This window comes from Paraflavitalea sp. CAU 1676 (genome assembly GCF_029223285.1).
In the GTDB taxonomy this organism is placed as follows: Bacteria; Bacteroidota; Bacteroidia; order Chitinophagales; family Chitinophagaceae; genus Paraflavitalea.
On the sequence record NZ_JARHUJ010000002.1, the window covers coordinates 57672 to 173014 of the forward strand.

Consider the following 115343-nt stretch of genomic DNA (forward strand, 5'->3'; position numbering starts at 1 on the left):
GCAAAATTATCTCTGGGAGTTGCATGAACGGCCGTTAGTTAACGTAGCTGTCCATGCCGGCGTGGTGTGTGCGAGGGAGGTGGAGCGTGGTTGTGCTGGAACTCCAGGCGTAAAGTTGGTTGCCTTACAAAAGGGGGTGGGTGTCGGAAGCAGGTGAGTCGCGGCGCGTGGCGGGTTGAGTCCTGTTGAGTGTTGGATGAGGCGGGCGGGCGTGGACCGATGGCGCGGCATAGCGCGTGAGGGATTGCTTTCTCGTGTTGCGCGTTGGCCGGGGAGATTTTACGAGGTGCCGGGCACCTTCCGGAGGGGCGGTGGCGCCCTTTACGGAGCGTGAGGCCCGGAGCGTGTCCCGGAGGCGGGTATTACGAAGATTTCCAATAAATTATAAAATTCTGAACAAAATGCAAACAGCTTGGTTATACAGGCCGTACACACATAAAAATCACATAAACCCGAACCGCATTTTGGCCTAACTTTGCGGGGAACTGAACCAGGTTATGAAGAAGATCCACATTGTCATTCTCGTTGCTATTGCTGCCGGCATCATGGTATTGCTCAGTTTCATGGGCGATCTTTCCACCTACGAAACCCTTGCCTCTGCCCGGCAGAAGGAGGGTAAAACAGTGACAGTGATCACGCAACTGGACAGGACCTTACCTATTGAATACAATCCCGCCGTTAACCCCAACCTCACCAGCTTTCATGTGGTTGACTCCCTGGGCAACAAGGCGCGGGTCGTGTACTATTTCGAGAAACCTTTCGATATGGAAAAGAGCGATCGGATCGTGCTGAAGGGAAAAATGAAAGGCGATCTCTTCGAGATCAACCGGAAAGACGGCATTTTGATCAAATGTCCGTCGAAGTATAAAGACGACCCTAAGGCAGCCTACAATAACCTCTCTCAAAACTAAGCACCCTGATGGATTATATTGGTGAACACCTGTTGCCCGGTCAGCTGGGCCATTTCCTGGTAGTATTGTCGCTGGTGGCTTCGATAATAGCCTTCGTCGCCTATTTCAAATCGACCAACGCTAAGAATCCCGATGAAGCGGTGAGCTGGCGCAAACTGGGCCGTATCGCGTTCATTACCGAAGCCCTGTCGGTGATCTCGGTTTTCCTGATCATCCTGTACATCATCGTTCAGCACTACTTCGAATATTATTACGCCTATAATCACTCCGATAAAACACTTTCTGCCAAATACCTGCTGAGCAGCATCTGGGAAGGGCAGGAGGGTAGCTTCCTGCTATGGACCCTGTGGCATGGGGTGCTGGGTATGATCCTGATCCGCACGTCGAAAAAATGGGAAGCGCCCGTGATGGCGGTGATCAGCTTCGCGCAGATCTGTCTGGCCACAATGGTGTTGGGTATTTATATTTTTGACCTGAAGATCGGCAGCACGCCCTTCATGCTCACCCGTAATCAATTCTCGAATGCACCCATTTTCAGCAGGGCCGATTACCTGAGCAATATTACCGATGGGGTAGGCCTCAACCAATTGCTGCAGAACTACTGGATGGTGATCCATCCGCCGGTTTTGTTCCTGGGTTTTGCTTCTACTATTGTGCCTTTTGCTTTTGCCATCGCCGGCCTCTGGAAAAAAGAATATGGCGGCTGGACGAAGCAGGCGCTGCCCTGGTCACTGTTCTCGGGCGGCATCCTGGGTCTCGGTATCATGATGGGCGCTTACTGGGCTTATGAGTCGCTGAGCTTTGGCGGCTATTGGGCCTGGGATCCGGTGGAGAATGCTTCGCTGGTACCCTGGCTGATCCTGGTGGCAGGCATCCACACGCAAATCGTTTACAATTCTACCGGGCACTCTTTACGTGCCACGTATTTCTTTTTCATAGCTGCCTTTTTGCTGGTTTTGTATTCTACTTACCTCACGCGCAGTGGCGACCTGCAGGATACTTCGGTACACGCATTTACCGGCAGCGGCATGAACTGGCAGCTGCGTGCACTGGTGTTCGTGTTCCTGGTGCCTTCGCTGTGGTTGTTCATTGCGCGGTATAAGAAGATACCGCACATTGCCAAAGAAGAAAATTCTTATAGCCGGGAGTTCTGGATGTTCATCGGTGCGCTGGTATTGTTCCTGTCGTCGGTGTTCATTACGATCGCGACCTCCCTGCCTGTGATCAATAAGATATTCGGTACAGCTTTCACCATCGGCGAAGACCGCGAGTTCCCGTACAACCGTATCCAGATCTTTGTGGCGGTGGTGTTGGGTGTACTCACGGCGGTAACGCAGTACCTGAAGTTTAAGAATACGGCGAAAGCTACTTTCTATAAGAAGTTGTTGATCCCCACTGTCATTGCGCTGGCGATCTCTCTTTCGATCAGTATCTGGGGTGATATCAACTACGACAAATTTGGTCTGGGCTTCCTGGCGGCTATTCACCTGGCGATGTTCGCCAGTGTGTATGCTGTAGTGGCCAATACCGGTTATATCTGGAGCGGACTCAACGGTAAGCTGAAAGCGGCGGGTGCTTCTGTAGCACACGTGGGTTTTGGTTTGATGATGGTGGGTATCCTGATCTCCTCTTCCAAGAAAGAAGTATTGTCGATGAACTTCCTGAACCCGCTCAATTTTGGTCCCGATCAAAAGGAGAAGGGGGTAGAGAACCTCACGCTGTACCAGGGTGTGCGCACCGATATGGGCAAATACTGGGCTACCTACGCGAGCGATTCTGTTACGCAGAAAGGTAAGATGACCTATTTCAGGATCGATATGGAGCGCAAGGATGGCAAGGAAAACTTCCCGCTTTATCCCGACCTCATCAAGAATACCAAGGGCCAGGAAGGTTATTCCAATAACCCCGATGCCCGCCATTACTGGAACAAAGACATTTTTGTATACATCAATTACTCCACCAAAATGCAGGATGAGAAAGATACCTCACAGTATCGTTCGCATACCATGCAGGTGGGGGATACGATCTTCTACGCCAATGGTTTCATGCGCCTGGATAGTGTAACTGCCAACCCGGTAGATGCACGCTATAAGGCCCAAGCCGGCGATGTGGGCATCATGGCCAACCTGAGCCTGGTGACCCGCGAGCAGACAAAGCTGAAAGCGCAACCTATCCTCTTCATCCGCGACAACAAGCCCGAACACATCATGGATTCGGTGTATTCGCAGGGATTGTCAGTGGCCCTGGCCAAGGTGGTCGATGACAAGCATATAGAGATCAGGGTGAGGGAATCGTCGCAGATGGTGCCGTTCATCGCGCTGAAGGTGCTTCAGTTCCCCTTTATCCGCCTGGTGTGGCTGGGTACGGTGCTGATGGTGATCGGGTTCTTCATGAGCGTAGCATACCGCGTACGGCTGCTGAAACCAGCCGGCGCCGAGCGGGCTCCGCGTAAGAAGGAACCGGTGGAACCGGCGCAGGAACTGACGTCTTAAGCCTGACCTTCAGTGGTTTCATGCCTGATTTTTCGCAACTGGCAATATTTAACGAAATAATTTGCAGCAAACCGGGTTACTTAGTTTGTCCTACGGGTATTATTCCTTAGGAATAATTACTATTTTGTGTGAGAACAATGGTCTCCCTGCGCAACATATGCAATTGTTTTATGATGGTCCTTGGCTTCCTGGCGATCAGCACGATCGCCTCCGGGCAAGCTAAGGATACGATTCCGGTATTACCTCCCGGTGTGGAGCAACCGGCGCTGGGGCCCAATGACACTATTCCTGTTCCTGCCATCATCGCCAACAATCAACTGATCCCTTCCGGCACACTTGAGTGGTATTGGGTGACGGCCCCGTATCCCAAACATTTATTGAAGAAAAGACAGGAATGGACACGCCTGCGCAATGCAATTTACGTTACCTATCCCTATGCCCGGAAATCGGGGTATATCATCAACGAGATCAATGCGAAGCTGGCGGGGGTAACCGATAAAGAGGAGCGCAAGAAATACCTGAAGACGCGGGAGAAGGAGTTGAAAAAGGAGTTTGCCGATCCGCTCAGCAACCTGTCAGTATACCAGGGTAAAGTATTGATGAAGCTCATCAACCGGCAAACAGGCAACAATTGTTACGAGATCATCAAGGAATATAAAGGGGGATTTACAGCCCGTATGTACCAAACCGTGGCTTTCTTCTTCAATAGTAACCTCAAGCAGCCCTATGATCCCCAGGGCAATGAGCGCGAGATGGAACAGATCGTGCAAGAGGTGGAGCGAATGTACAGATTGTAAATCCTACAGCTTATTGATCTTCCCGATGATGCCTGTGGTGGAGTATCCTTCCACGATGGGATTGATGACCACTTTACCACCGTTGGCTTTTACTTCTTTGGCGCCTACGATCTGCTCTTCGGTATAGTCGCCGCCTTTTACCAGTACATCCGGCAGCACGGCTTTGATGAGTTCCAGGGGCGTGTCTTCATCAAACAGCACAACAGCATCTACCATCAGGAGGGCTGCCATCACGGTAGCGCGTGCCTGCTCGTCGTTGATGGGTCGGCTATCGCCTTTGAGGCGTTTGGTGGATGCGTCGGAATTGAGGCCTACTACGAGGTAATCTGCTTCGCCGGCTGCCTGCGAGAGAGAGGCGATGTGGCCACGATGCATGATATCAAATACGCCGTTGGTGAAGGCAACGGTTTTACCGGTGAGGCGCCACTGGGCGATCCTTCTTACCAAATCAGGAAGACTGAAGATCTTTTTCTCGATGATGTCCGCTCTGCGCATAGGAAGCTTTTTGCGTCTTGTTGAAATATGGCAGCAAAGCTAAGGCAACAAATCCACTGATGAGCATCTGGAAGAATTGAACCGTCCACATGAGCAGTCCAAAGGCTAGCCCGATGCCTTCATTAAGGCCATAGAGGGCGAGTGTTTGTTGTACGAATATGTGGTACACGCCGAGGCCACCCGGTGTGGGCACGATCATAGCAAGGCTACCGGTAGACAATACCGACAAGGCTTCCTTGATACCGTAAATGGAGGTTTCTTCGAGGGCGTAGAAGCCGATCCATACGCTCAGCAGGTACATGGTCCAGATGAAGATGGAGTGAAAGATGAACCAGCCTTTCTTTTTCAGGTAACGAATGCTGGTGATGCCGCCCCATACACCCGCCAGGATCGTTTTGATCTTTTGGATGAGGCCGATATGGGAGAATTTTTTGAATACGAAGATAGTTCCGCCTACCACCATGAGCAGGGCCGTCACCATGATGGTGATCTTAGTGGGCGTGAGCTGACTGGCTTTGGAATCGATGATGGTGTTGACCTGGCTGCCTACGAACCCGCCAATCACATCGAGCTGGGAGAGGGTAGCGAGGGTAATGACCACCACCAGGCAGATCACATCGAACGCTCTTTCGGCCACGATGGTACCAACCAGTTTATCGGCCGGTACTTTTTCGTAACGGGCGAGCACGGTGCATTTAAGTACTTCTCCGAGGCGGGGAAAGGCGAGGTTGGCCATATAGCCGATCAGCACGGCGAGGTAGGTATTGGAGGTGCGGGGTTTGTAGCCCAGCGGCTCCATCAGTATCTTCCAGCGCAGGGCCCTGCTGTAATGACTGAGCAATAGGGCGCCCATGATGGGGATAATGAGCCAGTACCTTGCTTTTTGGATGGCTGTTTTGATATTGGTCCACTCTGTGTCGGGAATCTTTTTAACCGACCACCACACAAGAAATATTGCCAGGCCCAGGAATAATGCATACTGCAGGTAACTGACAATCTTCTTCTTATTCATAAGTAAGTGGCGGGTTAGTGTTCCAGGCAAAAATAGGGACAATATATCACGGGAATGTTATTATAACGGTATTGTTATAATTTATTGCCTTCTTTGGGAAATACCAACCAGGGTTTAAAAGTTTTGGCTTTTTCGAAATCCATGCGTGCGTAGGAGATGATGATCACGATATCGCCGGCGGCGCCCTGACGGGCGGCGGGGCCATTGAGGCAGCACACGCCAGATCCGCGTTTTCCTTTGATGAGGTAGGTTTCGATACGGGATCCGTTGTTGACATTCACCACCTGGATCTTTTCATGTTCGATCATATTGGCTGCATCCATCAGGTCTTCGTCGAGGGTGAGACTACCCACGTAGTTGAGGTTAGCTTCTGTGATCACTGCTCTGTGAACTTTGGACTTGAGCACTTCTATATCCATGATGCCTTTTTGTTTGTGTTTTTGGGGATGATTTCGGCGCAACTACTTTGTTGCCTGCAACGGATTTTAGCCGGAGGATTTGCAGGGTGCAATTTTGTTGCGTTTATAAAAACGGCTGCAAAGCTATAAAAGTTTACTGATTTTCTAACGTTAGTTAGTTGTTGACAGATCAATCAAAATGTTAATATGGATTATCGCGCGATGACCATATTGTCTATCAGCCTTACCTCGCCTAAAAATGCAGCTACCAGGGCTACCAGGGCCTGTTTTCCGTCCCATGAATCGACCGGCGAAAGGTTGTCTGCATCTCCAACTGCCACATAATCAATCCTGAATCCTTCTTTTTCGAGGATACCGGAGGCTTCCTCCACCAGGGGGGCCAGCGGGCCGGGGGAGAGGTGGCTGCGGAGATGGTCGAGTGCCAGGTAGATGGCGGTGGCCTTCTGGCGGTCGGCCAGGGGCAGGCGGAGATTGCGGCTGCTCATGGCGAGGCCGTCGGTTTCCCGAACGGTAGGCACGGGTATGAATTGGGTGCCGTTCATGTGCAGGTGGCGGAGCAGCCACTTTACTACCATGCATTGCTGGTAGTCTTTCTGGCCCATGAAGAGTTGGTCGGGCTGTACCATGTTCAGCAACCGGGCCATGACCTGGCATACGCCCTGGAAATGACCGGGGCGAAAGGCGCCTTCGAGTAAGGTTTCGAGATAGCCGAGGTTGTAGTGCTCGAGTTGCTGCAATCCATCGGGATACATTTCGTTCACAGATGGAAGAAAAAGCGCATGTGTCCCTGCCTGTTCCAACAAATAAATATCCTTATCCAGGGTATTGGGATATTTTTTATAGTCGTTGGGATCGTTGAACTGAGTGGGGTTCACGAAGATGCTGCAAACGACAAAGTCCGTATGCCGGCGGGCCTCCCTGATAAGTGTAATATGCCCTTCGTGCAAGGCTCCCATGGTGGGAACGAAGCCTGTTTGCTGTTGCATCGATCGCTGCCTGGCGAGGTACCTGTGGAGGTCAGTCGCCTGCTTAAAAATGATCATTTTGAGACGTTTAAAAGCATGGAACGGGCTATGCCGCCCATTTTTCTAATAAAATACCTTAACTTTGCACCCTGTTTTTAAAAATGGTTTATCGCAACCAATTAATTTCATAATGCTGACAAAGAAAAGAATTTTATTTATTGCCAACGAAATGTCTCCTTATCTGGAGCTGACAGAATTTTCGGAAACTGTTAACCGGCTGGCGATAAAGGCAAATGAAGGTGGTTTCGAAGTTCGTTGCATTATGCCTCGTTTCGGGGTGATCAATGAGAGGAGACACAGGCTCCACGAGGTAGTTAGATTGTCGGGTATCAATGTTTCGGTCGACAATGATGATTTCCCTCTCCAGATCAAAGTTGCTTCTCTCCCCAATGCCCGCCTGCAGGTTTATTTTCTCGATAACGAAGACCTGTTCAAACGCAAGTCGATCTTCCATGACGACGAAGAAAAATGGTTCGACGACAATGGTCTGCGCACTGTTTTCTTCTGTAAGGGTGCCCTGGAGACCGTGAAGAAATTCGGTTGGCCTCCGGACATCATTCATTGCAGTGGCTGGATGACCGGCCTTATTCCCCTGTATCAAAAGACTGCGTATAAAAAAGAACCTGTATTTGCCCATAGTAAGGTGATCTATACGATGGGTAATACCAGCTTTAAAGAAAAATTAAGTCCCGACTTCCTGAAGCTGGCCAACATCAGCCCCAATATCAAAGACAAGGACCTCGAACCTTTCAAGGAGCTGAACAACCTGGCCATGATGCGTGGCGGCGCTACTTATGCCGATGCAGTTACATTCGGAGCAGAAAAAGTTGATAAGAAACTGGTTGAGGAGTTTGGTAAGGTGAAAGGTAAGAAAGTGCTTACCTATAATGCTGAGTCCGATTTAACAGACTATTTGCAATTGTATACCGACCTTGCCAAATAGGCTTTAATTCCGTAAACTGTTAACAATCACAAGTGAATAGGAAAATTTTTCTATCTGTCTTAGCTGCTTTGACCGGATTGACCATTTATAGCTCCTGTACAAAAGTAGATACTACCGACCTTGGCAATGAACTGATCCCCGCTGTAGATAACGTGAAGACGTTTGAAACAGTTCTCGATGTGCAGACCGATAATTTCCTATATCCCGACTCTACCCGGGTCGATGGTTCTTCGCTCCATGCTTTGGGCATCATCTCCGATGATCCTGAATTTGGCAGCACCGATGCCAGGATCTATTCCAACTTCAGCCCGGCTACTTATGGCACCAGCCCATTTGCGGTAAAGGATTCCGTGGTGATCGATTCCATTGTACTGTCTCTGTCTTTCGGTGGCTTTTACGGCGACTCGAACGCCATTCAGCGTTATGAGGTTTACCAGATCGATCCGGCAACCAATAATTTCAAAGACTCCCTTTACCGGGTCGACGAACCCGATTTCGCCGTGTTACCAGGTGTACTGGGCAGCAGGGATGTCGACTTCAAAATACTGAACGATTCAGTACTTTACAGGAATGGCAAGGATACCGTAAGAACCATCAATGAATTGCGGATCAAGCTGGATACTGCTTTTGGCCGCCAGTTCGTGAATTTCGATACGGCTGTTCAATACAAGAACGACTCCGCGTTCAAGACCTATTTCAAGGGGCTTGCGATCAAGACCAACAGTGGGGCTTCTGCCAACAAGACCGGATTGGCTTACTTCTCGCTCACGAACACAACGAATACCAAGCTTACTTTTTATACACGGGTTACGAACAATGGTGTGATCGACACGACCACCCAGGCGTTCGCTTACAATAGTGGTACGCAGGCTAACCTGATCACCCGCCAGGCGGCACATGGTTACAAGCAATACCTCGAGAATGGCAACCCTGTAGACGACAAGGTGTATATCCAATCATCTCCGGGTTCTTATGCTACCGTGAAAGTACTGGGTCTGGACACCTTTGCCCAGGTAAACCGGGTTATTCACCGTGCGGAGCTGATCATCGAGCAGATCCCTTCTCAACTTGACAATATTTACACCACGCCGCCATTGATGTTTATCGATGCCAAAACGGCGACCGGTGATTCTACGCTGACCATACGGAACGATTATATTCCTAATTCCCAGACGGGTTCTTATGATATTGCAACCCTGGGAGGTAATTACCTGAACAAAAAGTATGTGTTTACTTTGTCCAGGTACCTGCAAAGCGTTGTGACGAAGAAGCAGCCTTATTACCTGTTGCGTATCTATGCGCCGCTCTACACGGATCCCTATTACCAGGACGCCAATGCGGTGTCGAAAGCCTGGCCGACTTTTGTGTACGTAAACAGCCCGGTTGCCAATGGCAGGCTGGTAGCAGGTGGAGGTAGTCACCCGACACAGAAGATGCGTGTACGAATTATTTATTCTAAAATTTAAGTTGGGCGCTTATCTTTGCGCCTGTCTTAAAACCCATTAATTATTCTGTCTAACCTTTTCAAAATCTAATAGTCATGCCTTATTTATTTACTTCGGAGAGCGTATCTGAAGGGCATCCCGACAAGGTAGCCGATCAGATCTCTGATGCGTTGATCGATAATTTTCTTGCGTTTGATCCCCAGTCGAAGGTTGCCTGCGAAACACTGGTAACTACCGGCCAGGTGGTATTGGCAGGTGAGGTAAAGTCTTCTGCTTACCTCGATGTTCAGGAAATTGCCCGTAACGTGATCCGTAAAATTGGTTACACCAAGAGCGAGTACATGTTCGAGGCCAGTTCCTGTGGTGTACTGTCTGCTATTCACGAGCAGTCGGCCGATATCAACCAGGGTGTTGACCGCAAGAAGAAAGAAGAGCAAGGCGCCGGCGACCAGGGTATGATGTTTGGATACGCTACCAACGAAACGGAAGACTATATGCCCCTGGCATTGGACCTGGCCCACAAATTATTGCTGGAGCTGGCTATCCTTCGCCGCGAAGGCAAGCAGATCAAGTACCTGCGTCCTGATGCGAAAAGCCAGGTAACGCTCGAGTACGATGACAACAACAAGCCTGTACGTATCGATGCGATCGTGATCTCTACCCAGCACGATGATTTCGCTTCTGAAACCAAAATGCAGGATCAGATCAAGAAGGATATGGTGAATATCCTGATCCCCCGCATCATTGCCAAGAATAAGAAGATCGCGCACCTGTTCAACAATAAGATCAAGTATCATATCAACCCAACCGGTAAGTTCGTGATCGGCGGACCTCACGGTGATACCGGCTTAACCGGTCGTAAGATCATCGTAGACACGTACGGTGGTAAGGGTGCGCACGGTGGTGGCGCCTTCAGCGGAAAAGATCCTTCCAAGGTTGACCGTTCTGCTGCTTATGCTACCCGTCATATTGCGAAGAACCTGGTGGCTGCCGGTATCTGCGACGAAGTACTCGTGCAGGTATCTTACGCGATCGGTGTGGCACAACCCATGGGTATTTATGTAAATACTTATGGTACTGCAAAAGTGAAACTGACCGATGGTCAGATCGCGAAGAAAGTATCTGAAGTATTCGACATGCGTCCTTACTTCATCGAGCAACGTTTGAAATTGCGCAACCCTATTTATAGTGAAACGGCAGCTTACGGCCACATGGGCCGCAAGCCTGAGGTTGTGGAAAAGACTTTCACATCACCAGATGGTAAGACTGTTAAGAAGAAAGTGGAGCTGTTTACCTGGGAGAAGCTGGACTATGTGAGCAAGATCAAAAAGGCATTTAGTTCCAAATAGTTGCTGAAAAAAACAGAAGAGCCCCGCGAGAGTGGGGCTTTTTTTGTGCCCGGCATTCTTTTCCTATTTTCGCGGCATGAATGAGCAGCACAATCCCTGGCAGATCAATGGCGAAAAGACGATCTACGACAACCCCTGGATAAGCGTTACGGAATTCGATGTGATCAACCCATCCGGTGGCAAGGGTATTTATGGGAAAGTGCATTTTAAGGGTTATGCCATTGGTGTGTTGCCGCTCGACGAAGAACTGAATACCTGGTTGGTGGGCCAGTATCGTTTTCCGCTGAACCAGTACAGTTGGGAAATACCCGAAGGTGGCGGCCCTTTTCATTTCGACCCATTGGACTCAGCAAAGCGTGAGTTGCTGGAAGAGACTGGTTTGGTGGCCGGGCAGTGGACCAAGATCATGGAAATGCACTTGTCGAACTCTGTTAGCGATGAACATTCCCTGATCTATGTGGCCAGGGACCTGCGGCAGGAAACGGCTTGCCCCGAAGAAACGGAGCAATTACAGGTACGTAAGCTGCCTTTTGAAGAAGCTTACCAAATGGTGGAGGAAGGCAGGATCACCGATTCGGTGTCGGTGGCTGCGATCTTAAAAGTTAAACTGATGTTGGCAGATGGAAGGATATCATAAGAAACCTGGCATTAAGAAATCGGCAATGATCATCGGACGACAGCCGATCATCGAGGCCATTCAATCGGGCCGCCCGATCGATAAGATATTGTTTCAGCGAAATGTAACGGGCGATGCCATCGGCACCATCCGCCAGCTGGCGCGTGAACAAAATATTCCCATTCAACAAGTGCCTCCTGAAAAGCTGAATGGCCTTACGAAGGCCAATCACCAGGGGTGTATCGCTATTGCCGGGCTGGTTCAATACCTCGATCTGCAGCAGGTGATCGACCATGTGGTGGGCGCCGGCGAAACGCCTTTGTTCGTAATGCTCGATGGCGTAACGGACGTGCGCAATATTGGCGCCATTGCCCGCACGGCAGTATGTTGCGGGGCGCAGGCGCTGATCATTCCCGATAAAGGAGTGGGGGCACTGAATGAAGAAGCCATGAAATCATCGGCAGGTGCGTTGGAGAAGATCCATGTTTGCCGGGTGAATAGTTTGATGAAGGCGGTAGACAGTCTGCACCTGAACGGCATCAAGGTGTTTGCGGCTGAAATGACGGCGACCAAAATGGTGTTCGACCTGCCGCTGACCGAACCTGCCTGTGTGATCATGGGCAGTGAGGATAAGGGCGTGTTTCCTGGTTTGCTGAAGATCTGCGACGAGGTGTTCAAGATCCCGATGGCTGGCGATTTCGAATCGCTCAACGTATCGGTGGCAGCTGGTATGATCCTGTATGAGTCGATGAAGCACCGGATGAAGGGATGACGCACTGCCAGCCACGATAACCACTATGGCAACGAAGGTTACCCGCCGGTCGTCGGCCGGTACCTGTTGTCGCTCGTGCCTGCGTTTGCGGCTGTACGTGTTCCTGGACAATGTTGGGTGGATTTTTGAAGCAGTTATTTGCTGTTGGTCTTATTGCTCCTTCCGTATTTGAATTTACTTATTACTCTCCCTTTTTCATTGTATTGTTTCCAGATGCCGGTTTTGGCAGGTACGAGCACCTTGAACTCGTAAGTAGCCCTGTAATACCCATGGCTTGGAGTTAAGGCTTTCAGGGAGTCAGGCTCTCCGTAAACAAGCTTTTCTACGACTGCAAAGGAGCGGGCAAAATCTTCTGCTGATAAAGGTCGTTGAAACGTCGAGTCTTCCTGGCTAAGGGCATAAAAGCGCTCAGATTGTAGTTGGCCTTCGGGATAGTATTCCACCCAACGTCCGCTTTTAAAACCTCTATAGTAAGTTCCGGTTTGTTTTACCCTGCCCGATGGGTAGTAGGCCACGAAATTACCCCATATGTACCCCAATTGATGGGGCAGTACAAATGCGATCTGTCCATTGGGGTAGTAGGTGGTCATGGAATCGAGGGGTTGAAAGTTTACCGGATCGAGTTTGGTGACGGCCGCTGTGCTGCCATTTCGTTGGAGTTCGTACAGCCGCCAGCAACGCTGGGCCGAATCAAACTTGCCATATCGTATGATCCTTGTGCCAGTGTAGTCATAAGTAGTATCTACGATGCTTTGCGCCAGGGAACAATAGCAGGCAATCAGTAGGGTAAAGAGGGTCAATAGGTGTTTCATGCGTATTACAGGGATCGGTATACTATAATATCGCTTTTACAGCAAAAATGTTGCTTTCTGGGGGCAATTCGCGGGGAATGCTACCTTTGCTTCCCAAAAAGGCAATTATGCAGGAATTGGTTAAGCTTGTTGAATGTCCAAGGGATGCCATGCAGGGCTGGAAGTCATTTATCCCTACGGAAGAGAAGGTTGACTACCTCAATACTTTACTGCAGGTAGGTTTCGATACGCTCGATTGCGGCAGTTTTGTGTCGGCCAAGGCAATCCCGCAAATGGTCGATACGAAGGAGGTGCTGGCCCGGCTGGACCTCAGCGGCTCCAACACGAGGTTGCTGACGATCGTTGCCAATGAGCGTGGGGCGCAGGATGCAGTAGCTTTTGAGCAGGTGAGTTTCCTCGGCTTCCCCTTCTCCATCTCCGAGACTTTTCAATTGCGTAATACGAATAGCACCATCGCCGCTTCGCTCGGGCGGGTGCAGGAGATCCAGAACCTGTGCATTAAATCGGGCAAGCAATTGGTAGTATATATATCCATGGGTTTTGGTAATCCTTATGGCGATCCTTATTCGGCAGAACTGGTATTCGAGTGGGTCGATAAACTGGTGGCGATGGATATCGGCATCATTTCACTGGCGGATACGGTGGGTGTTGCCACGCCGCAGCAGGTGCGTTCGATCACGGAATACCTGGTAAAAGCTTTACCCAATACCGAGATCGGGGTGCATTTACACGCTGCGCCGCTGAACCAGCAGGCCAAACTGGAAGCTGCTGTACAAGCCGGCTGCCGCCGGATAGACGGTGCCCTGAAAGGCATTGGCGGCTGCCCCATGGCCAATGACGACCTGGTGGGCAATATGAACACGGAATGGATGATCGGTTACCTTGAACTATCCGGACTGCTGCCTGTATTGAATACAGAGGCCTTGCTGAAGGCCAGCCGCCAGGCAGATGTTATCTTTGCTGCACATTAACGTTTTGCTGATCATTTCAACGTGGTGACTATGGACTTCATGTTAGATATCAATATTCCCGCTCCCAAAGACCTGGTCAATTACCGGGAACCCATTTTATTGACCGGCTCCTGCTTTACCGAACATATCGGCAACAGCTTGCAGGATTTGAAGTTTGATGTGCTGCAGAATCCCAATGGTATCTTGTTTGATCCCGCCAGTGTGGCTGCCAGCCTGGTGTCGTACGTACAGAATAAACAATATTCAGCGAGTGACCTGTTTCACCTGCACGAAGTGTGGCAAAGCTGGCATCACCATAGCCGGTTTTCGCATGTTGATTGGGAGGAAAGCCTGCAAATGATCAATGCTTCGCAGCAACGCGCCCATGACTTTCTAAAAAGAGCTAAATGGCTCATCATAACGCTGGGTAGTGCCTTTTCTTACCGCTTAACAGATAATGCTCCTGCCGATGCGCAGATTGGTTTTGATACTACGGGCAGTGTGGCCCCGGGCCGGGATCATGCGGTGGCCAATTGTCACCGGGCGCCGGGCCAGTGGTTCCGCAAACACCTGATGACGATCGAGGAGATCAATACGGTGCTTGATAATAGTCTTTACCAGGTGCTGAAGTTCAATCCTTCGCTACGCGTAATTTTTACCGTGAGCCCGGTGCGGCATATCCGTGATGGGGTAGTGGATAATAACCGTAGCAAGGCCCGCCTGCTGGAAGTGGTTCACCATTTGGTCAATAAGTTTGACCGCATGTATTATTTCCCGGCCTATGAGCTGGTGATCGACGTATTGCGGGATTACCGCTTCTACGATATCGATATGGTGCATCCCAATTACCCGGCTACGAGTTTTGTGCTGGAGCATTTCATGAAAAATTATACCGATGCGGAGTCGCAACAGGCGGCGGCGGAAGTGCAGAAGATCGTGATTGCCCGAAAGCACAAACCCTTTCACCCCGCTACGGAAGCGCATAAGAAATTTCTGGCGAGCCACGCCGTAAAAGCAAAAGAGTTGCAGGAGCGTTATCCATTCCTTAACCTCGAAGAAGAGATCAGGTACTTCAATAGTATGCTGTGATCAATAAACGCGCTGTCTTTGAACCTGGACGATCCCTTCTTCGCGTAAATATTCTTCCAATCTTTCCAGTAAGATCAATTGGTTCAATGCCCGGTTCAGGTTCTGTTCGGGGTAAGTGGTTTTGTAGTAAATGTCTTCGTTGAGGTAGTCGGCTACAAAGCGGAGCGACTGCATGTACACCATGATGAGGCCGGCCTGGTGAATGTTCTCTTTTTCGGCAGGTGTAAGGTTATCGCCAATACCCTGCAGGTAACCGGCTATGATGGCTTTGTAAAAGTCGCCATTGATAGCGATGGCTTCCCATTCGGTACTGTTCTCATCGCGGGTGGGGCTCATGCTGCGGATCATATCGCCCACATCAGAGAAAAAGAGGCCGGGCATTACAGTGTCGAGGTCCACCGGGCAAAGGGCCTGATCGGTATTGACATCGAGCAGGATATTGCTGAGTTTGCAGTCGTGGTGCATCACGCGCGTGAGGAAGTCGGCCGGCTGCTGCTGCACTTTTTCATAGAACTGTACGAGGTGTATACGTTGTCTCAGTTCGGCAATGATGTGGGTGGAGCGGAGCAGGCGCTGCATAGAGGCCTGCGCTACGGCTTTTTCAAACTGGCTGTACCGCAAAGCTAGATCGTGGAAGTGGGGGATGATGGCCTCTAGTTGCGAGGTATCTATCTTATTGAGCGAACGGGTAAAATGACCAAAGCATTCCGCAGTCTTGAAAACTTCTTCTGCGGTATTGGGAATGGTTTGTGTGTAAGAGCCATTGATGAATCCGGTGGCCCGCCAAAATAGTTGGTTGGGTTCATCGATCCAGTACCAGTTGCCTTCGTGGGTAGCGATGAGCGGGGCAAGTTTGAGTCCGTCGCCGTTGACGATGCCGTCATACACGAGCTTGTAATTGTGTATGAGGTTTTCGGGATGACGGAATAGCTGCCTGTTGATGCTTTGCAGCACGATGGCCTGGCTGGCGCCCTCGCCGCTATATTCCACTTTATAGGTATGGTGAATGAGTCCGTTACCAAGACTGGTAACTTTGGGTGTTCCCTGCCCAAAATGCCGGGCCGCCGATTCTATTATGCTAAGGTTCATAAATGTTTTACCTGTTCTTCACGAAATCCTGTTCTTATTCTATTGTTTGTCGCTGGGTCTTAATACTGGTCGTTCAAGGCGAAATCGTTCTTACGGTACATCCATTGTCCGCCGGTGAAATCGGGGAATTCGACCGTCTGGTTGCCCTTTTCGATGCTCATTTCGCTGAGCGGGGTGATGGCGCTCCAGGCGGCTGCATCGTACACGTCCATGGGCGTTGGCGTTTTGCGTTTGATGGATTCTACGAACGCATGCAGTACGAAGAAGTCCATGCCTCCATGTCCGGCGCCTTCGGTTTCCTTGCTCCAGCGTTTCCACAGCGGGTGGTCGTATTTATCCAGGTAGCTTTTGGCTTCTTCCCACTGGTGTGGTTTGGGGCTCACGCCTTCGATATAGATTGAACGGTTGACATCCATCCACAGCCCTTTGGTTCCCTGTACCCGGAAGCCCAACGAGTAGGGGCGGGGCAGGTTGGTATCGTGCTGCAGCAGGATGGTTTCGCCGTTGGCGCAACGTATCTGCGTGGTGACCACATCGCCCAGTTTGAACTCAACCTTTGCATTGGGGTGCTGTTCGCCGCCCTTCTTTACAATATAGTCATGCAAACCTCTTGCCTTGGTGGAGAAGCTAGACAACGATACGAAGCGGTTGCCGCGGTTGATATCGATCATGGTGGCTACCGGGCCAATTCCATGTGTGGGATAGAGGTCGCCGTTGCGGTGTACGGAGTGGTTGGTGCGCCAGCGGGCTTCGGAGAAGCCCTTTTCGCCAAACTCAACACCGTGTCCGTATGGTTCTTTGCCATCGTTGAATTTTACTTCGCGCAGGTCGTGCTGGTAGCCGCCTTGCAGGTGCAGGATCTCCCCAAAGAGGCCCTGGCGTACCATGTTGAGCACGGCCATCACATCGCGGCGATAGCAAACGTTCTCCATCATCATCACCTGTGCGTGGTGGTGTTCGGCTGCCTTTACAACATCCCAGTGGTCTTGCATGGTGATGCCGAGGATCACTTCGGTGCCGATGTATTTGATGCCGGCTTCGAGGGTGCCGATGATCATGGGCGTATGCATCTCCCAGGGAGTGGCGATGATGACACCGTCGAGCCCTTTGAGTGCTACCATTTTCTTCCAGGCACTGGGATCGCCTTTGAATATCTGGGGGGTAGGTTTACCCGATTTTTTGATAAGGTCGAGCGACATCTGCAGCATGCGGTCGTCGATATCGCAGATGGCCACCACTTCTACGTCGCTGCGGCGCAGGGCGTTATCGAGGTGATTTTGTCCGCGTAAGCCAACTCCAATAAAAGCCAGCCGTACTTTTTGTTGTTGGGCAAATACCTGGCTGGGCGAGAGGATGGCAAATCCGGCTGTTGCAAGTCCGGCGTTTCTGACAAATGATCTGCGATTCATACGGGAAATAATTTGATGTGCGTTAGCGGGGAGCAAAGTAGATAAAATTGCTGAAAGGCAGGCTGCTAGGGCGAAATCTTGCGCAATCGTATGTTTTTGGGAGGGGCATCCGGAGGCAGTGGGAGAAGGGTGTGCATGAGCCGGTCAGCAGGCTGTTGCTGCTGCCTTTCTTACTGCTGGCGCATCAATTTAAACGGATGACGCCCGATATTGAACGGTTGGGTGACCCGGAAAGGATCAGGTGCCAATAAAGGGTATTGGTTACCGTTTTTGATGTTAAACAAAAGATGGCATCCTACCTGCAAAAATGGAAAGCTATAGGGGAAGCGAATGACGTTGTTGCGGCACTGACAGATCATTTCAGTTATTTGGTAGATGTGGGTGGATTTGAGCCTGTATTGCACGCTTTGATGCGGGAAGTGGTGGATGTGAAATATACGGAGGAATACCTTGCGGTGAAGTTTCGTGGCAATGAGACCCTGCTTGCGTATGCGCCCCTGGAGGAGATTCCAGACCATTATCACGATAGTTACCGGAAGCTTCTTGAGCAACACCGGCTCATTGAATTAGAACAGCAGCGCATTTTATTAGGTGAGCATGGCTACATTGATGAACTGGATGGTTGGTATGATGCTTTTGAGGAAGCGGAATTGCCAGCGGGCATTACCCGGGAGATGATTGTTTGCCCGATTTGGGACTATTCCGATTGTTGGGCCTACCATCCATCGGAGAAGAATGACTTTGCTGAGCCGGTTATCTATTTCCTTTCTCATGAAAGTATCGAGATCAGCAGGCCGCAACCTTTTAATGCCGGATCTCTGTTCCTGAAGCGATGTGTGGAGGTACTGGAGCTGGATGTTGCGGTACCAGCGGTGTTGGGTGGTGGCGATGCAGAAGTGTGGTATAATGGTCTGGACGATACCTGGAAGTCGCTGCTGGCTGAACAACTTTGCGTGGATAATGCCGCCTCGGCCTCGAAGGCGCTGACCGCAAATTCTCTCTTCATTAATAATAAAAGCAGGATCAGCTCTCTTGAGCCGATCCGGATGATGAATCGCCTCGAAGAGATCAACTGCGATGCGGAAGGTGTTACAAACCTGTCGCCGCTTGCCGGTTTGCGTTTCCTGAAGGAGTTGAGATTTTCAGGTAAGGGGATCACTGATTTTTCTCCTATCAATGAAATGACTGGTTTAACTGCGCTGAATCTTTCAGGGACTTCCATCGGTAGCCTGACTTCGCTGAACAAGCTGACCCAGTTGAGATACCTCGATGTACAAGGGACAATGATCAATGATATATCCTGGTTATCCAATTTTCCTAAACTGACGCGGTTAAGCATTGTTCGTACTAAGGTGAAAGACCTTTCGCCGGTTAGGTGTCTTTCTCAACTGGAAGACCTGAATATTGCCGCCACTGCTGTCACGGACTTTGGTGTTCTTAACGAGCTGTTTTCGTTGAAGATATTGAGGGCCGATGAAACATCGATGGCAGTATTGCCTGTTCAACGAGGGAAGATCCATATTGTGACCTGCAGGAAGACGCGGGTTTCGTTTCGGGAGTATCTGCGGTTTAGCAGTTTGGGGTTGCCGGATGACGAAGACTTTAGTATTACAATGTATAGTGATCATAACCAATCGGCTCAGGCCTTTTTGGAGGGGATGGAAAGTTTAACCGGAACGGTTGATGAGCTGATCGATACAATAACAACACTGGTCAACAATTTTCTCCTTGCCGCTCTGAAGAACGAGGAGGACAAGCCGCTTTGTAACCGGCTGATGAGAGCCTATTTCAAAGTGGTTCCTGGTGGTGGAGATGTCAAGTTCCGGGAAGAACTGGCGGCCAACGCATTGGTGGCTCTCATGCGGCAAGCGTTGGATGAAGGAACTGGAAGACAGTTGTTTGATCAAATGATAGGCGAATCCATCGGTTTACCAAGGCTAGCATTTAACCTGGCTTGTTATCATGCCATGCGTGGCGAAAAGGATCAACTGATACGGTTTATGACATTGACCCTTCAAAAAGGATATGACCCTGCCCGGTTCCGTACAGAAAAAGACTTTACGGCTTTCCAGGAAGACGGGGATTTTCTTGCTTTGCTGGCCAATCCACCATTGCCGGAGCCTTCGGATGATCCTATCGGGTGGTGGGAATGTTTACCTTCTGAGTTGAAAGATGCCATCGATTATCAATTGGATCCGGAGAGCGCCGACAGTATTCTTGCTTTCCTGCAGCAACCGGAGGTAAACATTTATTATCGTGGTGCGAGGAGCCTGGCTCCGCTCAAATATATCAAAGGGCTTAGCAGGCTGACGTTAAATATGTGTAAAGCAGAATCATTGGAGCAGCTGGCGCCGTTAGAGAATTTGAAGGAGCTGGAATATGAATATTTGCAGGGTGTGGCGGGGGTACAATATAAAGACATCAGTTCGCTGGCGGGTTTAAAAAACCTGGAAGTACTAAAACTGAGGCGAAACCTGGTAGAAGAGATCAGCTCATTGAAAGGTTTGTTGCAATTAAAATATCTTGACTTGTGGGGAAGTCCGGTGACGGATCCGGCACCCCTGGCAGGATTGATAAATCTTGAATCATTGTTGATTACCATTAAGGAGGACGTGGTGGTGGATCTATCGTTTCTGGCTAAACTCCAAAAGCTTGGTTATTGTTCGTTGAGTACTTTCAAAGGGAAGTTCAAAGCGGCGTCACTTGAGGGGGTAAGTGGGCTGATGGCTGTAAAGACGCTTTATCTTGATGACATGATCTCTGTAGATGGGCGGCCATTTTCATTGGCGCCACTTGCCGGACTAAAGAATTTACAATCCCTTTCGCTGCATGGTGTTCCTTTTGATAACCTGGAGCCTTTGTATGCCCTAAAGAATTTACAATCTTTATCTATCGCCAACCCTACGGAGGCTGTGAAGGCTGCTGTGCGGGAGCATATGCCCTGGTGTAAGCTTGGTTAGGAAAAGGATGTTTTCCGGGCAATAAAAAAGTCCCCCGATTTCAGGATCGGCAGGACTGAACATAATTATTGAGATGCGTTTACATTCTTTCAGGAACGCGGATGCCGAGGATGTGCATAGAGGACCCTATGACGTTTACAGCCATCTGGCAAAGCTGTAGCCTCAGTTCTTTCTTTTCTTCCGTTTCGGCTGTCAATACCCGAAGTGCGGTAACAAATGTACTGAAGGTTTGTGCGAGCTTATAGGTATAAACAGCAATTGCCGACGGGTTCATTTCAATCCTGGCCTGTTCCAGTACAGCAGGGTACTTCTCCAGCTCAATGATTACATTTTTCTCGAGCGGGAGCAGTGCTGAAGTGGAGGGCGTATTTTTAGGCTGCTCTTTCCTCAATATCGCACTAGTCCGTGCATAAGTGAATTGAATAAACGGTCCTGTAAATCCGTGGAAGTCGATCGATTCTTCGGGGTTGAAGACCATTCTCTTTTTGGGGTCTACACGCAGGAGGAAGAACTTAAGGGCGCCGAGTCCGATGGTATCGTATAAGCCTGCCAGTTCCGACTCATTGAAGTCTTTCACTTTGCCAAGCTCTTCTGTTTTCTGACGGGCAATGTCGACCATGCCATCTACCAGGTCATCTGCATCCACTACGGTGCCTTCCCGGCTTTTCATTTTGCCGGTGGGCAGTTCCACCATGCCGTAGCTGAGGTGAAAGATGCCGTCGGCTGCGGGAAGACCAAGCTTCTGCGCAATCAACTTCAATACCTTGAAGTGATAGTTCTGTTCGTCGCCCACGACATAAATGCTTTCATCGCATTTGTATTCATTATACTTGAATACGGCCAGGCCGATATCCTGTGTAATATATACGGATGTGCCATCGCGACGGCGAACGATCTTCTGATCGAGACCATCGGCGGTAAGGTCGATCCATACACTGCCGTCTTCTTTTTGGAAGAATACGTCTTTCTTCAGTCCTTCTTCCACCAGGTCTTTACCCAGCAGGTAGGTATCGCTTTCGTAGTAGATCTTATCGAAATCGCTGCCGATGCGTTTATAGGTTTCATCGAAGCCGGCATATACCCAGCTGTTCATTTCTTTCCATAATGCCATCGTAGCGGCGTCGCCCTGTTCCCATTTCAGCAACATCTCGCGCACTTCTTTCATGATGGGCGTATTGTTACGCACGATATCCCTGATCTCTTCGTGGATCTCGGCAGTCTTTTCCTTGTTACCCTCCAACTGGGGCAATTTGCCCAGGAACAGTTGCAGTTTATCCGCATCTTCTGTAGAGAAGCCTTCGATGGTGCCGGCCATTACCTTTTCGAGGATGGGGGCGGTTTGCGCTTTCAGTTCATTCTCAAACTTCACATAGTAGTCTCCTACCAGGTGGTCGCCCTTGGTGCCGGTTGTTTGCGGGGTGGCTCCGTTGCCGAACTTCTGCCAGGCGAGCATCGATTTACAGATATGTACGCCACGGTCGTTGACGATACAAGTCTTCACTACGTCATAGCCATTGGCCTTATAGATCTCGGCAATGCTCCAGCCGAGGAAATTGTTGCGCAGGTGACCCAAGTGCAGGGGTTTGTTGGTATTGGGGGAGGAGTATTCCACCATTACCTTTTCGCCTCTATGTGGATGCCTGCCGTATTGGGGATTGTTGTAATTGCCATGCAGGAATTCGAGCCAGTAGTTTTCGGAGAGGGTTAGGTTCAAAAATCCTTTGATGACGTTGAATTTGGTGAACAGTCCGGGTTGTGCTGCCACCAATTGTTCGCCCAGTTCTTTTCCGAGGGCTTCGGGGCTTTTCCGGAGGCTTTTTACGAGTGCGAATAGCACTACGGTATAGTCGCCTTCGAATTCGGGCTTGGTTTCGTTGATCTGGATAGCCGATGGCTCCAGGGTTACCTGAAATAATGATGCGATTTCCTTACTGACTGCCGATTGTATTGCCTGAACAACTGCCATGAATGATTTTTGAGGCTGCAAAAATAGGACAATGAAATCTTAGGTCCGCATTTTAGCGGAATTGAGGCGAAACTGGTAATGGGGGAAGTAAAGTTAGTGATGGAGGCTAGTGCGGAAGGGTATGATGGGGCGGGGGCGGCGTTAACAGGAAAATAACAGCAGGCCCGAAAAAAGCGATTTTGGAGCGATGAGGTGTCGATTTCAGGGATGCGGACGGTAATAAAATCAAAAAGCTGCTCATATTTCAGAACAGCTCTTTGCTTGATTTAGGGGTTAAACAACAAGTTCAGGATCAAATATGTGGCTTTTTAACTTATTAATTGTCAAGGCTACTTTTTATTGATCGCGGTCAAAGTAAAACTACGTAAATCGATTTAGTACTATGCTTTAGCGGATTTTATCATATGACGGTCGGGCACAGTGCAGATACTCCGATTATCATTATAGTTTCGTATGGACCTTTGTGTGTTTTGAATTACTTTTGCGTCGCAAGAAAATACTGATGTTCAAGGACTCTATAATTGGCTTAATCGACTTTTTCTACCCGCCCTTCCGTAAGATCATGAACCTGCAAACGTTCAGGTATGCTGCCTGCGGTGGTGGAAACACCCTGCTGGACATTTTCCTGTACTGGGTTGCTTTTCATTTTGTGCTGAACGGGCAGGACCTTCATCTGCCTTTCGTTACCATTAGTGCCAAAATTGCGGCCTTCCTGATGTCTTTTGCTATTAGCTTTCCCACAGGTTACTTCCTCAACAAGAATATCGTTTTCCCGGGTTCTTCCCTCCAGGGGCGCGTGCAGCTGTTCCGCTATTTTTTACTGGTGGTGATCTGCATCGTGTTGAATTATGTGTTCATCACCCTGTTTGTGGACCGGTTTGGCATTTATCCCACCGTAGCAAAAGCGCTCACGACGATCGTCGTGGTTTCTTTCAGCTACCTTACCCAAAAGAAATTCACCTTTAAAATAGAAAATGCCGGAGACGAGTCTCCGGCATCTGCCACTGAAGGCAAGTAATCATCATGGCTATGCTCTAGTGCTGCAGGGGCTGCGTCATGCTGAACCAGTTGCCCACGCCATCGGTGATGATACATTCGATGCCGTAGAACTGTTCCTTGGGTTCGGACTTGAATACGACGCCTTTGGCCTTTAATTCTTCGTAGGTGGCCCGGCAATCGGGTGTATGGAATACGCCTGCGCCCATGAGGCCGCGCTCCAGTAATAAGTTGATGGCTTTGGTGGCTTCTTCATCGAGGCCTGCGATGGGCATGATCACGATCTCCAGATCGGGCTGATCGGGTGGGTTGAGGGTGAGCCAGCGGAATTTGGGCGCTTCGCCGTTTTCCTTTTTAGGTGTTTCCCCGTCTTCGCAATTCATATCGCCACCGTCCATCACCACATCAGTATTGACCTTAAAACCGAGTTTGTTGACGTAGAAATCGTAGGCTTTGTCCTGGTCGAGCACAAACAAAGTCGTATGCGACATTTTGGTTATCATAATCGTTGATGTTTATGTTACCAAAGCTATCGAATAGGAGAGACCCAGGCTTCTTGAATCTTGCTTTTTGATGCGGATCATTGGCCCGGCTGGGGCGATTTGTTTATATTTGATAGAGGAAAAACGGTATGGAACTATCACCCGATATTTACGAGCGGATCGTGGCTGCCAAGCTGTTCATGGACCAGAACTTCCATGAACCCATTAGCCTGGATGGGATTTCGGGCCAGGCCTGTTTTTCAAGGTTTCACTTTCATCGTTTGTTCAGCCGTATCTATCGCAAAACACCGCATCAATACCTCACCCGCAAGCGGCTGGATAAAGCGCAGGAACTCCTTTCTCAGAATATTCCTGTTACGGATGTTTGCAACGAAGTTGGTTTCGAGAGTGTGGGCTCTTTCAGCACCCTCTTTAAAAAAGAAGTGGGTATTGGTCCGCAACACTACCGGAACATGATGATCATGAAAAAGCAAAAAGCGCAGGTACAGCCCCGCACTTTTATTCCGCATTGTTTTATTGAAGGATATAAGCTGGACAAGTAAGTTTCAGTCAGCGCTTACTTCGCAGTATACCAGGTTATTTATTATTGGCGGGATTCTTCCAACCTTTCATCAGGCGATCAATGGTGCCCTCGATCCTGTTGGCACGGGTCTCTTCTTTTTTGGCGGTAATGATCCACTCCACGTATTCGCGGCGGTGACTATAGGCCAGTGCGTTGAACAGCTTGCCAGCCTGTTTGTTCTTATTAAGTGCTTTTGCGAGGTCTTCAGGAACGATCACCGTTTTGGTGACGGGGTCCGCGTATTGAAAAATCAGGCGTTCTTCTTTTGGTTTGGCCTCCTTTTTAGCATCGGCCTCGGTTTTGAGGCGGAAGGCGAAGGTAGACCATGTATCGTTGAAGGAGATGAGGCTAAGCCACTGGAAATCGATTGTGAGAAGTTTCTCCCAGCCCTTATCGCGGGTGAGGTCGGTTTGAATGCCGGAGCTGCCTTTGGGATAATAAGCCCAGCATACCACCTCGCCTTTCATCAATCGTAATACCTTGTTCAGGTCTTTTTCCATTTGAGCCTGGTTCTGGACAAACCAATGGATCTGCTGAATATCTTTCCCGCTGGTCACGATGTTTACGCCATCGGGCAGGGGTGACAAGGTTGCTTCAAAGTCGCGGGGTGCGTTGATGGTTAGCAGGGTGTGGCCTTCTTTGATCTTGAGTTTTCCGGCAATGCTGGCAGCCATATGGGTTATTTTGCAGCAATTTACGGAAAGGGTGTCAGGTTGTTTTTCTTGGATCTTGCTAAGTTATGTCATCTGCTGCCAGTGCCCAGTTGTGCCTACATGCGGATTTGGAAACCTGCCCGAGGCAAATTACCCGTGACTTCCACGAGGAATCTGTATTCTTTACAATGTGTTGACTCCCTTTAGATTGTGCGAGCCGTGCTAATAGCCTCCGGTCAGGGGATGGCAGTAGCGGCGTACTGCAGGTATGCGTCATTTTCCGGCAGACTGCCATTTTTTCATTCCTGGCAGCAGCGGCATAATCATTGATAACCATAAGGGAACATTAAATTCAACACAACTATGGGAAAGATAATAGGAATTGACCTGGGTACCACCAATAGCTGCGTAGCGGTGATGGAGGGTAATGAACCCGTGGTAATTGCCAACGACGAAGGGCGCCGTACAACCCCGTCTGTAGTGGCATTTCTGAAAAACGGAGAGCGTAAGGTGGGAGATCCGGCGAAACGTCAGGCCATTACCAATCCCCATAATACCATTACGAGCGTAAAGCGTTTTATGGGTCGCCGGCACGACGAAGTGACCGAAGAGATCAGCCACTGGAGCTATAAGGTGGTAAAGGGTGACAATAATACCGTACGAATTGACATAGACGGTCGTTTGTATACACCGCAGGAAATTTCGGCGATGGTGCTGCAGAAGATGAAGAAAACTGCCGAAGATTACCTCGGTCAGGATGTAACCGATGCGGTGATCACCGTACCGGCTTATTTTAACGACGCTCAGCGTCAGGCTACCAAAGAAGCCGGTGAAATTGCCGGTCTGAACGTACGCCGTATCGTAAACGAGCCTACTGCTGCCGCCCTGGCTTATGGCCTGGACAAAGGCAAACACGATCAGAAGATCGCTGTGTTTGACCTGGGTGGTGGTACTTTCGATATCTCTGTACTGGAGCTGGGTGATGGCGTTTTTGAAGTAAAATCTACCAATGGTGATACGCACCTGGGTGGTGACGACTTCGATAAAGTGATCATGGACTGGCTGGCAGAGGAGTTCAAGAAAGAAGAGAACATCGACCTGCGTAAGGATCCAATGGCTTTACAGCGTTTGAAAGAAGCTGCTGAAAAAGCGAAGGTTGAATTGTCTTCTTCGAGCGAAACTGAGATCAACCTGCCTTATATCACGGCTGTTGACGGCGTGCCCAAGCACCTCGTGAAGAAACTGGCGCGCGCCAGGTTCGAGCAACTGGCCGACAAATTATTCGAGCGTTGCCTGAAGCCTTGCGAGCAGGCGCTGAAGGATGCCGGACTGAGCACTTCACAGATCGACGAAGTGATCCTGGTGGGTGGTTCTACCCGTATCCCCAAGGTGCAGGAGATCGTTGAGAAGTTCTTCGGTAAGAAGCCCAACAAGGGTGTTAACCCTGACGAAGTAGTGGCAGTTGGTGCTGCTATCCAGGGTGCGGTACTGACCGGTGAAGTGAAGGACGTGCTGTTGCTCGACGTAACACCGCTTTCGCTGGGTATCGAAACAATGGGTGGTGTAATGACACGCCTCATCGATTCGAACACTACGATCCCTACCAAGAAGTCTGAAACCTTCTCTACTGCCAGCGATAACCAGCCTGGTGTTCAGATCCATGTAATTCAGGGTGAGCGCCCAATGGCCAATCAGAACAAGAGCCTGGGTATGTTCAACCTGGATGGTATTCCACCGGCTCCGCGTGGTGTGCCCCAGATCGAAGTGATCTTCGATATCGACGCCAATGGTATCCTGCATGTAACTGCGAAGGATAAGGGCACCGGTAAAGAACAAAAGATCCGTATTGAAGCAGGTAGTGGTTTGAGCAAGGATGAAGTTGAAAAGATGAAGGCCGAAGCCCGTGCGAATGAGGCTACCGATAAGGCTGCCCGTGAAAAGGTTGATAAGGTGAACCAGGCCGACAGTCTGATCTTCCAAACCGAGAAGCAATTGAAAGAGTTTGGTGAGAAGATACCTGCCGATAAGAAGGAGCCTATCGAAACGGCGCTCAATAAGTTGAAGGAAGCGCACAAGTCGCAGGATGTTGCAGCGATCGATACTGCGGTGGCTGAAATGAACAATGCCTGGACGGCTGCTTCTGAGGAGATCTATAAAGCTCAGGCAGGTGGTGCACCAGGCGGCGAAGGTCAGCCAGGCGCTAACGGTGGTGGTCAAGCCAACGCTGGTGGCGAGAATGTAACCGACGCTGAATACGAAGAAGTGAAATAACATCGGATTAGTCCGACATTGTATAGAGCCCTCCGCGCATGCGGAGGGCTTTTTTTGTGCTGCGGTTTCAGTAATCAGTTTATTAACGGTAAGCGAAGGTGGATGTAGTTGTTAATTAACGTACTCGCGGTTTGCACCGTTGACTAAAATGCTGTTCGTTGAAGTTGTGTAGGGAACCATTTATAGTATCTTTGTAATGAATTAACTGCGACTTGCCCGAGACTCTATATCATACCGAAAAAGAGCTGCTAAACCTGGTAGCTAAGGGGAATGAACTTGCCTTCCGGAGGATCTTCGACCTTTATAATAAACGCCTGTTTACTTTTGCCGAAGGGATGTTGAAGTCTGCCGCCGATGCGGAAGAGATCGTACAGGATTGCTTCACCAAAGTGTGGCTAAACCGGGAAAGCCTGCAAGTCGTTGAAAATCCCGGCAGTTACTTGTACAAGATCGTCCGCAACAGTACCATCGATCATTTGCGTAAAACCGCCCGCGAACAAAACCTGATCAACCAGGTGTGGGCGAACATCTCTCACTCCGACAACTCCCTCGAAGAAGAGATCTTAAAGAATGATTCTCAACAACTGATCGCACAGGCGCTTGCGCAGCTTTCGGAACAAAAGCAACAGGTTTTCCGCCTCAGCAGGGAGTCGGGCCTTTCGCATGAAGCGATCGCTTCCATCATGGGGCTGTCCAAAAGCCGGGTCAACAATATCCTCGTTGAGTCCATCCGCCATATCAAAAATCATCTGGATAAACATTCTTACCATATCGGTATGGTCTTTTGGCTTTGGGCCTGGGAACAGCTTTTATAAATTATTTTCAGTTAGTCCGGTTATCCTGTCTTTTTCCTGCGTCATATTATATATGGGTTAACAAATACTTATTTAAACCCCGGCTTTGTCTCATGGCTGCAAATGACGATAGACTGGTTTTCCTGCTTCAACAATTCGCTGGCAACCGATGCTCCAGGGATGAGTTGAATGAGCTGTTTCAAAAACTGGAGCATACCGATAATGAGTCCCTGTATGCTTTTATGGATGCTTTCTATGATCAACTGCCCGCCAGTGCAAAAGCCGATCAGGTTGACTGGGATCATATGTTTAGCCAGATCATGGCGAAACGAGCGGTTGTTAAAAAGTTCAACCGGGCCTGGTTGGCTGCTGCGGCTGCCCTGGTGCTCCTCGTTGGTGCAGGCATTCTTTATTTTACGCTTAATCGTTCTTCGAATAATGTTCAGTCGAGTGTATCCAGTGCTGAAATGTTCAAGCCTCCGGCCTCTGCCAGGGCCGTTATTACGCTGGGCGATGGCAGGGTCATTGGCATCGACAGCGCTTCCAATGGAATGTTGGCTAAAGTGGGCAATATCCAGATTGTCAAACTGGCCGATGGTCAGGTCGCTTATAGCGGCGAGGGAAGCGCGGTGATGTTCAATACCCTGTCGAACCCCAGGGGAAGCAAGGTCGTGACCCTTGCGTTGGCCGACGGTACGCGCGTGTGGCTAAATGCCGCCAGCTCCATTCGCTTTCCCACACAATTTATAGGTAACCGGCGTGATGTTCAGGTAACCGGCGAGGCCTACTTCGAAGTGGCACATGATGCTGCAAAGCCTTTTCATGTCTTGGTGAATAATATAGCTGTGCAGGTGATAGGTACCCATTTCAATATAATGGCTTTTGAAGACGAAAACGCCATTCGTACCACCCTCCTGGAGGGTGCTGTAAGGGTGTCGAAAGGGAATGCCTTCAAGCGGTTGTATCCGGGCCAGCAGGCTGTGGTAGCTTCTGATGGCAATATTCAGGTACTACCCAGTGTTGACCTCGATGGGGTAATGGCCTGGAAAAACGGTTTCATTCAATTAGATGGTACTGATATTAAAACGGTGATGAGAGGTGTTGCCCGGTGGTATGCCATCGACGTGCGCTATGAGGGGAATTTTGACAACGTGCATCTCTCCGGACAGATCCCTAGAACCTTGACACTTTCTACTTTAACTACTATCCTACAGAAGAGTGGTATCGATATTGTTTTCAGCGAAAACACGATGACCTTATCCTCAAAACCTTAACTATTCTCTCCATAAAAAAGCCGGAGATGTTGGAAGCGTCTCCGGCGCTTAGATTAATTGCAAACCGGAAAAGTTATTCATTAACCTTAACTAAGGCAAAGCTATGCTATTGACTGCTTGTAAGAAAATTATTGGTTCCAGCGGGACCAGTTTTACCAAAATGATGCTGGTTATGAAACTGACCATTATCTTAACTGTGGGTTTCTGTTTCTCGGCCGCCGCCGGCGGCTTCTCCCAGAGTATTACGCTTTCTGAAAAAGATGCCAAACTGGAATCCGTGATCAGGAAGGTCACCAAACAGTGTGGCTACTATTTCATTTACCGCAATGAATGGATGGCGGGCGCCAAAAAAGTAGATGTCGAAGTGGTCAATGCCTCGTTGAAGCAGGTGCTCGATATCTGTTTTAAAGGACAGCCGTTGAGTTATTCCATCGTGGGTAATATGGTGGTCATTGCGAAGGATCCTACACCCGCCAACGATGCTACGCTGCCGGATGTTCCGAAGCAGATCGATATTGCCGGTGTGGTCATGAACGAGCAACGACTACCGCTTGCAGGCGCTTCTGTTGCGGTAAAGGGTACTTCGAACGGGACTACCACCGATCAGCAGGGACGGTTTTCCCTGCGACAGGTTGATGAAAAGGCCGTTCTGCAAATCTCTTTTGTAGGTTACCAAAGCCAGGAGCAACCTGTTAACCGCAGTGTCGAGCTGTCAATACGGCTGAAGCAGTCGGATAGCAAACTTGATGAAACGATCATCATCGGTTATGGTACCACTACCCGGAAAAAGAATATTGGTTCCGTGAGTTCAATTTCAACGGAGGAGATTTCCAAACAGCCGGTAGGTAATGTGCTGAATGCTTTGCAGGGGCGAATGGCGGGTGCTTACGTGACACAGTCGAACGGTGTGCCGGGGTCGAGGGTCTCCATCAATATTCGCGGTACGGGTTCGCTCGATGCCCGGGTGGGTGCCCAGCCTCTGTACATTGTAGATGGTGTGCCCTTTATGATGATGACGGGTTCTTCCTCCAATGACCTGAATGAAAAAGGAACTTTTTCGGCGGCTGGCGGCATTAGCCCATTCAACGTCATCAACCCCGGCGACATTGAACGGATCGATATTTTGAAGGATGCTGATGCTACGGCTATCTATGGTACCAAGGGTACGAATGGCGTTGTACTGATCACGACTAAAAAGGGCAAAGCCGGCAAAACGAAGCTGGATGTAAACGTGTACCAGGGGTGGGGGAAGGTGGCCAAATTTGTGCCTTTGATGAATACACAGCAATACCTGCAAATGAGACGGGAAGCTTTTGCAAACGATGGTTTAACCCCTACTGCCGGGAGTGCCCCGGACCTTATGTTGTGGGATTCTACTGCCGATACCAACTGGCAGGAAAAATACCTGGGGGGCACTGCCTCCACAACCGATGCACAGGTGGCCATTGCCGGTGGCGACCAGCGTACGCGCTTTATACTCAATACCGGTTATCACCGGGAGACGCTCGTTTTTCCCGGGAATAACTCCGATGTAAGGATTTCGGGGCGTGTGAATGTGGATCACAATTCGCTCGATAAAAAGTTCAATGCTACTGTGTCTGTAAGCTATGCGATGGATAAATCGAAGCTGTTGCGCAACGACCTGTCGGCAATTTACAACCTGCCTCCCAATATGCCGCTGCACAAGCCCGATGGTTCTTTGTGGTGGAATGCCAATTTCGTCAATCCTGAATCGTATCAGTTGTTACGTTACTTCGGAAAGACCTTCAACCTGATCACCAGCACTGCTTTGCGTTATACGATTCTGCCGGGCCTGGATATCAAGGCTAGCTTTGGATATAACCATCTTTCGCTGGAACAGAACAACCAGTATCCAGCCGTTTCGAGAAATCCGCTGACCACAGTGCCAACAAATTCTGCGGAGTTCGCCAATATCAGTCAGTGTAGTTATATCGCGGAGCCGCAGCTTACCTATAACCGGGAGCTGTTTGGCGGTAAGCTTTCTGCACTGTTGGGCACTACGTTCCAGCAAAGCCAGTTCTCTTCCACTTATTTTCTTGCCGATAACTATGGTACGGCCGCTTTGCTGGGAAGCCCGGCCGGTGCGGGCACTTATAACCCGCCGACCGTGAGCAATTTGCTGTACCGGTATAATTCTGTTTTCGGGAGGTTGAGTTACGATTGGGCCTCTAAATATCTGTTTAACGGGGTTTTGAGAAGGGATGGCTCATCGCGCTTTGGACCAGGCATGCGTTTTGGCAACTTCTGGTCAGTAGGTGGTGCCTGGATCTTTTCCAATGAGCTATTTGCCAAAAATCTTTCCTTCCTCTCGTTTGGTAAGTTACGCGGCAGTTACGGTAAAACAGGTAATGACATTATTCTCGATTACCAATATCGCTCGCTGTTTGTTTCAAGAACGCCTTATCAGAACAGTCCGGCCATTGCACCCAGTGGTATCGACAATCCCTTGCTGCATTGGCAATCCACCTATAAGCTGGAGTTTGGATTGGATCTGGGTTTCCTGAAAGACCGCATTTTATTAGCGGCCAACTACTATCGGGCCAGGAATCCTGATCAATTGGGTTCGGTGGTGCTTGGGTCGCAGTCGGGGTTTAATAATTACTTCGCCAATTTTGATGCACTGATCAGGAATACGGGATATGAGTTTGAACTGAACACCATCAATGTTCAAACCAAAGACTTCAAGTGGACCAGTTCTTTCAATGTGACCATTCCCCGAACGATCGTGGCACGCGCCAACCCGCTGTTCTTTACCGCTAATGTGCTGAGGCCGGGACAACCCCTGACCGCTGAACTGCGGTATGTATTCAAAGGGCTCGACGAACAGGGCAGGGGTTTGTATAAGGACTTTAGGAAAGATTCCGTTACGTTGACGCCGAATGTTACTTTCGATAAGGCCGTAACCGGTTACAGTGCTCCCCAGGCTTATGGTGGTTTCAACAACCAACTGAACTATAAGAATTTTGAATTGAGCTTCTTTTTCCAGTTTACCAAACAACAGGGGTTCAAGTACCCGATACCCAGTCCGGGCGTTTTGACAAGGGGCAATCAAACACCTATCTTCCTGAATGCCTGGCGTAAGCCGGGTGACAACAGTGCATTTCCCCGCTATTCTACCAGTCCGGGTAGTTACGTGAACTTTATCCAGGCAGATGCGATCTGGGGAGATGCGTCATTCATCCGGTTGCGTAATGTGAACCTATCGTACACTTTGCCTGCCTCTGTTGTGAAGAAAATCAAGATGGACAGGGCGCGTGTGTACCTGCAAGCCCAGAATGTGTGGTGGACGTCGAACAGGAAGTACGTGTTTGACCCGGAAACCTATATGTCCCTCCCTCCGCTGCGTGTCATCACTGCGGGCATCAATTTCTCATTCTAAAACCATCTACATGAAACCGAAGATCTTTAATACAACTATACCGGCCACTGCCTGCGTTTTGCTTTTCGCCCTGAACCTGCTTTCCTGTAAAAAGTACCTGGCCTTGGATGTTCCTCCTACGGCTATTGGCAGGGAAGAGGCCTTTGCCGATTCTGCCACTGCCACCAGTGTTGTGTTGGGTATTTATAGCCGCATGGCCTCGGAGGCGCCGTCCACGTACAACAGAACGATCTTTTATTCGGGCATGAGTTCCGATGAGTTTTATTATTTCACCAATCCTAATTATGATGATATAAAGAATAACACGCTGACTGCCGGTAATAACGTAACAAACTTTTGGCAGGACCTGTATGCAAGGATCGGTGTTGCCAATTATGCGATTGAAGGCGTGACGGCTTCGTCCTTATCGGGCACCCTGAAGAATCAATTGCTCGGAGAGGCGCGGTTCTGGCGAGCCTGGCTCTATTTTCACCTCGTCAATAACTGGGGAGCTGTTCCACTGGTAACAAGCACCGATGCGCTGACCACCAGTCGCTATTCACGTTCGCCAGTTAGTGAGGTGTTCAAGCAGATCGTTGCAGATCTTACAGAGGCGAAGAGCCGCCTGTCTGTTAATTATCCTTCCCCGGAGAGGGCGCGGATCAACCGGCATGCAGCTTCGGCTTTTTTGGCGAGGGTTTACCTGTATGAGAAGAACTGGGCTGCCGCCGAAGCGGAAGCGAATACCGTGATTCAAAGTGGAACCTATAGCATTGTGACGAACCTGAACAATGTGTTCCTGAACACCAGTTCGGAAACGATCCTGCAATTGTCGCTGGCGGCGCCCACTACGCCGGCAACGGCCCTGGGAATTGAATTTATTCCTGCTACGGCTACGCCCAACGTTGTACTGCTGGATACTTTGGCAAGGACTTTTGAACCGGATGATCAGCGAAAAGTGAACTGGACCAAGCAGATCGTGTTTTCCGGCAAAACTTACTCCTATCCTTTTAAGTATAAAGTGCGCGCTACTACCACAGGCAACGAGTACCCGGTCGTTCTTCGCCTGGCCGAAGTATATCTTACCCGTGCAGAGGCCAGGGCTAATCAGGATAATATTACGGGCGCCCAGGATGACCTGAACATTGTGCGCAAGCGCGCAGGGCTCGGCAACACCACGGCTGTTGATAAAACGGGTATGATCGCAGCCCTTGAACATGAAAGGTGGGTGGAGTTATTCAGTGAAGGCGACCGCTGGTTCAACCTCAAGCGGCTGGGTATAGCTGATGCTGTATTGAAACTGGTGAAGCCCAAATGGAAACCTCATCAACAATTGTATCCTTTGCCGATGCTTGACATGACTGCCAATCCTGCTCTCACAGACAATCCCGGATACTAACCGGGATTGTGAGGTGGATTCGTTTTTAGCAAGTTTCGGGTTGTTGAAAGGAATAAATGTCTGTACGTTGCGTATTATTCAGAATAAAATTCTGTTGTACATGTTGATTGTAGATTAAAAGTCTGTATATTTAGGTTGTTAAAAGTATAGCCATGCAAAGTATAGCCATTCCTGCAGCTACTCCACCGAGGGTAGTCGCCGCCTCACGTATTGCCTCGATCGACTTGTTGCGAGGCCTCATCATGATCATCATGGCCCTTGACCATGTTCGTGATTATTTCCATGCTGATGCGTTCATCAATGATCCCACGGATCTTACCAAAACCACCCCCATTCTTTTCTTCACACGCTGGATCACCCATTTCTGTGCGCCATTGTTCATGTTCCTTTCCGGAATTTCGGCTTATATATCCGGCGGGCGGAAGTCCAAAAAAGAACTGTCCGTTTTTTTGTTGACGAGAGGACTTTGGCTCATTGTGCTTGAGCTTACCGTGGTGCACTGGGCCTGGTATTTCAATTTTCTAGGGAGGGGGGTTGACCTCACGGTAATCTGGGCGCTCGGTTTGAGCATGATCTTGCTGGCTGCGTTGATCCATCTTCCGCGATGGGGAATTGCGACGATCAGCTTAGCCATGATCTTTGGGCACAACCTGCTGGATGGAATTCATGTGCCAGGTAACACCCTGCAGGGTTTTGGATGGGCCCTGTTGCACGAGCAGCGTCCGTTCTTTGTGGATGGGTTCATGGTATTGGTGGGGTATCCGATCGTTCCCTGGGTAGGAGTGATGGGACTCGGTTATTGTCTGGGCCAGGTTTTTGCCAGGGATTTCCCGGCAGAACAACGTCGGCGTTTATTGACGCTCCTCGGCTTTGCGACGATCGCCTTATTTATTATCATCCGTGCTATTAATGTGTACGGAGATGGCCAGCCCTGGAGCCGGCAGCCGACTTTTATGTACACAGTGCTGTCATTTCTGAATACGGTGAAATATCCACCTTCATTATTGTACCTGCTGATGACGATCGGACCGGCTTTATTGTTCCTGGCCTGGACGGAGCGTGAGCCGGGTTGGCTGGGCCGGCAGGTGTCGGTGATCGGCAGGGTGCCTATGTTCTATTATTTGCTTCATTTATATCTTATTCACTTGCTGGCTATGTTTGCCACCTCGTTCAGCGGGCACCGTTGGGGCGATATGCTCCTTGATTATTCTTTGTGGACGGGCAGGTCTTCGGCCCAACTGGAGGGGTATGGTTTTTCGCTGGGGATAACTTACCTGGTTTGGGTATTGGTGGTCGTGCTGCTGTTCCCCTTGTGTAAATGGTACGATCAGTACAAGCGTACGCATAAGGATCAATGGTGGCTGAGCTACCTGTAATTGCCCGTTGTTCGCCAAATGTTTGAATTGACACAGCCACTGTATCGAAACCGTACAGTGGCTGTGTTTTTTGTTTTTTGTAAATAATTGACTATTAGTTTAATGGATAGAGGCATTGTCTTTGGTACGGTTAAGGCGATCAATAATGGTACACCTTGCCAGGCGGCCTGCGTGTAACATGCAGTAAAAATTATCGTCTTAGTCTCATAAACCGAAACTTTTATGCTCTCACATTACTTACGAATAGCCTTCCGTAACATGTCGCGGCAAAAGATGTATTCAGCTATCAAGGTAGGCGGTTTTGCCATCGGCATTGCTGCCTGTTTGCTGATCGGGTTATTGGTGCGGCATGAATTGAGTTACGATGCCAATTATAAGAATGGCAATCATATTTACCGCATGATCGGCGGGTACTTCGACAATGGGAAAGAGGAGAGAGGCGTTAGTTGGCCGGCGCCGTTTGCCGGGGCGTTGAAAGCGGATTTCCCCGAGGTAGAGAAGGTGGCGCGTATAATGCCCGCTGCGCTGTTCTATGGTGCCGGTAGTAACCAGGTTCGGCGGGAAGACAATCCCATGAATACTTATGAAGAGGGGTTTACCTATGCCGACCAGGAGTTGCTGAACATGTTTGAACTGCCGATGGTTTATGGGGACCGTGCGAAAGCACTTGCGGAACCCTATACCATGGTGATCACCCGGAAGAAAGCCGACAAATACTTTCCCGGAGAAAACCCGGTAGGAAAGATCATGTTCCTGAATGATAATGTTAAGCAGCCGTATAAGATTGGTGGTGTGATCGAGAACTGGCCAACGACTTCCCATTTGCAATATGACTTCATGCTGACCATGACAGGCAAATCGTTGTGGGATGGCGAACAAACCAATTGGCTTTCGAGCAACTACGGCACCTACGTGCAACTGAAGCCTGGTACGGACGCCGCTCAATTCGTGAAAAAAGCCACCAAGGTAATCATTGATAAGTATTACCTGCCCGCCATGAAAGGCGGTAATCAGGCAAAGGCAGAGGAGGAGGTCGACAAATTCCGGATGTATACCCAGCCTTTGCAGGATGTTCACCTGCAGTCGTACGACATGTTTGATTGGGAGCCGCGGGGCGACAGCCGGTTCGTGTGGTTGTTTGTGGCCATCGCCTGTTTTATCCTGGTAATTGCCTGTATCAATTTCCTGAACCTGTCGACTGCCAAAAGTGCCAACCGTGCCAAGGAAGTAGGGTTGCGCAAGGTGATTGGTTCACAGCGCCGGTCGCTGGTGAGCCAGTTTTTGACGGAGTCGATCCTGTATAGTGTTTGTGCTTTTGTATTGGGATTCGTGCTGGCCTGGGCGGCGCTTCCTTTGTTTAATCAAATGACTGGCAAAGAGCTTACCATCCCTTTCACGGCCTGGTGGTTACTGCCTTTATTTGTGGTAAGTGCACTCTTTATTGGTTTGCTGGCTGGGTTGTATCCCTCCATTTATTTGTCTTCCTTCAAACCTATTCAGGTATTGAAAGGGAATTTGGCGCGGGGAAGCCGAAACTCCGGTTTGAGAAGCAGTCTGGTCGTTTTCCAGTTTACGACTTCCATCGTGTTGCTGATCGGTACTGTGGTGATCTACCGGCAAATGCAATTCATTCTTCATACAAAGATCGGATTCGACAAAGAGCAGGTGGTGATGCTGCAGGGAGCAGGTACGCTTGATAAGCGGGTGTTCACTTTGAAGCAGGAGCTGTTGCGATTGCGTTCGGTAAAGGAGGCTTCGGTGAGCGGCTACCTGCCTATACATTCTAAGCGCGATGGCAATCCTTTCTATAAAGAGGGAAAGGAAAAAGTAGATGCGTCGGTTGGCGGGCAAAAATGGTATGTAGATGATAGTTATATCCCTACTTTTGGCATCAAGCTGGTGGCGGGCCGTAACTTTTCGCCCAGCATGCCTACGGATACACAATCCTGTGTGATCAACCAGGCGATGGTCAAAGAGCTCGGACTTACAGATCCCGTTGGGGAAAAGATCACGAATGGCTGGGAGCATTTAACGGTGATCGGCGTAATGGAGGATTTTCATTTCGAGTCTATGAAGCAAAAGATCGAGCCTCTGTGCCTTACGCTCGGCCGTGGCGGGGATGTGGTGTCGGTGAAGTTGAAGCAGGGCGATGCGAAAGCCGCTATTGCCGATATCTCGGCGCTTTGGAAAAAGTTTGCACCGAATCAACCAATCCGTTATGTTTTCCTGGACGAGAGTTTTGCGAAGATGTATGCTGATGTGGAGCGTACAGGATTTGTGTTCACCAGTTTTGCCGTACTGGCCATCATTGTTGCCTGCCTGGGATTGTTTGCCCTGGCGGCGTTCATGGCCGAGCAACGTAATAAAGAGATCAGCATTCGCAAGGTATTGGGCGCTACTGTACCAGGCCTGTTTATGTTGCTGGTTAATAATTTCCTGAAACTGATCTTTATTTCGCTCCTGATTGCTGTTCCGGTGGGATGGTGGTTGATGAACCGGTGGCTGCAGGATTACACTTATCGTATCAGCATTACCTGGGATGTGTTCCTGCTGGCTGGTGTAGCCATCCTGATGATTGCGCTGGCGACGATCTGTTATCAATCGATCCGCGCGGCCATTGCGAGTCCGATCAAGAGCCTGCGCAGCGAATAATTATTTGTTTTGTTTACTAATTTAGAATCCGCCCTGGGAGCGTCTGCCCCGGGGCTTTTTCGTGTGCCAGGGTGGTCGTTGCGGATTCGGCAATCGTGTATTCGCAAAAGAATTCGTACCTTTTAATCTAATCGAACCGCCATGAAATATTTTCTCTGGTGCCTGTTGCTGATGGCACAACAGGGATGGGCCCAAAACTCCGAATCAATCAGCGATGCACAGATCGCCAATGCCTCTGGTAATCCCTATCTTTTCAAGGACTGGATGGATGGTGTCGTTTACTTCAAAAGTGGCAGGGTGGTGAAGCAATTCAAGCTCAAGTTCGATTGTGCGCGCAACCGCCTGATGCTCCAGTTCGAAGGCGCGGCCTTTGCAGCCGAAAGCCAGGTAAAGGGGTTCGTAATCTATACCGCCAAAAAGAACAAGGATTCTGTATCCTTCACAAAAGGATTTCCACCGATCGAAAAGAACACGGAGGATACCTACTACCAGGTGTTAGTGAGTGGTAAGGTGACGCTGCTGCAATTGCATGGCAGGGTATTGGTGGAAGAAAAACAACTGGTGAATTCAGGCAATCATACCCGGCTGGAAGAGGAAGATCTTTTTTATGTGCTGATCGATGGCAATATTACGCTGCTTCCGAATGATAAGCAGGAAGTGTTGAAGAAGCTGCCCACTCAACCCGCAGCCTTACAGGAGTTTGTTGCGAAAGAATCCCTGCGTATGGACAAAGCAGCCGACTATGTTAAGATTATTACAAAATACAATGAGCTGGTGCCATAAAAAAGAAGATACTGCCAAACGGTTCTGCTCCGGCGGCAGCATCTTCCAAAAACTTGGGCATACCAGATGCCCCCGATACATGATCGTTCCTTTGACAAGCTGCCAAAGGCCTTTTTACGGATAAAAACGGGTTGCAGAGATAAAAAGGAGAGGGTATGGATAAAAACTGCTTTTAAGACGGCGTAGTGGTATGACGGGTTGCATAGGGAAGGTTGAGGCCAATGCAATAGCTGCGGAGCACAGGATTCAGGCTGGTGAAGGGTAGATTTCCTGGCCTCGTGTTACAATATTAGCAAAAATTAAACCAATTCCGCTATAATTGCTTCAGGCGGATTTTCTTCCAGCGCACTTTAATCCCGCCGCCATCATGTATCTGCAGGGCGATAAAACCGTTTGCAGCGGCGATCTTATCGTCGGTATAGGTAATCATCTGGTGACCGTTGAGCCAGGTAGTGACAGTGCCATCCAGTACTTTAATACGTAGCTGATTCCATTCTCCCGGCTTCAGCCATTTTTCATCTTCGGCCTGGGGTTGTATCAACCATCCACGACCGTAAGATTCATATACGCCGCCGGTGTGGCTGTTGAGGGGCGCTACTTCCACCTGCCAGCCGCTGATCTTAACGCCTTCAATAGAAGATCGGAAGAATACGCCGCTGTTACCGTTGGCTTCTTGTTTGAACTGGAGGGTGAGGTCGAAATTCTTGTACTGCTGGGTGGTAGACAGGTATCCGTATTTCTTGTCCGGACCGCTTTCGCATACCAGCTCTCCTTTGTCGACATACCATTTTTCGGTGCCGTGGATGGTCCAGCCGGTAAGGTCTTTTCCATTGAAGAGGTTTTGTGACTTTTGAGCGAATGCCATTACGGGCGCAAGCAGGAGGAACAGGTACAAGAGTCGTTTCACGTTGAAGAGATTTATTGCCGGAAGTTACAGTATTTCATTCAACAGTTTCTTATCTTACTGGTACAACCTTTTATCATGGCGCGATTTTTTGTTGACCCTGATATTGCCAAAGCCCAAACGCTCCACACCGATTTTTATACTGACCCGGCCATATTTGAACTTTCCAAAGAAAAGATATTTTCGCCGTCCTGGCAGTGGCTGGGGGATGCCCGTTCTGTTGCCGATACGGGACAATGTAGTCCCTTTTACCTGCTGGAACATTTCCTGGATGAACCACTGGTTTTAACGCGTGATAGATCAGGCACCGTTCATTGCCTCAGCAATGTATGCACACACCGCGGCACGATCGTGGTTCGGGAAGACTGCAAAGTGTCGAACCTGCGATGCCGGTACCATGGCCGCCTCTTTGGGCTCGACGGGAAGTTTCATTCCATGCCCGAGTTCAGGGAAGTCGAAAACTTTCCTTCGCCCGACGATGACCTGAGATCGATCCCTCTGTATCCATGGGGGCATTGGCTTTTCGGATCGCTTCAGCGAGGCTCGTCCAAAGCACCCTATTTGAACGATATGATGGAGCGGGTAGGGTGGTTGCCCGTGGCGGATTTCGTGTTCGAGCCTTCGCTGTCGAAAGACTATGTTGTAGATGCTCATTGGGCGCTCTATTGCGAAAACTACCTCGAAGGATTCCATATCCCATTTGTGCATGCGGGCCTCAATGCTGTGATCGATTTCGGGAACTATACGACCGAGCTTTTCACCCGGTCGAACCTTCAATTGGGTATTGCGAAAGACGATGAAGACTGCTTCGATCTGCCGGCATCATCCGTCGACTATGGAAAAAAAGTGGCGGCCTACTATTTTTTCGTCTTCCCCAATATGATGTTCAATTTTTATCCCTGGGGGCTCAGCATCAATATCGTTCAGCCATTGTCGCCAGCCCGTTGCAAAATTTCCTTTCTTACCTATGTATGGAAAGAAGAGCTATTTAATAAAGGGGCCGGGGCAGATCTCGACACCGTGGAAATGGAAGATGAAGAAGTGGTGGAAGCTGTGCAGCGTGGCGTGCGATCGCGTTTTTATACGCATGGCCGTTATTCAGTAACCCGCGAGCAGGGTACGCACCATTTTCACCGGATCATTTCCTCTATACTGGGTCCCGACCTGTAAACCAGCTAACAACAACATGCCTACTGCCAATTCCTCTCCCGGACAACCGGGTTCTGAAACGGGTAGCTATACCCGCTCGATCGGATTTTGGACCGCCACGGCGATCATCGTGGGGAGCATCATTGGTTCGGGTATCTTCATGAAGCCCGCCTCCATGGCGGCGCAGGTGGCTTCTCCCGTATGGCTGGCCCTCACCTGGATCGGTGCAGGCGTCATCTCTTTGTTCGGGGCATTGATCTACGGAGAACTCGGCACGATGTTCCCGCAAACCGGCGGCCTGTATGTTTTCTTTCGTCACATGTATGGCGACTTTGTGGCTTTCCTATACGGCTGGGCTGCCTTTGCGGTGATCAATTCCGCCTCGGTTTCGGCTATTGCTTTTGTTTGTGCCCAGTATGCTGATTATTTCCTGTTGCTGCCCAGGCTGCCGGTTGCCATCGAACAATCGTGGTTATGGCATATTCCCGGGCTCGGTACTTTGTATCCCCTGCAAAATCTGGGTGTGAAGGGGCTGGCTATTGGGCTGGTGGCCGGACTTACGCTGCTCAATTACCGCAGCGTAAAGGCCAGTGGCCGATTGCAGGTCATATCTTCCATCATCAAGGTAGCAGTGCTGGCTATCCTCGTGTTGGGGATCTTTTGCTGGGGCAAGGGTTCTGTTCATCATTTTGTGCAGCCTTCTTTGCATCCTAAAACCAATTGGGACCTGATCGGCGGTGTGGTAGCTGCTTTGACTGGTGCATTCATGGCCTATGATGGCTGGATCAATATCACCTTTGTCGGTGGTGAGATCAAAAAGCCTGGCCACAACATCCCCCGCAGTCTATTGGTCGGTTTGTTTATTTGTATAGGGGCTTATCTGCTCGTGAACCAGGCGTACCTCTATGTATTGCCTGTTGATGCGATGGCTGGTTCTTCGCTGGTGGCGGCCGACGCTATTGCTGTGGGGCTTGGTAAAACCAGCAGCGCCATTGTTGCGGCCCTGATCGTGATCTGCACTTTCGGGGCAGTTAATGGGAATGCGATGTCTGTATCGAGAGTAACGTTCGCTATGGGCCGCGACGGTTTGTTCTTTCGCTGGACGGGACGTGAGCATCCAAAGTTCCAAACACCGGGCAATGCTTTGCTGCTGCATGGAGCCTGGTCGTCGGTGCTTATTCTAACTGGTTCTTTTGATATGCTGGCGGATATGTTCACGTTCACCGCCTGGGTAGCTTATCTGTTTGGCGCAGCCGGCATTTTTGTATTGCGGCGCAAGTTGCCCCTGCATCCGAGGCCCTACAAAGTGTGGGGGTATCCGTGGGTGCCTGCACTCTTTATTGCCTTTGCTGCTTTTTACGTGATCAGTACAGTTTGGAATGATATTGCCCGGTACCTGGCAGGTGAGGTGGCGGTCATCAACTCGCTGCTGGGACTGGCGATCGTGATTCCAGGTATTCCCATTTACCTGTTCTTCCGGCGGCGCTCACAAGGTATTAGCGCGTGAGTTCGTGGATCAATGATTGATGCGCAGGATAGTCTTTAGCCAACGCTGAGCGGTTGGCGAGTTCGAAATCGGCAAAGTCGAACCCCGGCGCTACTGTGCAGCCTACCAGGGCATATTGGCCACCTGCTTTTACCCGGGAGGCAAACCAGCTTCCGGCTTTTACCACGCATTGAAATTGCTGTCCCTGCGAGGGATCATTGCCCAGCAGGTGTTGCGTACAGCTTCCATCCTTTTCCAGTTCATACACTACCAAAGGGTCGCCCTGGTAAAAATGCCAGCATTCATCGCTTTTGATGCGGTGAAAGGCTGAGAATTGATCCTGCTTCAATAAAAAGTAAATGCTGGTGCTGGCACTGCGCGCAGCGCCGAATGTGCCGGGTAAGGAAGTCGCCGCGAGTTGCAGGTTAGACCGGTACACTTCGCGGAATGCGCCGCCTTCCACGTGTTCTACCAGCTTCAATTGATGGATCCAGTAATCGGCTGTTCGCTCCATGGTGCTTATTGTTCGATGCGTACCTTAACGGGTTTGGTACCCCAATACCAGGCGTTGAGTGAGTCTTTCAAACGCAGCGTATCGGCTGGCGTAGCCACCATGGTGACGGATATATTGTAGGTGATGGAATCCTTTGTTTCAAGCTTTATGTCCTTATTCAGCGGCAGCAGAAAGGCGTGCCGCTTGAGCGCCCGGGCCTTTTTATCGGTGGTTTCAAATACAAACTTATAACTGCCTGCTGGTATGGTGGTGGCGACAAGTCCGGCGGCCAGGCTATCGGCTGGCTTCGTAGCATAGGGGCTGGCGCCAACAGTGTCGGGCGCTGTGGCCTGGGTATCGGCGGCTACCTGCTGGGCCGGCGTGGGGGCCTCTTTTTCTGTATTCCTGTTGTTGAGGAAGTATACGCCTCCGGCAACCACGGCTATCCCAATAATGGCCAGGGTGGCAATCAATACGCCTTTCCGGCGGTTATGATGCGTCTGGATGCGGCTATAACTTTCGTCGAAGGCCGATTTTTTGGCCGGCTGAGGCGCGCGCTCTGTCGTTCTGTGCTCGGGGTTTGATTCCATGCGCTCCAGGGTAGGCTCGCCGGGTTCAAATTCATAAATGCCCAGTTTGTTCTTCGACAGGGTGCCAATACCCTCTATATGAAAAGGCTTTCCAATATTCAGGAGGAGCTTACCATCTGCCAGGTAAGATTCAAGGTCCGACTCGGCCAAAGGTTTGATCTTGCCGGTATGGGTACGGATATAATCGATCAGCGCCTCGTCGGGTTTTGCAACAGCTTGTTGCTTGAATTGCACGTACTTAAGGAACTCACGGAAGTTCTTATCGTTCTGGTCGGGGACTGATACGGCAGCGTCGAGGGAAAAGACGCCGATGGATGGCAGGTTGAGCAGTTTATGCTGGTAAAAATACTGCGCTAAAAGGATAGATAATTTCAAGGTATTGCAGATTTACTACACAAGTTAATCATAAATTGTTGGTATGCAAGTAATTTGCTGTTGCAGTTGCTATTTTTGCAGGACCTTTGTGCCAAACGGGCATGTTGAAAGACCTTTAAATCGATGTTATGTTGAATGAACGGGAAAAGCAGTTTATGCAGTATTGGGAGGCCAACCGGCTGCGTGATGGTAATTGGCGTTATCAGCTGATGGCGGGTATCCCGATGGGCCTGTTGTTTGCGCTGCCCGTCATAGCCATCATTTTTACCAGCAAGTACTGGTACAAGCGGGCAGATATGGCCGTCAATGCAACGCTGAATCCGGTAGTTTTGGTGGTGGCTGTGTTTGTAATTACCGTTTTTGTGTCTATCTTTTACAAGCGTCACCAATGGGATATGAAGGAGCAACAATACCGGCAGCTCAAGGCGCGGGAAGATGCGGAGGCGAAAGAGGAAGGTGTCTGAGTGCAGCTATCACCCTTAACCGATTGTCTATTTAACCAAACCATCACTGCAAACAGCCATTCATGCCGAAAATTGTCTTGTGCCTCCTCTGTACAGCGTTGTTGCTGTCGAATTGTTTTAAAGACAAAGATGATTGCGTTTCGCGTGACTTAGTGGCTCCCGCCACCGAGCAAAAAGCAGTGGCTGATTACCTGGTGGCCAATAGCATCACCGCTACGCACCATAGCAGCGGTCTGTATTACCAGGTTGTTCAACCGGGCAGTGGCATTAGTCCGGCCATTTGTTCTTCCATTAAAGTAGGTTATACCGGCAAATTGGCCGATGGTACGGTGGTGGAGCGTGATGATAATATGGTCCTTAATCTCAAGCTGATGCTGGAAGGCTGGCGTATCGCATTGCCCATGATCAAAGCCGGTGGTAAGATCCGCATCTGGCTGCCACCTACGCTGGCATATGGCCGCGACGGCAAAAGTGTAGGTAATACGCAAGTCGTTCCTCCCAATTCCATGCTCTACTACGAAATATTCCTGTATGAAGTGATGTAACTGATTGTTCATCCTTACACATTGACAGCATGTAGTCAATTCACTACCTTTGCCGAAATTATAATCCATTGCCGCACGAAGCTATTTCTGTATTCGACATGTTCAAGATTGGGGTAGGACCATCCAGTTCACATACCCTGGGTCCCTGGAGAGCAGCACAACGCTTTTTAGAAGGTGTAGAAAAGAAGGGCCGATTGTTTGAGGTTACCGCCATTCGTGTATTGTTATATGGCTCTCTTGCCAAAACAGGCAAGGGGCATGGTACCGATGTGGCGGTTCAATTGGGATTGAGCGGCGATGATCCGGTTACGTTCGATGTGCACCTGATCGATGCGAAGATGAACGATATCCGCGCCATGAAGAAGTTGTTGCTGCATGGCAAACATGAAATAGATTTCGATCCGGCTGAAGATATCGAATTCCTGATGACGGAATCTCTCCCTTACCATCCAAACGCACTTACTTTTCTCGCGGCTTTTCATGACGGCGATTCCGTTGCCGAGACCTGGTATTCTATCGGCGGCGGATTTGTGTGCAAGGAAGAAGCGGATGAGGCAGGCAATAGCAGTACGTCCGTTCAATTGCCTTTCCCGGTAGACAAAGCCGACGACCTGTTGCATTGGTGTCGCAAAACCGGTCTCAGCATCAGTGAGGTGGTGATGGAGAATGAAGGCAGTTGGCGGCCCGAAGCCGATACAAAGGCTGGTATGCTCAACATCTGGCGGGTCATGAAAGAATGTATATACCGTGGCTGCAATGCCAGTGGTGTGTTGCCCGGCGGATTGAATGTTAAGCGCCGCGCTTTCGACCTCAACAGTAAATTACTGGAAGGCCGCACCTATTCGGATTACGACTCCTGGTTACAGGCTGTCCGCGATGGAGGTCATCATTTCAAATACACGCTCGACTGGGTGAGTTGTTTTGCCCTGGCGGTGAATGAAGAGAACGCTTCTTTTGGCCGTGTGGTCACGGCGCCCACCAATGGGGCGGCCGGTGTGATCCCTGCGGTACTTCAATACTACGTTACTTTCTGCGATGGTTACAAGGAGGAGAAGATCCTTCAGTTTATGCTAACGGCTGCTGAGATCGGCAGCATCTTCAAAAAAGGAGCTACGATTTCTGCTGCGATGGGAGGATGCCAGGCAGAGATCGGCGTTTCATCGGCCATGGCGGCTGCCGGACTTACCGAAGCGATGGGAGGTACCCAACGCCAGGCTTTGATGGCGGCTGAGATTGCGATGGAGCATCACCTCGGACTTACCTGCGATCCCATCGGCGGTCTTGTTCAGATACCCTGTATCGAACGCAATACGATGGGTGCCATCAAGGCGATCACGGCTTCCCAGCTGGCGCTGCAGAGCACGCCCGATTTTGCGAAGGTGTCGCTTGACAACGTCATCAAAACGATGTGGGATACTGCGAAGGACATGAGTTTTAAATACAAGGAAACGGCCGAAGGTGGTTTGGCGGTACACATTCCCATTAGTTTGCCGGAGTGTTGATGCGAGTGGCAGTATAGTGTAACAGCCACTGTTTTCCCCTTGCTTTTTCGTACATTAGAAGTACAACTTTTGCCCTATGGCAACCGCACGTGACTTCAATACGATCAGCCCTTCTGCAGGCGCTTTGCTCATGATGAAAGCGCTGACAGATATTCCCTTTGCGAAAGAGACGGCTGCCATGGTGGGCGATCTCGAATCCTTTGCCAGATCGGCCCGGGAAAAGAAATCGCGGGTAATGCTGGGCCGCACCATTCACTTCGAGAACAGGTATAAGACGATCGATAAAGCATTATCGGCTATCGATCCCGTACAGGTACTTGAATTGTCTTCCGGCTTCTCGTGCCGCGGGCTTGACATGGTACTTCATAAAGATGTTACCTACGTAGACACAGACCTTCCCGAATTTATTGCCAATAAAAAGAAACTGGTTGATTCGCTGGTGGCGGATCAGCAACTTCAACTGCATGGTAGATTGTATGTGGAACCGTTGAATGCGATGGATGTGCCGCAATTTGAGGAAGTGACGCGGCTGTTTGATGGCAGGCCGGTTACCGTGGTTAATGAAGGACTGCTGGTGTACCTGAATACGGAGGAGAAACGCCAGCTATGTGCCACCATTCATCGTTTGCTGAAGCAGCATGGCGGCTATTGGGTAACGGGGGATGCCTATATCAGGCGCGATATGTCGCGGCTATTGGATCAACCCCAGGAAGCGTTTGATGAACAACTCACGAAGTTTCTGGAAGAGCACCGGATCGATGATAACAAATTCGATAGTTATGAGGAAGCGAATTCGTTTTTCGAAAGCTGCCACTTTAAAGTCCTGCGCAGGATCGATATCGACTATGCGTCGCTTAGCTCGCTCAAACTGATCAATCGTGAAATAGAGGAGGAGAAAGTGCGGGAGTGGATGCAGGGAAGAGAAACCTGGGTACTGGAGCCGGTGTAATGACTACAGCGCCCAGGCTTTGCGTATGATTAATTCAACAGCGGATTTACTTCAATTTCCTTGATGTCGATATCTGTATAGTCTCTCAACTCCTGGTACAGGGTATCGCGTTCTACGGGTTTACGTTTTACCTGTTTAATTAAGGTTACCAACTGAGCGGTGCTCATGGTAGGCGTTTGTTCTTCGGAGCCGGCCATCGAGTAGATCTTGGTGGTATCGTCGATGGTGCCGTCGATATCATTTACGCCAAACGAAAGGGCCAGCTGGGCGCTTTGGCGGCCAAGCATGGGCCAGTACGCTTTGATATGCGGGAAGTTGTCCATGTACAGTCTTGCGATGGCGTACATGCGCATGTCTTCCACGATGCCCGACTCGTCCACATTGCTCATTTCATTTTGCTTGTTGCGGAACTTGAGCGGTATGAAGGTGTTGAAGCCTCCGGTTTTATCCTGCAGCTGGCGCAGGCGTTCCATATGGTCTACGCGGTGCCAGTATTTTTCGATGTGTCCGTAGAGCATCGTAGCGTTGGTATGCATACCCAGGTTATGCGCCACTTCGTGGATATTGAGCCAGCCATCACCATCTACCTTGTCGTCGCAGATCTGCTGACGGATCTCGGGATGGAATATTTCGGCGCCGCCGCCGGGTAGAGAGTCGAGCCCGGCTTCGTGCAGGTAGGCCATGCCTTCTTCTACCGTCTTTTTCGCTTTGCGGAACATGTAATCGAGCTCTACGGGGGTAAAGCCTTTGATGTGCAGTTCGGCACGGTGTGCCTTGATCTTGCGCAGCAGATCGGCAAAAAACTCGAGCGTGAGCTTGGGATGTACACCACCTACGATGTGTACTTCGGTAACGGGCTTGCCATCGTAGCTCTTTACGATGTCGAGCATTTGATCGTTGGTAAGTTCCCAACCTTCTTCACGATGGGCGTAGAGTCGTGAGTAAGAACAGAATTTACAGGCGAATACGCATACGTTGGTAGGCTCAATATGGAAATTGCGGTTGAAATAGGTTTTGTCTCCATGCAGGCGTTCTCTTACGAAATTGGCCAGTGCACCAACGAAAGGGGCATTGGCTTTTTCGAACAGGGTAACACCGTCTTCGGGCGTGAGCCGCACTTTGTTGATCACCTTGTCGGCGATGGCACGGAGGTCCGCATCGGGTTCTGCGGCAATGATCTGGTGAATAGAAATGCTCATGGTTTGCAAAATTACACTACGCCTCTAACAATCAAGGGGATTATCTTGTTCGCAGGTTATTAATTATGGATAAATCCAGGGGGCGGTCAGGACAGGGCGCCGGCAACACAACCGCACATCAGGCAGGCAATGGTGCCGCCTATGAGCGCTTTTACGCCCAATTCCGTGAGGTTTTTCCGCTGGCTGGGCGCCAATTGGCTAATACCGCCGATCTGGATGCCTATGGAGGCGAAATTGGCAAATCCGCAAAGCGCATAGGTGGCGATCAGCAGCGATTTGGGATCCTGGATCACGTTGTTGGCCTTCATTTGGCCCAGGGATATATAGGCTACAAATTCGTTGAGGATCGTCTTTTCTCCCAGCAACTGCCCAATGGCTACCATGTCGGCCCGGGATACGCCGATGAGCCAGGCAACGGGTGAGAATAGGTAACCCAATACCATTTGAAGGGAGAGTTCCTGGTATCTTCCTCCGGTAGAAGCTGCAATCTCCTCATTGAGGTGAGTAATTCCGCCAACCCAACCCATAATGCCGTTTACCACCCACATCATGGCAGTAAAAACGATCAGCATGGCGCCCACGTTTACAGCCAGTTTCAATCCATCCGTGGTGCCGAGTGACAGGGCATCGAGGAAATTGTCGCCCAGTTTTTCTTTGGGCACGGTAAGGTCTTTCGAGACCATATGTTCGTCGGTTTGCGGAAACAGTATCTTGGAACACACAATAGCGGCAGGCGCGCTCATGATCGACTGGCTAAGCATGTGCAGGGCAAAATAGTGTTGTTGATCGATATCGGTACCGCCGAGAAAACCAACATAGGCTGCGAGTACGCTACCCGCTGTGTTGGCCATTCCACCTATCATGATACATAGTATTTCCGACCTGGTCATTTTGTCGAGGTAGGGGCGGATCATTAGCGGAGCTTCCGTTTGGCCAAGAAAGATATTGGCGGCGGTGGAAAGACTTTCAGCACCCGATATTTTCAGTTTGTTGAGCAGGTACGCGAACACATACACGATCACCTGCAATACGCCCAGGTAATAGAGAATAGAAGACAGGGCCGCGAAGAAGATGATATTGGGCAATACCTGGATGGCAAATACGTAGGCCCAGGGATGGTTCGCATCGGCGAGGTTGCCAAACATGAATTCCGTGCCTTTATGACTGATATTGATCAGCGACACAAACACATCGGAAACCGACTGCAATATGATCTTAAATATCTGCGGGTTACATACCCCGCTATACACGGCGCCGGTAAGTAGCACGCACGACAGCAGGATGGACCATTTCATCAATTCTCCATACTTTTTACCAATGCGAAAGATCAATGCCAGCAATACGATGCAGCTGATGAAGATGGAAAGGCCCGACCATTTTCCATAGAGGGTAGGAGCGAGGATGAGTCCCACTACGAGGATCACCTGCCAGATAACGGCTAGCAGCAAATGTGGGGTATCGTAGGTGATGATATTTCCTTCTACCTTGTTCTTTACCCGGTTGTATTTATGGAAGATGGTATAGGCGAGGATCACCCCAAACAATAACCAAAAGACGGGCTGGCCGAATACCGTAGTATGCAACACACCCATGGCGAACATTACCTGTGCAAAAAGGCCCATACCCACGAGCTTCCAGTTGATGGCCCTGCGGTTGTTGCTGAGCAGGTAACAAACTAAAATGAGAAAGAACATTCCGAGAGCACCACGGGAAATGTTGACCAGGACGGGATTCATGCCGCAATTTTGGTTAAAAAAGATCGGGCAATATAAGTATAAAACATCAATTAATCGATGCAGTCTACAGGCTGGCCGCTAGGGTCTTCGCGCATACCCAACCAATTTTTCACATATATGTCTCCGAGTTGGATGTCTGAATCGCCGCCTTTCACTTTTGCAACGAGGTAAGCATTGCCACAATAATCATGCAGGTAGATCTCCAGGTCGCGGTTAGCCGGCACCATACCGGCTACTACACCCCATGCATCCGTATAGCCGTATCCATACGTAGAGACCGGATCATTGGCGGCCTTGATGACTACTTTATAATTGGCTATTGGAATAGGGAACTTGGCGCCTTTGACGAGCAGACTTGCCTGGAGGCGTACAGCGGGGTAGGGGTAGTCGGCATTCCAAAAAGAGAAATGCGAAACTTTACCGGTATACTGTGCGCCGGTGCGAATGGCAAAGCCTTCTTCTTTCCAAATACCCGCAGCTTCGTCGAAATGCCATAATGGAATGGTGGCAGGCGACTGCTTTTGCAGCTGCGTGGGTATACCGATCTTTACAGTGGCTTGTTTGCCCGGTGCGATCTGTAATTGTTGTCCTTCGTGGCCGGTCAGCTCTACCGCCAGCATGCCAAACGACTGCAATCCTACTGCACGGCTTCCGGTAGTAAGTCCGCCCAATTCTCCGGGCATTGTTTCCTGGAAGTTCTTCGCTGCCGGATCTATGTACGCTATGGCCACCTGTACCTGGCCAGTATAGGAGCTGTTGTCGGAAGCATTAACGATAGAATTGGGGGAGAAATCGACTTGCCCTTTCTTGCCGATCGATACCAGTCCCCCATTCAGCGCATGGAAACTGCCTGCGATCTTTTTAGACAGCAGGGAGAGCCTAACGTATTGTGTATCCTGACGACTAGCCTGGCAGGTGCGCAGGCCGGGAAAGTATCCGGAATGATCGGCACGTATGAACCGCCTGTCTTCTTCAACAGCGGTCATTGATAAGGTGAATCGTCCGTTGGCATCAGTGAGCACTTTGACGCCGGCGTTGGATACGATAGCATCCTGTACAGGCATGCCATACTCGTCGGTAACCTTGCCAATGATAGTGCTGGCTGATGATCCCGTCATCAGGGTGGTCGTCAGATCATCGATCGATGCATCTCTTTTGCACTGCAGCGTGATTGAGGATGCGCCCAATAAGGCGATCAGCGTAAGGCGGGTGCCGGTATTCATGGTCGGTACTTATTGAGGATATTTGATCCGGAATGTACCAGTAAGCGGCTTAAGACCGGGACCTTTTGACGTGTCGATCGCATTCCCTTCAAATTGACCTTCTATATACCCGCCCGCATTCTTTTCGTATCTGGACACCGTAATATCTACTTGTTCGTTCAGCCAGTAATGCGTGTTTGTTGCCTCTTCTGTAAAATTCCACCCAGCTGATCTGTGTACGCCTGCACTGGCACCAGCTATCCATAATAAAGTGGACGGTCCTGAGGTGCCTTCTTTTGGTTTGGTGGTGATGCGTGTGTGCGTGGGTGTTTCTGACGGAGTTGGATAAAATCCGACAGCCAGTATATTTTCCGGTGCTTTGAATAAATGCGAAGCCCCATTAAAGATATACAGGATGTATTCGTTGGGCATATCGCCGCATGCCATCAGCTGACCCAATGCAACCGCAGTATTGGTCACCGTGACCGTTTTAACGGCCGATCCCTTGTTGTTCGTAACATCGAACACGGTGATGCGGGCTTCGGCTGCAGTGGCATTACACCGTAGGATTGTTATTGAAAAGTTGCCATTGGTGATCTTTGCGCGATAGTTCTGCTCATCCAGTATGATATCGGCCACTCCATCAATGACGGGGGTGCCATTGCAGGTAGCTGCCGTTCCCGAGAATGTAACGGCTGTATAGCTCGTCGTTATGCTGATATTGCCGAGGTTTGCTTTTGCAGTAAAAGGTCCAATATCCTGATTGTGCAATTCGCGGCCGCACTTGTCTACTATTTTTATTTTCAAGGGCTGCCTGGCAGGAATAAAACCGCCAACTACGCCCTCCGCATTGGTATTTCCGCTGCCGGAAACATTGGCAGTTCCATTGTTGGTGGTGATGATCACTTTGGTATAAGCAACCGGTGCATTTTGCTGATCCCTGATGGTTGCGCTGAACTCCACAAATTGGTAGGGAACGTCGCAGTTCCAGAACGAAAAATGCCCCACAGTTCCAACGTACTCATTGCCTTGTTTGGTGGCAATGCCTTCTTCCCGCCAAAGGCCGGTTGTATCGTTGAGGCTCCACAGTGGTATGGTTGTGGGTGCTTCGCCCTGTAATGAGGTTGGTATGGGAAAACGCAAAGTGGCTTTGCGGCCACCAGCCAGTTGCAGTTTTTCTCCATTGGCGCCGCTCAGTTCCACGGCCATCATGCCGTATGATTGGAGGCCCGTTACATTATTATTGGCATCGACACCCCTTAAGGTGCCGGGCATGATCTCCTGGAAATTCTCTGCTGTTGGATTGATGAAAAAAGCACTTACGGAAACAGCGCCCGAATAACCGGCTTTGTTGGCCGGGTTCATCATACTGTTGGGTTCAAAGACGATGGAACCTCCGCCATCGGGCAGGGTAATGGTGCCACCGGCAGAACCTGTAATAGTTCCTGTAGTCGTTTTCCTGATCAGTTGTATCACTACCTGGTGCTCCTTCCCGGTTTCAACGATCAACGTTTTGATGCCCTGGAAAAAGCCGGCCTTCTCAATCAGCACCAATGCCGCTGTTTTATCAACCTGCACTTTGCTGAATTTGAATTCGCCGTTGATATCGGTAGTTAAGATACTGGTACCAACTTTAACGGTGGCACCGCTAACCGGCAGCTTTTGGTCGTCGATAACCCGGCCGGAGATCTGGGCGTCTACCGTTTCTACGATATGACCTTTGCCCGGCTTTTCAATATCGGGCGTTTCAGTCTTCTGGCAGGCTAAATAGATAAAGGAGCCCAGCAGGGCTGTAAAAAACAGGGGTAAATGCCGTTTTTTCATGCGGTTAGGATATTGGGTGCTGTTATAACGGCTAAAAGGCCGAAAAATTATAGGTCAAATGAACAACAAAAAAAGCGCCCCTGCAAGTACAGGGGCGCTTTTTCGTTATATAGGTGACGACTACACTTAGATGTGCTGCTCGATCTTTTTTACAAAGTTTGCTTTCGGTTGAGCACCTACCAGCTTGTCTACCACTTTACCACCCTTGATGAAGAGGATAGCAGGGATAGAAGTGATCCCGTAGTTAACGGATATCTGAGGATTGTGGTCAACGTTCACCTTTCCTACGTTTACCTTTCCGGTATACTCTTTTGACAGATCTTCGATAACCGGCCCGATCGCGCGACAAGGTCCACACCATTCAGCCCAAAAGTCTACTACAGTCAATTTATCGGAAGCGATCACCTTCTCCTGGAAGTTCGCGTCGGTGAATTCTAATGCCATAAATCAAAATTTAAATGTAAAGTTAATTGTTTTATTGTTTGTTGTAAGCCTGGAGCGGGTTTCCCGATCTGGGACTCTTTCCGAAACTTACTACTAAGAACCGACAAATTTATAACCAATTCGGTATTCCTGACGGTGTGGCGTTATCCACATTTACACAGTGACAACCTGTACATCTACCTCCGGTTTACTCTGCAGCCAGGCCGACATTTCGTCATTCATCTCAAAACCAGTCTCCAAACTGTACAGGCTGATCTTATATTGCTTCTTGGATTCCTTGATATTGAACTTCAAACTGGCCTTGCCGGGATGCGTTTTAACATTCTTTTCTAAGAAACCAACCATTTCTTCGTTGATATACCGTGCTTCGATATCTAATATAACCTGTTTTGTGAGGTTTTGTTTGATACTCTCCAGCAGCACGATCTTGTCCACCTTGAACTCAAACTCCACCTTATTAAAGCGCGGCTTGAAAAAACCGGTTATGAATAGGTTTTTACCTTTTTCCATGTAGTTCGAAAAGCGCATATAGTCATCACTCCAAAGCATGAACTCGCTTTTGCCGGTATAATCTTCCACAATGAAGGATGCAAACTGGCGGCCAGTCTTGGTTACCCGGTGCTGGGCATCGGTTACCAGACCTGCCAGGCGGAACGTGCGGCCCGGGCTGGCCTGCATCGATATAGAGTCCTTGAATTCATTAAAGTCGACGATGGTGGTGAATCCATAGTGCTGTATCTCGAAACGGAAATGGTCGAGCGGGTGACCACTCATGAACATACCGGTCACCTCTTTTTCGCGGTCGAGCTTTTCTGTTAATGTCCAGTGCTCACAAGGCGGAATTTTCGGCAATGCGATGTCCATCTCCTGCGCCTGGTTGCCAAAAAGGGTATTGGCGGCTATATTGGTCTGCGCCTGGTATATATTGCCATATTTAATGATCTTTTCCAGCCCCGAGGCAGTTTCCCCCTGCGGTATGGTAAAATATTGCGCCCGGTGAAACTCCGTAAAGCAATCGAAAGCGCCGGCGTAGACCAGGCATTCCAGCGTTTTCTTGTTCACCGCCCGCTGGTTAACGCGGCGGATCATGTCATAAATATTGGGGTAGGGGCCACCCGATTCGCGCTCGGCAATGATAGACTCCACAGCTGCTTCGCCCACGCCTTTCAATCCGCCCAATCCTACGCGGATATCGCCCAGTTTGTTTACGGAAAAGCTTTTACGCGATTCATTGATATCCGGTCCCAATACCCGCTTACCCATTCGTTTGGCTTCTTCCATGAAGAAGGTGATCTTTTCAATGGCGCCTGCGTTGTTCAATACGGCGGCCATGTATTCGGATGGGTAGTGGGCCTTGAGGTAAGCTGTTTGATAGGCAACGAACGCATAGCAGGTCGAGTGCGATTTGTTGAACGCGTATTGCGCAAACGCTTCCCAGTCGGTCCATATCTTTTCCAGTTTGTCTTCCGGATGTCCTTTGGCCGAACCACCTTTTACAAACTGGGCCTTCATCTTATCCAGCACCGCCTTTTGTTTTTTACCCATCGCCTTACGTAGTACGTCGGCGTCTCCCTTACTGAAGCCGGCCAGTTTTTGCGCCAGCAACATCACCTGTTCCTGGTATACGGTGATACCGTAGGTATCTGCCAGGTACTCTTCCATTTCGGGTAAATCGTAGGTGATGGGCTCGCGTCCATGCTTACGATCGATGAAGTTGGGGATGTACGCCAGCGGACCGGGACGGTACAAGGCGTTCATCGCAATAAGGTCGGCAAACTGGTCGGGCTTCAGGTCGCGCAGGTATTTTTGCATACCGGGACTTTCGAACTGGAATGTACCGATGGTATCGGCCCTTTGGTAGATCTCGTAAGTCTTGGGATCGTCGAGCGGCACATTGTCGATCTCGATCTCCACGCCATGGTTCTGTTTGATCATCTCCAGGGCGTTCTTGATGATGGTGAGGGTCTTGAGACCCAGGAAGTCCATCTTGATTACACCGGCATCTTCAATGATACTACCCTCAAACTGTGTAACCCACAGAGAAGAGTCCTTGGCTACCGATACAGGGATCAGTTCCGTCAGGTCTTTCGGGGCAATGATGATACCGGCAGCGTGGATACCTGTATTCCGTACAGAGCCTTCCAAACGTTCTGCTTCATGCAATACACTGCCGTTGAGTGTATCACTTTTATAGATCTCCCGGATCCTTCGTACACTTTCCAGCTCATCGGGACCCAGGCCTTCTTTTTCTTCCAGTGATTTTTCGCCTTCTTTGGTGGTGATCGGCGCTTTCAATACGCGACCCAGTTCGATACCGGGTTTATCCGGCACCAGCTTGGCCAGTGCATTCGATTCGGCAAGCGGCAGGTCAAGCGCACGCGCCACGTCCTTGATACTCATTTTGGCGGCCATGGTGCCATAGGTAATGATCTGCGCTACCTGCGATTTGCCGTATTTGTCTACCACGTAATCGATTACCCGCTGACGGCCTTCATCGTCGAAGTCCGTATCGATATCAGGCATCGATTTACGATCGGGGTTCAGGAATCGCTCGAACAGGAGGTTGTATTTGATGGGGTCGATATTGGTGATGCCGATGCAATAGGCCACAGCACTACCGGCAGCCGATCCCCGGCCCGGGCCGATGAATACGCCTAAGTCGCGCCCTGCCTTGATAAAATCGCCCACAATGAGGAAGTAACCGGCAAAACCCATGGTTTTGATAGTAAACAATTCGAAATCGAGGCGCTCCTGGATCTCGGGGGTGAGGTCGCGGTACCGCTGGCGTGCTCCTTCGTAGGTGAGGTGGTGCAGGAAGTTCCACTGGTTGAGGTTGCTGTCGCTGGTTGTCTGGAATTCCTTTGGTAAGGGGAATGCTGGCAACAGGATGTCCTTCTTCAGGTTAAGCACCTCTACCCGGTCAACGATCATGTTGGTATTGTCGATCGACTCAGGAATGTCGGCGAAGAGTTTCTTCATCTCGTCCTGCGTCTTGAAATAGAACTGGTCGTTGGGGAACTTAAAACGGCGCTCCTTTACGTTGAGATCGTCATTGATGATATCGTCGTATCCCGGCGTGCTTTTCTTTTCGCCGGTATTGATACAAAGCAAGATGTCATGGGCGTTGTAATCGTCTTGATCAGTATAGTGACTATCGTTGGTGGCAATGATCGGTACGTTGAATTTCTTCGCAAACTTCAACAACACTTCATTGATCAGGATCTGTTCTTTGATGTCGTGGCGCTGTACTTCGATGAAATAGTCTTCACCGAAAAGGTCGAGCCACCATTTGAATTCTTTTTCTGCCGCCTCTTCACCATCGTGCAGGATGGTTTGGGGCACATAGGCGCCAATGCAGCAGGTGGTAGCGATGAGACCTTCGTGGTATTGTTCGATGAGCTTTTTATCTACGCGGGGATACTTACTGTACATGCCCTCGATGTAGCCGAGGGAAGTAAGTTTGATGAGGTTTTGGTAACCTACCTTGTTCTTGGCCAGCAGTACCTGGTGATAGCGTTCGTCTTTAACATCTTTCGAAAAGGTTTTGCGGGTGCGGTCTTCCACCACATAAAATTCGCAGCCTACGATGGGTTTACACTTCAGGGTGCCGTCCTCGTTTTTGTTCTTGTGGGCCTCCGCAACGAACTCGAAAGCGCCAAACATATTACCGTGATCAGTAATGGCGATGGCCGGCTGACCATCTTTTATGGCTTTTTTGTACAGTGATTGAATAGAAGCTGCTCCGTCGAGCAGGGAAAACTGGGTATGGACATGTAGATGCGAGAATTTACACATTGCGGGTCAGCGTTTTCAATTTCCTGATTAGAGATAACAAAAGGCAAACAGCAAAGTTCCTGAACAATTGGTAATCGGCGCACAATATTTTCCCCACATTGTGAGTTGTGGGGGTAAGTTGATGAATATTGATAAGCATGAAGTTATACGGCTTCGGGGTGGGATTTTTGGCAATGTATTTGTTATCTTTGCGCGGTTTTATTGTTTAACCGGTGATCCATGGAGAATATGTTAAAATTAGGATGGTTGATACTGCCGGTGGCCCTGGCCGCCACCAGTTGCAGCACCCAGCGTAAAAGCACGGCTGCGGCGCCCTCCTCTGCCAATAACAAGCAAAAGCCCGGATCACCCCGGTTTATCGAGAATATATCCATCAAATCGTCCGATAGTACCCGCCGGTACGGCTATAGTCATGCCAATGGCGACCGGTATTCGTCGGGGTCTTCTGTGCATACGGCCGGCACCATCGAGAACAGCGACGCCCTGCAGTTCAAGTATTCCATTTTGCTGGGACTGCCGGTAGAAGAGCTGACCGATGGCCGGATGATCAGTGTCATTGAAGATTGGTACGGCACCCGTTACAGATACGGCGGTACCGATAAGAACGGGATCGACTGTTCCTCCTTTGCCCAAACTTTCATCAGTGCCGTGTACGGTCTCTCTCTTCCCCGTACCTCGGCCCAGCAATACCAAAACAGCAAACGCCTGCGCAAAGACGAATTGCAGGAGGGTGACCTGGTTTTCTTCAAAACCCGCGGACGTAAAGCCGGTGTGTCTCATGTAGGCGTTTACCTGCGGAATAATAAGTTCGTACACGCTTCCACTTCAAGCGGGGTCATTATCAATGATATGGACGATGCTTATTATGCATCCCACTACGCCGGCGCCGGGCGTATCCGCTAATAAACTTTTCATTTTCCATCTTCCCCGGGAATTTTTCCGCAAGCTCCGGCACTTTCGGCTGGTGTTGACAGCCGACCGGCACAGAGATTTGTCAAAATCCCAAAGGATCAATATATTTCGGTGGGAACGCGGGCAAGGATGTGCTCAAAAATACCCCTGTGAATCATGGTGACTGGAATTATAATATTTCTGCTGATCGTCGCCAACGTGTTGGTATCCTGGAAAGGATTTGGCGACCAGGTGTTTTTCGACCGGTATAAATTCAGTCTGGAGGGAGTGCTGCTGTACAAGCAGAACGACCGGCTGTTCACGTCCGGGTTTCTGCATTCAAACTGGCTGCACCTGATCTTCAACATGTTTGCGCTGTTCATCTTCGCCGGAACCGTGAGCGAGGTTTTGCAATGGTGGGGATTTCTACTCGTCTATTTCATGAGCCTGGTGGGGGGCGATCTGCTGTCGCTTTTTATACACCGCCACAGTGGCGATTATAGTTCGGTAGGGGCCTCGGGTGCTGTATCGGGCGTCATCTTCGCAGCTATTACGCTGGTGCCAGACATCCCGGTGGGCTTATTCTTCATCCCCATGCCGGGCTGGCTGTTTGGGTTGCTCTATATACTTATTTCTATCTATGGCATTCGTTCGCGCACCGGCAATATAGGCCACGATTCGCACCTGGGAGGTGCGTTGATCGGCGTGCTCGTGGCTATTGCCCTTCAGCCAAGCGCCCTGATCCAGAATTACAAGACCATTCTCATTATCAGCGTACCGGCGTTAGTTTTTATGTATCTTATCATATCCCGGCCACACGTGTTGATGGTCGATAATTTCTTCTTCAAGAAACATCGCAAGCATTACACGATCGATCAGCGATACAATGAAGACCAGCACAATCGCCAGCAGGAGATTGATCGCATACTGGACAAGATCAACAAGTCGGGCATGCGCAGCCTCACCAAAGCTGAAAAAGATAAGCTGGAAGATTACTCCAAGCGGATACGATAAAGGCCATTACTTCAAAAACATGCGTAACCTTAAATTCCTCTGCGCGCTCGTCATACTGTGTTTTTCAGGTTGGGGCGCCCGCGGCCAGGAAAAAGTGGCCCAATACGCTGTAGGCAACTACGGAAAAGAAGGGTATGAAGAGTTGAGTTTTTGGGCTAAAGACGGTAAACGGGGTGTTATCAACTACAGTTATGGCAAGGAAAACCGGGAGTTAACCCTCCATTACCTTCGCCGGGATACGCTCAACGGTGAGGCCTGTTTCGTCGTTCAGTTTCCCAACGGGTACACTTTATTGGTGAAACCGGTGGGACTAACTTTGCAGGTTACTGACGCCGCCGGTAAATACAACAAAACCTTTTCCTGGGAATATGAGGGACCCGTCAACGGCATCGGAACCTTTTGCAGGGTCTGTGCTGCGGATGATCGGGAAGCCATGAATATTATAAAGGCATCCTATTTGAAATAGAATGCCTCTACGCAATAAAATGCTTTCAGTGTATTATTGAACTTTCTTCGTTGTAATGTAGAAATTCCTGTCTACTTCGAATGTCTTTCCGTCGTACCAGTCGGCGAGTGGATTCGATTCCCATTCGGTGGTAGGTTTGATCACCCTTATTTTGTCTCCGGCGAGCTTGACCTTTACAGGTAAATTGAATCCTTGTACACAGTTGGTCCAGCGGTAACTGATCATAGATCCACTCGTTTTATATTCCAGCACCGGTATCTGAATGGTGCGCAAATACTGATCAAACACTTTCGAGAAGTCGAAACCACCCTGTTGGCTGATATAGCTTTCAATCTCTTTCGTGTCGACAGTCTTGTGATAATAAGTTTTATTGAGACCGCGCAAGATCTGGCGGAACTTTTCATCGTCACCGATCACATTACGGATCGTGTGCAGCAGGTTGCCGCCCTTGTAATACATGTCACCACTGCCTTCCTGGTTCACACCATAATGGCCAATGATGGGAATATCGTTCTCGATGGCCTTGCGTGTACCAATGCAGTAATCGTTGCCGGCCTCTACACCAAACTCACAGGTAGTGTAAATGGTTTCAGAGTAGTTTGTAAAACCTTCGTGTATCCACATATCGGCAATATCATTGCTGGTGATGTTGTTGGCAAACCATTCGTGTCCGCTCTCATGCACCAGGATGAAATCCCATTTGGTGCCCCAGCCGCTGCCCGAAAGGTCGCGCCCGCGGTAACCGTTCTGAAATCCGTTGCCATATGCCACGGCACTCTGGTGTTCCATACCCAGGTGGGGCGACTCCACCAGCTTGTATCCGTCCTCGTAAAAAGGGTAGGGGCCAAACCAATGCTCAAAGCATTTGAGCATCTTGGGCGCCTGTTTGAATTGCGCTGTAGCTTTATCGAGGTTGTAGTCGAGTACCCAATAATCGCAATCGAGTTTTCCCTTTTCGCCGGCATAGTCTTCGTGCCAGGTTACATATTTACCAATGTATGGAATGATGTTGTAGTTGTTGATGGGGTTGGTAACATTCCACGCATAACTCACGAGCCCATTGCCGGCAGGTCTTTTGTCGACCAGGCGACCGTTCCCTACTGCCACGAGGGTGTCTGGCACAGTCATGGTCAGCGAAGCTCCTTTATCCGGTTCGTCGCTTTGATGATCTTTACAGGGATACCATACGCTGGCGCCGAGGCCCTGGCAGGCCACGCTCATCCACGGACGGCCCTGTTTGTCCTTGCTCCAGATCCAGCCCCCATCCCACGGTGGGCGCACAGCCTCACGCGGTTTGCCATGGAAGTAAAGGGTGAGTGTAGGATCTTCCGTATTCAGCTGCTGATTGAATGCTTTTGTTTCGGCCCACCAGGCATTGCCTTCCCGGCGAATGGGCGCGGCATAACGAACGGGCGATTTTCCTTTCATGGTCTCATACACCACACTGTCGAGGATCATTGGCTCCTGCAGGTCGAGTTGCATCAAGGTAGTCGCCGCTTTGCCGGTCTTCTTGATATGCATATAGACTTTACCGCTGATCGTTTTGGTGGCATAGTCGGGCGTAACGTGTATATCGTAACGTTGCACATCCCACCAGGTTCTTTCGGGGCGCAAACTGCCGCGCAGGGTATCCTGCCGGGAGAAGCCCTTCTTCTGACTGAGTGGTTGAGCCTGGCAACTGCCGGCTATGGCCACCAGGGCCAATGAAGGGAGTAGGACGGCCGGGTTACAAACGCCGGCAAAAAAACGCACTGCATAATTTTTGATACGGTTCAAAGCGATATGTTTTTGAAGTGCTAAATTTAGCGCAGATTATGAAAGTCAACCCACTAATTTTTATCAGCTGTTTTTCCGTCATTGTCCTATTCACCGCCTGCGGCGGCCGTTCTGCCGGATACGGTCAGGTATTCCGGTACAACGAGTTCAGCGGCATCGCCTCCCTCGATCCCGCTTTCGCCAAAAACCAATCGGTGATCTGGGCAGTGCACCAGCTGTATAATACACTGGTGGAGACCGACAATGAGCTGCATATAGTGCCTTCCCTGGCTTATCGGTGGGACGTATCGGCCGACAGGCTCACCTATATCTTTCATTTGCGCAACGACGTTTTCTTTCACGATAATGAATCTTTTACGGACGGTAAAGGCCGTAAAATGACCGCTTACGACGTAGAGTATAGCTTTAAACGAATTGTTAATCCAGCAACCGCCAGCAGTGGCGCCTGGATCTTCAATAATCGCATCGCGGCGCAGGATGGATTCAAGGCGCTCGACGATTCAACCTTCAGGCTCACCTTATCCCGGCCCTTTACGCCCGTATTAGGCTTACTAAGCATGCAATATTGTTCGGTAGTGGCCAAAGAAGCGGTGGAGCATTATGGTCCCGATTTCAGGAGCCATCCTATAGGCACGGGTCCTTTCGCGCTGAAGAGTTGGGAAGAAGGGCAGGCGATGATCATGGTAAAACATCCGCTTTACTTCGAGAAAGACAGTGCCGGCAACCGCCTGCCTTACCTCGAAGCGATCAAGACCAGCTTTTACGACAGTAAAGCAACCGAATTCCTGATGTTTCGCCAGGGGCAGCTGGACTTTACCAACGATATCGAAGCATCGTTCAAAGACGAAGTGCTTACGAAGAAAGGCGAATTGCGGAAGGATTGGGAAGGCAAGATCAGGCTTACCAAACATCCCTACCTCAATACCGAGTACCTCGGCATCCTGGTAGACAGTAATAATGCCTTGGTGAAAAACTCGCCGCTGAAGCTGAAAGCGATACGCCAGGCCGTTAATTATGGTTTCGATCGCCGCAAAATGATGATGTACCTGCGCAACTCGATCGGCACACCAGCCGAAAGCGGGTTCATTCCATCGGGCCTGCCTTCGTTCAACGATTCTATTGTGAAAGGATATTCCTATGATCCTGTGAAGGCCAGGAAATTGCTGGCAGACGCCGGATTTCCCGAAGGCCGCAACCTGCCAGCTGTCAAATTGCTGACCATCGCTATCTATTCCGACCTGGCCAGCTTTATAGCACGGGAACTCGAAGAGGTAGGTATCAGGATCCAGGTAGAGGTGGTGCAGAAGAGTTTGTTGCTGGAGCAAACCGCCAAATCGCAGGCCCTGTTCTTCCGCGGCAGTTGGATGGCCGATTACCCCGAAGCAGAAAATTACCTCAGCGTGTTTTATGGTAAGAATCCTGCACCGCCCAATTATACCCGCTATCACAATGCTGCATTTGATAAACTGTACGAGCAAGCGATCATTACGGAAAACGACACCCTGCGGTACAAACTGTATCAGCAAATGGATCAACTGGTGATCCAGGATGCCCCGGTTGTACCGCTCTGGTACGATGAGGTGATCCACCTGGAGCAAAACTGGGTAAAAGGATTTCCAGCCAATGGCCTCAACCTGCTGGAGCTGCGCAGAACACGCCTTGAAAAGAAGTGATCGGTCGTTTATTGCCCAGGGTCATTGCCCAGCGTCTTGAACAGATCGTCCTTGTAGCTGATGCCTACCGGCAGGTCTACCCCCGGCATTTCAACCTGGTTGGCGCGGATGGCGGTTATATAGCTCACAGAAGCGATGTAGGATCGGTGTACACGGATAAACTGGTTGGCTGGTAATATTTTCTCGAAAGCCTTCATGGTCGAAGCCACGATCAGCACACTATCGGTAAGGTGTACCTTGATGTAATTTTGCATACCCTCCACGAACTTAATGTCTTTAAACACCACTTTCACCAGCTTGTTATCCTGCTTCACGAAAGTGAATTCGGGCGGCGGGGGCGCAGCAACGAACAAGTTCTCCTTATAACGAGCCCAGGCCTTTTCGATGGCTTGCAGTAACCTCGGCATGGCTATGGGCTTCAGTAAATAGTCAACGACATTCAATTCGTACCCTTCCATGGCATACTTGTCGTAGGCCGTAGTAAAGATCACCAGCGGAGGATTTTTCAGCGACCGCAGAAAATCGGTGCCCGAAATAACAGGCATTTTGATGTCGAGAAAAAGCAGGTCGATCTTGCCGGTCTGCAGCATTTCATAGGCTTCCATGGCGTTGCGGCAGGCGCAAACAACCTTGCAGCCGGCAATGCCGGAAATAAAAGTGGTAAGGAGTTTCCTTGCCTGGGGTTCATCATCAACGATCAAACAGTTCATGGGCTGAGGGGTAGATTTTTAGCGTTACGATAAACGAGTTGCCGGAATCTTCAATAGTTAGCAGGTGCCTGTTGGGAAAATAGTGTTGCAGTCGCTTCCGCACATTCTGCAACCCGATGCCTCCCCGGGGTGGCAAACAATCTTTATCATAGGTATTGGAAGACGAAAAGTGGAGTACATCGTATAGGGTCGAAAGATGTATTTGAATGTCTGCTTCCGGCATGGAGCCACTAAACTTAAAGGCATTCTCTACCAGGGGCATCAGCAACAAAGCCGGCAAAGGATAACTCACCAATGGAACCTGTATGTCGGCATCGATCTTCGAAGGCGCATCATACCGGATACTTTCTACGGCAATATAATTCTGCAGTAAGGCAGCTTCCTGCTGACCCGTTACAAATTCGCCACGGCATTCGTACAGCGAAAACCGCAACAGGCTGGCCAGCCTGGTCAATAGCTCTACGGACCTTTCTTTCTCATCATGTACAATATAGGATTGCAGATTGTTCAGCGAGTTGAACAGCAGGTGAGGATTTAACTGCGCTTTTAGAAAATTAAGCTCCAATTGCACATGCTCTTTTTCCAGCCGGGCATGTAGTGCTTGTCGCTGCCAGGCGTAACGGATAAACTTGAGGGTGAGTGGTATATAGATGATCGTGATCAAACCGGTGATGCTGCTGAAGAAATCGGCCAGCAAACCTACTGGTTGTAGCTGGTGTTGGTAAAAGCTTTGCCAGAAGTCCTGGCCGGCAAACCACCCTCCTTCTGCCTTATAGTTTTCGATCAGTAGGCTGATGTGATAGGTACGCAACAAAATGCCGATGAGGTAATAAACGGCGAAAGCGGCCAACGCTGTCCACCATTTCCGTTGCTGCAATAATGGAAGGATACCATATACCAGCGGGTAAAACAGGAAAAGGGCCAGGGCTATCCCGGTTAGCGTGGTACTGTAGTACTGAGCTATATCGACCTTAACAACAAGACTTTCCCTTAACCAAAAGAAAAGCAGGAAAGTCCAGAAACCGGTATGCAACGGCAGGCGATAACGCCAATCCGTGAAAGATCGCTGCCAGGCATGCATAAGTTGCCACTTTACGTTGGTGATGGGTTGCCGGGTAGCCGTCATTACAGATCCTGCATTCATAATAATTGCTTCTGCCAATAAATGTGCATGATTTTGATCGATTACCAATCAATGGTTGACGAATGCGATACAGTCATGGATCAATATGGCCATACGGTAGACGAATTGTTGATTCGAAGCCGCAGCCTGCACCGGTCCTGCGCAGGCTTGTATTGGTCAACTGTTGTCATCAACCAGTCAAACATATTTTCATGGGTAAGGCTTCCTGCTTTTTTTTGAGAAAACGCTGGTATGAAAGTCTTATTCGGGATATTGAAAACGCAGACGCTTCAAAAGGTAAGCATAATATCGTTATGGTTCATTGGTTACGCAATGATTGTGCAGGCAAACGAAAAGGCCGGACAGGTTGTTCCGGAAAGACCGGCCTGGGGGGATACCCTGCAGGTCTGTTACTACGTGCGGAATGCTGCGGCGGTGATTAACGGAAAGGAACCTGTTTACGCGAAGGCGGTCATTTGGTTGCAGGACGGGAGTTATCGGTGGCAGGTGTTACTGCTGGCGGGTACCGATACGTTGTGCCAAAGGATGGTGGTGCCGCCGGGCACCGCTTCGATCTCCATCCGTTTCTATACGCTCAATAAGGATGATGAAGCCGCAGCCTGTAAATTGTTGGTGTACGATAAGCAAAGTGGACAACCCGTAGCCGGTGCCTATTGGGAAGAGTTCTTTTCCGGCGACCTTCGAAAACTCTTTGGGCTGGAAATAACCCGTTATCCACGGCACTACCTCACGTATGCGAAATACTTTAATGTGGTTTCTTTACGCACTGGCGTGGAAGAGGCAAAAGCGATCATCGATTCATTGCTGCCCGCCCTCGAAACTGCCCGCCGTACCACACGCCAACCGGATGCAGCGTTGCTGACAGCCTGTTGCGTAGGCTATGCCAAGAGCGGCCAACTGGCCGCTGCAAAAACATGCCTCCGGGAATTGCTCGAATCCTTTCCGCAGGAGGCTGCCACCGAGTTGGCATTCAGCTTATACAATTACGAATATTATAAGTCGGGCGGTCAACAAATAGAAGAAGATATCCGGCAAACACTGGGTGTTATTTGCCAGCGTTACCCCGATGCGGCACTGGCCGCCAGTAGCAATGTGATCCACTACGTAAGTACGCTGCAATCCTTAACGGTAGCAGATTTTGAACGGGTGTTGATACCCCAGTATGCAAAAGGAATGATGCCTTACTATGGGTTGGACAAACTACCCGGCATTTACCTGGAAAGAGGGGAGAAGCTCGACAGTGCCAGGAGCATGCTGCAACGGGCGATCGGTTATTGGCAAACGGGTAGCATCCAGCATCAGTACCGCCTGTCGGCCAGCCACTATTACATGTATGTGCCTTATTTGATGCAATTGCTGGCAAAAGTGCAACTGCTCACAGGTGAGTACACCCAGGCAATCGGCCAGTCATCTGCGGCCATCAGCTTGCTGGCCGGTAGTAACTATGAGGGCAATTTTCTGCCCGACCTGTTGAGTATCCGTGCAAGAGCATATCGTAAGCTGGGCAACCTGAACATGGCGATGGAGGACTATAAGAAACTTATGCGCCTGGGTCGTGAAGAGGTGGTTGATTCTATCCGGACTATTTATCCTGACTGTACTGTAAACGAAAAAGAGGTGGATGCCTTCCTGGCATCATTGCGTACGACGGATGTCAAAGCGGCGACCGGAAAGAAAAAGCCGGCGCCCGATTTCACCGGCTATGATCTGCAAGGAAATAAAGTTACCCTGGCTACGCTCAGGGGCAAGGTGGTACTCATCAATTTCTGGAGCATCGGTTGCGGTCCCTGCATCGGTGAAATGCCGGCGCTGAACAAGCTGGTCGAAAAATACCGCGGCAACAGCGAAGTGGTATTCCTGGCGGTTACGGGCGATGAAAAAGATAAGCTGCAACAGTTCTTTCGTAAGCGCCGCTTTCTGTACCAGGTGGTGCAGGGAGCAGGGCGAATGCAGCATGATTACGAGGTGGAAAGCTTGCCGGTTCACATTGTCATTGGTAAAGAGGGACAGGTGGTCGACCGTTCTACCGGAGCGCGGGAGGACATTACAAAGTATCTTGATGGCATCATTCAAAAGCAGCTATAGTCATTGCATGCAAAAAGCCCTGTAGCGACGGGAATTAAAAAAGATCCTGGCATGCATGGGTGGTCAGCAAATGCATTGATAACGGGGCGCATGGACGAGCCTCAACGGCATAAAAAAAGCGCGCCCCGCAAAGGGCGCGCTCCATCGAATAGGAGAAATTTACTAATGCGTCTTTTTCATCTTACTCTTGAACACTTTCTCGAACTTTTCCAGCTTAGGGCGGATCACATAGTAACAATAAGGCGCTGAACCATTATTGTTGTAGTAATCCTGGTGGTAGTTCTCGGCCGGGTAAAATTCCGATGCTGCGGTGATCTCCGTTACCAGCGGTTTATCCCAGGCGCCGCTTTTATCCAGGTCGGCCTTGTATTTTTCGGCCTTGGCCTTTTGCTCGGCATTGTGGTAAAAGATCGCGCTGCGATATTGCGTACCTACATCATTACCCTGCCTGTTGAGGGTTGTAGGGTCATGCGTTTGCCAGAAAACTTCCAGCAGTTCATCGAAGGTGAGCTTTGTTGGGTCGTACACGACTTCCACACACTCGGCATGGCCGGTGGTGCCCTCGCATACTTCTTTATAGGTTGGATTTTTTACTTGTCCGCCGCTGTAGCCGGAGGTTACCTTGAGTACCCCATCCAGCTGCTGAAAAATGGCTTCCGTACACCAGAAACAACCGGTTCCAAAGGTGGCGGTATCCGTACGGAAGGTGTTTTCCTCCGGGGAGGAAGCTGTTAAACTACTCGTCATATATTTTTGTGGATTTTCTCTTACTGCACAGGATAAAAACGTCACTACCGAAAACAAGGTCGTTGTAAACATCAATTTCATGCTGCTTCGTTTAGTCAGGTCGGCCATTTGCTTTCAATTTTTTTACTACCTAATAAACGCAGTTCGGCGCTGTAGGGTTTGCAGGCTGGCCAACAGAGCGCTGCTTTTATCATTCAGTTAACAGTTGTGGAGGATTTAAACCCCGAATTGCAACGCGGAAACGAATTTCGTACCTTTGCACCTCATAAAAATAAGAGGATATCTGCGATAATCGATTATGAAATTTTTTCCTGAGTCGGCCTTGGTGCAACTGGAGTTCGAAAAAGTGAAAGCTTTGTTAGAGGAGCACTGTAAAACACTGTATGCCAAAGAAAAGGCCAAAGAGCTGCGGATCCATACCCGGAAGGAGTACATCGACCTGGAACTGCAACAAACCCACGAATACAAAATGCTGGTGCAGTATGCCCAGTATTTTCCCAATGACCATACCCTCAATATTTCCAAAGAGCTGAAACTCATCGGAATTCCGGGGGCTGTATTGTCGGAAGACCAGTTCATGCTGGTGCGTAAACTGGCCGAAAGCCTGCAAAGCATATTTCGCTGGTTCGACTCCGACCGGCGTACCGCCTATCCGGCCCTGTCGAAGGTGATCGCCGATACGTATTACGAAAAAGTGATCCTCGAACTGATCGATGATGTGATCGATGAAAGCGGGCATGTGAAGGACAACGCCTCCGAAGACCTGGCGCGCATCCGCCTCAACCTCTACAAGCGCCGCACCGAACTGCGCCGCCTGTTCGACCGCATTGTACAAAAGCTGGTCAAAGCCGGCCATGCCGCCGATATCGAAGAAGCCTTCCTCAATGGCCGCCGCGTGGTAGCCGTATATGCTGAGCAGAAACGCCAGGTGAAGGGTATCCTCCATGGCGAGAGCGATACCCGTAAAACGGCCTTCATCGAGCCCGAAGAGACGATCGAACTCAACAACGAGATATTCTCCCTCGAAAATGAAGAGAACCGGGAAGTGTACCGCATCCTGCGCGAGCTGACGGCCAAACTATCCGTGTATGCGCCGCTTCTGAAAACCTACTACGATATACTGGGAGAGTACGACTTCATCCGCGCCAAATCGAAATTGGCGGTTGATGTGAACGGTAACCTGCCGGTACTCAGCGATAAAGCCCATGTACACCTCGTACAGGCATACCACCCGCTGCTGTACCTGTACAACAAGCGGTCGCAAAAACCAACCATGCCGGTACAGGTTACGCTCGATGAAAAGAACCGCATACTGGTGATCTCTGGCCCCAATGCCGGTGGTAAAACGGTAACGCTGAAAACAGTAGGCCTCCTGCAGTTGATGATCCAAAGCGGCCTGCTGGTGCCCGTGCATCCCACCTCGCAGTTTGGCATCTTCAAGCAGATCATGATCCACATCGGCGATACCCAAAGCCTCGAGTTCGAGCTCAGTACCTACAGCTCGCACCTCAAGAACATGAAACATTTCATGGAAGTGGCCAACGGAAAAACCCTGTTCTTCATCGATGAGCTCGGTAGCGGTAGTGATCCCAATCTCGGTGGTGCTTTTGCGGAAGTGATCCTGGAAGAAATGGTGCGCAAGCATTCCATGGGAATTGTAACCACGCACTACCTCAACCTGAAGGTGATGGCCAACAAAACGCCCGGCATTATCAACGGCGCCATGGCCTTCGATGAGAAGAACCTGCTGCCGATGTACAAACTCATCATCGGTAAGCCCGGTAGCTCTTATACCTTTTCCATCGCCGAACGCATCGGTTTGCCTCCGTCGCTCATCACCCGCGCCCGGCAGTTGGTAGACGAAGAACATTTTCGGTTGGATAAACTGCTCAACCGGACCGAGCAGGACCTGCGCGAAATTGAAAAGAAAGACAAAGACCTGAGTAAGCAGTTGAAGGATAATGAGCGCATCAAGAAAGATATGGAAACGCTCATCGACAAAGAGCGTCATTACCAGCAGGTAGAGTTGCTGAAACACCAGAACAAGGTAACGGAAGAACGGATCGCTTACCTCAAGGATATGGAACGCAAGCTCAAGCAGATCGTGCTCGACTGGCGTAAGTCCAATATCGAGGAAGATAAGAAAGAGCTGATGCGCCAGTTGCATGCCTTGCTGTTCGGACAAAATCAAAAACAAACGACCGAGAAGGTCAAAAAGAAGATCGGTTCCAAATACAAGGAAGTAGGTGGTGAGATTGTGGTCGGCAACAAAGTGTTGATGAAGAAGAACCACCAGGTTGGTGAAGTGAAGGAGATCCGTGGCCGCAAAGCCGTGGTACAGTTAGGCCTCATGCCCATCACCGTTGATCTGGCCGATCTAACCGTGGTAACCGAAAAAGCACCTGAGCAGTCGCAGCAATAGGTTATAAAAGCGCCCCATTGCCGGCGCGAGGCATTACCTGACCATTTATTACCATTAATAGAGCATTTCAAAAAGCGCCAACCCCTGGCGCTTTTTTTGCGTAAGATAATTTATCTCCCGTCTTCGTATCCTCCCCCATAAGCCCATTACGATTCAATACTTGTGAGGAACTGTAAATCATCATCCAAAATTTACAGTATGAAACACTATTACATGAAAACCAGGCATTCATTGCTTGCTGCTATCTTCTTTCTATGTTCTCTCTCAGCTGTTCAGGCCGGCAATATTCCCTTCCTCGCTACTTATTCCGGTAACCAGGAAAACCCCGCCAATCCATCGCCCGCCATCGCCACTATTGCCGGCATCTATGATGATGATGCCAATATGCTGTATTACATCATCCTGTTTGGCGGCCTTACATCCGGCACAACGGCAGCTCACTTTCATGCTCCCGGTGCTCCAGGTACCAATGCCCCCGTGCTCATCGCACATGCAGGTTTTCCACTGGGGCAAACAGCTGGTACCTATACCGCTATGGATCATCTCACGCCCGGGCAGGAAGCCCTGCTCAAAGCGGGCCTCTGGTACTCCAACATTCATACTTCCACCTTTCCCGGCGGAGAGATCAGGGCGCAGATCGTACTCGGATTCCCCGCCAACCTGCATTTCTTCAGAAGCAGTTACAGCGGAGGTCAGGAAGTACCTCCCAATAACTCTAAGGGCACGGGAACAATCCTCGGCGTATATGATGATATTGCCAATCGTATTTACTACGGCATCGTATTCGGAGGCCTCGGCTCCAATACCACCGCCGCCCATTTCCATGCACCGGGCACGCCAGGCGTTAACGCCCCCGTATCTATTGCGCATGCCGGTTTCCCATTAGGGGTCACCTCCGGCTGGTATGTGAATACACATGTACTCACCGACGTTCAGGAAACCCAGCTACTTGATGGTCTCTGGTATTCCAATATCCATACCACCGGATTCCCGGGCGGGGAAATAAGGGCGCAATTGCTGGCCAAAAGGCAGCCGCCATCAGGAGATAATTGCGTCACCATCTCAGACCTTACCGCAAGTCCGTGCTTGCTGTGGCCGCCCAATCATAAAATGAAAGAAGTGAAGGTAGATTACCTGGCAGGCAGGGATTGTCCCAGCTTTAAAGGCTGTGAACTGTCTGTTACCAGCAATGAGCCGGTGAATGGAACAGGAGATGGCAATACATCGCCCGACTGGAAGGTGATCGACGATCATCACGTGTTGTTGCGGGCCGAACGCGCAGGTAACGGCAATGGGCGTGTTTACACGATCACTCTAACCTGCAAAGATGATCAGGGGCGCAAGACCGTAAAGACCACCGAAGTAAGAGTGCCCCACGATCGCAGACGGGGTGATGCCGGTGATTGTCCGCAGGATCGCCGTGAAACCGGATTAGCGGGCACCATTGCGCCCAATCCGGGCAGGGGGCAATTCACGCTGAACATTCAAACCGATAACAATGCAGACAGGATCGATGTGAGGATCAGCAACATGCAGGGCAGGGTAGTGGCTACCCTCAATAACCTGCGCGGTAGCCAGGTAGTACGCATCGGCGATGGATTGGAAGCCGGCGTTTACTTTGTGAAGATCACGCAGGGCGACGAAACGATACAATTGAAACTGGTGAAAGTGAATTGATAGAAGGTTGATTGATAAGAAGGCGGCATTTCGGTGCCGCCTTTTTTTATGGTCTATTGAATGATCTGTAATTGAATGGCCGTTTTAACCAGCGATACGATGTTCTTGGCGTCGAACTTGGTCAGCAGATTCCGGCGATGTGTTTCCACAGTGGTAACGCTGATGAATAGTTTTTGCGCGATCTCATTGTTCGTCATGCCATCGGCGATCAACTCCAGCACTTCCTTCTCCCGGCGTGTAAGCACGATCTTCAACGAATCATCTTTGCGCATCGTTTGCGCCGCTTCCTTGCTGAAATAGGTTTTACGGTTAGATACAGTCTGGATCGCTTCTACCAGTTCTTCGCGGGTGGCATTCTTTAGTAAGTAACCAGAGGCGCCGCTGGCGATCATTTTTTCAATAAGGCTATATTGGTTGAAGGTACTGAGGCCGATCACGAAAATGGCCGGATACTTTTCCTTTACCAGGCGGCAAAGTTCAATGCCGCTCACATCGGGCAGGTTGATATCCATCAGGATCACATCCGGTTGTTGCTTTTGCAGAAAGGCCATGCACGAAGCGGCATTGGTGGCATGGCCCAGCCATTCCATACCTTTTTCATCTTTCAGCAAGGAGTGGATGCCTTCAATAACCATATAGTGATCGTCGACGATAAATAGTTGTGTAGGCATGGCTACTAATTTAAACAATTAAGGAAGGGTACACGTTGGATCATCTGTAAGGCGGCGGCCTAAACCTCTACTTCCACCAAAACAGAGGAACCTTTGCCCGGCGCCGAATTCACATCCAGGCGGCCTTTCAGAAACTCTACCCGGTTGCGGATATTGTGCCAGCCGATACCGCCCGTATGCTGCAACACCGATTCGTTGAACCCCTTGCCGTCGTCTTCAACAGTAAGCGACAATAAGCCATTGGAGCGCGTAACCTGAACGATTACCTGTGTGGCGCCGGCATGTTTGATGGCATTGTTCAGCAACTCCTGGGCAATACGATATAAAGTTATAGACTTGGTTTGATCGATGGAGCTGCCTTCCATGCCGATCGATTGATAGTTGACGGGCAGGGCGCCGCTCTTGTTGATCTCGATGCAATAATCTTTGAGCGCGGTATCGAGCCCGTATTTTACCAGCACTTCGGGCATCATGTTGTGGGCCACGCGGCGCATTTCACGGATCGAACTGTCGAGCATGTCCATACTGCGCTCAAAAGCCTGCTGGTTATCGGGCGTCATCACGAGGTTGCCTTTCATATTGGAGAAAGAATGCTTGATGCCGCTGAGCATGCCGCCCAATCCGTCGTGCAGGTCTTTGGCCAGCCGGGTGCGCTCCTGTTCTTCGCCCTTCAAAACCGCTTCGGTGGCCGTTAGTTGTTTTTCGGTTTCCAGCTCATTGATGCGTTGCTGCTGCAGTTTTTGCTTGTTGCGGTAGTTGCGGTAAGTAAGTAGTGTGATCACCAATAGGGCAGCAGCGCCGCCGATCAATATATAATTGAGGTTATGTTGTTGCCGTATGGTCGTTTGCTGTTGCAACAATTCATGGTCTTTTTTCTCCGTTTCGTATTTCTTCTCGAGGTCGAGCGCAAAGGTTTTTCTTTCTGCCGCTTCGATGGAATCTTTGATGTCTACATATTTCCAGATGTATTCATTGGCTTCTTTGTGCCTGCCTGTTTCTTCAAAGATCTTGGTCAACAGTCCGTACCCTTCTTCCATAAAAAGCTGAATACTGTCTTTCTCCGCCAGCGCTATCGCTTCGCGTGTCACCGCTTCTGCTGCCGGGTACTTCTTTTGCTCGTAATAGATATGTCCTATCTGTAACTTGGGCTCTACCATGCTCCAGGGCACACCTCTTTGTTTGGCATGCTCGTAGGCTTTGTTATAATAGAAAATGGCGCTATCCGGCAACTTCAGCTGCTGGTAGGTAATGCCCGAGAGCAAATAGATCAGGCTTGTAGTAGAGAAATCATAGTTAGGCGCAAAGTAAGGGCGGGCCGAGTCGAGGTACAGTTTGGCTTTATTAAACTCCTTTACTTCCACGAAGTAGTGCACATTGTATAGGTAGCCAACATACAGGCTTTTCTTTTTGTTGCTCTTCTTCGCGGCTTCCAGCGCCTTACTGCTGTACTCGCGTTGCTTTTCCGGCAGTTTGAGTTGTTGATAGAGTCCGGCCAGGTTGCAATAGGTGTTCGTCAGTTCCGTGCCGCTAGCTTCCAGCAGCGGCAACGCCCGCAGAAACCAATAGGCAGCACTATCGTATTGGTCGGCATTCCTGTAATAAGATCCCAGGTCTCCATACACATTGCCCAGTTCTTTTTTGCCGGCCGGTGTGGTGGCCTTCTCAAGGTATCCAATTGCACGAAAGAGGTTGCTGCGCTCCTTCGGCTTGTCGTAGGCCAGGTGATAAGGAGTGGCCTCATACCGTAAGGCCATACCTGCATAACGAGGCAGGTTCTTCGCCTCGCTGAATTTCACGGCATCGGCATACAGCTCGTGACTCTTTGCCGCATCCACTGTTTCCATATACATCGCATAGAATACCATGTTAAGGGCGCGGGCAGTATCGGGCAGGGTGGAGTCGAGCACACGTTTAATACTGTCGGCCAGGTGCTGTTGCGCGTGCAGGGGCAAAAGGGCCTGGCACAACAGGAAGCCCGCGAATAAAAACAGTTTTCTCATATATAGGTACAAGGTAGGCAGCAGGCGGTTGACCGACAATACTGCTTTTCCATGATTTTTGAGTTTGATTAAGATACGGTCTTCGGATATTGGTCGCCAGTCAATAAGTGGCAGCCGATGAAGCAAAGCCGCTTGCAACCCTGCCGCTTTATTTCGCCTTCATGATCTTGAAGGCCTTTTCCGATTGCCCGTTCCGCACGATCACCGAATAAATGCCGGGGCGCAAAGCCGCCAGCGATACCTGGTTGGTGCCGGGCCTCAATACCTGTTCGCCGCTCCTCAAACGACCCTGAGCGTCTACCACGCGTACGGTTACCTTACCGGCCAGGCTCGTTTGCTGCGATACGCGCAACGTGAGCTGATCCTGCACCGGATTGGGGAACCACGTGATCGTGTATCCTTGCCATTCAATATCATTCACCGCCGTGTACACAAAGTTGAGTTCGTCCGAGCTGATGGGGCAGGGGTTGGTTTGATTGACCACTACCCGGTACAGCCCGCTTTGAGTAGCCGTGTATTGGTACGTGGTAGCGCCCGGTATTTGCGCATTGTTCAGGAACCATTTGTAACCCGTGTAGCCCGGGTTTGTGCTGAGCACGCTGGCATTGGCGGTAATAACAGGTTTCGCCGGTAATGGGTCGAGCTGCAGGATAGCATTGGCGCTAAAGCCGGAGGTGCATCCGTTCTGCGTGGCCTTCACTGAGTACGTACCGGCCACCTTGGCCCGGAATATGGTGTTGGTGGCGTTGGCAACTGGCTGCTGATCTTTGTACCATTGATTGCCGCTGACGGCAGATGACTCCAGTTTCAAACTATCACCCTGACAGATATTGTTAATGCCGGTAACATTGAGCGTAGGGGTGGCAGGTATCGGGTTCACGGTTACGGCAAACGCGCTGCTCACCGGCGAGCTACAGCCGCTCAAAACAACCTGTACGGTATAAGAGCCGCTATTGTCCACAAAGGCCGATTGGGCGCCAAAACCTAGTGGCGCATTGTCCTTGAACCAAACATTGCCCGAGGCGGCCGAAGATTGCAGTTGAACCTGCGTGCCTGCGCATACCGTGGCTGGCCCCATGGCCGTGATCGTTGGCGTGGCAGGCAAAGGGTTGGCAGTAACCCGGATCGTATCGGAATAGTTGTAACAGCCGCTGGTAGTATTGGCTACACGAACATAGTACCGGCCACTCGCATTGGCTGTATACGAAATGCCATTGGCACTGCTGATGGCAATTTCATCTTTGAACCATTGGTTGTTGAGGTCGAGGCTGCTGGTCAATTGCACACTGCCGCCGGCGCAGAAACCAGTGGGCCCGTTCGTCGCCAGTACAGGCTTGGCCGGCGCAGGCTTTACGGTCACCACAATGGGTTGCGAAGGTTCGGTGAGGCAATCGGTACCCATGCGCGCAGTATAAGAGCCGGAAGTTTTTACCCATAGGAAATTATCCGTAGCGCCGGCGATCGGTTGCCCGTCGCGGTACCATCGGTAAGCGCCGGAGAACTCACCTTGCAATTTTACCGAATCGGTGCTGCAGAAAGTGGTGCCTCCCTGGGCAGTAATGTTGACCAATGTATTAAATAGCGGGCAGGAAACGATCATGTATTCGCCGCAGGCCCACTCCGGCCCCGGTGAATTGGCCGGTCGCACAGACCAGTAATAGATCTGTCCGTAGGCGGGTGGCGTCCATTCATACGCAGTATCGGTAGTCGTAATATCAAGGACAGTAGTGTTGCCTTGTCTTATCTTCAGCTGATAGCCAGTCGAGTATGTATCCTTTCTCCATACAAACCTGGTGGGTTCAAAATGCGGTATGTTGGTACCCTGTGCCGGAGCGATCATCGTTGCACAGGAAGGATTGCCGCGGTTCACCCCATTTTGGTTGAACAGGTAAGAGATTGTATTGCTTTGCGAATTGGCGGTAATGATATCCGGCAGGCTGTCGCGGTTGAGGTCGGCGACCACCACCCGGCCCGTGCCTTCGCCGGCTGGGTAGGTAATGAACGGATCGAAGGAGATAGTACCTGCGGTAGATTTGTTACGCAGCACGGCAGCGGTTGATTGCATGAACCAGTTGGCAGTGATGATCTCCGGTTTGCCGTCGGCATTCAGGTCGGCCACGGCCATGCCACGCGGACTATTATCTGTGGGGAGGTCGATACGCTGTGCAAAGGAAACACTCCCGGCGCTGGTATTTCTGAATACAGAAACCACATTGGGGCCGGAGTTGGTGGCCAGCAGGTCTTTCTTACCATCGCCATCGATATCGGTGAGTTCCACATCCCAGAGGAAGGTGCCTGCTACCAGGGTCTGCGGCGCGTCGAAAGTAAGGGTGCCCGGGGTCGACTGGTTCCTGAACAGGCCGATGCCACCTGCGGCACTGTAGCCCGCCACCACGATCTCGGCTTTACCATCGCCGTCAATATCGCCAATGGCCACGCCTTCCGGTGCAGCAACAGTAGCCAGGTCGGTCCTGGTGGTAAAGGACAGGTCGCCGGCGGTGGAGGTATTGCGGAAGATCGAGATCGTATTGGCGTCTTGGTTGGTCACTACTACATCGGGTTTGCCGTCGTTGTCGAGGTCGCCAACGGCAAAGTCCCGGGTACCACTGCCGGCTGCCAGCGTCCACTGAGGCCATTGCAGTGACACGAAACCCGGGAAGCTTTTATTCTTGAAAACATTCACGGCATTCAGGTAACTCAATACCACCAGTTCGGGCAACCCATCGCCGTTGAGGTCGGCGGCCTTCACCGTGAGCGGGTTGGTAGTGGCGCCCCAAACCATGTTCTCATGCGAAAAGCCAAAGCCATTGCGGGTACTGCGGAGTATCCTTACTTCATCGAAATAGAAACGCGTATGCATCAGGTCGGTATAGCCATCGCCATCCATATCGGCTTCGGCGACATCGCCGCCGCCATAATCATTGACGGCTGGTTTAAAGCTGCCGGCAGTAAAGGTCTGGCTGATGGGCAGGAAAGTAGGCGCAAAAGAAAGGGTACTTTGAGCAGTCAGCCCGTTCACACTCACCGAAATAGGCTTATAGGTAGCACCCGGGGGCACGGCAACGGTTAAAGAAGTCGTTGAGGCCGTCAGTACGGTGGCTTTCAGGGTACCGAAATGAACGATGTTGTCGGCAGGTGTTGTGCTGAAATGATGGCCGGTTATGGTAACCTCGGTACCCGCCTGGCCGGAAGCAGGTGTAAAGGAGGTAATGACGGGAGCCTGACCGAATAAAAGGACGGCATTGCAGAGCAGTGCCAGCAACAGGAGGAGGGGTCTCATGTGATGATCAGCGTGTTTTGGTGAAGGGGGTATTGGTCGACTAAAATATAGAAAAGAGTTTGAATTCCCCTCACCCCCAACGCGCTGGCTCGGTTACCTGCATAAAAAAAGCCCTGCCAGCCGGCAGGACTTATTGCTCCAGGGGGTAATTGGAGCAAGAATGATTTATCGTGCAGAATGCAGGTAATCTTTCAGTTGCGTGATCGTTTCCTCGTGCGAAAGGATGGTTTCCTTAACCACGTCGTTGATCGAAATGATGCCGATCACCTGTTCGCCATCAAAAACTGGCAGGTAGCGGATGTTCTTGTCGCTCATCAGCTGCATACAGTAATCGATAGAGTCGGCCGACGTAACACGCGGAAAATCATTCGACATGATCTCCGAAATCGGGGTATCGGTAGAGTTCTTTCCTTTCAGAACGATCTTGCGGGAATAGTCGCGCTCGGTCATGATGCCCAGGTAGCGCCCGTCTTCCATGACCATTACCGATCCGATGTTTTGATCGGCCATGATTTTCAACGCCTCCAGTACGGAAATGTTAGGTTGTACGGTAGTGATGCTACTGCCTTTTCTGAGTAAGATGTCTGCTACTTTTTTGTTCATACAGCTTATTGTTTTGGTGAAGCAATCGGTGACTTCTAATATACGACTATTTGATGATACCGGCTGCGAAAAATCACTGTTTTCGGGGATGCCCATATCCCCAAATCTGTGCAATCTTTCGGGCTACACAACCAGCCGCCCGGACAGGGCGTAATACTTTCCATAAATCAACATAGCCATGACCATCAAACCGCTCATCTTTCTATTGATCCCCTGCGCGATCGCCTGCCGCAAAAACGACTGCCCGCCCGAAACTTCCCCCACACCGCCGCCTGCCAGCGATATCCCGGCCGTAAAGCTCCGGGCCATGAACATCAGCAGCCTGCCTTCGCCTTACTATCAGTTCAGTTACAACGATTCCGGCTATATCACGCAGCTCAACCATGCCTCCGGACTTGCCTTTTACGATATTACCTATGCGAACAGGAAGATCCATAAAATATTCGCCAATAAAGACGTTCAGGCCGATATCAACAAAGATGTGCTGGAATACGAATACAGCCAGGGGCTGCCCGTTACCATCAGGGTCCTCGATAAGCAAAACAAACTGTACCGCATATGCCGGTTGCAATATGGCAGCGAAAACCGGCTGCAAAAACTAACCTGGGAAGTTGACCCCGGTACAGGCATGGCGACCGAGCAAACGCTCACCCCGAGCTATTATGAAGATGGTAATTTGAAAGAGATCGTTTATCGCCAATTCGCCGTGCCGCCCTCTGTCGAATATGAATATGTCGAGCATTTTGAGGAGTACGATAACAAAGAGAACCCCGATGGCTTTGCGTTGTTGCATACAACCTTGCATCATCCCGTACTACTGCCTGCCATCCGGTTGCAGCGTAATAATGCCGCACGAGTATATCGCACGAGTACCAACTCCCTCACCTTCGATGCTCGTTATTCCTTTACCTATGATGCACAAAACAGACCACTGTCGCGGATAGGCCCTGTTAGCTGGAGGGCAGCAGACGGCACTACGGGTCAATACCAATCTACCACCACTTTTACGTATTGAGCGGTCGTTCACTATCAACAGTTAAAAGAACGGTTCAAAAATATAGCCATAAAAAAGGCTGCCTCTTGCGAGGCAGCCTTTGGAGGTACGGTGAACCGACTGATTAGTCCCGGAGATAAGCCTGATGACTGATTGAACTTTTTGAAAGGAGCGGTAGCCATATTCACTCAGCATTTCATCGTCCCGGGCTACCGCTTTATGCAGATCATTACTGTATCGAAGCAAGGAAAGCATCTACTTCAGCTTGCGTTGACTTGTGGATCGGCGCATCAATGTGTTGGTTGGCGCTGATGGTGATGCTTTGTGTACCGAACTGGATGAAACCATCGCTGTCTTTACCGATCAACACCAGGTGAGCCTGTGAACCAATGGGCAGCGAGTTCTGATAAGATTCAAATTTCTGAATGCTGTTGTTGTAAGGGAAAGTGATCACGGTGCTGATGTTCTTGAAAACCAGGATCACTTGCAGGTCAGATACGAGGTTGTTGTCCTGGAAAACCGGTGACACCGTTACTGTGGTCTTGGGGTTGGGATCGCTGTAGAAGCGGTCGCAGTTTACCCAGGTAAAACCAGGCAGGGTGAATGTGTAGCTGTTAGGTCCGTTTCCAAAAGGATAGTAAGGAGCGGGAACCCAGGTCGTAGGCGTTTGTTGGGTTTGACCGCCGCCGGTACCGGTGCCACCACCGTTGGGGCCTGGATCACGTTTCTCCTGTACGAACAATCCCATATCGCGTTGATTCATCACCTTGGGCACTTCTACCTGGATGCCCTTATCGCCCAGTTGGGGATTGATGCGCAGGTTCTTGCCATCCTTGTTGGCCTTGATCTCGAGCTCGCCACCCGATTCCAGGAGCTTGCCATTCGATTCGGTCATTACACCGGAGAGCAATACATCTTTCTTGCTCAGTACTTCTTTCAACGTAACAGTTACAGTACCACTTACGATCGCGCCGTCGCCATCAACGAAAGCGTTGGCAGGGAAATTTACTTTGGTACCTTTTTCACCGATGATGGCGAAGCCACTGGCGGCATTACCACTGAAGGTTTGCGTAGGGATCTTGTTAGCAGCCCAGAAAGCTTCAGCGCGGGCATATTGGGGAGCATCTTGATTTTTCTTGCAGGAAGTAAGTGCTACGATAGAGGCAGCTATCACGGAGGCTGCAAATAATGAACGTTTCATAACTGTCGATTTTTTGGTAGTGCCTACTCTTTTTTGGGGGCTTTTCGGCATCCGCCCCTTGCGTGTTCACAGGTATATCAGCAGGCCGGTATTTTTGTTACCCCCTTGCCGGGAACTTTTTTTAATTATTTTTACCGCTTGAAGAAATACGGGCCTTGTGCAATGGATTTCATTCACTTATAAACCTTACGATTATTTCTACCCTCCTTCATTCCGACCAGCGCTACATCCAGGCCCTGCTGGATAATGACATTCCTGTGGTGCGTGAGATATATAATAAGTATGCTTCGAAAGTGAAGCAATATATATTGGCCAACAGCGGCAGCGAAGACGATGCAGCCGATATATTCCAGGAGTCGCTTGTAGACATCTATAATCAGGCAAAACACAAGGACTTACAGCTTACCTGTCCGTTCGAACCATTTTTGATCATTGTTTGTAAACGGAAATGGCTCAATGAGTTGAAAAAAAGAGGCCGGCAGCCGGTAACAAAAGAGGTGGATGATGTATCTATAGGCGAAGACGCATTTGCCATGGCCGAGCAGCTGAAGCTGAACAATGAAAAGATGCAGGTATTCCTGCAGTGCTTCGAAAAGCTGGGCGAGAGCTGCCGGGAGATCATCCGGAAATGTATGAGTGGAGAAGACCAGGAGCGGATAGCCGAACAATTAAAAGTGACCTACGGTTACCTCCGTAAAAAGAAGAGTGAATGCATGGCGTCTCTTACGCAGCTGGTGCAACAACAGCTGCGGACGCAGTAAGCCGTACCTAACCAATAATAATCAGGATTATGAACTTCACGAAAAACGATATACCCCGGTACCTCAGCGGCGATATGTCGCCCGATGAGGAAGCGGCGTTTGAGAAGGCGCTGCAAACCGATACCGAACTACAGGAGCTGTTGAACCTGCACCGGGAGGTGGAACGTTCCTTGCAGCAGGAGTGGGGACAGGATGAGCAACGTGACCAGTTAAAAGCGACCATGCAGACGTTGCGCCAGGAGTATTTTGGTGGCGAACAGCAGGCCGGCGCGCAAGGTGAGGGTAAAGGACTGCACGCTGTACAATCCGGAGCTTCAGCCCAGCAAGGAATCGCAGGCCCCAAACCCGGCAAGCTGGTTTCCTTTAAACGGTATGTAGGCGTAGCAATAGCTGCCGCTGCGGTGTTGATCATCGCAATATTTGTTTGGAATCCATTTGCAGGCAATTTGTATGATAAGTATGCGGATACGCAAATGATCTCGCAGGTAGAGCGGGGTAGTCATGTCGATTCAGTATTGCAGGAAGCTACCACGGCTTTCAACAGCAAAGACTTTACGGTGGCAGCGGTTAACCTGGCCGAGGTGGTGCAAAACCAACCCGATAACAGTTATGCACTGTTTTACCTCGGGGTATCCTTGCTGCAAACCGATCAGGTAACATATGCCAGGGCCATCTTCGAAAAACTGTTCAAAGGCGAGTCAGCCTTCAAATACGAAGCCTGCTTTTACGAAGCCCTCAGTTTCCTGAAAGACAAAGACAAGGATACCGCCAAAGACTGGCTCGAAAAGATCCCGGCCGATGCACCCAATTATAAGAAAGCACAGGAGTTGATGCGGAAGTTATAGGGGAGGAGATTGTGGCAATGTAAGACGCAGCAGTCCATGGCATCAATGTCATGTTATGTCATGTCAATATGTGGCATTCGATCAAAAAGACTGGCTGAAATTTGGAACCCCCATCAGGTTTGTAGTACGTTTGCCACACAGGACCGTTGGAGTGTATACGAAGATCTTAAAAAGGGTCGAATGGCCAGATGTGCATCAGCGCAGAAATTTTCCGAAGGTACCGGTTCCGTACCGCTCCCGTACCCGTTCCGTACCGCTCCCGTACCGGTCCCGTATAAATAGCACAACTTTTAAATCGAGCCTCTTTCTCCAAAAGCGGAAGGGTAGTGGACGTCCACCCATCGGCAATATCGATCCCTCCAATAAAAAAAGCCCGGCTCGGTGGCCAGGCTTTAATAATTATTTTATAAAGTTCGTATTCGCGGGCTCGCCGCTATCGAACCTGCCTATTGCATGTGCCTGCCTCTAAGCGCAGGTGTGTTGCCTACCTGTTTGCGTTCCGGCAGGCAGATAACGTTCCGGTAGTTGAAAGAAAACCGGCATAACCTTTTTTCGAACTGCACTATCAGCGACAGGTTCATAAACAATCATTATCTCTTCCTTTAAAGCAGCTGTCAATAGGCGGCGGCATCTTCAGTTCAACAGGCGATTTAGCAGCTACTTTCAATGCGGGTGTAACCGTTTTTTCCTTAGCTACTTTTACAATTTGCAGCGTCGATTCTTTCTTAGCAGGGTTCTTTGTGAAGCTGTTCATAAAGTAATCGTTTTAAGTAAATGATATAGCAGGATACGGGCGGTCGCGTAGAGGTGGCCGCTCATTTCGGTTGAGTATGGGGGTAGGTTTGGCAACCGGTCTTCACCGGGTACAATTCACTTTGATGTTAGTTGGATTGGCTTGGCTTAGCTGAGAAATTTCCTGACGAGTTTTTGGGTGTTTCGTCCTTACTATAAAGATACGGTTGAATCGAATCAGTTCTTCACTTTTATAATTATTTAATCCGGGATTGAATGAGGAGCCCAACCTTGTTCACCAGCCCTGCCGGGCGCTGCTCATCGACTGTCCATTGATCGCCCGATTTTGAGAGGTTGCCAAATAGGGTCTCATTGAGCACAACATGGTATGAGCGGGGCGTACCGTTTATTCGCGCCTCCTCAGAAGGTGTAACCCATCCCTGGTAAGCGATGCCGTCATGTTCCAGGGCGATATCAAAAGTCTTTTGATTCATGGGGAAGAAATGGTTTAGTGGCAGTGAAGCTTGCAAAGCTTATGCCACCACCCCATATGTTGTCGGGCGAGCCGTTTGTGTTAATTATACACCACCTGGCTTGGTGGATTACGCCATTTTCTGACGCTGAAGAAACCAGCAACCAGGAGCGTGAGTGCGCCCACGATCAGCACGCCATGAGTGCCCAGTTGCCGGGCTATCCAAATAAACATATATTGAGTGCCCTGGTTGCGTGTAGTTACAGTTACCGAACCTCCTGCTTCCAGCGTACGGGCTTCATCCCATAAAACGTAGGTAAGAGTAAGAGATAGGCAGAATATAAACAAGGGTACTTCTACAGATTTCCACTTATTCTGCTGCTTTACGTCACGTTTGAATCCCTTCAACTGCCGCAAATAATCGGCCACCAAATCAGCTTCATACAACTCCTGAAACTTAAGCACCCGCTTTTTCTTACCGAGTTGTACCACTAGTTCTTTGGGCTTTTGTTCCAAATGCCGCAGAGCAGTTATGTCGGCCACATTATACTCCCTTCTTTCATGGAGCCAGCGGCGCATGCCCTGCACATGAAATTTTGCCATGAACTCATCATAACTGTAGCATTTTTTGCTCATCAGCAACAGCTTCTCATCCGTAACACAAAGGCCTCTCATCCTGTTGTCGTTTTCAAGTGCGAATACCTGGTCCATCTTAATTAAGGGATTGTTGGGGGCCTAAATATAATAGGTATCCGCAGGTAATCCAATGTTGCCAGACGAAGATCGAACAACGGAGGCTGAAAGCAGCCGCCTTTGACGCTGCTGATGCGTGGTCAGATGATCCGCATTTACCCCGCGAAATCCGCAATCGTTTGTGTTACAAAGAGAAAGGTGAATCATGTATCTTGAGCGCAACTAATCAACTTATGAAACTTAACTATAACTTGTCAAGAATTGCAAGCCTGGTTGTTCTGATCACACTGTTACAACCTGCCACTGCCCAAAATACCTGCCCCATCATACCCCTGCCTGTCGAAAGCAAACAGGTGTCTGGTGCCTTTACATTCGATGGTCAAACGACCATTGTTGTCAACGAAAAGTCTCTGCAGGGGGTGGCTAAGTACCTGCAGGAAGAATTGGCGAAAAGGAAAGGCGCAACATTGAAGTTGGGGACAGCGACAAAGGGGCAACTGATCAAACTACAGACGGTGATCGCCAAGCCCCGGCCGGGAGAAGACTATAGCCTGAAGATGAGCCCCCGGCAGGTGTTGATCACCAGCCAAACGGTAGCGGGCGTATTCAACGGTGTTGTGTCCTTTCTCCAGCTTGCCACATCCAGCCCCGATAATTCGGTTCCCTGTTGGCAGGTCGTAGACTGGCCTCGTTATGCCTGGCGCGGCTTCATGCTCGACGAATCGAGGCATTTCTTTGGCAAAGAAAAAGTGAAGCGGCTACTCGATCAGATGGCATTCTATAAACTCAATCGCTTTCACTGGCACCTCACCGACGAACCCGGCTGGCGGATCGAGATCAAACAATACCCCCGCCTGGCACAGGTGGGTGGCAAGGGCAGTTATACCGATACGACCGCGCCGGTTAAATATTACACCCAGGAAGAGATCAAAGAGATCGTAGCCTATGCGGCCAAAAGGCAGATCGTGGTGATCCCGGAAATAGACATGCCGGGTCATGCCACCGCGGCCAATAAGGCCTACCCGGAGCACAGCGGCGGCGGATCCGATAAGCATCCTGAGTTTACTTTCAATCCTGGCAAGGAAGCAACCTACCAATACCTCACCAATATACTCAAGGAAGTAAATGCATTATTCCCTTCGCAAATGATCCATATCGGCGGCGATGAGGTGAGCTTTGGGAATGATAAATGGTTAAGCAATGCCGACGTAAAAGCATTGATGGCCCGGGAAGGCCTTATGGATGTAAAGGCAGTAGAGTTTTATTTTATCAAACGCATGGCCGACTCATTGGCGAAAATGAATAATAAATGCCTGGCCTGGGATGAAGTTGCGCAGGCCGACCTGAATCCGAAACAAACCATCGTATTCTGGTGGCGGCAGGAACATCCAAGGCAGTTGTCTACTTCGCTGGCCAAAGGATACCCGGTGGTATTATGCCCGCGCTTACCCTTCTACTTCGATTTTGTGCAGGACAGTACGCATAAGTCGGGCCGCAAATGGGGCAATAAAAAACAATACAACTCGCTCGAGGAGGTGTATAATTTCTCCGTGGCCGGCGTTGAAGGCTGTAGCGATACATCGCGCAGCATACTGGGCATTCAGGCCAACTTGTGGACCGAAACGATCCGTACAGAGCAGCGCCTCGATTTCATGACCTTTCCGCGCCTGTGTGCGGTGGCAGAAGCTGCATGGACTCCCGCAGCCCAAAAGGATTTCCCTAACTTCAATCAACGGCTCCAAAAGCAATTGCCGTTGTTAAAGCAACAGGGCATCCAGTACTACGATTACGGGCAACCGCAACAATCGCCCGAGCCGGTGCGTTAGTAGCCACAATAAATGGTAACTTAAACCTAAAGCCCAAACGTGAGGAAGTACATAAAAAGCAAAAGGAATCTGGTCTCTCTCATCTTTATGTTAATGTTTCCGGGTTTGCTATTCGGTGGTGGAGGCTTTATAATGCTTGGGGCTATCATAAAAGGCCATTTGGTAGGGAGACCCGAAGAGGCAAAAGTCTATTTCCTTGTAATATTACTGTTGGGCTTGTTTATAGCGATGTGGTATGCCACATTAGTCAAATGGCCTGCCATTACCATTGATACTGCGGGAATCAGATTTCGCTTGTTTTTTCGCACCCGGTCTTATAGCTGGAATGAAATCTCCAAAATTCAGCTCACAGGTAAACGCAAGTATAAGTTCTTGCATATCGTCGTTCCGGCAGAGGCCGTTACAATCAGGTTACATGATGGGCGAGAAATACCCATTTGGGAAAGTAACTACAGGAATATGCCAGCACTACGCCTGGTACTTCAAAGAGCTGCGGCATTGCTAAAATTGCCTGACAATTCCATGAAGAACCTTGATTTTAGTAAGGTTGAAAAGGAAGCAGGTGTGTCTGATATGGAAGTTGGGACAGGCAAATTGTACAAAGGGAATTATTTGCTTTCTGGCGCCATGATTGCTATTTACGCATTCATAGTATTGATATTCATTCTGGATAGAATGTTATTTAGTGAATTTAAGAAACAAATATGGGTATCACTGCTCAATTGGACCATATTAGTAGTTGTCTGCTGGCCAATGACCATACAGCTATATTATTTTGAAATAACGAATCATTACCTCGTCGTTCGCCATCATTTATTCTGGTGGCATAAAAAAAACTACGCCATTGGAGATATTATGGAGCTTGTAGTAGAGGCGCCCGGCAAGCGTTCCAATTCTCTGCGGATCATTACCAATGATTTTAAAACAAGGATCTACACAGCCGATTCAATTCGTGCCAAAGATTGGCCGGAGTTTATTGAAGACCTTCGTGCTCGCGGACTAACTGTTCGCGATGAGCTGTTTGGTGGATTGGGTCATTGAATCTGTCGCATTCATTGTAGACAAATACTATTTGTAGGTCGTTAAATGATGCTGTCATTCGTTTCTTTACACAGAACGGTGGCACGTTAGGCAAAGCGGATGCAGAGTGTAGTAGGATAATCAACTTGTAGCAGGATTTTGGCAGGAACAATATTTTCGCTTAATCTCGATCATATAAGACTACGATAAACGAAAGTGTGATATCATAGGGAAAACCCTGAAATTATTAAGGCCACGCAAGTGGCCTATTTTTTTGCCCACTCACCGTTTGCCCTTGTTGATTAGTTATAAAACAAGTTGATGAAACGCATCTCCCAAATACTCCACGATATCCGAAGCGATCAACGATTCCTGTGAGGTATAGGAAACGGCCAGGTCGCCGGCAAGGCCATGCAGAAATACACCGGCAATCGCTGCCTGTGCGGCAGGGTAGCCCTGCGCCAGCAGACCGGTAATGATGCCCGTGAGTACATCGCCGCTGCCGCCCGTTGCCATACCGGGATTGCCCGTACTGTTGAAGTAAGCAATGCCCTCGGGCGTTGCCACCAGTGAATAACGGCCCTTCAGCACGATCACGATCTTCAACGCCGCAGCCCGCTTCAACGCCAGTTGTATCCGCTCAAAGTCATTCGCCGATTTACCAAACAAGCGCTCAAACTCTTTAGGGTGGGGGGTAAGGATCGTATTCGGAGGTAGCTTGCCCAGCAGTTCCTGGTGGCGCGACAATACATTCAAGGCGTCCGCATCCAGTACCAGCGCCTTACGGCTTTGCTGAAAGATAGTCTCGAACAATTCGCGGTGCGTGGTATACTGGCCCATACCCGGACCCGCACCCACCACATCATACTGGTTCAGGTTCACCGCCATTTCAATATAATCTTTGCCGGCCGTATACGTCATCGCCTCCGGCACAGCAATCTGCATAATATTGTAGCCAATAGCCGGGATATGCGTTGTGAGTTTGCCCACACCGCTGCGCATACAAGCCTTCGAAGCCAGCGTCGCCGCACCCATCATGCCCTGACTCCCCGCAATAATAGCTGCATGACCGTAAGTGCCCTTGTGCGAAAACTTACTGCGCGGTCTGATGATCTGCTGCACCAACGCCTGGTCGATCCATTCATAAGCCGCTTCCCGCGTACCAGGGAAATCAGGATGCAATCCAATATCGAGAATATGCAGCGAGCCTACATAGGGTTCATTCTCGGCCACCAGGAAAGCCAGCTTATAACATTGAAACGATAAAGTATGGTCGGCCCGCACCACGGTGTTACCAACCGAGCTGCTATCGGCCATCAGGCCCGAGGGGATATCGATAGCGATCACTTCATTGCCGCTTTGGTTGATATGTTCTACCACTTGGGCTGTCAGCCCGTCGAGTGGCCTGTTGAGGCCCGACCCCAATAAGGCGTCGAGTACAATGTCGCCAGCTGTCAATGCCGGGATCGTCTCCGCCGAAGAGATGAACTTGACCACCGCCTTGCCGCCATGCAGCCGCGCGAGGTTGGTTTGAAAATCATCCGTACCCATATGGCCAAACTCGAGTATGTACACCGTCACCGCGTGTTCGTCTTCCGACAGCATCCGCGCGATCGCCAGTCCATCCCCACCATTATTCCCCTTGCCGCAAAACACCACATAGCCCGCATCGGCCGGCCGGTAATGCTGCAGCCACTCATAACAGGCTTGAGAAGCACGTTCCATCAGGTCGATCGAGGCAATAGGTTCTTGTGAAATGGTATACTCATCCCAGGAGCGGATGTCAGGGGCTGTAAAGATATACATGGCTGATTTTGAATGTAACTGTAAAATACGTATTTATACGATAGTTTGTCGGGCTGTTGAGTAGTCGGCAGAAATGACAGGGTAGATGAACAGGATCGCCCGTTACCGTTAACCAGCTGATAACGATCCTCCACGAAAAGACAAAGGCCGATGCGGGAGCTACCTGCATCGGCCTTATTATTTTTAAACCACGTCGACAGCTTCCTTACTTCCTGGCGGCTTTGCCGGCATAGGAGGTCGTCGTGCTTCTCTTTTTGGTGGTCTTCTTCGATTTGGTGTTCTTGGCCAGCAATTGCTTTTTGGAGCTGGTGTAGCGTTTACCCCTGCTGCTCTTACGCACCGGTGTATTGCGGGCAACCCGGTCGTCGTCGCTGCCGCGGTCTACATGCTGCATATAATCGCCGAAGTAATCGGCCATTTCTTTCGCGGTGTAGATATTGCGGGCGTCGTTGTTGCAAAGGGCCACGATGGTTACATCTTCATCCAGCAGGCGCACGAAGATCGTGCGGTTTCCATGCCACCAGCCTGTGTGGTAAATGAGCTTCTTGCCATTCTTCAATACATACATGCGCCAGCCCAGACCATAATTGTGTGTGCCGGGTTTCTCGTTGCTGTACGGGGTGTAGGCGGCGTTGAGCGTTTCGGGTGTAAAGAAACGGCCGCTGCTCAGTGCCTGGTCCCACTTCAACAGATCGCGGGGCGTGCTGTAAATATTCTTGTCGCCATACACCATGTCGAGGAAGTCGAAGGCGTATTGGCGTCCGTTGTAATAATAGGAGGGGAGACTGCGGGCCGAGTCCGCACGGGTGAACACATAGGTGTCGCGCATGCCGAGCGAATCGAAGAAGGTATTCTTCAGGTAGTCGCCGTAAAACTGGCCACTTACTTTCTCCACGATCAGCGCCAGCAAAGCGTAGTTCGTATTGGAGTAGCTGAAGCCACGGTCGGGGCGGCCCACCATGATCTTCTTGCGGTTGGCGATCAGGAAATCGAGCACATCCTGGTTGGTCATGATCTTCTTGCGGTTCCAGCCCAGCGACGACATATAGTGATCGTACTTGGGGAGGCCACTGCGGTGATTCAGCAACATACGCACCGTAACGCCGGTACAGGGAAAACCGGGCAGGTAAGCGCTCACCAGGCTATCGATCTGCAGCTTGCCGTCATTCCACAACTTCAGGGTCGCCATGGCCGTAAAGGTCTTGGAAACCGAAGCGAGGTGGAAAGGTGTGGTAGCCGTAATGGAATCGCCATAACCCCGGGGGTTCTCAAATCCCGAGTATTTCTCGTACAGGACCTGCCCGTTGCGTGCCACCAGGATACTGCCATTGAGCTTTTCGCCAAAGGTGGTATCGATGAATCCCTTTACGAGGTTAAAATAGTAACTATTTGAATCTGAGAGATTTGAGTTGGAGGCGGCAGCAGACACGGTCACCTGTCCGGTGGATGCCGTCAGCATTGCTGGTTGTTTATCACTGAGTTGCGCACAACCAATCGCAAAAAGGCTTAGTGGTATGAACCTTAGCATGGTTTTCAAAAGGACTATTTTATGTTGGGTTAGTGATCCGCGAAAATACCGAATTAATCACGGATTTAGGCCCGTTCATGAACAATTTCACATAATATTTGTAACATAAAGCACTGATAAATACTTCATTCTATCTGTTCCGGACAGCCCCTTCCGCAAACGTTGCCGGGCTTCTCTTTTTTCCATGTCCATTTTTTGCGACATATTTGCACCCCGGAACATGGATAGCATCAATTATTGATCTGTGTTGAAGGATTTTTATAGAATTGGTGATTCTGGTAGATTTTTTCCAACACTCTCCCCATTTCTGTAACTAACTGTAAATCCCTCTGGCTTGCCTGGCATGCTGTTCTGACCATACCGGAACTGTTGACCCGAGATTACTTAACGCAAAAGATGAGCCATCATTATGAGCGAGAAAAAAAATACAAGTTATCCGAAGGAGAAAATTAACATTCTCTTCCTCGAGAACATCAGCGACGCAGCCGTTAAAAATTTTAAAGATGCCGGTTACGCCTCCGTGCGCAAGCTGGGCGGCGCCCTTACCGAAGACGATCTCGTGCGTGAAGTAAAAGACGTGCACCTGCTCGGTATCCGGTCCAAGACAATGATCACCCCACGCGTGCTCGAAGCAGCCAAAAAGCTCCAGGCCATCGGCTGTTTTTGTATCGGTGTAAACCAGGTCGATCTCAAGAGCGCCACCGAACAGGGCGTCGTGGTATTCAATGCCCCTTATTCCAACACACGTTCTGTGGCAGAGCTCGTGATCGGCTTGTCGATCATGCTCATCCGCCGCATTCCCGATAAAAACATTGCTGCCCACAAAGGCATCTGGATGAAAGAAGCCAAGGGAAGCTATGAACTCCGCGGTAAAACACTCGGTATCATCGGCTACGGTAATATCGGATCGCAGGTAAGCGTACTGGCCGAAGCGCTGGGTATGAAAGTGATCTTCTACGACGCAGTAACCAAACTGCCACTCGGCAATGCCACCGGTAGGAAAACATTGAAAGAGGTGGTCAGCACCGCTGATATCATATCACTCCACGTACCCGATACAGCGGCTACGAAGAATATGATCAACAAGAGCGTGTTGAAGAACTTCAAAAAAGGATCTATCCTCATCAACTACGCCCGTGGCGAAGTGGTCGATCTCGATGCACTGGCCAAATGCCTGCAGGACGGACAAATTGCCGGTGCCGCCATCGACGTATTTCCCTGGGAGCCTGAAAAGAACGGCGACAAGTTCACGTCCCCCTTGCAGGAGTTGCCCAACGTGATCCTGACACCCCATATCGGTGGTTCTACTGAAGAAGCGCAAATGAATATCGGGGAAGATGTAAGTAATAAATTATTCCAGTTCCTGGAAATGGGCATCACCAATGGGTCACATACAGTGCCCGGCCTCAACCTGCCACCGCAGGAAGGAACGCACCGTATCCTCCACATTCACCGCAACGTACCGGGTGTATTGTCGGAGATCAATACCCAATTGTCCAAAGCGAATATCAATATCCTCGCGCAATACCTTAAAACCAACGATGAGATCGGCTATGTCGTATTGGATGTGGATCGCAAGATCTCCGACACCGCTTTCCAATTGTTAAAAAAGGTGAAGGAGACGATCAAGGTGAGGTTGTTGTATTAATTTAGCCAGCATGAATGATCACATCAAGAGCTTGCAGGAAGCGCTGCAGGTGTCGCCCGATAATGTACCGTTGAGGCTTCACCTGGCAGAAGTATTGTTGCGCGAGAAAATGTATACCGCTTCGGCCGAGCAGTACAGCGAAGTGTTGGGCCGTAGCTATGGCAACACCAAAGCAAAACTGGGATTGGCCGAAGCCTGGTTCTACCAGCAGAAATATTCTGCCGCCATTATCATCTATGAAGAGCTGTATCCCAGCCTGCCATCCGATGCGATGGTGTTCTTCGTAAAATGCCTCATTCGTGAAAACTCCCTGCACCAGGCAGTGGAAGTTTACCAAAAAGTGGTGGCCCTGAGTCCTGAATTCCGCGACGAAGAGATCGATAGCAAACTGCGCATGGGCAACAACAACGCCCAAAGCCTCGAGCACGACGACCTCCTCGACGACGGCGAACTGCAAGGCAATTCAGGCGGCTATTTCCTCGAAAAGCCCACCATCGACTTCTCACATGTGGGCGGCATGAAGCGTATCAAGGATGAGATATCCATGAAGATCATTCAGCCGCTCAAGAATCCCGATCTCTACAAAGCATTTGGCAAAAAAGTAGGCGGAGGCATCTTGCTGTACGGCCCTCCCGGCTGTGGCAAGACCTATATCGCCAAAGCGACTGCCGGAGAGATCCATGCAAAATTCATCAGCATCGGTTTACACGACATACTCGATATGTGGATCGGCAACAGCGAAAAGAACCTGCACGGGATCTTCGAGCTGGCCCGCAAAAACGCCCCCTGTGTACTCTTCTTCGATGAAGTAGACGCCATGGGCGCCAGTCGTGCCGATCTGCGCCAGTCGGCCATGCGCCATGTCATCAACCAGTTCCTGGCCGAGATGGATGGCGTTAACTCCGACAACGAAGGCGTATTGATCCTCGCCGCCACCAATGCACCCTGGAGTGTGGATGCGGCCTTTCGCCGGCCCGGCCGCTTCGACCGCGTCATCTTCGTAGAGCCGCCCGATGAGCAGGCACGCGAAGAGATCATCAACGCCATGCTCAAAGACAAACCGGTCAAGGATATCGATAGCCGCAAACTGGCGAAAGAAACGCCCGATTATTCCGGCGCCGACATCAAAGCCATGATCGATATCGCCGTAGAAGACAAGCTGCGCGAATCGATGGCCAGCGGCAACCTGCAGCCATTGGGTACCAAAGACCTATTGAAAGCAGCGAAAATACACCGGCCCACCACCCTCGAATGGTTTTCCTCGGCACGCAACTATGCCCTGTATGCCAATGAATCGGGTCTGTACGACGATATCCTGAAATTCCTGAAGATCAAAAAGTAACCATGACCGAAGCAGCACCATTCCTCGAGCGGGCAAATCTCCTGCTGGCCCAGGGCCGTCCCAAAGATGCCGAAAGGCAGCTGGCCGAAGCCCTGCGCATAGAGCCGGAGAACGATTATGCCCTCGGCCTGCTGGCAAGGTGCAAATTCGATCAACGGCAATTCAGGGAAGGCATTGAGGTCATAAAACGCGCCATCACTGTAATGCCCGATGAAGGGTATTACTTCTACCTGATGGCTTTTGGTCATTACCAGCTCGATCAAAACCCGCCGGCGCTCAAGTACCTGCAGCGTGCTGTAGAATTGAGTCCCTGGACAGCGGAGTTCTTCGGCCTGTGGGCCCTCGTGCTGCTCGATGAAAAGGATTTTGAACAGGCATTGGAGCGGGCTAATGAAGGCCTCGCTGTAGATGCGGAAAATATCACCTGCCTCAATGTGCGCGCTACCGCCTTGAACAAACTCAAGCGCGTAGACGATGCCATCGAGACCATGCAGGATGCACTCGAAAAGGATCCCGAAAACGCCTATACGCACACCACAGTAGGGTGGAACCTGCTGGAGAAAGGAAGGCACAAAGATGCCGCAAAGCATTTTCGCGAAGCCCTGCGCCTGCAACCCAACCTCGATGGCGCCCGCGAAGGATTGAAGCAGGCCCTCAAATCAAAGATCCCGCCTTACAAATGGCTATTGCAATACAGTTTCTGGATCAATAACAAAGGCAAGAATGCGCGTTGGGCCATTCCGCTCGGCATCTACCTGGGCGTGCAGGTCATTGGCCGCTTATCCGAAAAAGGAGGCGACAACCTCGCTGCGGTAGGCCTGGCCGTTGGCGGATTGTATATATTGTTTGTGATCACCAGCTGGGTGATCAACCCGCTCGCTAATTTTTTCCTCTTGTTCCATAAAGACGGCAAGTATGCGCTGAGCAGCCGGGAGAAGGCGAATGCACTCGCGCTCATTGGTGCACTCCTGACCGGATTGTCGCTGGTCATTGTCGGTTTCTTTATGCCCGGCAGCCCCGAACACGTAATACTGGCCGGTTTTGTGGCCATGTCGCTGGGATTGCCGCTGGGACATATGAATTTCCCGCTGAGGGTAAAAGGCAATTCACCCGTGCAATGGTTTGCCATGGCCCTCGTTGTCTTTGGCCTGGTGACCATCGGCTTTGCACTGACGGGCACCGCCATCGGTTCTACCATCCTGATGATCTACCTCGTTGGCTTCGTCCTGTACACCTGGGCGAGTATATTCGGCCGGTAGACGTAAATTGAAACTACATTCAATCATATTTTAATAGAGCCGGCCACCATCGCTGGCTTTTTTTACGGTCCTGCGCCCAACGCTTCACTCCATGCGTAGTCTGTAAACGTTTGCAGGTATTGTTGGCGGAACAATCGGTCGCGCCTGCGCCACGCTTGCACTTCAGCGGGATGGGTTTTGAACAGGTTGATGCACGCGTCGTCGTTTACTATACGTAGTTGAGCAACGCGCGACCGGCAAGGTGGTCTCAACCTGGTGTGGTAACCAACTGGCGGCGGGGGATGGCTGCCTGCATAATGATCCGTGAGATATTCTATGATGTCGTCTTTGCTCCACTGGTATTTGAGCCAGGTGTTTGCTTCACCCACGAGTTTGCGAAAGAGTTTATGTTTTCTGCGATGGGGCGGCAACAGTGCATAAATGGTTGATGCAATGGTCGAGGCCATGCCCAACAGCCCGGCATACTTCATCGTTTTTCGGAAGGCAGGGTCAGTCTTTACCCGCTCGGCAGTGAGCGAACTGCGGCCCCGCATAAAATACTCATCGTTCCGCATATAGATCGTCACCGCGCCCACGGTGCCGATAAATGGAGGAGGGGAGGTAAGCCGTGCCATAAAAATGTTTTACCTAAAGTTACGGGACAGCGCAGGTTATAGATTGGACGGTGTTACAAACCGTGGCAATCCGTGGCATTTAGTGGCTTTCCGTGGCATTTTAACAATTCGTTGCAGGTTCAATAGGCTGGTTGTTCGGCCACTTACAGCCGTATCTGCTTCGTACCAAAGCCGGTCCTAGCTATGGCCTTCTATGCGTTTCGGCCGGTCCTCCTTCGTGTTTCATTCGCTGTTAAAGCGCACTTGCCTAAGCGGGTACCGAACAAATACCGAATGAGTTATGCGTGAGGTAACAAGGATCCCCCCAGTTTAGCATACGTATAACGCCCGATTGTTATCGAGCTTTCGAAAAAGCGACCAATGCTTCCGCGCCCTTCAGCAACTGTACATTGCCGGGAATGCCGCGCGAAAAGTAGGTGCCATTACGCGAACCGGAGAAGATGATCTCCTTTTGGGGAAACAGCTTCGAGAGGTGATGCAGGTAATCGCTGAGGTCGCATCGGATGAGATTGGTGATGAGGTGGAAATAGACCTGGGTGATGGGGCGGTCGGGATGTTCCGTTTCGTAGTGTGCGCAGATGGTGTGGAGCTCCTCCGTTTTTACATTACTCCCAAGGTATAAATAGGGGATGCCGTTCTTGCGAAGCATGTATTGCATGAACAGCAGGGGAATCTCATGCAGCTCCCCGTAGGGTGTATACAATACCACACGTCTTTTACTGGAAGGAGTGGGACGGTCAAGGCGGTCGATGGCCGTCAGCATCTTGCGGATGATGATGGCGCTGGAAAAATGTTCCTGGGCGGGCATCACGTTGCCGGCCAGCCACAAATGCCCGATACGGCGCAACAGGGGAAACACCACCTCCATAACTGCCTTTTCAAAGCCCGTTTGCAATACGAGGTTATCCAGCGACGCCTCGAACCGGTCCGTGGCAAGGTCGATCGTGGCTTCTGTTAACTGATTGATGAAAATTTCGTAGTTCTCCTTGTCGGGCCGCAGGTCGAGGGCCAGGCGGGAAATATCGTCCTCCGATAAACTGGCTATCCGGGATATTTTGTAGCCGTGATGGTACAAAAAAGCTACCCTTAGTATCTGTTTCAGGTCTTCACTGTCGTAAAGCCGGTGGTTGCTGTGCTTACGCCTGGGCCGTAGAATACTGTGCCGCTGTTCCCAGATCCGGAGCGTATGTGCTTTAATACCAGTCAGATTTTGGACATCGCGTATGGAAAAAAAGTTCATATTACTGTAACAAAACGAAAGATATGCCAACTAATACTACTGTTCAAATCCTGTTTAAGGGAGGGGAAGCGCATTCCCCATGCCCGTGCACAATATATTGGTAAAATCCTGGTTAATACCCCGTTGCCATGACAATTAAAACGGTATTTTTGCCCGGAATTTTTTAAAATAGACAGCATGAGTTCACACGACCTGACCGTCATTATTATCATTTCGCTGCTGATTGTACTATTGCCTGCCGTAGGATTGTACAAAATGTTCCAGAAAGCTGGTATACCGGCCTGGAAAGCTTTTGTACCCTTCCTCAATACCTGGGAAATGGTAAGGGTTACGGGTATCAGAAAACACTGGTTCTTCTGGCAGTTCATTCCCGTAGTAGGTTGGTTCATCAGCCTCTGGATACTGGTGGAGTTCGTAAAACTCTTCAACAAGTTCCGGTTCCTGCAGCATGCCGCCACTGTATTGGTTGGTTTTGCCTACCTGCCCATGATCGGTTTCGACGAAAAAGAGAAATACTACGGTCCGGAGATCGTGAAGAAGCATAAGAAGTCTGCCGCCCGCGAATGGATCGACGCTGGTGTGTTTGCCGTAGTGGCTGCCACGCTCATCCGCACTTTTGTGTTTGAAGCTTATACCATCCCCACGGGGTCGATGGAAAAAACACTCCTGGTGAACGACTTCCTGTTCGTGAGCAAGCTCAGCTATGGTCCCCGTATACCCAATACGCCGCTGGCCGTGCCTTTTGTACACCATACCTTGCCGATCACCAATTCCAAATCATATTCCGAACTCATACACATACCATACACCCGCTGGTTTGCCAGCCCGGTAAAGCGCAATGATGTGGTGGTATTCAACTTCCCCGCAGGCGATACCGTCATCAATCTCGAAGAGTACCAGTCCAGGTATCCTTACTACGACGTTGCCTGGGATAAAGGTGGCCAGAACATGGATGCAGGCCGCCAGATCATCCTCTCGAATCCCGAAGACTTCCCCCTGATCGTTCGCCCCGTTGATAAGAAAGAGAATTACATCAAACGTTGTGTGGCAATTGCAGGTGATACCTTGCAGATCATCGATGGCGTGTTGTACGTGAACGGCGAAAAAGCCTTCCTGCCTCCCAAGATGCAACTGCTGTATGAAGTGACGGTGAAAGTACCCCAACTCGACTATGATGTATTGAAAGAAGAATACGACTTCGCCAAAGCCGACGACAGCGAGATCATGCCTATGGGCGGCAACCGCTATGCGATGTTGCTGACGAACGAAGCCAAGGATAAGATGATCAAGAATGGACTGATCGACAGCGTGAAAGTGTCCAAACAGAATCCCGATTCCAAGATATTCCCCCGCGATGGCAAACACCATTGGCAGGTTGATGATTTTGGTCCGCTGTGGGTGCCTAAAAAAGGAGCTACCCTCACCATCACCGACGACAACTTCGCCATGTATGAGCGCGCCATTCGTGTGTACGAGCACAATGAGCTGGAGCTGCGCAATGGTAAATACTATATCAACGGTCAGGAGACCAACAAATACACCTTCAAGATGGATTACTTCTGGATGATGGGCGACAACCGCCATTATTCGCAGGACAGCCGCTTCTGGGGTTTTGTGCCCGAAGATCATGTGGTAGGTGAAGCCTGGCTCATTTGGATGAGCTGGGATAAAGGCGTGCGCTGGAACCGTATGTTCAGCAGCATTCACTAAACGCATCAACGCCGGTGAACCGGATAACAGCCGGTGCTCCGCATTAATAAAATTTGAAGTCCGAAAGGCAGCCAGTAAATTGCGTAACGCAAATTCGCTGGCTGCCTTTCGGTTTTTAGAACAAGCCTGCCGGCGCCAGGCAGCCTTCGCGGGCCCCTTCAATCAGCATACATGAAAACAACAGAATACCGTTTCTCTTACGAAGTATACGACGCAATCGATGAGTTGGCCCCGGAGGATGCGCTGCTGTTGCGCCGGGCGCTGCAGATGACCCAAAACGCCTGGGCGCCCTATTCGCGCTTTCGGGTGGGGGCAGCCGCCCGTATGCAGAACGGAGAGATCGTAACCGGCGCCAACCAGGAGAATGCGGCTTATCCGGCAGGCCTCTGCGCCGAAAGTGTACTGTTGTCTACTGCCGGCGCCACCTGGCCCGGATTGCCCATCGATACCCTGGCGGTTAGTTATGAAGGCGACAATATACCCAATGATCATCCCATCAGCCCCTGTGGTATCTGCCGGCAAAGACTCCAGGAATTTGAAACACGCACACAACATCCGATACGCCTTATACTGGGTGGCAGTACCGGCAAAATATACATCATACCCGATGCTAATCTGTTGATGCCACTGGCTTTTACCGCCAATGAGCTGCCTTAAGGAGCAGTTAACAACAACAGGTTTATATTCTTTTCGTTGCCCGTTGACCGGTTCCTAAAAATTGCCGTTAACAATCCTGATTAATACGGTAGAATAATTAATTTGTACTTTATAATTAGTTTCGCTTGCTTATGGGGAGACTCCTTTTATTGGTATGTTCATTGTTGCTGGCTAACATCGTATGCGCCCAATCGCACGGCTTACGGTTTTCGAGCCATGAGGTAGTGCCTGAAAAAAGGACTTCGCTCAACCTGACCCCCGATGAACCGCTGTGCCTGGGCCAAACGACCGACATCAGCTTCGAGCTTTCCTTCACGCCCCACCTGGAAACCTATTTCGGCTATATCCTGCGGCTGGTTACCAACAATAACCAGAACATCGACATCGTCTACAACCAAAAGCTGCGGCGCTTCAATGCCGTGATCGGTGAAACGGTCTCCGGCGAATTTGAGATCGACTCCGTACAACTGTACAGTCAGTGGAGCAAGTTGAAGCTCACACTCAACCCTGCCAGCCAGGAAGTGAGTTTCTTCCTCAATCAACGGCCCATCGGTAAAGGCAAGGCCAATATTTCATCTTCTACCTGTTACCAGATCATATTCGGCACCAACGATTATCCCGGGTTCAAGATCACCGACATTCCGCCGATGAACATCCGGGATATCCGAATCAGCGAAGGCAATAAGGGCATTGCTTATTTCCCATTATCGGAAAGTAGCGGACCCGTTGCCCTCGATTCCGTGAAGCAAAGAAAAGCGACGGTGAGCAATGCCGGCTGGATCAAACCCCGCCACCAGAACTGGGTGCAGGCTGCTGCCATTACCACCAAAGGATCGGCCAGCGTGGCGTTTGATAAAAAGAACGAGCGACTGTTCATCGTTGCCAAAGATTCCCTGTACCAGTATTCCTTCCGCAACGGTCAGTTATCGGGTGTATTGCTGGCAACACGGCGCGATACGTTGTCACCGGGTAGTCAGTCGGTGTACGACGATAAGAATGGCGTGCTGTACAACATTAATATCGACGAGAAGCTGGTAAGCGCCTATCAGCCCCAGGCCAATCGCTGGAGCCAGGAGTTTACGGCTGGTCCCCTCACCATTTACTGGCAGGCGAACAAATTCATATCACCCGCCGATAGTGCGCTATATATAATAGGAGGGTATGGCCAATTGCAATACCGCAATGACGTGCAGCGGTACAGCTTTGCCACCAGGGAATGGGAAACCATCGATGTAAAGGGCGATTTTCTGATGCCCCGTTACCTGGCCGCCCTGGGTACCAGCGAGGCCTGTGATACGGCCTGGTTGATCGGCGGGTTTGGCAGCAAGACCGGCGATCAAACCATCAACCCGCGGCATACTTACGACCTGCTTTCTTTTGATGTAAAGACCCGCTCCTTCAAAAGTCTTTTTTCCCTGAAAGAACCAGCGCGGCCCTTTTGTTTTGCCAACAGCCTCGTTATCGATGGCGCGGCGCGGCAATATTACGCGCTCATACACCCGATCGATCGTTTCAACTCGGCCCTGCAGCTCATGAAAGGTTCATTGCAGTCGCCGGAGTATGAACTGATGGCTGATAGCATTCCCTATGCCTTTCATGACATAGAATCATTTGCCGACCTGTACTATTGTGCAGCCAGCAAAAAACTGGTGGCCGTTACCCTGTTCACCGATAAGAATAATGTGAGCAGCGTAAAAATATATACGCTCGATTTCCCTCCCAATAAACTGGCGGTAGTTGAACCACCAAAAGCTGCCGCTTCCAATGACTGGATCTGGTTCCTGGTAGCTGGCGGCCTGGTAGCCGGTGGTGTGCTGTTGATGATGTGGCGGAGAAGACAACTGCGTCAGGCACAACAAGCCAAAATGTATACACCACCACCAGCTGTTGCATCGGCGGTGGCTGTTGGGCAGTCAGATGCCGTGGCTGGTATTGCACAGGAGCCGGCCATGCAGAAAGAGGCCGCTGCCATTTACCTCTTTGGCCCCTTCGAAGTATTCGACAAGGAAGGCAATGATATCACGAAACTGTTCACCCCGCTGTTGCGCGAACTGTTCCTGTTGATACTGACCTATACCGTCAAGGATGGCAAAGGCATTGCCTCCGAAAAACTGTACGAAACGCTGTGGGGCGATAAACCCCTGAAAGATGCGCGGAACAATTTTTCAGTGAACGTGGTAAAGCTGAAGGGCATCCTCGAAAAAGTAGGGGAGTGCCATATCGGTAAAGAGTCGGGCAAATGGAAATTCGACGTGCTGCACAATTCCATCCGGGTCGATTACCAGCATTACAGCGACCTTGTTTCGAATGCCGGCAGCAGCACCAGCAAAGCCCTCGCGCAGGAATTGGTACAGGTGGCCGGTCGGGGCGCCTTCCTGGGTACCATGCATTACAGCTGGCTCGATGACATCAAATCGGAAGTATCCGGCAAAACCACCGATATACTCTTAAACTATATCTCCCGCGCCGATCTGAACACCGAGGCGGAATTCATCATCCGGGCGGCCAACTGCATTTTCATCTTCGATCAGCTGAACGAAGATGCCCTGGCCTGGAAATGTAAAGGCCTCATACTCCTGGGGCGGCACGGTATGGCCAAAGATGCTTACCTCAAGTTTGCCAAGGAGTACCGGGAGAACTATGGGCAGGAGTTCGATCAATCATTCGCCGACGTTACAGGCCAATGACCCATGGAGCCCCCTGTCTTTGCCCCGGTTCCTCACTAATTTTTCATAAAAAACTAAAAAACAGGACATTAATTTCCCAATTAATGCTTTTGTTAATGCCCTTATTAGCATCCCACGGCTTTATTGCAGGAAGAAATTTCAACGAAACTGATTGCCTGCGATATGAAAAAGACCCTGCTCATTGTAGTGCTTATATGCAACGTAACTGTTCTGATGGCCCGTCAGCCGGCCAAAGCTGCTTTCATCAATCCCGACAGGTCCGTACTCGGATTTCTCGACCCCACCATCGGTAACGTGGGTCAATTGCTCGAACCTACCCGGCCCACCATCCAGCTGCCCAATCAAATGATCCGGGTAGCGCCTCAAAGAAAGGATTATCTCGATAACCAGATATCCAGCTTCCCCCTCAATATCGTATCGCACCGCCTGGGACAGGTATTTTCCATCAAACCATCGGTAAAGCCGGTAGCCCGCGAAAGCTGGCAGGCCCGCATGACCTACGACCACGACCTCGAAGTCAATAACCCCTGGCATTATGCTACCTGGCTCATCGATGATGAGGTGGGAGTAGAGTTTACCCCAGGCCGCAAAGCCGGCGTTTATCGCTTCCGTTTTCCGGCATCGGCCCATAAAGCGCTGCTCTTCGATGTGTACAATGGCGACGAAGCACAATACAATTTCCCCTCAGCTACCGAGATCACCGGATACGAGACCTGGCATGGCGACGTAAAGGTTTACCTGTATGGCGTTTTCTCCGTGGCGGGCAAGCCGGGTGTGCTGGTTGATGGTCAGGTGCAAAACACCAACACCATTACCGGCCGCGGGGTGAAGGCATTCCTGAGTTTTCCAACCACAACCGGTGAAGTGGAACTGCGCTATGCGATCAGTTATGTGAGTGCCGATCAGGCGAAAAAGAATTATGAGCAGGAGTTGAAAGGAAAGTCGTTTGCCGCCATAGCCGATAACGGAAAAAGGATATGGGAAGAAACGCTGACACAGATAAAAGTGGAGGGCGGTACCGAAGCCCAGAAGCGTTCTTTCTACACGGCCTTGTACCGTTGTTACGAAAGAATGGTCGATGTATCGGAGAATGATCAATACTACAGCGGCTACAATAAACAGATCAATAAAGACAAACGTCCTTTTTATGTGGATGACTGGGCCTGGGATACTTACCTGGCGCATCATCCCCTGCGCATGATCCTCCATCCGAAGCAGGAGGAAGACATGCTGCAATCGTACGTGCGTATGTACGAGCAAAGCGGCTGGATGCCCACCTTCCCGGTGCTCTTCGGCGACCATGCCTGCATGAACGGATTTCATTCATCGGTAGTGGTGCTCGATGCCTGGCGCAAGGGACTGCGCAACTTCGATATACAAAAAGCCTATGAGGGAATGCGTAAGAATGCGACCGATGCAACCATCATTCCCTGGCGCAATGGTCCTAAAACAGCACTCGACGATTTCTACCACAGTAAAGGATACTTCCCGGCCCTGGCTCCTGGCGATAAAGAAACGGAAGCTCTCGTCGATAAGTTTGAAAAACGGCAGGCGGTAGCGGTTACCCTCGGTACCAGCTACGACGACTGGGCGCTTGCACAGCTGGCGAAAGACCTCAATAAGCAGGACGACTACCAACGCTTCTCTGCCCGCGGCCTCAATTATAAAAACCTGTGGCATCCCGAAAAGAAGTTCTTCCTGCCCAAAGATGATAAGGGCAACTGGATCAACATCGACCTCAAGTTCGATGGCGGTCCCGGCGGCCGGGATTATTACGATGAGAACAATGGCTGGACCTACCTGTGGCAGGTGCAGCAGGATATACCCGGCCTGATCGACCTCATGGGCGGTAAGCAGGTATTTGAGAACAGGCTCGATCAATTGTACCGCGAAGGCCTTGGCCGTGGCAAACATGAGTTCTGGAATAAGTTTCCCGATGCTACCGGCCTGGTAGGACAGTTCTCCATGGGCAACGAACCCAGCTTCCATATTCCCTACCTGTACAACTTCACGGGCTCACCGTGGAAAACACAAAAGACCACGCGCTTCCTCCTGGATGTATGGTTTCGCGATAACGTGTTCGGCATTCCGGGCGATGAAGATGGTGGTGGCATGACAGCGTTTGTGGTATTCTCCTCGATGGGCTTTTATCCTGTAACACCTGGTTTACCGGTGTATACTATCGGCAGTCCGCTCTTCAGTAAAGTCACGATCGATCTGCAAAACGGTAAGCAATTCCGCCTCACGGCCAACAATTGTTCCGTAGTCAACAAATACATCCAAAGCGCGAAGATGAATGGCGTGGTGCTCAATACGCCCTGGTTTACCCATGATCAATTGATGAGTGGCGGACACCTGGAACTGGAGATGGGCCCCAAGCCCAACAAGAGCTGGGGCACCGGAAGCGCGGGGTTTTAGGAAGGAAATTTTCTGTTGCAGTACCACGAATTGCCTGCCTTAACAAGGCGGAGCACCGTAAGGACAACAACGGAAGGCTGTAAAGCCGACTAAATAATTTCTGCGCCTGATAGTTATCGGGAACAGGGATCATTGCTGAAACGAGGGGTGCAGCTTTAGGCAGTAGGGCTGTACCCTGGTTTTCGGCTTGTACACCAAAACTTGACCATATGAGAATATTACCAGGGCTTATTATGATGCCTGCTTTATGCGTCGTCCTTTGCTGTTCAAAGAAGGGAGGCAACAACCCGGCACCGCCCGATCCTCCTGAACCACCGCCGGTAAAGGAAGTGGTGTACGATGAAACCGGTTGCCTGTACACTTCTTATGATAAGCTCGTCATGGCAGGCTATCAGGGATGGTTTGCCGCCCAGGGCGATGCATCGGAAAGGGGCTGGTACCATTACCAGAATGGCAATTGTGGTGGTTTCCTGCCAGGTTGCTCGTCCGTCGATTTCTGGCCCGATATCTCCGAGTACACGAAGAAATACAAATCGCCTTTCCAGTTTGCGAATGGTACCGATGCATATCTGTATAGTCCGTACGATGAAGAAAGTGTCGATCTGCATTTCAAGTGGATGAAGGACTACGGTATTGACGGCGTATTTATGCAGCGTTTCGTTGGAGAGATAAAGCCTGACAATGTGAAGGGCAAGCGGCATTTCAACAAGGTATTGGAGAATGCCCTGAAAGCGGCGAAGAAATATAGTCGCGCCATTTGCGTGATGTATGACCTCAGCGGTTGCTCGCCCGAAGATGTGGCCTATCTCGAACAGGACTGGAACGAATTACAATCGCTCTTCGCGCTGTTCGATAACAAGCAGAACCCTACCTACCTGCGGCACAATAAAAAGCCACTGGTGGTGATCTGGGGTGTAGGGTTTAATGATAACCGGAAATACACGACAAGTGATGTCGACAAACTGGTTGACAAGATCAAGGGGCCAACGAAGAAAGTGTCGGTTATGCTCGGAGTGCCTTATTACTGGCGCTCGCTGAAGAATGACACGGATCCTTCCGCCGCTTTGCATACGCTCATCAAAAAATGCGATATCGTATTGCCGTGGGCGGTGGGCCGCTATGGTAATGACAATTACAATAATGTGGCGGGCCTCGAACTGATTGGCGATATGCAATGGTGCGCAACCAATAATATCACGTATGTGCCGCTGGTGTTTCCGGGATTCAGCTGGGGCAACCTGAAAATGGATGCCACTCAATACAATTCGATACCGCGGTACAAAGGAGACTTCCTGTGGAAGCAGGTGGCAGGGGCGAAGAACCAGGGGGCTCAAAGTTTGTACGTGGCCATGTTCGACGAGATCGACGAAGGGACGGCCATCTATAAATGCGCCAGGGAATCTGAACTACCGTTGCATGGCAGTCGCAAATTCGTTGGCATCGAGAACGAAGTCGCCTCCGATTATTACCTATGGCTTACCGGAGAAGCCGGTAAATGGTTTCATGGCGCAGCAGGTTATACTGCTACCAAACCTATACGATAAACATTTTCCATAATGCAAGTGAACATTCCAACCCCGGTATGTTTCTACATGCCGGGCTTGAATGTTACCCTACAGGCATCGATTGCCGGGAACTCACAACAACTCAACACCAAAAATGAAAACAAACGTATTGATCTCGCTAACCGTGTGCCTGTTCATGTGCGTTGGATTGCAGGCGCAGTCAAAGCACAGTAAGGAAACGAAGTACCCCAGTTACAAAGGATTGGTGATGGCCGGTTACCAGGGATGGTTCCGGGCGCAGGGCGACGGCACCAACGCCCGGCGTTTTGCCTATGGCAGCGAAGAACGTACAGGCATCGATATGTGGCCCGATGTAGCTGAATACGCAAAGACCTATGAAACACCCTGGAAACTGGCCGACGGTAAGCCCGCCCGTTTTTTTAGCAGTCACGATAAAAGTGCGGTCGATCTGCATTTCAAATGGATGCAACAATATGGAGTAGACGGCGTATTCATGCAACGCTTTTTCGGCAATGCGAAAGGGCGGGATAGTGCCTCCTCCACTATTCTGAAAAATGCCTTCGAAGCGGCATCCAGGTACGGCCGGGCCATTGCGGTGATGTATGACCTTTCCGGGCTGCGTGGTTCCAATGAAGACTGCAGCGCTTTGATTGAAGACTGGAAGTTCCTGGTCAACCAGTTAAAAGTAACCAACCAGCCGGGTGCGAAAACCTATTTGCAGCACAATGGCAAGCCGGTAGTGGCCATTTGGGGCGTGGGATTTCCCGACCGGCCCTATAATATCCGGAATATCGGGCTGGAGAAACTGATCGACTTTTTGAAGAACGATCCGGAGTATGGTGGTTGTGCCATTATGCTCGGCGTGCCGGCATTCTTTCGCACGTTGAATGCCGATTGTTTACCCGATCCTTACTTGCACACACTGATCAAACAATGCGAACTGGTATTGCCGTGGAATGTACAGCGATACAGTCCGTTGCTGCATAATGATATGGACCGTTTCCGCGACAATACGATCGCCGACCTGGAATGGTGCCACGAAAACAAAGTGGAATATGTACCCTGTGTATATCCAGGATTCAGCTGGCATAACCTGAGCAAGTATGAATTCCCCGACGACGTGAAGCCGGTGGCTTCGATTCCCCGGCAGGGTGGCCGGTTTTACTGGCAGCAGATCACTACCGCCATCAACGCTGGCGCATCAATGCTCTATGTGGCCATGTTCGACGAGGTAAACGAAGCGACGGCGATCTTTAAGGTAACGGACGCACCGCCGGTTAGTACAGTAACCTCCTTTGTTGGCAATGACGGAAAGCCATCGGATCATTATTTATGGCTTACCGGGGAAGCAGCAAAGATGCTGCGCAATGAAAAGCCGCTCAGCTTGAAAATGCCGGAGCGGAAATAGATGTTGAAGTCTTACATCTCACGCTGTTGTGTGAATGGCCTTTTTCAAAAAATACTTTAAATATGAGAAAATTAATGCCCCAATTAGAAGAATCTTAATGCCCTGATTAATCCCCTGCGGGTATTTTCAACATTCGATTCTTTTAACCCTTTTGCTTTGATTTGAACCATTGCCGGGTAATTCCCGCAATAGTTTTTGAACAATTCTAAAACTAACGAACATGCTGCCGGAAAAGAAATTTGCGCGCTGCTTTCATCCTCCTTGAGCGCCATCATTCCACCTTGTCAATAATCTCCTTGTTTAAACTTGCAATTTTCAACGATGATCTTGCAAAAAATACACATATGAATAAAATAAACTACCTGCTTTTGATGATTTTCTTAATCCCCGTGAGTCTATTCGCACAATCGACCCAGGTTCGTGGTGTGGTAAAGGACTCCGCTTCCGGAAGCCCGCTGAACGGCGTTTCTGTTCAGCTGAGGAGCGCCAAGGGGAAGCTTGCTGAGACGATCACCAATATCAATGGAGAATACCAACTCCAGTCAACAACAACTGCTACCAGGATCATTTTTACCCACATGGGTATGGCTACTATTGATGAAAAAATCGATGGCAGAACCGAAATCAGTGTTATTCTGGCGCCCACTCCACTGAATCTTGGAGACGTGGTGGTGGTAGGTTATACCTCCCAGAAAAAAGAAACGCTCACCGGTGCGGTATCGGCCATTAAGGGATCTGAAATGGTTCGCACCAGAACGGAGAACACGCTGAATACCCTGACAGGTAAAGTACCTGGGGTGCGTGTTGTTCAGAAGAGCTCCCGGCCCGGTTCCTACGACGCAACGATCGATATTCGTGGCATGGGGGCGGGCAATCCGCCGGTGCCACCACTATTTGTCATTGATGGGATCGTTCGCGATAAAGATTACTTCGCCCGTATGAGCCCCGAAGAAATTGAGAGCGTTTCTGTACTGAAAGATGGATCAGCTGCCGTGTATGGCCTGCGTGCCGGCAATGGCGTTATCCTGGTTACCACTAAAACCGGTAAATCGCAAGCTGGCAAAGTGGATATTATTTTCAACTCCAGCTTTTCAAACCAGCAATACCTGTATGTTCCGGAAGGGGTGAATACACAAGACTATATGACCCTGAGGAATGAACAGAACTGGCAGGATTTCGGAGGAAATTACCTGGTGCGTCGGAATCCAATTTTTACTGATGAGCAAATGTCTCCTTATAAGAACGGAACCAAACAGTCGTACTACTGGATGGACGAAGTGTTCAGGAAAAATACGCCTCAATATAACACCAGTCTGAGCGTAAGTGGTGGTAATGAAAAGATACGCTACTACTTTAACCTGGATTATACAAAACAGGAAGGTTCTTATAAAAGCGGTGATCTGAAATCGGAGCGATGGGCCCTGCGCAGCAACCTCGATGCCCAGATCACAAAAGGACTGAAAGCAAGGGTTCAAATTGGAACGATATTGACGACCACGCAACAACCCAATGGTTCGGGTTGGTCAACTTATAAGGCTGCCTGGCTGATGCGTCCGGATGCACCTTTTTATGCCAACGATAATCCGGCCTACCCCAATGGCGACAATAATTTACTGTATGATGGCAACAACATGATCGTACAAACCAATGCCGATTACGTTGGGTTAAACACCGACAGGGACAAGAGATACAATGGAACCCTGCGACTGGAATATGAGATACCCGGCATCAAAGGCTTGTCGGCAAAAGGGTTGTTCGATTACTCCATGCGCCTTCCCGATTACAATAATTACCACCGGGCTTTTAATTTATTCCGCTTTAATCCAAACGATAGCACCTATTCCACGGTACCAAGGTCTGTACCTTCCACGATAGAAAAGGGCACCAGTACGATCTATGAAAGAACCATGCAGGCTGGTTTATACTATGTTAATTCTTTCAGCAGGCATAATGTCACCAGCTTCCTTACGTATGAGCAAACCTATAATCAATTCGATGGCTTTAGCGCTTTCCGCGAGATCATGGTTGAATCTCAATACCTGTTTGCAGGGGAGGACAATCGTCAGCGTGCCAACGGGCAAACTCCTTCGGACCGTGCCAGCAAGTCTTTGATAGGATCAGTAACGTATGACTTTGGCCGAAAATACCTGGTAGATTTTAAGTTCCGCTATGATGGATCTTCCCGTTTCCCCGATGGCAAGCGTTTTGGATTCTTCCCGGCAGTATCGGCTGGCTGGCGCTTGAGCGAAGAACGATTTATCAAGAATAATGTTGAATTCCTGTCAGAATTGAAGTTGCGAGGTTCTTATGGAGAAATGGGTGATGACGGTTCTGCGGGCAACTATCCGCCAACACCAGGATATAACCTTACTCCCAATGAAAGGGGTTGGTATTTTGGCAATCCACCCGTGTTGAATGGTGGTGTTACTCCTTCTGCCATTCCGAATCCCAACCTGACCTGGTATAAAATAAAGAGTTACAATGCCGGTATTGATTTTGGTGTCCTGGATAATAAGATTACCGGCACCATTGAAGTGTACAGAAGAGACCGTTCCGGATTACTGGCAACAAGTGCTGCCGTTGTTCCGGGAACAGTTGGTGCCAACTTACCCCAGGAAAACCTCAACAGCGACCGGAACTTTGGTTATGAAATATCTGCAGCTTATAAAAACAAATACAGGGGCCTGTCTTATTATGTATCTGGTCAGATCTCTGCTACCAAGTACATGCGGACCGATTGGCTTGAATCAACAGCCAGCAATTCTTACGACAAATGGAGGAACCGCACAGCCAACCGCTACCAGAATATCTGGTGGGGCAATGAGTCGGGTGGCATGTTCTCCTCTTTGAATGAGATCCGGAACTTCAGTCTCCCCATGGGGCAGGGTGCATTGCCTGGTGACTGGTACCTGACCGACTGGAATGGTGATGGTGTGGTGGATGGAAATGACGACCATCCGATCGCTACCAATGGTCTTCCTGTATTTAACTACGGAATTTCAATTGGCGGCTCCTGGAAGAATTTTGATTTTGCGATGGATTGGCAGGGTGCGCATGGTGTTTATGTGCAATATGGTGAAGTACTTGTTGAGGCATTGCCTTTTGGCGGACAAAATACCTTGTCATGGTTTATGGACCGCTGGCGTCCGGAAGATCCGAAAGCCGATTATTTCAGTCCGAACACCAAATGGATTTCCGGCTACTATCCGGCAACAGGCCACGACGGGCGTAGAGCTGGCACCAACGGTGTTATGAACGCATCCTATATACGTTTGAAAACGGCGGAAATTGGCTATACGTTCAGTAGCAGAATGCTTGCGACAACCGGCGTAAAAGAACTCAGGTTCTTCGTGAGCGGGTATAACCTGTTGACCTTTACACCGCTTAGAAATGTAGATCCTGAGCGTCCTGGTGCTGCCGGCGGTGCTTCCACCAATTACATCGACTTTTATAATGACCCCATTACCAGAACCTTTACAGGCGGACTGAAACTTAAATTCTAAAAACAGTTTGAACTAGTACATCATGAAAAGATATATTTTATTATATACGGTGCTTTTGGCAATGGTCTTTTCTGCCTGTCAAAAGTTGGACCTTGAGCCTAAAGGCATACTGGGTCAACCAGAACTCTTTGGTAATGAGTTTGGCGTAAAGAAATATTTTACCGGTATTTACAACAACCTGCCCATTGAAGACTTCAACTATTACGGGAATAACAACCCGAGCGGGGGCAACGCATTCCGGCCGGATAACTATTGGGAAGCGGGCAAGAATAGCCAGGGAAACTGCAGTGGTGAGTTCTTTAATACCTGGCAGGGCGTTAACAATGGCGGTTTTGGCTACTGGCCCTACGACCGCATCCGCGACGTGAACATCTTTATTCAGGATTTTCCTACCTATAAAAGCAAGTTTTCGGATGCCGCATACAATGCTTTGATGGGTGAAGCGTATTTCCTGCGCGCCTTCTTTTATTTTGGAATGGCCAAGCGGTATGGTGGCGTTCCCATCGTTAAAACCGTACAGAACCCCCTGTCTCCAAAGGATTCACTGGAAGTTCCCCGCAATACGGAGTACGATACCTGGAAATTTATCTATACCGACCTGAAATTTGCGATAGACAATATGCCGGCAACCAGCGAGTATGGACGTGCCAATAAATTTGTAGCGGCTGCGCTCATGTCAAGGGCCATGGTGTATGCGGGTTCCATTGCAAAATACACCACGTACATGAACTATGGTTCGGAGAAGGCGTACACGGCCGGATTGGCGGGTATCGATCCGGGCAAAGCCAATGAGTTTTTCCAATACGCTGTGAATGCCGGTAAACTGATAGAAACCGGCTCTTATTCCCTGTACACGAAGAACTATCCTGATAAGGCATTGAACTTTGCCAACCTTTTCTTAGATGCAAGCTCTACCGAAAACATATTTGTGAAGGATTTTGATCAGACGGCTCCACACAATACGCGTCTGCGTCACACGTATGATGCCCTGATGGCCCCTCAGCCTGATATGTCCTCCTTTGTAGGTGCTGAGAGTTATCCTCCTTTCGACTTTATGGAGTTGTATGAAATGCCGGCCTACACGAATCCTGATGGCACACCGGTTCGGTTTACCAACAGGAGCGATATCAAGATCGATATGGAGCCGCGCATGAAGGGTACCATGTATTTTGATGGCGACTTGCTGAGAGGTAAAGCATTCAGTATTCAAAAGGGAATCTATCGTAATTATACCGGAACGGCAGCCGATGCACAACGCGGTAGCAATGGAGCGCCTATCAACAGCGGCGGTAACCGGATACTGGGTGGAAGAGGTTGGACTACCGTCATCAACGGGGTGACCTTGAATATCACGGGAGCGCATGGCCATTTCGATGATCAGGGTGGAGAGAACAACGGCTGGGGTGCGGCATTCGTGCGTAAGTACGTGAACCCGGCTCCGACGCCTGCTGAAGTATCTGTTTATACCAGCGGCACAGCCTGGATCGTATTCCGTTTGGGTGAGGTTTACCTGAATACTGCAGAAGCCCTGTATGAACTGGGCCAAAGAAATGAGGCGTTCGACTATATCGAAAAATTGCGCGTTCGTGCAGGATGTAAGGTGCCCCGGCCAGCTATCGATGCGGCAACAACCAATATAGGCACGATCAACAAAGCGAACTATCCGTATCAGATCGAAAAGTCTTTGCAGTTTATCCGCGATGAACGTGAGCGTGAACTGTACGGAGAAAATCATTGGTGGTGGGATCTTCGCAGGTGGAGGGTCGCAGACCAGGTGTTGAACCAGTTCCGTCCCAGGGTACTTAGCTGCTATTATGTGGCCAGTGAAGGAAAGTATATCTACCTGGATGAAACGAACAGGATCAACAGGACATGGTCCGCCAATAAGGCTTGTTTTTACGAACCAATCCCTGGGGGTGAAATTCAAAAGAACAGCAAGCTGTTGCCAAACAATCCCTTGTATTAACCAATTATCATTACAATCATGAAGAAGACAACTTATATAATCTTAGGGATGACGATGCTGATGTTTTCATCCTGCTATAAGAAAGACAACTGGTCAGAGCCTGACGCACGGGTGTATGGAAATATCATTGATTCCTACACCAAGAAGCCGCTGCTGACTTCTCAGAATGATTGGTCTATCCGTATCTGGGAAAGGTCCTGGAAGGAGTCGACCCCCATTAATCAAAACATCCCGGTTAAACAGGATGGTTCCTATAACAACAACAAGTTGTTTGCGGGCTCTTATGATATGCTTCCCGTGGGCGGAGCTTTCTGGCCATTCGTGGATACGGCGAAGGGTGTAACATACACCAAGGGAGGCGCTCAGCAGGATTTCACCGTGACTCCCTATTTGCAGGTAGTTGATCTCACGGCAACAGTAACGGGAACGAACCTCACGTTGACATGCCGCATCAAAGCGCCGAAACGCACGGGGCTCCCCAATCTGGTAGAAGTTAAACCTTTCATTAGCTTAACTTCATTTGTTGGTGAATCCAATTACATCAATATCGCCGAGTATAACGACAAAAGGATCCAGATCAATAAATCATGGGTCGATGAGAACGGCGATGTTGAAACGAGCAAGCTGTATACGATCGGACCATTGCCGGTTAAATCTGGTTATACTTATAACGTACGCGTGGGCGCCAACGTTAATGATACGTATAAAAAGTATAACTATTCAGAGATCAAGCAGGTTATTGTGCCGTAAATTCAAAAGATTGGCAATATGACCACATGAAAAGGGTGTCTACTGCTAATGGGCACCCTTTTCAATTTTGTAACAAACCAATAAAAGATTGTGACTGTGAACTGCATACCTCTTCGCACAACAAATACAAAGTCAAAGTTGGGCATAGTGGCCATGATGGCTATTGTGGCAATGTTTATTACTGCCAGCGCGAATGCCCAGGCTGTAACGAACAAGCAGCCAACGATCCACCGTAGCGTTAAAACCATGTACCCGACCAAAGATTGGGTCGTTGCTGATTATGTAGTGACTGATCCGAAGTTTGGGGCGAAGGCCAGGGCTGGATTCGACAACAGGGCAGCTTTCCAGGCGGCTATTGACGCTGCCTATAACAACGGAGGTGGTGTAGTGTACATTCCCGCAGGTAATTACGAGTTCCGTAGTACACAAGCCGGAACCAGGAATGTGCGGGTTCGAAAAGGTACAGAGGAAGTTAGGAAGGACTTTGAATATCAGTATGTGCTGAATCTCCCCACGAGTGTGCAGCTTCGTGGTGATTGGGCGGACCCTGAATTGCACCAAGGAAAGGTTCTCGGAACCATTCTTGAGGTGCGGGTCGGTAAAGATGCGCCCAATTATAATGGAACTGTTGAAAGTTGGTGGAACGATGCACAGGCGGGCAACGCACTCCGCACTACCCATACCAGCATAGCAGACAGGTTCATTAATATGAATCCGGGAACCGGCGTAACGAACCTGTCCATTTGGTATCCTGAACAGGACATCGACAACGTTAAGCCATATCCCTGGACCTTGTATCAGCCAGACGGCGATTGCGTGACGATGGAACGCGTAACGCTGGTAAATTCCTACAACGGGTTTTATTCGGCTCCCAGCGAACTTCATTATGTTTTAAACAGCTATATCACTGCCCTTAATACTGGAGTTGAAGTACACATATGCACCGATATTGGACGGATAGAGAATGTCAAAATATCCCCCAGGTACTGGGCCCATTCGGGGTTGCCTGGTTCGCCCTCCCTGGCAAAGGTTGCCGGCTATACGAAAGCGAACGGCACAGGATTCAATATGCACCGCTCGGATTGGGAATATGTGTCTAAACTTTATGTAAACGACTATAAGACCGGCATGTGGGTTGGCAGAGAGCCCGGCTATTTCGATACTCCCAACGCACAGTTCTACGAAATTCACATCAAGAATTGCGATACGGGAATATTTGTCCAGGCTGTTAATCCATACGGGTTGCTCATTTCCAACTCCACCTTCGAAACTGAAAAAAATGGGAAGGCCGTATATTTTTACGACGATTTCAAAACTTCCGTTCAATTCAATGGAGTAGATTTTACCGGACCTATCGTGAGCGATGGAAGTGACGGGGTAATATCATTTGAAAACTGTACGTTCAACTCTCCCAACGAATATGCCCTCAAAATAAACAAAGGTAATGTACTGCTAACGCAGAGTGCGTTTAAAGGGCCTGCGGGCCACGTATGGCTGGGTCAGGACGTCTCTACGCTCAAATCGGTGAATTCCGGCTATAATGGCAAGCTGGACATCAAAAATGACAGCAGATCCGCCAAAGTCGAGATCAAAAGCGGCAAAGAATATGTATTTGCCCCGATCCCGAAAAATGTGGTGACAGACATTAAAGTACATCCCAGGCCGGCGTCTGATAAAGTGTTGAGGGTTGATCTGCCAAGGGTAACAGGTTTTAACAATGAACAACCG

The 115343-nt window shown here is 50.0% G+C and carries 87 protein-coding genes (1 of these 87 only partly in view); 52 read left to right on the forward strand and 35 right to left on the reverse strand.

Features of this window, described 5'->3' with window-relative positions; translation table 11 throughout:
- Nucleotides 1-497: 497 nt before the first annotated feature.
- The 3 genes from P2H89_RS05010 to P2H89_RS05020 all read left to right on the forward strand — a co-directional run bounded on the left by P2H89_RS05010 (nucleotide 498) and on the right by P2H89_RS05020 (nucleotide 4200).
- The gene (locus P2H89_RS05010) at nucleotides 498-911 is read left to right on the forward strand and encodes a cytochrome c maturation protein CcmE (protein WP_275825444.1); all 414 of its coding nucleotides are present in this window, start codon (nucleotides 498-500) and stop codon (nucleotides 909-911) included.
- Between the two features lie 8 nt (nucleotides 912-919).
- Nucleotides 920-3403 (forward strand): cytochrome c biogenesis protein CcsA, encoded by a 2484-nt coding sequence (ccsA, locus tag P2H89_RS05015; protein WP_275825445.1) that lies wholly within the window; start codon nucleotides 920-922, stop codon nucleotides 3401-3403.
- A gap of 137 nt (nucleotides 3404-3540) precedes the next feature.
- Nucleotides 3541-4200, forward strand: coding sequence for a DUF4294 domain-containing protein (locus P2H89_RS05020; RefSeq protein ID WP_275826336.1), 660 nt, complete (start codon nucleotides 3541-3543; stop codon nucleotides 4198-4200).
- A 3-nt stretch (nucleotides 4201-4203) separates the two neighbouring features.
- Here the strand turns inward: P2H89_RS05020 and rfaE2 are convergent, their stop codons facing one another.
- From rfaE2 to panC, 4 genes are all read right to left on the reverse strand, one after another.
- The gene (gene rfaE2, locus P2H89_RS05025; protein ID WP_275825446.1) at nucleotides 4204-4695 is read right to left on the reverse strand and encodes a D-glycero-beta-D-manno-heptose 1-phosphate adenylyltransferase; all 492 of its coding nucleotides are present in this window, start codon (nucleotides 4693-4695) and stop codon (nucleotides 4204-4206) included.
- Nucleotides 4649-5707, reverse strand: a complete 1059-nt coding sequence (locus P2H89_RS05030) for a lysylphosphatidylglycerol synthase transmembrane domain-containing protein (RefSeq protein ID WP_275825447.1) — start codon at nucleotides 5705-5707, stop codon at nucleotides 4649-4651. The genes rfaE2 and P2H89_RS05030 overlap by 47 nt, the downstream gene beginning before the upstream one ends.
- A gap of 74 nt (nucleotides 5708-5781) precedes the next feature.
- Entirely contained in the window at nucleotides 5782-6126 is a 345-nt protein-coding gene (gene panD / locus P2H89_RS05035; protein ID WP_167289384.1) for an aspartate 1-decarboxylase, read from the reverse strand.
- A gap of 191 nt (nucleotides 6127-6317) precedes the next feature.
- Nucleotides 6318-7169, reverse strand: a complete 852-nt coding sequence (panC, locus tag P2H89_RS05040) for a pantoate--beta-alanine ligase (RefSeq protein WP_275825448.1) — start codon at nucleotides 7167-7169, stop codon at nucleotides 6318-6320.
- A 112-nt stretch (nucleotides 7170-7281) separates the two neighbouring features.
- Here panC and P2H89_RS05045 point away from each other — a divergent pair, with 112 nt between their 5' ends.
- The 5 genes from P2H89_RS05045 (at nucleotide 7282) to rlmB (ending at nucleotide 12276) form a co-directional block, all read left to right on the forward strand.
- Nucleotides 7282-8094, forward strand: coding sequence for a glycogen/starch synthase (locus tag P2H89_RS05045; RefSeq protein ID WP_275825449.1), 813 nt, complete (start codon nucleotides 7282-7284; stop codon nucleotides 8092-8094).
- 32 nt (nucleotides 8095-8126) lie between these two features.
- Nucleotides 8127-9560: a DUF4270 family protein gene (locus P2H89_RS05050; protein WP_275825450.1), complete on the forward strand. Its 1434-nt coding sequence runs from the start codon at nucleotides 8127-8129 to the stop codon at nucleotides 9558-9560.
- A 74-nt stretch (nucleotides 9561-9634) separates the two neighbouring features.
- Nucleotides 9635-10888: a methionine adenosyltransferase gene (gene metK / locus P2H89_RS05055; RefSeq protein ID WP_275825451.1), complete on the forward strand. Its 1254-nt coding sequence runs from the start codon at nucleotides 9635-9637 to the stop codon at nucleotides 10886-10888.
- A gap of 76 nt (nucleotides 10889-10964) precedes the next feature.
- Nucleotides 10965-11525, forward strand: a complete 561-nt coding sequence (locus P2H89_RS05060; protein ID WP_275825452.1) for an NUDIX hydrolase — start codon at nucleotides 10965-10967, stop codon at nucleotides 11523-11525.
- Complete coding sequence (gene rlmB / locus P2H89_RS05065; protein WP_275825453.1) at nucleotides 11509-12276, forward strand: 23S rRNA (guanosine(2251)-2'-O)-methyltransferase RlmB; 768 nt, start codon at nucleotides 11509-11511, stop codon at nucleotides 12274-12276. The genes P2H89_RS05060 and rlmB overlap by 17 nt, the downstream gene beginning before the upstream one ends.
- A gap of 134 nt (nucleotides 12277-12410) precedes the next feature.
- Here rlmB and P2H89_RS05070 read toward each other — a convergent pair whose 3' ends face one another.
- On the reverse strand, nucleotides 12411-13088 hold the full coding sequence (locus tag P2H89_RS05070; RefSeq protein ID WP_275825454.1) for a hypothetical protein: 678 nt from the start codon (nucleotides 13086-13088) through the stop codon (nucleotides 12411-12413).
- A gap of 107 nt (nucleotides 13089-13195) precedes the next feature.
- On the opposite strand from P2H89_RS05070, the gene P2H89_RS05075 reads away from it, so the two are divergent.
- Both P2H89_RS05075 and P2H89_RS05080 read left to right on the forward strand, forming a co-directional pair.
- Nucleotides 13196-14059, forward strand: coding sequence for a hydroxymethylglutaryl-CoA lyase (locus tag P2H89_RS05075; protein WP_275825455.1), 864 nt, complete (start codon nucleotides 13196-13198; stop codon nucleotides 14057-14059).
- Between the two features lie 30 nt (nucleotides 14060-14089).
- On the forward strand, nucleotides 14090-15127 hold the full coding sequence (locus tag P2H89_RS05080) for a GSCFA domain-containing protein (RefSeq protein ID WP_275825456.1): 1038 nt from the start codon (nucleotides 14090-14092) through the stop codon (nucleotides 15125-15127).
- Here P2H89_RS05080 and P2H89_RS05085 read toward each other — a convergent pair whose 3' ends face one another.
- Both P2H89_RS05085 and P2H89_RS05090 read right to left on the reverse strand, forming a co-directional pair.
- Entirely contained in the window at nucleotides 15128-16216 is a 1089-nt protein-coding gene (locus P2H89_RS05085; protein WP_275825457.1) for a phosphotransferase, read from the reverse strand. It abuts the gene before it with no gap.
- Nucleotides 16217-16275: 59 nt separating this feature from the next.
- On the reverse strand, nucleotides 16276-17625 hold the full coding sequence (locus P2H89_RS05090; RefSeq protein WP_275825458.1) for a Gfo/Idh/MocA family oxidoreductase: 1350 nt from the start codon (nucleotides 17623-17625) through the stop codon (nucleotides 16276-16278).
- Nucleotides 17626-17912: 287 nt separating this feature from the next.
- Between P2H89_RS05090 and P2H89_RS05095 the strand changes: the two genes are divergently transcribed.
- A complete protein-coding gene (locus P2H89_RS05095; protein ID WP_275825459.1) occupies nucleotides 17913-20585 on the forward strand; it encodes a hypothetical protein in 2673 nt (890 codons plus the stop codon).
- 79 nt (nucleotides 20586-20664) lie between these two features.
- On the opposite strand, the gene argS is transcribed toward P2H89_RS05095, so the two are convergent.
- Nucleotides 20665-22551 (reverse strand): arginine--tRNA ligase, encoded by a 1887-nt coding sequence (gene argS, locus P2H89_RS05100; protein ID WP_275825460.1) that lies wholly within the window; start codon nucleotides 22549-22551, stop codon nucleotides 20665-20667.
- A gap of 502 nt (nucleotides 22552-23053) precedes the next feature.
- On the opposite strand from argS, the gene P2H89_RS05105 reads away from it, so the two are divergent.
- Nucleotides 23054-23569, forward strand: coding sequence for a GtrA family protein (locus P2H89_RS05105; protein WP_275825461.1), 516 nt, complete (start codon nucleotides 23054-23056; stop codon nucleotides 23567-23569).
- A gap of 16 nt (nucleotides 23570-23585) precedes the next feature.
- Here P2H89_RS05105 and P2H89_RS05110 read toward each other — a convergent pair whose 3' ends face one another.
- Nucleotides 23586-24050, reverse strand: coding sequence for a VOC family protein (locus tag P2H89_RS05110; RefSeq protein WP_275825462.1), 465 nt, complete (start codon nucleotides 24048-24050; stop codon nucleotides 23586-23588).
- A gap of 128 nt (nucleotides 24051-24178) precedes the next feature.
- On the opposite strand from P2H89_RS05110, the gene P2H89_RS05115 reads away from it, so the two are divergent.
- Nucleotides 24179-24592, forward strand: coding sequence for an AraC family transcriptional regulator (locus tag P2H89_RS05115; protein WP_275825463.1), 414 nt, complete (start codon nucleotides 24179-24181; stop codon nucleotides 24590-24592).
- 34 nt (nucleotides 24593-24626) lie between these two features.
- Here P2H89_RS05115 and P2H89_RS05120 read toward each other — a convergent pair whose 3' ends face one another.
- Entirely contained in the window at nucleotides 24627-25286 is a 660-nt protein-coding gene (locus P2H89_RS05120) for a YdeI/OmpD-associated family protein (protein ID WP_275825464.1), read from the reverse strand.
- 342 nt (nucleotides 25287-25628) lie between these two features.
- Between P2H89_RS05120 and dnaK the strand changes: the two genes are divergently transcribed.
- The 8 genes from dnaK to P2H89_RS05160 all read left to right on the forward strand — a co-directional run bounded on the left by dnaK (nucleotide 25629) and on the right by P2H89_RS05160 (nucleotide 39193).
- Nucleotides 25629-27536: a molecular chaperone DnaK gene (dnaK, locus tag P2H89_RS05125; RefSeq protein ID WP_275825466.1), complete on the forward strand. Its 1908-nt coding sequence runs from the start codon at nucleotides 25629-25631 to the stop codon at nucleotides 27534-27536.
- A 212-nt stretch (nucleotides 27537-27748) separates the two neighbouring features.
- Nucleotides 27749-28351, forward strand: coding sequence for an RNA polymerase sigma-70 factor (locus tag P2H89_RS05130; protein WP_275825468.1), 603 nt, complete (start codon nucleotides 27749-27751; stop codon nucleotides 28349-28351).
- 92 nt (nucleotides 28352-28443) lie between these two features.
- Entirely contained in the window at nucleotides 28444-29604 is a 1161-nt protein-coding gene (locus P2H89_RS05135) for a FecR family protein (RefSeq protein WP_275825469.1), read from the forward strand.
- A gap of 172 nt (nucleotides 29605-29776) precedes the next feature.
- A complete protein-coding gene (locus P2H89_RS05140) occupies nucleotides 29777-33004 on the forward strand; it encodes a SusC/RagA family TonB-linked outer membrane protein (protein WP_275825471.1) in 3228 nt (1075 codons plus the stop codon).
- Nucleotides 33005-33014: 10 nt separating this feature from the next.
- Complete coding sequence (locus P2H89_RS05145; protein ID WP_275825472.1) at nucleotides 33015-34382, forward strand: RagB/SusD family nutrient uptake outer membrane protein; 1368 nt, start codon at nucleotides 33015-33017, stop codon at nucleotides 34380-34382.
- Between the two features lie 152 nt (nucleotides 34383-34534).
- Nucleotides 34535-35758 (forward strand): heparan-alpha-glucosaminide N-acetyltransferase domain-containing protein, encoded by a 1224-nt coding sequence (locus P2H89_RS05150; RefSeq protein ID WP_275825473.1) that lies wholly within the window; start codon nucleotides 34535-34537, stop codon nucleotides 35756-35758.
- Nucleotides 35759-35980: 222 nt separating this feature from the next.
- Complete coding sequence (locus tag P2H89_RS05155) at nucleotides 35981-38410, forward strand: ABC transporter permease (protein WP_275825474.1); 2430 nt, start codon at nucleotides 35981-35983, stop codon at nucleotides 38408-38410.
- 141 nt (nucleotides 38411-38551) lie between these two features.
- Nucleotides 38552-39193, forward strand: a complete 642-nt coding sequence (locus P2H89_RS05160) for a hypothetical protein (RefSeq protein WP_275825475.1) — start codon at nucleotides 38552-38554, stop codon at nucleotides 39191-39193.
- A gap of 313 nt (nucleotides 39194-39506) precedes the next feature.
- Here the strand turns inward: P2H89_RS05160 and P2H89_RS05165 are convergent, their stop codons facing one another.
- Nucleotides 39507-40100, reverse strand: a complete 594-nt coding sequence (locus P2H89_RS05165) for a DUF1080 domain-containing protein (RefSeq protein ID WP_275825476.1) — start codon at nucleotides 40098-40100, stop codon at nucleotides 39507-39509.
- Nucleotides 40101-40175: 75 nt separating this feature from the next.
- Here P2H89_RS05165 and P2H89_RS05170 point away from each other — a divergent pair, with 75 nt between their 5' ends.
- Nucleotides 40176-41267, forward strand: a complete 1092-nt coding sequence (locus tag P2H89_RS05170; RefSeq protein ID WP_275825477.1) for an aromatic ring-hydroxylating dioxygenase subunit alpha — start codon at nucleotides 40176-40178, stop codon at nucleotides 41265-41267.
- A 16-nt stretch (nucleotides 41268-41283) separates the two neighbouring features.
- Nucleotides 41284-42753, forward strand: coding sequence for an amino acid permease (locus P2H89_RS05175; RefSeq protein ID WP_275825478.1), 1470 nt, complete (start codon nucleotides 41284-41286; stop codon nucleotides 42751-42753).
- Here P2H89_RS05175 and P2H89_RS05180 read toward each other — a convergent pair.
- The gene (locus P2H89_RS05180; protein WP_275825479.1) at nucleotides 42743-43246 is read right to left on the reverse strand and encodes a cupin domain-containing protein; all 504 of its coding nucleotides are present in this window, start codon (nucleotides 43244-43246) and stop codon (nucleotides 42743-42745) included. The genes P2H89_RS05175 and P2H89_RS05180 overlap by 11 nt on opposite strands.
- A gap of 5 nt (nucleotides 43247-43251) precedes the next feature.
- Complete coding sequence (locus P2H89_RS05185) at nucleotides 43252-44190, reverse strand: hypothetical protein (protein WP_275825480.1); 939 nt, start codon at nucleotides 44188-44190, stop codon at nucleotides 43252-43254.
- Nucleotides 44191-44318: 128 nt separating this feature from the next.
- Between P2H89_RS05185 and P2H89_RS05190 the strand changes: the two genes are divergently transcribed.
- The 4 genes from P2H89_RS05190 to P2H89_RS05205 all read left to right on the forward strand — a co-directional run bounded on the left by P2H89_RS05190 (nucleotide 44319) and on the right by P2H89_RS05205 (nucleotide 47650).
- A complete protein-coding gene (locus tag P2H89_RS05190; RefSeq protein ID WP_275825481.1) occupies nucleotides 44319-44654 on the forward strand; it encodes a hypothetical protein in 336 nt (111 codons plus the stop codon).
- Between the two features lie 62 nt (nucleotides 44655-44716).
- The gene (locus P2H89_RS05195; RefSeq protein ID WP_275825482.1) at nucleotides 44717-45199 is read left to right on the forward strand and encodes an FKBP-type peptidyl-prolyl cis-trans isomerase; all 483 of its coding nucleotides are present in this window, start codon (nucleotides 44717-44719) and stop codon (nucleotides 45197-45199) included.
- A gap of 68 nt (nucleotides 45200-45267) precedes the next feature.
- Nucleotides 45268-46701, forward strand: a complete 1434-nt coding sequence (locus tag P2H89_RS05200; RefSeq protein ID WP_275825483.1) for an L-serine ammonia-lyase — start codon at nucleotides 45268-45270, stop codon at nucleotides 46699-46701.
- A gap of 76 nt (nucleotides 46702-46777) precedes the next feature.
- Nucleotides 46778-47650 (forward strand): class I SAM-dependent methyltransferase, encoded by an 873-nt coding sequence (locus P2H89_RS05205; protein WP_275825484.1) that lies wholly within the window; start codon nucleotides 46778-46780, stop codon nucleotides 47648-47650.
- Between the two features lie 29 nt (nucleotides 47651-47679).
- Here P2H89_RS05205 and mqnE read toward each other — a convergent pair whose 3' ends face one another.
- The 6 genes from mqnE to dnaE all read right to left on the reverse strand — a co-directional run bounded on the left by mqnE (nucleotide 47680) and on the right by dnaE (nucleotide 57850).
- The gene (gene mqnE / locus P2H89_RS05210) at nucleotides 47680-48849 is read right to left on the reverse strand and encodes an aminofutalosine synthase MqnE (RefSeq protein ID WP_275825485.1); all 1170 of its coding nucleotides are present in this window, start codon (nucleotides 48847-48849) and stop codon (nucleotides 47680-47682) included.
- Nucleotides 48850-48935: 86 nt separating this feature from the next.
- Nucleotides 48936-50585: a nucleoside transporter C-terminal domain-containing protein gene (locus P2H89_RS05215; RefSeq protein ID WP_275825486.1), complete on the reverse strand. Its 1650-nt coding sequence runs from the start codon at nucleotides 50583-50585 to the stop codon at nucleotides 48936-48938.
- Nucleotides 50586-50635: 50 nt separating this feature from the next.
- The gene (locus P2H89_RS05220; protein WP_275825487.1) at nucleotides 50636-51808 is read right to left on the reverse strand and encodes a carboxypeptidase-like regulatory domain-containing protein; all 1173 of its coding nucleotides are present in this window, start codon (nucleotides 51806-51808) and stop codon (nucleotides 50636-50638) included.
- A 9-nt stretch (nucleotides 51809-51817) separates the two neighbouring features.
- The gene (locus tag P2H89_RS05225) at nucleotides 51818-53611 is read right to left on the reverse strand and encodes a hypothetical protein (protein WP_275825489.1); all 1794 of its coding nucleotides are present in this window, start codon (nucleotides 53609-53611) and stop codon (nucleotides 51818-51820) included.
- Nucleotides 53612-53737: 126 nt separating this feature from the next.
- Nucleotides 53738-54055 carry a thioredoxin gene (gene trxA, locus P2H89_RS05230; protein ID WP_167289426.1) on the reverse strand — a complete coding sequence of 106 codons (318 nt, stop codon included), beginning with the start codon at nucleotides 54053-54055 and terminating at the stop codon, nucleotides 53738-53740.
- 153 nt (nucleotides 54056-54208) lie between these two features.
- On the reverse strand, nucleotides 54209-57850 hold the full coding sequence (dnaE, locus tag P2H89_RS05235) for a DNA polymerase III subunit alpha (RefSeq protein WP_275825491.1): 3642 nt from the start codon (nucleotides 57848-57850) through the stop codon (nucleotides 54209-54211).
- A 219-nt stretch (nucleotides 57851-58069) separates the two neighbouring features.
- Between dnaE and P2H89_RS05240 the strand changes: the two genes are divergently transcribed.
- From P2H89_RS05240 to P2H89_RS05250, 3 genes are all read left to right on the forward strand, one after another.
- Nucleotides 58070-58753, forward strand: coding sequence for an NlpC/P60 family protein (locus tag P2H89_RS05240; RefSeq protein WP_275825493.1), 684 nt, complete (start codon nucleotides 58070-58072; stop codon nucleotides 58751-58753).
- Nucleotides 58754-58918: 165 nt separating this feature from the next.
- Entirely contained in the window at nucleotides 58919-59755 is an 837-nt protein-coding gene (locus tag P2H89_RS05245; RefSeq protein WP_275825495.1) for a rhomboid family intramembrane serine protease, read from the forward strand.
- A gap of 19 nt (nucleotides 59756-59774) precedes the next feature.
- The gene (locus tag P2H89_RS05250; protein ID WP_275825496.1) at nucleotides 59775-60221 is read left to right on the forward strand and encodes a hypothetical protein; all 447 of its coding nucleotides are present in this window, start codon (nucleotides 59775-59777) and stop codon (nucleotides 60219-60221) included.
- A 33-nt stretch (nucleotides 60222-60254) separates the two neighbouring features.
- Here P2H89_RS05250 and P2H89_RS05255 read toward each other — a convergent pair whose 3' ends face one another.
- On the reverse strand, nucleotides 60255-61997 hold the full coding sequence (locus P2H89_RS05255) for a M1 family metallopeptidase (RefSeq protein ID WP_275825497.1): 1743 nt from the start codon (nucleotides 61995-61997) through the stop codon (nucleotides 60255-60257).
- Between the two features lie 38 nt (nucleotides 61998-62035).
- On the opposite strand from P2H89_RS05255, the gene P2H89_RS05260 reads away from it, so the two are divergent.
- Nucleotides 62036-63670 carry an ABC transporter substrate-binding protein gene (locus P2H89_RS05260; protein WP_275825499.1) on the forward strand — a complete coding sequence of 545 codons (1635 nt, stop codon included), beginning with the start codon at nucleotides 62036-62038 and terminating at the stop codon, nucleotides 63668-63670.
- An 8-nt stretch (nucleotides 63671-63678) separates the two neighbouring features.
- On the opposite strand, the gene P2H89_RS05265 is transcribed toward P2H89_RS05260, so the two are convergent.
- Both P2H89_RS05265 and P2H89_RS05270 read right to left on the reverse strand, forming a co-directional pair.
- Entirely contained in the window at nucleotides 63679-64380 is a 702-nt protein-coding gene (locus tag P2H89_RS05265; protein ID WP_275825501.1) for a LytTR family DNA-binding domain-containing protein, read from the reverse strand.
- Nucleotides 64361-65524 (reverse strand): sensor histidine kinase, encoded by a 1164-nt coding sequence (locus P2H89_RS05270; RefSeq protein WP_275825503.1) that lies wholly within the window; start codon nucleotides 65522-65524, stop codon nucleotides 64361-64363. The genes P2H89_RS05265 and P2H89_RS05270 overlap by 20 nt, the downstream gene beginning before the upstream one ends.
- A gap of 231 nt (nucleotides 65525-65755) precedes the next feature.
- Here P2H89_RS05270 and P2H89_RS05275 point away from each other — a divergent pair, with 231 nt between their 5' ends.
- Nucleotides 65756-67609, forward strand: a complete 1854-nt coding sequence (locus tag P2H89_RS05275; protein WP_275825504.1) for a TlpA disulfide reductase family protein — start codon at nucleotides 65756-65758, stop codon at nucleotides 67607-67609.
- A gap of 162 nt (nucleotides 67610-67771) precedes the next feature.
- On the opposite strand, the gene msrA is transcribed toward P2H89_RS05275, so the two are convergent.
- On the reverse strand, nucleotides 67772-68356 hold the full coding sequence (gene msrA, locus P2H89_RS05280) for a peptide-methionine (S)-S-oxide reductase MsrA (RefSeq protein ID WP_275825506.1): 585 nt from the start codon (nucleotides 68354-68356) through the stop codon (nucleotides 67772-67774).
- Between the two features lie 298 nt (nucleotides 68357-68654).
- Here msrA and P2H89_RS05285 point away from each other — a divergent pair, with 298 nt between their 5' ends.
- Together P2H89_RS05285 and P2H89_RS05290 are read left to right on the forward strand one after the other, a co-directional pair.
- Entirely contained in the window at nucleotides 68655-70778 is a 2124-nt protein-coding gene (locus tag P2H89_RS05285; RefSeq protein ID WP_275825508.1) for a MutS2/Smr-associated SH3 domain-containing protein, read from the forward strand.
- 198 nt (nucleotides 70779-70976) lie between these two features.
- Nucleotides 70977-72455, forward strand: coding sequence for a CHRD domain-containing protein (locus P2H89_RS05290; RefSeq protein ID WP_275825509.1), 1479 nt, complete (start codon nucleotides 70977-70979; stop codon nucleotides 72453-72455).
- Between the two features lie 53 nt (nucleotides 72456-72508).
- On the opposite strand, the gene P2H89_RS05295 is transcribed toward P2H89_RS05290, so the two are convergent.
- From P2H89_RS05295 to P2H89_RS05310, 4 genes are all read right to left on the reverse strand, one after another.
- Complete coding sequence (locus P2H89_RS05295; RefSeq protein WP_275825510.1) at nucleotides 72509-73126, reverse strand: response regulator transcription factor; 618 nt, start codon at nucleotides 73124-73126, stop codon at nucleotides 72509-72511.
- A 59-nt stretch (nucleotides 73127-73185) separates the two neighbouring features.
- Nucleotides 73186-75126 (reverse strand): sensor histidine kinase, encoded by a 1941-nt coding sequence (locus tag P2H89_RS05300; RefSeq protein ID WP_275825511.1) that lies wholly within the window; start codon nucleotides 75124-75126, stop codon nucleotides 73186-73188.
- A 148-nt stretch (nucleotides 75127-75274) separates the two neighbouring features.
- Nucleotides 75275-78406, reverse strand: a complete 3132-nt coding sequence (locus P2H89_RS05305; protein WP_275825513.1) for an FG-GAP-like repeat-containing protein — start codon at nucleotides 78404-78406, stop codon at nucleotides 75275-75277.
- A 165-nt stretch (nucleotides 78407-78571) separates the two neighbouring features.
- Complete coding sequence (locus tag P2H89_RS05310; RefSeq protein WP_275825515.1) at nucleotides 78572-79009, reverse strand: CBS domain-containing protein; 438 nt, start codon at nucleotides 79007-79009, stop codon at nucleotides 78572-78574.
- Nucleotides 79010-79187: 178 nt separating this feature from the next.
- Between P2H89_RS05310 and P2H89_RS05315 the strand changes: the two genes are divergently transcribed.
- Nucleotides 79188-80024: a hypothetical protein gene (locus P2H89_RS05315; protein ID WP_275825517.1), complete on the forward strand. Its 837-nt coding sequence runs from the start codon at nucleotides 79188-79190 to the stop codon at nucleotides 80022-80024.
- A gap of 208 nt (nucleotides 80025-80232) precedes the next feature.
- Here the strand turns inward: P2H89_RS05315 and P2H89_RS05320 are convergent, their stop codons facing one another.
- On the reverse strand, nucleotides 80233-81204 hold the full coding sequence (locus P2H89_RS05320) for a hypothetical protein (RefSeq protein WP_275825518.1): 972 nt from the start codon (nucleotides 81202-81204) through the stop codon (nucleotides 80233-80235).
- 155 nt (nucleotides 81205-81359) lie between these two features.
- On the opposite strand from P2H89_RS05320, the gene P2H89_RS05325 reads away from it, so the two are divergent.
- Nucleotides 81360-81965, forward strand: coding sequence for a sigma-70 family RNA polymerase sigma factor (locus P2H89_RS05325; RefSeq protein ID WP_275825519.1), 606 nt, complete (start codon nucleotides 81360-81362; stop codon nucleotides 81963-81965).
- Between the two features lie 29 nt (nucleotides 81966-81994).
- Complete coding sequence (locus P2H89_RS05330) at nucleotides 81995-82810, forward strand: tetratricopeptide repeat protein (RefSeq protein ID WP_275825520.1); 816 nt, start codon at nucleotides 81995-81997, stop codon at nucleotides 82808-82810.
- A 577-nt stretch (nucleotides 82811-83387) separates the two neighbouring features.
- On the opposite strand, the gene P2H89_RS05335 is transcribed toward P2H89_RS05330, so the two are convergent.
- The 3 genes from P2H89_RS05335 to P2H89_RS05345 all read right to left on the reverse strand — a co-directional run bounded on the left by P2H89_RS05335 (nucleotide 83388) and on the right by P2H89_RS05345 (nucleotide 84725).
- Entirely contained in the window at nucleotides 83388-83564 is a 177-nt protein-coding gene (locus P2H89_RS05335; RefSeq protein ID WP_275825521.1) for a hypothetical protein, read from the reverse strand.
- Nucleotides 83565-83799: 235 nt separating this feature from the next.
- Entirely contained in the window at nucleotides 83800-84036 is a 237-nt protein-coding gene (locus P2H89_RS05340) for a hypothetical protein (RefSeq protein ID WP_275825523.1), read from the reverse strand.
- A gap of 80 nt (nucleotides 84037-84116) precedes the next feature.
- The gene (locus P2H89_RS05345; protein WP_275825524.1) at nucleotides 84117-84725 is read right to left on the reverse strand and encodes a hypothetical protein; all 609 of its coding nucleotides are present in this window, start codon (nucleotides 84723-84725) and stop codon (nucleotides 84117-84119) included.
- Between the two features lie 233 nt (nucleotides 84726-84958).
- Between P2H89_RS05345 and P2H89_RS05350 the strand changes: the two genes are divergently transcribed.
- Both P2H89_RS05350 and P2H89_RS05355 read left to right on the forward strand, forming a co-directional pair.
- On the forward strand, nucleotides 84959-86533 hold the full coding sequence (locus P2H89_RS05350) for a beta-N-acetylhexosaminidase (protein ID WP_275825525.1): 1575 nt from the start codon (nucleotides 84959-84961) through the stop codon (nucleotides 86531-86533).
- 39 nt (nucleotides 86534-86572) lie between these two features.
- The gene (locus P2H89_RS05355) at nucleotides 86573-87574 is read left to right on the forward strand and encodes a PH domain-containing protein (RefSeq protein WP_275825526.1); all 1002 of its coding nucleotides are present in this window, start codon (nucleotides 86573-86575) and stop codon (nucleotides 87572-87574) included.
- A 285-nt stretch (nucleotides 87575-87859) separates the two neighbouring features.
- On the opposite strand, the gene P2H89_RS05360 is transcribed toward P2H89_RS05355, so the two are convergent.
- Both P2H89_RS05360 and P2H89_RS05365 read right to left on the reverse strand, forming a co-directional pair.
- Nucleotides 87860-89359: an NAD(P)H-hydrate dehydratase gene (locus tag P2H89_RS05360; protein ID WP_275825527.1), complete on the reverse strand. Its 1500-nt coding sequence runs from the start codon at nucleotides 89357-89359 to the stop codon at nucleotides 87860-87862.
- A 205-nt stretch (nucleotides 89360-89564) separates the two neighbouring features.
- Nucleotides 89565-90887 (reverse strand): serine hydrolase domain-containing protein, encoded by a 1323-nt coding sequence (locus P2H89_RS05365; protein WP_275826338.1) that lies wholly within the window; start codon nucleotides 90885-90887, stop codon nucleotides 89565-89567.
- 409 nt (nucleotides 90888-91296) lie between these two features.
- On the opposite strand from P2H89_RS05365, the gene serA reads away from it, so the two are divergent.
- From serA to P2H89_RS05380, 3 genes are read left to right on the forward strand one after another with little or no spacing between them, the layout of a single operon-like run.
- Nucleotides 91297-92535 carry a phosphoglycerate dehydrogenase gene (gene serA, locus P2H89_RS05370; RefSeq protein ID WP_275825529.1) on the forward strand — a complete coding sequence of 413 codons (1239 nt, stop codon included), beginning with the start codon at nucleotides 91297-91299 and terminating at the stop codon, nucleotides 92533-92535.
- Nucleotides 92536-92545: 10 nt separating this feature from the next.
- Entirely contained in the window at nucleotides 92546-93877 is a 1332-nt protein-coding gene (locus P2H89_RS05375; protein ID WP_275825530.1) for an AAA family ATPase, read from the forward strand.
- A 2-nt stretch (nucleotides 93878-93879) separates the two neighbouring features.
- Nucleotides 93880-95136 (forward strand): tetratricopeptide repeat protein, encoded by a 1257-nt coding sequence (locus P2H89_RS05380; RefSeq protein WP_275825532.1) that lies wholly within the window; start codon nucleotides 93880-93882, stop codon nucleotides 95134-95136.
- Nucleotides 95137-95198: 62 nt separating this feature from the next.
- Here the strand turns inward: P2H89_RS05380 and P2H89_RS05385 are convergent, their stop codons facing one another.
- On the reverse strand, nucleotides 95199-95750 hold the full coding sequence (locus P2H89_RS05385) for a hypothetical protein (protein WP_275825534.1): 552 nt from the start codon (nucleotides 95748-95750) through the stop codon (nucleotides 95199-95201).
- Nucleotides 95751-96084: 334 nt separating this feature from the next.
- Entirely contained in the window at nucleotides 96085-96990 is a 906-nt protein-coding gene (locus tag P2H89_RS05390; RefSeq protein ID WP_275825535.1) for a MerR family transcriptional regulator, read from the reverse strand.
- Nucleotides 96991-97167: 177 nt separating this feature from the next.
- Between P2H89_RS05390 and P2H89_RS05395 the strand changes: the two genes are divergently transcribed.
- The 10 genes from P2H89_RS05395 to P2H89_RS05440 form a co-directional block, all read left to right on the forward strand.
- Nucleotides 97168-98700 carry a S26 family signal peptidase gene (locus P2H89_RS05395; protein ID WP_275825537.1) on the forward strand — a complete coding sequence of 511 codons (1533 nt, stop codon included), beginning with the start codon at nucleotides 97168-97170 and terminating at the stop codon, nucleotides 98698-98700.
- Nucleotides 98701-98871: 171 nt separating this feature from the next.
- Nucleotides 98872-99357, forward strand: a complete 486-nt coding sequence (locus P2H89_RS05400; protein WP_275825539.1) for a cytidine deaminase — start codon at nucleotides 98872-98874, stop codon at nucleotides 99355-99357.
- Nucleotides 99358-99488: 131 nt separating this feature from the next.
- Nucleotides 99489-102044, forward strand: coding sequence for a hypothetical protein (locus tag P2H89_RS05405; protein WP_275825540.1), 2556 nt, complete (start codon nucleotides 99489-99491; stop codon nucleotides 102042-102044).
- A 162-nt stretch (nucleotides 102045-102206) separates the two neighbouring features.
- A complete protein-coding gene (locus P2H89_RS05410; protein WP_275825541.1) occupies nucleotides 102207-104462 on the forward strand; it encodes a GH92 family glycosyl hydrolase in 2256 nt (751 codons plus the stop codon).
- Nucleotides 104463-104671: 209 nt separating this feature from the next.
- On the forward strand, nucleotides 104672-106006 hold the full coding sequence (locus P2H89_RS05415) for a glycoside hydrolase family 71/99-like protein (protein WP_275825542.1): 1335 nt from the start codon (nucleotides 104672-104674) through the stop codon (nucleotides 106004-106006).
- 115 nt (nucleotides 106007-106121) lie between these two features.
- Nucleotides 106122-107396, forward strand: a complete 1275-nt coding sequence (locus P2H89_RS05420) for a glycoside hydrolase family 71/99-like protein (protein WP_275825544.1) — start codon at nucleotides 106122-106124, stop codon at nucleotides 107394-107396.
- A 344-nt stretch (nucleotides 107397-107740) separates the two neighbouring features.
- Complete coding sequence (locus tag P2H89_RS05425; protein WP_275825546.1) at nucleotides 107741-110899, forward strand: TonB-dependent receptor; 3159 nt, start codon at nucleotides 107741-107743, stop codon at nucleotides 110897-110899.
- A gap of 22 nt (nucleotides 110900-110921) precedes the next feature.
- Nucleotides 110922-112865 carry a RagB/SusD family nutrient uptake outer membrane protein gene (locus P2H89_RS05430; RefSeq protein ID WP_275825547.1) on the forward strand — a complete coding sequence of 648 codons (1944 nt, stop codon included), beginning with the start codon at nucleotides 110922-110924 and terminating at the stop codon, nucleotides 112863-112865.
- 18 nt (nucleotides 112866-112883) lie between these two features.
- A complete protein-coding gene (locus P2H89_RS05435; protein WP_275825548.1) occupies nucleotides 112884-113615 on the forward strand; it encodes a DUF3823 domain-containing protein in 732 nt (243 codons plus the stop codon).
- Nucleotides 113616-113768: 153 nt separating this feature from the next.
- Nucleotides 113769-115343, forward strand: the 5' portion of a protein-coding gene (locus tag P2H89_RS05440) for a glycosyl hydrolase family 28-related protein (RefSeq protein ID WP_275825549.1). It continues 1230 nt past the right edge of the window; 1575 of the gene's 2805 nt are visible here — the first part of the coding sequence; its start codon is at nucleotides 113769-113771; its stop codon lies off the right edge, out of view.

Bases quoted from the DNA above. Each gene is read 5' to 3' on its own strand.
- P2H89_RS05010 (WP_275825444.1), top strand. From the start codon at position 498: ATGAAGAAGATCCACATTGTCATTCTCGTTGCTATTGCTGCCGGCATC.
- ccsA (WP_275825445.1), top strand. From the start codon at position 920: ATGGATTATATTGGTGAACACCTGTTGCCCGGTCAGCTGGGCCATTTC.
- P2H89_RS05020 (WP_275826336.1), top strand. From the start codon at position 3,541: ATGGTCTCCCTGCGCAACATATGCAATTGTTTTATGATGGTCCTTGGC.
- rfaE2 (WP_275825446.1), bottom strand. From the start codon at position 4,695: ATGCGCAGAGCGGACATCATCGAGAAAAAGATCTTCAGTCTTCCTGAT.
- P2H89_RS05030 (WP_275825447.1), bottom strand. From the start codon at position 5,707: ATGAATAAGAAGAAGATTGTCAGTTACCTGCAGTATGCATTATTCCTG.
- panD (WP_167289384.1), bottom strand. From the start codon at position 6,126: ATGGATATAGAAGTGCTCAAGTCCAAAGTTCACAGAGCAGTGATCACA.
- panC (WP_275825448.1), bottom strand. From the start codon at position 7,169: ATGATCATTTTTAAGCAGGCGACTGACCTCCACAGGTACCTCGCCAGG.
- P2H89_RS05045 (WP_275825449.1), top strand. From the start codon at position 7,282: ATGCTGACAAAGAAAAGAATTTTATTTATTGCCAACGAAATGTCTCCT.
- metK (WP_275825451.1), top strand. From the start codon at position 9,635: ATGCCTTATTTATTTACTTCGGAGAGCGTATCTGAAGGGCATCCCGAC.
- P2H89_RS05060 (WP_275825452.1), top strand. From the start codon at position 10,965: ATGAATGAGCAGCACAATCCCTGGCAGATCAATGGCGAAAAGACGATC.
- rlmB (WP_275825453.1), top strand. From the start codon at position 11,509: ATGGAAGGATATCATAAGAAACCTGGCATTAAGAAATCGGCAATGATC.
- P2H89_RS05070 (WP_275825454.1), bottom strand. From the start codon at position 13,088: ATGAAACACCTATTGACCCTCTTTACCCTACTGATTGCCTGCTATTGT.
- P2H89_RS05075 (WP_275825455.1), top strand. From the start codon at position 13,196: ATGCAGGAATTGGTTAAGCTTGTTGAATGTCCAAGGGATGCCATGCAG.
- P2H89_RS05080 (WP_275825456.1), top strand. From the start codon at position 14,090: ATGGACTTCATGTTAGATATCAATATTCCCGCTCCCAAAGACCTGGTC.
- P2H89_RS05085 (WP_275825457.1), bottom strand. From the start codon at position 16,216: ATGAACCTTAGCATAATAGAATCGGCGGCCCGGCATTTTGGGCAGGGA.
- P2H89_RS05090 (WP_275825458.1), bottom strand. From the start codon at position 17,625: ATGAATCGCAGATCATTTGTCAGAAACGCCGGACTTGCAACAGCCGGA.
- P2H89_RS05095 (WP_275825459.1), top strand. From the start codon at position 17,913: ATGGCATCCTACCTGCAAAAATGGAAAGCTATAGGGGAAGCGAATGAC.
- argS (WP_275825460.1), bottom strand. From the start codon at position 22,551: ATGGCAGTTGTTCAGGCAATACAATCGGCAGTCAGTAAGGAAATCGCA.
- P2H89_RS05105 (WP_275825461.1), top strand. From the start codon at position 23,054: ATGTTCAAGGACTCTATAATTGGCTTAATCGACTTTTTCTACCCGCCC.
- P2H89_RS05110 (WP_275825462.1), bottom strand. From the start codon at position 24,050: ATGATAACCAAAATGTCGCATACGACTTTGTTTGTGCTCGACCAGGAC.
- P2H89_RS05115 (WP_275825463.1), top strand. From the start codon at position 24,179: ATGGAACTATCACCCGATATTTACGAGCGGATCGTGGCTGCCAAGCTG.
- P2H89_RS05120 (WP_275825464.1), bottom strand. From the start codon at position 25,286: ATGGCTGCCAGCATTGCCGGAAAACTCAAGATCAAAGAAGGCCACACC.
- dnaK (WP_275825466.1), top strand. From the start codon at position 25,629: ATGGGAAAGATAATAGGAATTGACCTGGGTACCACCAATAGCTGCGTA.
- P2H89_RS05135 (WP_275825469.1), top strand. From the start codon at position 28,444: ATGGCTGCAAATGACGATAGACTGGTTTTCCTGCTTCAACAATTCGCT.
- P2H89_RS05140 (WP_275825471.1), top strand. From the start codon at position 29,777: ATGAAACTGACCATTATCTTAACTGTGGGTTTCTGTTTCTCGGCCGCC.
- P2H89_RS05145 (WP_275825472.1), top strand. From the start codon at position 33,015: ATGAAACCGAAGATCTTTAATACAACTATACCGGCCACTGCCTGCGTT.
- P2H89_RS05150 (WP_275825473.1), top strand. From the start codon at position 34,535: ATGCAAAGTATAGCCATTCCTGCAGCTACTCCACCGAGGGTAGTCGCC.
- P2H89_RS05155 (WP_275825474.1), top strand. From the start codon at position 35,981: ATGCTCTCACATTACTTACGAATAGCCTTCCGTAACATGTCGCGGCAA.
- P2H89_RS05160 (WP_275825475.1), top strand. From the start codon at position 38,552: ATGAAATATTTTCTCTGGTGCCTGTTGCTGATGGCACAACAGGGATGG.
- P2H89_RS05170 (WP_275825477.1), top strand. From the start codon at position 40,176: ATGGCGCGATTTTTTGTTGACCCTGATATTGCCAAAGCCCAAACGCTC.
- P2H89_RS05175 (WP_275825478.1), top strand. From the start codon at position 41,284: ATGCCTACTGCCAATTCCTCTCCCGGACAACCGGGTTCTGAAACGGGT.
- P2H89_RS05180 (WP_275825479.1), bottom strand. From the start codon at position 43,246: ATGGAGCGAACAGCCGATTACTGGATCCATCAATTGAAGCTGGTAGAA.
- P2H89_RS05190 (WP_275825481.1), top strand. From the start codon at position 44,319: ATGTTGAATGAACGGGAAAAGCAGTTTATGCAGTATTGGGAGGCCAAC.
- P2H89_RS05195 (WP_275825482.1), top strand. From the start codon at position 44,717: ATGCCGAAAATTGTCTTGTGCCTCCTCTGTACAGCGTTGTTGCTGTCG.
- P2H89_RS05205 (WP_275825484.1), top strand. From the start codon at position 46,778: ATGGCAACCGCACGTGACTTCAATACGATCAGCCCTTCTGCAGGCGCT.
- mqnE (WP_275825485.1), bottom strand. From the start codon at position 48,849: ATGAGCATTTCTATTCACCAGATCATTGCCGCAGAACCCGATGCGGAC.
- P2H89_RS05215 (WP_275825486.1), bottom strand. From the start codon at position 50,585: ATGAATCCCGTCCTGGTCAACATTTCCCGTGGTGCTCTCGGAATGTTC.
- P2H89_RS05220 (WP_275825487.1), bottom strand. From the start codon at position 51,808: ATGAATACCGGCACCCGCCTTACGCTGATCGCCTTATTGGGCGCATCC.
- P2H89_RS05225 (WP_275825489.1), bottom strand. From the start codon at position 53,611: ATGAAAAAACGGCATTTACCCCTGTTTTTTACAGCCCTGCTGGGCTCC.
- trxA (WP_167289426.1), bottom strand. From the start codon at position 54,055: ATGGCATTAGAATTCACCGACGCGAACTTCCAGGAGAAGGTGATCGCT.
- dnaE (WP_275825491.1), bottom strand. From the start codon at position 57,850: ATGTGTAAATTCTCGCATCTACATGTCCATACCCAGTTTTCCCTGCTC.
- P2H89_RS05240 (WP_275825493.1), top strand. From the start codon at position 58,070: ATGGAGAATATGTTAAAATTAGGATGGTTGATACTGCCGGTGGCCCTG.
- P2H89_RS05245 (WP_275825495.1), top strand. From the start codon at position 58,919: ATGGTGACTGGAATTATAATATTTCTGCTGATCGTCGCCAACGTGTTG.
- P2H89_RS05250 (WP_275825496.1), top strand. From the start codon at position 59,775: ATGCGTAACCTTAAATTCCTCTGCGCGCTCGTCATACTGTGTTTTTCA.
- P2H89_RS05260 (WP_275825499.1), top strand. From the start codon at position 62,036: ATGAAAGTCAACCCACTAATTTTTATCAGCTGTTTTTCCGTCATTGTC.
- P2H89_RS05265 (WP_275825501.1), bottom strand. From the start codon at position 64,380: ATGAACTGTTTGATCGTTGATGATGAACCCCAGGCAAGGAAACTCCTT.
- P2H89_RS05270 (WP_275825503.1), bottom strand. From the start codon at position 65,524: ATGAATGCAGGATCTGTAATGACGGCTACCCGGCAACCCATCACCAAC.
- P2H89_RS05275 (WP_275825504.1), top strand. From the start codon at position 65,756: ATGAAAGTCTTATTCGGGATATTGAAAACGCAGACGCTTCAAAAGGTA.
- msrA (WP_275825506.1), bottom strand. From the start codon at position 68,356: ATGACGAGTAGTTTAACAGCTTCCTCCCCGGAGGAAAACACCTTCCGT.
- P2H89_RS05285 (WP_275825508.1), top strand. From the start codon at position 68,655: ATGAAATTTTTTCCTGAGTCGGCCTTGGTGCAACTGGAGTTCGAAAAA.
- P2H89_RS05290 (WP_275825509.1), top strand. From the start codon at position 70,977: ATGAAACACTATTACATGAAAACCAGGCATTCATTGCTTGCTGCTATC.
- P2H89_RS05295 (WP_275825510.1), bottom strand. From the start codon at position 73,126: ATGCCTACACAACTATTTATCGTCGACGATCACTATATGGTTATTGAA.
- P2H89_RS05300 (WP_275825511.1), bottom strand. From the start codon at position 75,126: ATGAGAAAACTGTTTTTATTCGCGGGCTTCCTGTTGTGCCAGGCCCTT.
- P2H89_RS05305 (WP_275825513.1), bottom strand. From the start codon at position 78,406: ATGAGACCCCTCCTCCTGTTGCTGGCACTGCTCTGCAATGCCGTCCTT.
- P2H89_RS05310 (WP_275825515.1), bottom strand. From the start codon at position 79,009: ATGAACAAAAAAGTAGCAGACATCTTACTCAGAAAAGGCAGTAGCATC.
- P2H89_RS05315 (WP_275825517.1), top strand. From the start codon at position 79,188: ATGACCATCAAACCGCTCATCTTTCTATTGATCCCCTGCGCGATCGCC.
- P2H89_RS05320 (WP_275825518.1), bottom strand. From the start codon at position 81,204: ATGAAACGTTCATTATTTGCAGCCTCCGTGATAGCTGCCTCTATCGTA.
- P2H89_RS05330 (WP_275825520.1), top strand. From the start codon at position 81,995: ATGAACTTCACGAAAAACGATATACCCCGGTACCTCAGCGGCGATATG.
- P2H89_RS05335 (WP_275825521.1), bottom strand. From the start codon at position 83,564: ATGAACAGCTTCACAAAGAACCCTGCTAAGAAAGAATCGACGCTGCAA.
- P2H89_RS05340 (WP_275825523.1), bottom strand. From the start codon at position 84,036: ATGAATCAAAAGACTTTTGATATCGCCCTGGAACATGACGGCATCGCT.
- P2H89_RS05345 (WP_275825524.1), bottom strand. From the start codon at position 84,725: ATGGACCAGGTATTCGCACTTGAAAACGACAACAGGATGAGAGGCCTT.
- P2H89_RS05360 (WP_275825527.1), bottom strand. From the start codon at position 89,359: ATGTATATCTTTACAGCCCCTGACATCCGCTCCTGGGATGAGTATACC.
- P2H89_RS05365 (WP_275826338.1), bottom strand. From the start codon at position 90,887: ATGCTAAGGTTCATACCACTAAGCCTTTTTGCGATTGGTTGTGCGCAA.
- serA (WP_275825529.1), top strand. From the start codon at position 91,297: ATGAGCGAGAAAAAAAATACAAGTTATCCGAAGGAGAAAATTAACATT.
- P2H89_RS05375 (WP_275825530.1), top strand. From the start codon at position 92,546: ATGAATGATCACATCAAGAGCTTGCAGGAAGCGCTGCAGGTGTCGCCC.
- P2H89_RS05380 (WP_275825532.1), top strand. From the start codon at position 93,880: ATGACCGAAGCAGCACCATTCCTCGAGCGGGCAAATCTCCTGCTGGCC.
- P2H89_RS05385 (WP_275825534.1), bottom strand. From the start codon at position 95,750: ATGGCACGGCTTACCTCCCCTCCTCCATTTATCGGCACCGTGGGCGCG.
- P2H89_RS05390 (WP_275825535.1), bottom strand. From the start codon at position 96,990: ATGAACTTTTTTTCCATACGCGATGTCCAAAATCTGACTGGTATTAAA.
- P2H89_RS05395 (WP_275825537.1), top strand. From the start codon at position 97,168: ATGAGTTCACACGACCTGACCGTCATTATTATCATTTCGCTGCTGATT.
- P2H89_RS05400 (WP_275825539.1), top strand. From the start codon at position 98,872: ATGAAAACAACAGAATACCGTTTCTCTTACGAAGTATACGACGCAATC.
- P2H89_RS05405 (WP_275825540.1), top strand. From the start codon at position 99,489: ATGGGGAGACTCCTTTTATTGGTATGTTCATTGTTGCTGGCTAACATC.
- P2H89_RS05410 (WP_275825541.1), top strand. From the start codon at position 102,207: ATGAAAAAGACCCTGCTCATTGTAGTGCTTATATGCAACGTAACTGTT.
- P2H89_RS05415 (WP_275825542.1), top strand. From the start codon at position 104,672: ATGAGAATATTACCAGGGCTTATTATGATGCCTGCTTTATGCGTCGTC.
- P2H89_RS05420 (WP_275825544.1), top strand. From the start codon at position 106,122: ATGAAAACAAACGTATTGATCTCGCTAACCGTGTGCCTGTTCATGTGC.
- P2H89_RS05425 (WP_275825546.1), top strand. From the start codon at position 107,741: ATGAATAAAATAAACTACCTGCTTTTGATGATTTTCTTAATCCCCGTG.
- P2H89_RS05430 (WP_275825547.1), top strand. From the start codon at position 110,922: ATGAAAAGATATATTTTATTATATACGGTGCTTTTGGCAATGGTCTTT.
- P2H89_RS05435 (WP_275825548.1), top strand. From the start codon at position 112,884: ATGAAGAAGACAACTTATATAATCTTAGGGATGACGATGCTGATGTTT.